99 protein-coding genes, 1 tRNA gene, 1 other RNA gene and 1 pseudogene (2 of these 102 cut by a window edge) are annotated in these 115,010 nt (G+C 60.3%); 40 read left to right on the forward strand and 62 right to left on the reverse strand.

All coding sequences use genetic code 11. The features are described from left to right. Nucleotides 1–979: the 5' portion of a ferredoxin:protochlorophyllide reductase (ATP-dependent) subunit N gene (locus tag ACXAH0_RS01005; RefSeq protein WP_475188417.1), read on the reverse strand. Its footprint begins 329 nt before the window's first position; only the first 979 of its 1,308 coding nucleotides appear in the window; it begins with the start codon at nt 977–979; the stop codon falls past the left edge of the window. Further along, on the reverse strand, nt 976–1,533 hold the full coding sequence (gene bchF, locus ACXAH0_RS01010) for a 2-vinyl bacteriochlorophyllide hydratase (RefSeq protein WP_475172533.1): 558 nt from the start codon (nt 1,531–1,533) through the stop codon (nt 976–978). Before bchF ends, ACXAH0_RS01005 begins: the two co-directional genes overlap by 4 nt. Before the next feature lie 211 nt (nt 1,534–1,744). Here bchF and ACXAH0_RS01015 point away from each other — a divergent pair, with 211 nt between their 5' ends. From ACXAH0_RS01015 to ACXAH0_RS01040, 6 genes are all read left to right on the forward strand, one after another. After that, on the forward strand, nt 1,745–2,701 hold the full coding sequence (locus ACXAH0_RS01015) for a cobalamin-binding protein (protein WP_475188418.1): 957 nt from the start codon (nt 1,745–1,747) through the stop codon (nt 2,699–2,701). Continuing rightward, the gene (gene ppsR, locus ACXAH0_RS01020) at nt 2,698–4,134 is read left to right on the forward strand and encodes a transcriptional regulator PpsR (RefSeq protein WP_475172529.1); all 1,437 of its coding nucleotides are present in this window, start codon (nt 2,698–2,700) and stop codon (nt 4,132–4,134) included. Before ACXAH0_RS01015 ends, ppsR begins: the two co-directional genes overlap by 4 nt. Nucleotides 4,135–4,339: 205 nt before the next feature. Further along, on the forward strand, nt 4,340–5,260 hold the full coding sequence (gene chlG, locus ACXAH0_RS01025) for a chlorophyll synthase ChlG (RefSeq protein ID WP_475188420.1): 921 nt from the start codon (nt 4,340–4,342) through the stop codon (nt 5,258–5,260). A 12-nt stretch (nt 5,261–5,272) separates the two neighbouring features. After that, nucleotides 5,273–6,643, forward strand: coding sequence for a BCD family MFS transporter (locus tag ACXAH0_RS01030; protein WP_475188423.1), 1,371 nt, complete (start codon nt 5,273–5,275; stop codon nt 6,641–6,643). 42 nt (nt 6,644–6,685) lie between these two features. Beyond that, nucleotides 6,686–7,909 (forward strand): geranylgeranyl diphosphate reductase, encoded by a 1,224-nt coding sequence (locus tag ACXAH0_RS01035; RefSeq protein ID WP_475188424.1) that lies wholly within the window; start codon nt 6,686–6,688, stop codon nt 7,907–7,909. Continuing rightward, nucleotides 7,906–8,241 carry a hypothetical protein gene (locus ACXAH0_RS01040; RefSeq protein WP_475188427.1) on the forward strand — a complete coding sequence of 112 codons (336 nt, stop codon included), beginning with the start codon at nt 7,906–7,908 and terminating at the stop codon, nt 8,239–8,241. The genes ACXAH0_RS01035 and ACXAH0_RS01040 overlap by 4 nt, the downstream gene beginning before the upstream one ends. Here the strand turns inward: ACXAH0_RS01040 and ACXAH0_RS01045 are convergent. Then, nucleotides 8,172–8,618 carry a TspO/MBR family protein gene (locus tag ACXAH0_RS01045; RefSeq protein ID WP_475188428.1) on the reverse strand — a complete coding sequence of 149 codons (447 nt, stop codon included), beginning with the start codon at nt 8,616–8,618 and terminating at the stop codon, nt 8,172–8,174. The genes ACXAH0_RS01040 and ACXAH0_RS01045 overlap by 70 nt on opposite strands. Before the next feature lie 361 nt (nt 8,619–8,979). Here ACXAH0_RS01045 and ACXAH0_RS01050 point away from each other — a divergent pair, with 361 nt between their 5' ends. Both ACXAH0_RS01050 and ACXAH0_RS01055 read left to right on the forward strand, forming a co-directional pair. Continuing rightward, entirely contained in the window at nt 8,980–10,815 is a 1,836-nt protein-coding gene (locus tag ACXAH0_RS01050; RefSeq protein ID WP_475188430.1) for a 1-deoxy-D-xylulose-5-phosphate synthase, read from the forward strand. A gap of 287 nt (nt 10,816–11,102) precedes the next feature. Next, complete coding sequence (locus ACXAH0_RS01055) at nt 11,103–11,939, forward strand: cobalamin B12-binding domain-containing protein (protein WP_475188433.1); 837 nt, start codon at nt 11,103–11,105, stop codon at nt 11,937–11,939. A gap of 143 nt (nt 11,940–12,082) precedes the next feature. Here ACXAH0_RS01055 and ACXAH0_RS01060 read toward each other — a convergent pair. Further along, nucleotides 12,083–12,158, reverse strand: a tRNA-Lys gene (locus ACXAH0_RS01060). A 766-nt stretch (nt 12,159–12,924) separates the two neighbouring features. Here ACXAH0_RS01060 and ACXAH0_RS01065 point away from each other — a divergent pair. Further along, complete coding sequence (locus ACXAH0_RS01065; RefSeq protein WP_475188435.1) at nt 12,925–14,700, forward strand: acetolactate synthase 3 large subunit; 1,776 nt, start codon at nt 12,925–12,927, stop codon at nt 14,698–14,700. Nucleotides 14,701–14,724: 24 nt separating this feature from the next. Beyond that, nucleotides 14,725–15,297 (forward strand): acetolactate synthase small subunit, encoded by a 573-nt coding sequence (gene ilvN, locus ACXAH0_RS01070; RefSeq protein WP_475172498.1) that lies wholly within the window; start codon nt 14,725–14,727, stop codon nt 15,295–15,297. A 125-nt stretch (nt 15,298–15,422) separates the two neighbouring features. On the opposite strand, the gene ACXAH0_RS01075 is transcribed toward ilvN, so the two are convergent. Further along, entirely contained in the window at nt 15,423–15,758 is a 336-nt protein-coding gene (locus ACXAH0_RS01075) for a hypothetical protein (RefSeq protein WP_475172496.1), read from the reverse strand. Nucleotides 15,759–16,106: 348 nt separating this feature from the next. Between ACXAH0_RS01075 and serA the strand changes: the two genes are divergently transcribed. Further along, nucleotides 16,107–17,351 (forward strand): phosphoglycerate dehydrogenase, encoded by a 1,245-nt coding sequence (gene serA / locus ACXAH0_RS01080; protein ID WP_475188438.1) that lies wholly within the window; start codon nt 16,107–16,109, stop codon nt 17,349–17,351. Nucleotides 17,352–17,460: 109 nt separating this feature from the next. Here serA and ACXAH0_RS01085 read toward each other — a convergent pair whose 3' ends face one another. Together ACXAH0_RS01085 and ACXAH0_RS01090 are read right to left on the reverse strand one after the other, a co-directional pair. Further along, on the reverse strand, nt 17,461–18,081 hold the full coding sequence (locus tag ACXAH0_RS01085; RefSeq protein ID WP_475172492.1) for a DUF1826 domain-containing protein: 621 nt from the start codon (nt 18,079–18,081) through the stop codon (nt 17,461–17,463). After that, nucleotides 18,078–19,292, reverse strand: coding sequence for a GTP-binding protein (locus ACXAH0_RS01090; RefSeq protein WP_475172489.1), 1,215 nt, complete (start codon nt 19,290–19,292; stop codon nt 18,078–18,080). The genes ACXAH0_RS01085 and ACXAH0_RS01090 overlap by 4 nt, the downstream gene beginning before the upstream one ends. A 257-nt stretch (nt 19,293–19,549) precedes the next feature. On the opposite strand from ACXAH0_RS01090, the gene ACXAH0_RS01095 reads away from it, so the two are divergent. The 6 genes from ACXAH0_RS01095 (at nt 19,550) to ACXAH0_RS01120 (ending at nt 24,507) form a co-directional block, all read left to right on the forward strand. After that, a complete protein-coding gene (locus tag ACXAH0_RS01095) occupies nt 19,550–19,957 on the forward strand; it encodes a thiol-disulfide oxidoreductase DCC family protein (protein ID WP_475188440.1) in 408 nt (135 codons plus the stop codon). After that, nucleotides 19,950–21,647 (forward strand): DUF4166 domain-containing protein, encoded by a 1,698-nt coding sequence (locus ACXAH0_RS01100; protein ID WP_475188442.1) that lies wholly within the window; start codon nt 19,950–19,952, stop codon nt 21,645–21,647. The genes ACXAH0_RS01095 and ACXAH0_RS01100 overlap by 8 nt, the downstream gene beginning before the upstream one ends. 218 nt (nt 21,648–21,865) lie before the next feature. Further along, nucleotides 21,866–22,342, forward strand: coding sequence for a hypothetical protein (locus ACXAH0_RS01105; RefSeq protein ID WP_475188444.1), 477 nt, complete (start codon nt 21,866–21,868; stop codon nt 22,340–22,342). Nucleotides 22,343–22,513: 171 nt separating this feature from the next. Then, a complete protein-coding gene (locus ACXAH0_RS01110; RefSeq protein WP_475188446.1) occupies nt 22,514–23,263 on the forward strand; it encodes a pyridoxine 5'-phosphate synthase in 750 nt (249 codons plus the stop codon). A 119-nt stretch (nt 23,264–23,382) separates the two neighbouring features. Further along, complete coding sequence (locus tag ACXAH0_RS01115; protein WP_475172478.1) at nt 23,383–24,006, forward strand: LysE family translocator; 624 nt, start codon at nt 23,383–23,385, stop codon at nt 24,004–24,006. Between the two features lie 120 nt (nt 24,007–24,126). Further along, nucleotides 24,127–24,507, forward strand: coding sequence for a DUF805 domain-containing protein (locus tag ACXAH0_RS01120; protein WP_475188448.1), 381 nt, complete (start codon nt 24,127–24,129; stop codon nt 24,505–24,507). Between the two features lie 76 nt (nt 24,508–24,583). On the opposite strand, the gene ACXAH0_RS01125 is transcribed toward ACXAH0_RS01120, so the two are convergent. The 4 genes from ACXAH0_RS01125 to ACXAH0_RS01140 form a co-directional block, all read right to left on the reverse strand. Next, nucleotides 24,584–25,381: a siderophore-interacting protein gene (locus ACXAH0_RS01125; RefSeq protein ID WP_475188450.1), complete on the reverse strand. Its 798-nt coding sequence runs from the start codon at nt 25,379–25,381 to the stop codon at nt 24,584–24,586. Nucleotides 25,382–25,561: 180 nt separating this feature from the next. After that, nucleotides 25,562–26,056, reverse strand: a complete 495-nt coding sequence (locus tag ACXAH0_RS01130) for a YHS domain-containing (seleno)protein (protein ID WP_475172472.1) — start codon at nt 26,054–26,056, stop codon at nt 25,562–25,564. Nucleotides 26,057–26,205: 149 nt separating this feature from the next. After that, entirely contained in the window at nt 26,206–26,808 is a 603-nt protein-coding gene (locus ACXAH0_RS01135) for a TetR-like C-terminal domain-containing protein (RefSeq protein ID WP_475188453.1), read from the reverse strand. Next, on the reverse strand, nt 26,801–27,175 hold the full coding sequence (locus ACXAH0_RS01140) for a darcynin family protein (protein ID WP_475188457.1): 375 nt from the start codon (nt 27,173–27,175) through the stop codon (nt 26,801–26,803). The genes ACXAH0_RS01135 and ACXAH0_RS01140 overlap by 8 nt, the downstream gene beginning before the upstream one ends. 169 nt (nt 27,176–27,344) lie before the next feature. On the opposite strand from ACXAH0_RS01140, the gene gatC reads away from it, so the two are divergent. From gatC to ACXAH0_RS01160, 4 genes are all read left to right on the forward strand, one after another. Further along, on the forward strand, nt 27,345–27,632 hold the full coding sequence (gene gatC, locus ACXAH0_RS01145) for an Asp-tRNA(Asn)/Glu-tRNA(Gln) amidotransferase subunit GatC (RefSeq protein WP_475172467.1): 288 nt from the start codon (nt 27,345–27,347) through the stop codon (nt 27,630–27,632). 11 nt (nt 27,633–27,643) lie between these two features. Then, nucleotides 27,644–28,132, forward strand: a complete 489-nt coding sequence (locus ACXAH0_RS01150) for a GNAT family N-acetyltransferase (protein WP_475188458.1) — start codon at nt 27,644–27,646, stop codon at nt 28,130–28,132. Beyond that, the gene (gene gatA, locus ACXAH0_RS01155; protein ID WP_475172462.1) at nt 28,129–29,613 is read left to right on the forward strand and encodes an Asp-tRNA(Asn)/Glu-tRNA(Gln) amidotransferase subunit GatA; all 1,485 of its coding nucleotides are present in this window, start codon (nt 28,129–28,131) and stop codon (nt 29,611–29,613) included. Before ACXAH0_RS01150 ends, gatA begins: the two co-directional genes overlap by 4 nt. Before the next feature lie 220 nt (nt 29,614–29,833). Beyond that, nucleotides 29,834–30,934, forward strand: a complete 1,101-nt coding sequence (locus ACXAH0_RS01160; RefSeq protein WP_475188460.1) for an NAD(P)/FAD-dependent oxidoreductase — start codon at nt 29,834–29,836, stop codon at nt 30,932–30,934. Between the two features lie 197 nt (nt 30,935–31,131). Here the strand turns inward: ACXAH0_RS01160 and ACXAH0_RS01165 are convergent, their stop codons facing one another. After that, nucleotides 31,132–31,479, reverse strand: coding sequence for a ribbon-helix-helix domain-containing protein (locus ACXAH0_RS01165; protein WP_475188461.1), 348 nt, complete (start codon nt 31,477–31,479; stop codon nt 31,132–31,134). Nucleotides 31,480–31,733: 254 nt separating this feature from the next. Continuing rightward, a complete protein-coding gene (locus ACXAH0_RS01170; protein WP_475172455.1) occupies nt 31,734–32,321 on the reverse strand; it encodes a DJ-1/PfpI family protein in 588 nt (195 codons plus the stop codon). A 418-nt stretch (nt 32,322–32,739) separates the two neighbouring features. Between ACXAH0_RS01170 and ACXAH0_RS01175 the strand changes: the two genes are divergently transcribed. The 3 genes from ACXAH0_RS01175 (at nt 32,740) to ACXAH0_RS01185 (ending at nt 35,998) form a co-directional block, all read left to right on the forward strand. After that, on the forward strand, nt 32,740–33,390 hold the full coding sequence (locus tag ACXAH0_RS01175; protein ID WP_475172452.1) for a TetR/AcrR family transcriptional regulator: 651 nt from the start codon (nt 32,740–32,742) through the stop codon (nt 33,388–33,390). Nucleotides 33,391–33,499: 109 nt separating this feature from the next. Then, nucleotides 33,500–34,519, forward strand: coding sequence for a ketol-acid reductoisomerase (ilvC, locus tag ACXAH0_RS01180; RefSeq protein WP_475172451.1), 1,020 nt, complete (start codon nt 33,500–33,502; stop codon nt 34,517–34,519). Between the two features lie 321 nt (nt 34,520–34,840). Next, nucleotides 34,841–35,998, forward strand: coding sequence for a GGDEF domain-containing protein (locus ACXAH0_RS01185; RefSeq protein WP_475188462.1), 1,158 nt, complete (start codon nt 34,841–34,843; stop codon nt 35,996–35,998). A 150-nt stretch (nt 35,999–36,148) separates the two neighbouring features. Here the strand turns inward: ACXAH0_RS01185 and ACXAH0_RS01190 are convergent, their stop codons facing one another. From ACXAH0_RS01190 to ACXAH0_RS01205, 4 genes are read right to left on the reverse strand one after another with little or no spacing between them, the layout of a single operon-like run. Then, entirely contained in the window at nt 36,149–37,048 is a 900-nt protein-coding gene (locus tag ACXAH0_RS01190; protein ID WP_475188465.1) for a D-alanyl-D-alanine carboxypeptidase family protein, read from the reverse strand. A 21-nt stretch (nt 37,049–37,069) separates the two neighbouring features. Continuing rightward, on the reverse strand, nt 37,070–37,831 hold the full coding sequence (locus tag ACXAH0_RS01195; protein ID WP_475188467.1) for an ABC transporter permease: 762 nt from the start codon (nt 37,829–37,831) through the stop codon (nt 37,070–37,072). Continuing rightward, nucleotides 37,828–38,346 carry a GNAT family N-acetyltransferase gene (locus ACXAH0_RS01200; RefSeq protein ID WP_475188470.1) on the reverse strand — a complete coding sequence of 173 codons (519 nt, stop codon included), beginning with the start codon at nt 38,344–38,346 and terminating at the stop codon, nt 37,828–37,830. The genes ACXAH0_RS01195 and ACXAH0_RS01200 overlap by 4 nt, the downstream gene beginning before the upstream one ends. A 6-nt stretch (nt 38,347–38,352) precedes the next feature. Then, on the reverse strand, nt 38,353–39,276 hold the full coding sequence (locus ACXAH0_RS01205) for an ABC transporter ATP-binding protein (RefSeq protein WP_475172439.1): 924 nt from the start codon (nt 39,274–39,276) through the stop codon (nt 38,353–38,355). A gap of 236 nt (nt 39,277–39,512) precedes the next feature. Here ACXAH0_RS01205 and ACXAH0_RS01210 point away from each other — a divergent pair, with 236 nt between their 5' ends. The 4 genes from ACXAH0_RS01210 (at nt 39,513) to ACXAH0_RS01225 (ending at nt 44,910) form a co-directional block, all read left to right on the forward strand. Continuing rightward, complete coding sequence (locus ACXAH0_RS01210) at nt 39,513–40,415, forward strand: pirin family protein (RefSeq protein ID WP_475172437.1); 903 nt, start codon at nt 39,513–39,515, stop codon at nt 40,413–40,415. 250 nt (nt 40,416–40,665) lie between these two features. Then, entirely contained in the window at nt 40,666–41,829 is a 1,164-nt protein-coding gene (locus ACXAH0_RS01215; RefSeq protein ID WP_475188472.1) for a GNAT family N-acetyltransferase, read from the forward strand. A gap of 129 nt (nt 41,830–41,958) precedes the next feature. After that, complete coding sequence (locus ACXAH0_RS01220; protein WP_475172432.1) at nt 41,959–42,870, forward strand: PhzF family phenazine biosynthesis protein; 912 nt, start codon at nt 41,959–41,961, stop codon at nt 42,868–42,870. A gap of 489 nt (nt 42,871–43,359) precedes the next feature. Continuing rightward, the gene (locus ACXAH0_RS01225; RefSeq protein WP_475188475.1) at nt 43,360–44,910 is read left to right on the forward strand and encodes a 2-isopropylmalate synthase; all 1,551 of its coding nucleotides are present in this window, start codon (nt 43,360–43,362) and stop codon (nt 44,908–44,910) included. Between the two features lie 218 nt (nt 44,911–45,128). On the opposite strand, the gene ACXAH0_RS01230 is transcribed toward ACXAH0_RS01225, so the two are convergent. From ACXAH0_RS01230 to miaA, 4 genes are all read right to left on the reverse strand, one after another. Further along, nucleotides 45,129–45,695: a GrpB family protein gene (locus ACXAH0_RS01230; protein WP_475188479.1), complete on the reverse strand. Its 567-nt coding sequence runs from the start codon at nt 45,693–45,695 to the stop codon at nt 45,129–45,131. 175 nt (nt 45,696–45,870) lie between these two features. Beyond that, entirely contained in the window at nt 45,871–46,392 is a 522-nt protein-coding gene (locus tag ACXAH0_RS01235) for a GNAT family N-acetyltransferase (protein ID WP_475188482.1), read from the reverse strand. A gap of 126 nt (nt 46,393–46,518) precedes the next feature. Further along, entirely contained in the window at nt 46,519–47,058 is a 540-nt protein-coding gene (locus tag ACXAH0_RS01240) for a GNAT family N-acetyltransferase (RefSeq protein WP_475172425.1), read from the reverse strand. A gap of 298 nt (nt 47,059–47,356) precedes the next feature. After that, nucleotides 47,357–48,307, reverse strand: a complete 951-nt coding sequence (gene miaA / locus ACXAH0_RS01245; protein WP_475172423.1) for a tRNA (adenosine(37)-N6)-dimethylallyltransferase MiaA — start codon at nt 48,305–48,307, stop codon at nt 47,357–47,359. On the opposite strand from miaA, the gene serB reads away from it, so the two are divergent. Next, complete coding sequence (serB, locus tag ACXAH0_RS01250) at nt 48,306–49,196, forward strand: phosphoserine phosphatase SerB (RefSeq protein WP_475188484.1); 891 nt, start codon at nt 48,306–48,308, stop codon at nt 49,194–49,196. The two genes, miaA and serB, sit on opposite strands and share 2 nt — an antisense overlap. 49 nt (nt 49,197–49,245) lie before the next feature. On the opposite strand, the gene ACXAH0_RS01255 is transcribed toward serB, so the two are convergent. From ACXAH0_RS01255 to ACXAH0_RS01300, 10 genes are all read right to left on the reverse strand, one after another. Continuing rightward, complete coding sequence (locus tag ACXAH0_RS01255; protein ID WP_475172419.1) at nt 49,246–49,839, reverse strand: ATP-dependent Clp protease proteolytic subunit; 594 nt, start codon at nt 49,837–49,839, stop codon at nt 49,246–49,248. Between the two features lie 60 nt (nt 49,840–49,899). Next, the gene (locus ACXAH0_RS01260) at nt 49,900–50,256 is read right to left on the reverse strand and encodes an SRPBCC family protein (RefSeq protein ID WP_475172416.1); all 357 of its coding nucleotides are present in this window, start codon (nt 50,254–50,256) and stop codon (nt 49,900–49,902) included. Next, nucleotides 50,253–50,567, reverse strand: a complete 315-nt coding sequence (locus ACXAH0_RS01265) for an ArsR/SmtB family transcription factor (RefSeq protein WP_475188488.1) — start codon at nt 50,565–50,567, stop codon at nt 50,253–50,255. Before ACXAH0_RS01265 ends, ACXAH0_RS01260 begins: the two co-directional genes overlap by 4 nt. 318 nt (nt 50,568–50,885) lie before the next feature. Beyond that, nucleotides 50,886–52,373, reverse strand: coding sequence for a DegQ family serine endoprotease (locus ACXAH0_RS01270; protein WP_475188492.1), 1,488 nt, complete (start codon nt 52,371–52,373; stop codon nt 50,886–50,888). A gap of 129 nt (nt 52,374–52,502) precedes the next feature. Further along, nucleotides 52,503–52,676, reverse strand: coding sequence for a DUF2065 domain-containing protein (locus ACXAH0_RS01275; protein WP_475172409.1), 174 nt, complete (start codon nt 52,674–52,676; stop codon nt 52,503–52,505). Between the two features lie 8 nt (nt 52,677–52,684). Further along, nucleotides 52,685–53,620, reverse strand: a complete 936-nt coding sequence (gene hflC, locus ACXAH0_RS01280; protein ID WP_475172406.1) for a protease modulator HflC — start codon at nt 53,618–53,620, stop codon at nt 52,685–52,687. A 2-nt stretch (nt 53,621–53,622) separates the two neighbouring features. Next, nucleotides 53,623–54,813 (reverse strand): FtsH protease activity modulator HflK, encoded by a 1,191-nt coding sequence (gene hflK / locus ACXAH0_RS01285; RefSeq protein ID WP_475172404.1) that lies wholly within the window; start codon nt 54,811–54,813, stop codon nt 53,623–53,625. 221 nt (nt 54,814–55,034) lie between these two features. Next, entirely contained in the window at nt 55,035–55,511 is a 477-nt protein-coding gene (locus tag ACXAH0_RS01290; protein WP_475172402.1) for a GNAT family N-acetyltransferase, read from the reverse strand. A 3-nt stretch (nt 55,512–55,514) separates the two neighbouring features. After that, entirely contained in the window at nt 55,515–56,033 is a 519-nt protein-coding gene (locus ACXAH0_RS01295) for a dihydrofolate reductase (RefSeq protein WP_475188733.1), read from the reverse strand. A 349-nt stretch (nt 56,034–56,382) separates the two neighbouring features. Beyond that, a complete protein-coding gene (locus ACXAH0_RS01300) occupies nt 56,383–57,177 on the reverse strand; it encodes a thymidylate synthase (protein ID WP_475188736.1) in 795 nt (264 codons plus the stop codon). A gap of 181 nt (nt 57,178–57,358) precedes the next feature. On the opposite strand from ACXAH0_RS01300, the gene ssrA reads away from it, so the two are divergent. The 4 genes from ssrA to ACXAH0_RS01320 all read left to right on the forward strand — a co-directional run bounded on the left by ssrA (nt 57,359) and on the right by ACXAH0_RS01320 (nt 58,925). Beyond that, nucleotides 57,359–57,729, forward strand: a transfer-messenger RNA (tmRNA) gene (gene ssrA / locus ACXAH0_RS01305). Nucleotides 57,730–57,911: 182 nt separating this feature from the next. After that, nucleotides 57,912–58,484: an SspB family protein gene (locus ACXAH0_RS01310; RefSeq protein WP_475172399.1), complete on the forward strand. Its 573-nt coding sequence runs from the start codon at nt 57,912–57,914 to the stop codon at nt 58,482–58,484. A 15-nt stretch (nt 58,485–58,499) separates the two neighbouring features. Continuing rightward, nucleotides 58,500–58,709, forward strand: a complete 210-nt coding sequence (locus tag ACXAH0_RS01315) for a DUF4169 family protein (protein ID WP_475188496.1) — start codon at nt 58,500–58,502, stop codon at nt 58,707–58,709. 3 nt (nt 58,710–58,712) lie between these two features. Beyond that, the gene (locus tag ACXAH0_RS01320) at nt 58,713–58,925 is read left to right on the forward strand and encodes a ribbon-helix-helix domain-containing protein (RefSeq protein WP_475172394.1); all 213 of its coding nucleotides are present in this window, start codon (nt 58,713–58,715) and stop codon (nt 58,923–58,925) included. Between the two features lie 174 nt (nt 58,926–59,099). On the opposite strand, the gene ACXAH0_RS01325 is transcribed toward ACXAH0_RS01320, so the two are convergent. Together ACXAH0_RS01325 and ACXAH0_RS01330 are read right to left on the reverse strand one after the other, a co-directional pair. Continuing rightward, a complete protein-coding gene (locus ACXAH0_RS01325; RefSeq protein WP_475188498.1) occupies nt 59,100–62,888 on the reverse strand; it encodes an AsmA family protein in 3,789 nt (1,262 codons plus the stop codon). 175 nt (nt 62,889–63,063) lie between these two features. Then, nucleotides 63,064–64,458 (reverse strand): FAD-binding oxidoreductase, encoded by a 1,395-nt coding sequence (locus tag ACXAH0_RS01330; RefSeq protein ID WP_475188501.1) that lies wholly within the window; start codon nt 64,456–64,458, stop codon nt 63,064–63,066. A gap of 168 nt (nt 64,459–64,626) precedes the next feature. On the opposite strand from ACXAH0_RS01330, the gene ACXAH0_RS01335 reads away from it, so the two are divergent. Further along, complete coding sequence (locus tag ACXAH0_RS01335) at nt 64,627–65,121, forward strand: thioesterase family protein (RefSeq protein ID WP_475188505.1); 495 nt, start codon at nt 64,627–64,629, stop codon at nt 65,119–65,121. Between the two features lie 231 nt (nt 65,122–65,352). Continuing rightward, nucleotides 65,353–66,996 carry a chloride channel protein gene (locus ACXAH0_RS01340; RefSeq protein WP_475188508.1) on the forward strand — a complete coding sequence of 548 codons (1,644 nt, stop codon included), beginning with the start codon at nt 65,353–65,355 and terminating at the stop codon, nt 66,994–66,996. Nucleotides 66,997–67,169: 173 nt separating this feature from the next. On the opposite strand, the gene ACXAH0_RS01345 is transcribed toward ACXAH0_RS01340, so the two are convergent. Next, complete coding sequence (locus ACXAH0_RS01345) at nt 67,170–68,984, reverse strand: aminopeptidase P family protein (protein WP_475172999.1); 1,815 nt, start codon at nt 68,982–68,984, stop codon at nt 67,170–67,172. 247 nt (nt 68,985–69,231) lie between these two features. On the opposite strand from ACXAH0_RS01345, the gene ACXAH0_RS01350 reads away from it, so the two are divergent. Beyond that, nucleotides 69,232–69,435: a hypothetical protein gene (locus ACXAH0_RS01350; protein ID WP_475172384.1), complete on the forward strand. Its 204-nt coding sequence runs from the start codon at nt 69,232–69,234 to the stop codon at nt 69,433–69,435. A 160-nt stretch (nt 69,436–69,595) separates the two neighbouring features. Here the strand turns inward: ACXAH0_RS01350 and ACXAH0_RS01355 are convergent, their stop codons facing one another. After that, nucleotides 69,596–70,486, reverse strand: coding sequence for a 50S ribosomal protein L11 methyltransferase (locus tag ACXAH0_RS01355; RefSeq protein WP_475188511.1), 891 nt, complete (start codon nt 70,484–70,486; stop codon nt 69,596–69,598). Between the two features lie 303 nt (nt 70,487–70,789). Between ACXAH0_RS01355 and ACXAH0_RS01360 the strand changes: the two genes are divergently transcribed. Then, nucleotides 70,790–71,419: a tetratricopeptide repeat protein gene (locus tag ACXAH0_RS01360; protein WP_475188513.1), complete on the forward strand. Its 630-nt coding sequence runs from the start codon at nt 70,790–70,792 to the stop codon at nt 71,417–71,419. On the opposite strand, the gene ACXAH0_RS01365 is transcribed toward ACXAH0_RS01360, so the two are convergent. Further along, nucleotides 71,414–72,760, reverse strand: coding sequence for a HAMP domain-containing sensor histidine kinase (locus ACXAH0_RS01365; protein WP_475172378.1), 1,347 nt, complete (start codon nt 72,758–72,760; stop codon nt 71,414–71,416). The genes ACXAH0_RS01360 and ACXAH0_RS01365 overlap by 6 nt on opposite strands. A gap of 19 nt (nt 72,761–72,779) precedes the next feature. Further along, complete coding sequence (locus tag ACXAH0_RS01370; protein ID WP_475188515.1) at nt 72,780–73,517, reverse strand: response regulator; 738 nt, start codon at nt 73,515–73,517, stop codon at nt 72,780–72,782. A gap of 191 nt (nt 73,518–73,708) precedes the next feature. Here ACXAH0_RS01370 and ACXAH0_RS01375 point away from each other — a divergent pair, with 191 nt between their 5' ends. Beyond that, a complete protein-coding gene (locus tag ACXAH0_RS01375; protein ID WP_475188519.1) occupies nt 73,709–74,257 on the forward strand; it encodes a hypothetical protein in 549 nt (182 codons plus the stop codon). Nucleotides 74,258–74,685: 428 nt separating this feature from the next. Here the strand turns inward: ACXAH0_RS01375 and ACXAH0_RS01380 are convergent, their stop codons facing one another. The 25 genes from ACXAH0_RS01380 to ACXAH0_RS01500 form a co-directional block, all read right to left on the reverse strand. Further along, nucleotides 74,686–77,121 carry a UvrD-helicase domain-containing protein gene (locus ACXAH0_RS01380; RefSeq protein WP_475188520.1) on the reverse strand — a complete coding sequence of 812 codons (2,436 nt, stop codon included), beginning with the start codon at nt 77,119–77,121 and terminating at the stop codon, nt 74,686–74,688. A gap of 348 nt (nt 77,122–77,469) precedes the next feature. Beyond that, the gene (locus tag ACXAH0_RS01385) at nt 77,470–79,527 is read right to left on the reverse strand and encodes a methyl-accepting chemotaxis protein (RefSeq protein ID WP_475188523.1); all 2,058 of its coding nucleotides are present in this window, start codon (nt 79,525–79,527) and stop codon (nt 77,470–77,472) included. A gap of 385 nt (nt 79,528–79,912) precedes the next feature. Further along, nucleotides 79,913–82,126: an NAD-dependent DNA ligase LigA gene (gene ligA / locus ACXAH0_RS01390; RefSeq protein ID WP_475188524.1), complete on the reverse strand. Its 2,214-nt coding sequence runs from the start codon at nt 82,124–82,126 to the stop codon at nt 79,913–79,915. Nucleotides 82,127–82,133: 7 nt separating this feature from the next. Continuing rightward, nucleotides 82,134–83,801: a DNA repair protein RecN gene (gene recN / locus ACXAH0_RS01395; protein ID WP_475188526.1), complete on the reverse strand. Its 1,668-nt coding sequence runs from the start codon at nt 83,799–83,801 to the stop codon at nt 82,134–82,136. Between the two features lie 201 nt (nt 83,802–84,002). Further along, on the reverse strand, nt 84,003–84,833 hold the full coding sequence (locus tag ACXAH0_RS01400; RefSeq protein ID WP_475172358.1) for an outer membrane protein assembly factor BamD: 831 nt from the start codon (nt 84,831–84,833) through the stop codon (nt 84,003–84,005). A 256-nt stretch (nt 84,834–85,089) separates the two neighbouring features. Then, complete coding sequence (gene lpxC, locus ACXAH0_RS01405) at nt 85,090–86,034, reverse strand: UDP-3-O-acyl-N-acetylglucosamine deacetylase (RefSeq protein WP_475188528.1); 945 nt, start codon at nt 86,032–86,034, stop codon at nt 85,090–85,092. Nucleotides 86,035–86,280: 246 nt separating this feature from the next. Then, the gene (gene ftsZ, locus ACXAH0_RS01410; RefSeq protein ID WP_475188741.1) at nt 86,281–88,083 is read right to left on the reverse strand and encodes a cell division protein FtsZ; all 1,803 of its coding nucleotides are present in this window, start codon (nt 88,081–88,083) and stop codon (nt 86,281–86,283) included. Nucleotides 88,084–88,196: 113 nt separating this feature from the next. Beyond that, nucleotides 88,197–89,519 carry a cell division protein FtsA gene (ftsA, locus tag ACXAH0_RS01415; protein WP_475172355.1) on the reverse strand — a complete coding sequence of 441 codons (1,323 nt, stop codon included), beginning with the start codon at nt 89,517–89,519 and terminating at the stop codon, nt 88,197–88,199. Further along, on the reverse strand, nt 89,516–90,430 hold the full coding sequence (locus ACXAH0_RS01420; RefSeq protein ID WP_475172352.1) for a cell division protein FtsQ/DivIB: 915 nt from the start codon (nt 90,428–90,430) through the stop codon (nt 89,516–89,518). Before ACXAH0_RS01420 ends, ftsA begins: the two co-directional genes overlap by 4 nt. Next, a complete protein-coding gene (locus ACXAH0_RS01425) occupies nt 90,418–91,344 on the reverse strand; it encodes a D-alanine--D-alanine ligase (RefSeq protein WP_475188745.1) in 927 nt (308 codons plus the stop codon). The genes ACXAH0_RS01420 and ACXAH0_RS01425 overlap by 13 nt, the downstream gene beginning before the upstream one ends. A 1-nt stretch (nt 91,345) precedes the next feature. Beyond that, nucleotides 91,346–92,317: a UDP-N-acetylmuramate dehydrogenase gene (murB, locus tag ACXAH0_RS01430; RefSeq protein WP_475188530.1), complete on the reverse strand. Its 972-nt coding sequence runs from the start codon at nt 92,315–92,317 to the stop codon at nt 91,346–91,348. Nucleotides 92,318–92,330: 13 nt separating this feature from the next. Beyond that, nucleotides 92,331–93,731: a UDP-N-acetylmuramate--L-alanine ligase gene (gene murC / locus ACXAH0_RS01435; protein WP_475188533.1), complete on the reverse strand. Its 1,401-nt coding sequence runs from the start codon at nt 93,729–93,731 to the stop codon at nt 92,331–92,333. After that, nucleotides 93,728–94,864, reverse strand: a complete 1,137-nt coding sequence (gene murG, locus ACXAH0_RS01440; RefSeq protein ID WP_475188535.1) for an undecaprenyldiphospho-muramoylpentapeptide beta-N-acetylglucosaminyltransferase — start codon at nt 94,862–94,864, stop codon at nt 93,728–93,730. Before murG ends, murC begins: the two co-directional genes overlap by 4 nt. A 25-nt stretch (nt 94,865–94,889) precedes the next feature. After that, nucleotides 94,890–96,047, reverse strand: a complete 1,158-nt coding sequence (ftsW, locus tag ACXAH0_RS01445) for a putative lipid II flippase FtsW (RefSeq protein WP_475172345.1) — start codon at nt 96,045–96,047, stop codon at nt 94,890–94,892. After that, nucleotides 96,048–97,436, reverse strand: coding sequence for a UDP-N-acetylmuramoyl-L-alanine--D-glutamate ligase (murD, locus tag ACXAH0_RS01450; RefSeq protein ID WP_475188537.1), 1,389 nt, complete (start codon nt 97,434–97,436; stop codon nt 96,048–96,050). A 6-nt stretch (nt 97,437–97,442) separates the two neighbouring features. Next, entirely contained in the window at nt 97,443–98,528 is a 1,086-nt protein-coding gene (gene mraY, locus ACXAH0_RS01455; RefSeq protein WP_475172339.1) for a phospho-N-acetylmuramoyl-pentapeptide-transferase, read from the reverse strand. 10 nt (nt 98,529–98,538) lie between these two features. Continuing rightward, entirely contained in the window at nt 98,539–99,969 is a 1,431-nt protein-coding gene (locus ACXAH0_RS01460; RefSeq protein WP_475188538.1) for a UDP-N-acetylmuramoylalanyl-D-glutamyl-2,6-diaminopimelate--D-alanyl-D-alanine ligase, read from the reverse strand. After that, nucleotides 99,966–101,435, reverse strand: a complete 1,470-nt coding sequence (locus tag ACXAH0_RS01465) for a UDP-N-acetylmuramoyl-L-alanyl-D-glutamate--2,6-diaminopimelate ligase (protein WP_475188540.1) — start codon at nt 101,433–101,435, stop codon at nt 99,966–99,968. Before ACXAH0_RS01465 ends, ACXAH0_RS01460 begins: the two co-directional genes overlap by 4 nt. Before the next feature lie 113 nt (nt 101,436–101,548). Beyond that, nucleotides 101,549–103,270, reverse strand: a complete 1,722-nt coding sequence (locus ACXAH0_RS01470) for a peptidoglycan D,D-transpeptidase FtsI family protein (protein ID WP_475188541.1) — start codon at nt 103,268–103,270, stop codon at nt 101,549–101,551. A 10-nt stretch (nt 103,271–103,280) separates the two neighbouring features. Then, complete coding sequence (gene ftsL / locus ACXAH0_RS01475; RefSeq protein WP_475172330.1) at nt 103,281–103,637, reverse strand: cell division protein FtsL; 357 nt, start codon at nt 103,635–103,637, stop codon at nt 103,281–103,283. Between the two features lies 1 nt (nt 103,638). Then, nucleotides 103,639–104,679: a 16S rRNA (cytosine(1402)-N(4))-methyltransferase RsmH gene (gene rsmH, locus ACXAH0_RS01480; RefSeq protein ID WP_475188544.1), complete on the reverse strand. Its 1,041-nt coding sequence runs from the start codon at nt 104,677–104,679 to the stop codon at nt 103,639–103,641. Then, complete coding sequence (locus ACXAH0_RS01485) at nt 104,676–105,143, reverse strand: division/cell wall cluster transcriptional repressor MraZ (protein WP_475172326.1); 468 nt, start codon at nt 105,141–105,143, stop codon at nt 104,676–104,678. Before ACXAH0_RS01485 ends, rsmH begins: the two co-directional genes overlap by 4 nt. 549 nt (nt 105,144–105,692) lie before the next feature. Next, nucleotides 105,693–108,776, reverse strand: a complete 3,084-nt coding sequence (locus tag ACXAH0_RS01490; RefSeq protein ID WP_475188545.1) for a hypothetical protein — start codon at nt 108,774–108,776, stop codon at nt 105,693–105,695. Nucleotides 108,777–109,118: 342 nt separating this feature from the next. Continuing rightward, entirely contained in the window at nt 109,119–112,301 is a 3,183-nt protein-coding gene (locus ACXAH0_RS01495) for a DUF5585 domain-containing protein (protein ID WP_475188548.1), read from the reverse strand. A 230-nt stretch (nt 112,302–112,531) separates the two neighbouring features. Further along, complete coding sequence (locus ACXAH0_RS01500) at nt 112,532–113,467, reverse strand: cupin domain-containing protein (protein ID WP_475188550.1); 936 nt, start codon at nt 113,465–113,467, stop codon at nt 112,532–112,534. Between the two features lie 220 nt (nt 113,468–113,687). Here ACXAH0_RS01500 and ACXAH0_RS01505 point away from each other — a divergent pair, with 220 nt between their 5' ends. Continuing rightward, nucleotides 113,688–114,137, forward strand: coding sequence for a cupin domain-containing protein (locus tag ACXAH0_RS01505; protein WP_475188553.1), 450 nt, complete (start codon nt 113,688–113,690; stop codon nt 114,135–114,137). A gap of 34 nt (nt 114,138–114,171) precedes the next feature. Then, nucleotides 114,172–115,010: pseudogene (locus ACXAH0_RS01510) on the forward strand (flavin-containing monooxygenase) (it continues 648 nt past the right edge of the window).

The raw sequence follows: 115,010 nt of genomic DNA on the forward strand, positions 1-115,010 counted from the left end.
CCTCGATGATGTCGGCATCGACTTCCCGCGACAGGAACCGGGCCAGGGACGGCTCAAGCTGACTGTCGGGGAAGAAAAAAAGGCGTTTTCCCTGCAGCAGAGGCTGATAATGCGCAAGGGCCGCCCGCGCCCGCTTGCGTGGGGCCGCCGTCACCGCATCAAACCGCTCATCAGCAACCCCGAACGATTCCGCAATCGCCCTCAGCCAGGACGTGGTTCCTTCTTCCCCAAGCGGATAGAGGGCGTTGATCCTGCAGGCTCCGCGGGCTTCCAGCGCCTGCGCGGTCGCCCCGAGATAGGGCTGGGCGAGCACAAACCGCGCTGAGGGGCCTATAGGCGGCAAGGCAGTGCTGGTCCGCCCGGGCAGGAACTGCACATTCCGCAGGCCGAGATCGGCAAACAGCCGCTGAAACTGATCTTCAACGATATCCGGCAGGCATCCGGCAACAATGAGAGCGGGCTCTTTGCCCACATCCGTCAGCTTGGGCGCCTCGGCAACAAGTGCCGCCAGAAAATTGTCTTCCCCTTGTGTGAAGGTTGTTTCGATCCCGCTGCCGGAATAACAGACCACCCGGTGCCGGGGCGCATGGTGGCGGTTCAGGCGCTCTGCGGCCTTGGCCAGGTCAAACTTGATCACCTCGGACGGGCAGGAGCCGACCAGAACCAGCATCTTGATGTCCGGCCGGCGCGCCAGCAGCTTTTCCACCACGGCGTCAAGTTCATCATGCATGTCGGCCAGACCGGCCAGGTCCCGCTCGTCCATGATCGCGGTGGCAAACCGCGGCTCGGAAAAGATCATCACCCCGGCCGCGGACTGCATCAGATGGGCGCAGGTCCTGGAGCCGACAATCAGGAAAAAGGCGTCCTGCACCTTGCGGTGCAACCAGATAATCGACGTCAGCCCGCAGAAAACCGCGTGTTGCCCGCGTTCCTTGATCGGAGCTGCCGGGGGGCTGCAGGTTGGGAGAGGCTGGTTCATCGGGCCACCTCCGCAGGGGGCAGCTCCGAAGTCCCGGCAGGCAAGCCCCCGTCTTCAAGCAGGCTGGCCCGGGACGCCTGATCCAGACGGGCCAGGCGCAATTTCCAGACAAACTGGCCCGCATTGACCACATAGGCCGCATAGGCGGCCAGAGCGAGCCCCATTAGCGCCTCCGGTGCCAGACTGCGGCTGAAAAGCGCCACCAGATAGGCGGTGTGGAGCACCAGCACCAAAATCGAAAACACGTCTTCCCAGAAGAACGGGCGCGCAAACAGATAGCAGCCAAAGACATGCTTTTCCCAGACCGACCCGGTGACCATGATGGCATAGAGCGTGAGTGTCTTCAGAATCACCGAGATCTCGGCAGCCCCCTGCCCTGTGCCGGTGGCCAGGAAGGACAGGATCAATCCAAGACTGATCAGGAAAACCAGAAACTGGACCGGGGCCAATATTCCCTGCACCACAGTCCAGAGGCTGGAGTCGCGCCGCTTCCGCTCGTCCTCGGTATAAAGACCTCCGGCCTTTGCCGTTTTCCTTGGCTTACCAAACGACATTTGTTCCTCCCCCCGCCCCTGGACATCAGGAAACGGCAGATAGGAAAGCGTAACGCCACAGGCGTAAAAGTGTCAACTAAACATGACGTATATTTTTATTTACACTTATCAAAAGGAGAGGCATGCTAGGTCGGCCCTCAGGTGCAACAGGCAACACGGGCCGCCTTCTGGAACGTGTCCACCCGAAGCGGTCAGGGAGGCTTGATGAAAAGTGAGGACGACCGGCACCAGTGCTTTTGCCCCAAAAAACAAGCACGGCCAGCACACGCCTGCCGCTTGTGAGGCCCCCTTTGCCTCTTCAGGGGTGCGCATGCGAAAACGGGAACGGCTGTTCAGCACGGAAAGAGACACGCTCCGCCATCTGATCCAGGGGCCGGTGGCCGCCAGGATGGCCGTGCAATTGTCCACCGATCTGGACACGGGGCTTGAAAAGCACCCCCGGTGTACAAAGGCCATCGCGAACCTCCGCTCGCTTGTCCTGGACACCGGCAGCAGTCTTGAGAACCTGCTGTCCAGCCTTGAGCAGACCCTGCCCCCCAAATCTCCGCCTCTGGTCAAGATCCTGATCCTGGAGGCCGCCGCCAGGCAGCTTGGCCGGGAATGGTCCGACGACATAACCAGTTTCGTTGACGTTGCTATAGCCGCCGCGCGGTTGCAGGGGCTTGCCCAGGCACTGGCGCAGGAAGCGGCTGCACCGGGCACCGCGCCCCATGCTCCGTTTGCCGCCATCCTTCTACCTGAAGGTGAGCAACACACTCTTATGCCCTATTTGACGGGCGCACTGTTCAACGCCTTCGGCTGGCAGCATCAGGTGCTTTCCCACCGCAAGGCTCCAGCTCAGTCTTTTGCCACGGCCATGCGCAGAGCAAATGCGGTTTGCATCGGCTGGAGCACTCCACGCCTGAAACCCCAGGTCAGACATCTTCTTGACGAGATAAAGTTGAACAGACCAGAAAGAAAACAACCTGTGATAGCGGGCGGATTTGCAGCGCTCGATTCTGTTGATTTCCTTGTCGAAATGGGGATTGACTGCGTTTGCGATACTGCGTATTCAGCGGTAAAGATCGCAGTTATTTTCACCAAACTGGAAAAAATGAGTTTTAAAGCGCCTTCTTCTGGCTGCATATCGAACTGCGTTTCAAAAAGGATTGATTGGCGAATCCCATGACCCTAAGCGCCCCCAAAAGCGGACAGCAAGGTATTGAGGTCGCCGGTGTATTACAGAAAACACTCAAGGCAGATGACCTGATCTCGCTGATCGGCCTGGGCGCAGATATAGTTTTCCTCGTCAGCACAGACGGAACAGTCACCCACACATCCGTTCAAAATCCCGATTTGGAAGTTTACAACCTGCCGGACTTCGCAGGCAAACCCTTGCGGGACTGCGTGACAAGCGAGTCTATTGCCAAGATCGACGCGATGCTGAAACCCGCTCCAAAGCGGCCACCTCGCGGGTATCAGGTGAACCACAGCGCGCCGGGACAGCCGGATCTGCCGGTTGCCTATGCGGCGTTCTCCGCAAAGGACCTGCCCTTCACGATCGTGATTGGGCGCGAGATGCAGCAACAGATGCGCGATCAGCAACGGCTGGTCGAAGCCCAGATCGCCATGGAGGCCGACTACCGGGATTTGCGCCAGGCCGAAGCCAGATACCGGGTGGCCTTCAAACTTGCCGAGACCGCCGACATCATCCTTGACGGCGAAAAGCGGACCATTCTTGAGGCCAATGCTGCGGCCATCGCCCTGTTTTCCGGAGCCTCCGGCACCTTGATCAACAAGCCGGTCCGCGATCTGGTCAGCAAGCCGGACCGGGACCGGCTGGGAGATGCCATCGGCGAAGCCCGCCACAGCGGCGAGCCCGTACGCCTCAAGTCCCTGAAAAGCGCCAAGGGACATGCCCTAGAGGCCAAACTGCGGGCCTTCCGGGACAATGGCGCTGCGAACCTGATCCTGACCTTCTGGTCCGAAGGCGGCCCGGACGTACCTGTGCGCGCGGACCGGGAAGCTGCCGCCCAGCCCCCCGCACTCGATCTAGACGCCCTGCCGGAAGCAGCCCTTCAGACCGACAAGGACGGCGCATTGATTGCGGCCAACGCGCTCTTTCTGGACCTCGTCCAGGCGCCAACCCTCAATCAGGTACTCGGCAGAAACGCCAGCAGCTGGCTTGGCAAGTCGGTCGTTGACCTGACCGTTCTTTATGCCCGCGCCCGGGAAGAAACCACCGTTCGCGGATACGCCACCGTAGTGACGGACACGATTGGCGGAGAGCACCCCGTCACGGTGTCCGCACGCCATGAGGCCGGATCCCAGACCGTCCAGCTGCTTCTGGTTCCCCAGGAGACGAAGACGGAGAGCCTCGGGCTGCGGTCCCCTGCCACCCCAGAGCAGGCGGAAGGTTTTGCAACCCTCGTCGGCAAGGTGCCGCTGAAAGAGCTGATCAGGGAATCCCTGGACGTGGTTGAGAAGATCTGCATTGAAGCCGCCCTCGACCAGACCAACAACAACCGCGCCAGCGCTGCGGAAATGCTCGGGCTGTCCCGGCAAAGCCTCTATATCAAGCTGCGCAGACACGGCCTTGAAAACTACCGCCCCGGCTCCTGAAACCCGCCTCAGCTGATAACGCCGCCTGTCAGACCGAGCCGGTCCTTCAGCGCCATTTTCCCATGGGTTCAATTCATTTTGTCTTTTGCAATGAGATGCTGGATTTCAGACAGCGGCAGCCAAATCCGATGACGCACGGCTGGCACCAGCCGAAAGTGTCAATTTAAATTGACACTTTCCCGGCTCAGGCATAGCATCTCCAGCTATGGAACTGATCCGGCACAGACCGCAAGCCAGCTGGCCCTCTCCGGGCGCTGTCATTGCCTTGCTCAAGCCCATCACCTGGTTTCCGCCAATGTGGGCCTATGCCTGTGGTGCCCTGTCCGCTGGCGGAGGTTTTTCCAGCCGCTGGGGATTTGTTCTGTGCGGCGTCCTGCTGGCCGGTCCGCTGCTCTGCGGCACAAGCCAGGCGGTCAATGACTGGTTCGACCGCCATGTGGATGCGATCAACGAACCGGACCGGGTCATCCCTTCCGGACGCATGCCCGGGCGCTGGGGGCTTTATGTCGCCCTTCTCATGTCCGCCCTGTCCATGCTGATAGCGGCCGCGCTCGGCTCCCTGATCTTTGCGGCGGCGCTGATCGGACTGTGCTTTGCCTGGTGCTACAGCGCCCCGCCTCTGCGCTTCAAACAAAATGGCTGGATCGGCAACGGTGTTGTCGGCTTCAGCTACGAAACCCTGCCCTGGCTGACCGCTGCCACGGTCATGACAGGCGCGGCCCCGGCGGCCCCTGTCTGGATCGCCGCCCTGCTCTACGGGGCCGGAGCCCACGGCATCCTGACCTTGAATGATTTCAAGGCGATCACCGGGGACAGGGAAATGGGCATCAGCACCCTGCCCGTTCTCCACGGCGCCCGGCCCGCCGCAGCCATAGCCTGCCTGATCATGGCGCTCGCCCAGGCCGGTGTCGCCGGGCTGCTCCTCTATCTCGGGCTTCCGGTCACCGCTTTTGTAGTCGCATTCCTGCTCGTCCTGCAGATCGGCTGCATGGTGCGCTTCGTCCGCGATCCCGTCCGGCTTGCGGTCTGGTATTCGGCAATCGGTGTCGGGCTCTATGTCACCGGCATGATGATTGCCGCGTTCGGCCTGCGGACACTTGCAGCCCCCGTTTCTCAAACCCTGTGAGGAAGCTGTCCCATGACCGCCCAAGCTACCAGCCGCCCGGCACAAGGGCACACCGTCCAGGGGCTCAGCTGGTTGGCCATTGTCAGGCTCGGCCTTGTTCAGGCGTCACTCGGCTCGATTGTGGTGCTGACCAATTCGACGCTCAACCGGGTCATGGTTGTGGAACTTGGCCTTGCAGCCATCATCCCCGGATTACTGGTCGGTGTTCATTATGGGGTGCAGCTGTCGCGGCCGCTTTGGGGCCACCGCTCGGATGTCGGCCGCTCCCGCACAAGCTGGATCCTGGGAGGTCTTGCCGTGCTCGCCCTCAGCGGCACGGCCGCCGCCGCAACAACCTTCCTGTTTGACCACCACGTCTGGGCCGGTCTCCTGGCAGCGGTTGCCGCCTATACCCTGATCGGGACAGGAATCGGGGCCAGCGGAACCTGCCTTCTGGCCCTGATGGCCACCAAGACAGCCCCGGAGCGCCGGGCCTCCGCAGCCACAATCACATGGATGCTGATGATTGCCGGTATTGTGGTGACGTCGATCGTTACTGGCCACAATCTGGATCCGTATTCGCACACACGGCTTGTTGCGGTCACCGCGCTGACCGGGCTCGCTGCCCTTGCTGTCTCAGCCCTTGCGATTGCAGGCCTTGAACGCCGCCCCACGGTTCTGAACCCGCAGAACCGAGCGCCCGCAGCCAGTTTTAAAGACAGCATCAAAGAGGTCTGGAGCGATCCTGAGGCCCGCCTGCTGACCCTCTTCATCTTCCTGTCCATGCTTGCCTATTCCACCCAGGACCTGGTGCTGGAGCCCTATGCCGGTCTTCTGTTCGCCATGACACCGGGCGAAACGACCAAATTGTCGGGAACACAGCATGCAGGCGTCTTCCTCGGCATGGCTGCTGTCGGCATCGCTGGCGGGCTCTTTTCAAAGCGTCGACCCGGGCTGATCAAGGCCTTTATCGTCTGCGGCTGTCTTGGCTCAGGGCTGGCGCTTGCCCTTCTGGCGGTGTCGGCCTCCTTTGCGCCCAACTGGCCGCTGGAGGCCAATATCTTCGCCCTTGGCGGCATGAACGGCGCCTTCGCGGTCGCCGCTGTCGGAACCATGATGGTTCTGGCAGGCGCGGGCAAAGCCTCCAACGAGGGCGTGCGCATGGGGGTCTGGGGGGCGGCCCAGGCACTTTCTTTTGGCCTGGGCGGCGTTGCCGGCACCATTGTTCTGACCCTCGGCCGCTGGTCGACCGGCCGGGATGACACCGCCTTCACCCTCGTGTTCGCCCTGGAAGCCCTGCTGTTTCTGATATCCGCCCTGGTCGCGCTTCGCATCGGTATCCGCACGGGCACACAGAACACACAGTCCCCAGGTCCAACCGCTCCGGTGGTGGCCGCAGAATAGACAGAACGGCCGGAACAGGACCGGACAGCAAGGAGGCCTGCTATGGAAACCACATTCGATGTTGCCGTGATCGGCGGTGGCCCGTGCGGGGCAATTGCAGCGGAAGCCCTTGCCCGGTCCGGGCGGTCCGTTGTGCTCATTGATCCGGGCAACCGCATCAAACCCTGCGGCGGCGCCATTCCGTCCAGAGCCCTGAAGGACTTTGCCATTTCCGAAGACATGCTCGTCTCAAAGGCGAACGCGGCCCGGATCATCGCCCCCTCCGGCCACGCGGTCGAGATGCGTATCGGAGACATTGGCTTTGTGGGCATGGTGGACCGGGCGACCTTCGATCCCTATTTGCGTGCCCGCGCCGCGCATGCCGGTGCAAAGCGCCTCCAGGGCAAACTGATCCATCTGGAAGAAACCGCAAACGGCCGGATTGCGCTCACAATCGCCCCCACCGGACCGGACACCGCAGCCGGACCGGCGGGCGCAGCCGACACGGTGACCCGGACCGCCCGCCTCGTGATCGGCGCGGACGGGGCAAATTCCACCGTGCGCCGCCTCATGTTCCCCAAGCGCAAGAAACCCCCTTATGTGTTTGCCTATCATGAGATTGTCGAAAGCCCTGATCAGGCAGCCCCGGACCGGTTCCAGCCAAACCGGTGCGATGTTGTTTATGACGGCCGGATTTCACCCGATTTTTATGGATGGGTCTTCCCCCATGGCCATCTGACCTCGGTGGGCTGCGGCTCCGCCGCAAAAGGCCACAATCTCAGATCCGCAACCGCCGCCCTGCGCCAGGCGTCTGCTCTTGAAGGGCAGCGCATTGTGCGCCGGGAAGGTGCGCCGCTGCCTTTGAAACCCATGCGGCGATGGGACAATGGCCGCAATGTGCTGCTGCTGGGAGATGCGGCCGGCACGGTCGCCCCCTCCTCTGGGGAAGGTATCTATTATGCGATGCTGTGCGGCCAGCTGGGCGCGGAGGCCGCCGCAGCCTGTCTTGCCACCGGCAAGGGCGCCTGTCTCAAGGAGGCCCGGCGGGCGTTCATGCGCCGCCATGGCAGGATTTTTCTCATTCTCGGGATCATGCAGCGTGTTTGGTACCGCAACGACCGGTTCCGGGAGAAATTTGTCGCCCTGTGCGCCGATCCTGACATCCAGCGCCTGACCTGGGAATCCTACCTGAACAAAAAACTGGTGCGGCGCGATCCGATGGCTCATCTGCGGGTCTTTTTCAAGGATCTCGGCCACTTGCTGCGGCTGCCGGTGGACCAGAAATGAGCGGCCTGTTCGCCTTTCTGGAAACCGGCTGGCTCGCCTTTGCTGCGCTGGCCTTCCTTTGGCTCGAAACGGGGCTTCTCTGCGCGCTCTCCAGGCAGCCATGGACCCGGTTCAAGGCCCTAGCGGGCGGCGCGTTTGCAGGCACGTTCCTGCTTGCTGCCCTCGGCCTCGCCCTGCGCGGGGACGCGCTGGTCTGGATCCTCCTGTTGCTCACCCTATCGCTGGTTTCCCATGTGTTTGACGTGTCAACCAGACTGAGAGATCACGCCGCCCGGTTCAGGCGCAGCACCGACAGGTTAAGCACCCCGGCAGCACTGACCCAGAGAAAATAAGGCACGAACAGCAGCGCGGCGAGCGTGGATACGGGCCAGGCCACGACCATAAAACAGACAATGGCCAGCCAGAGCACACTGACATCAACCAGCGCCAGATCCATACGCCTCTGTCCGAAAAAGAACCAGGACCAGCAGCCGTTCAAGACAAGCTGGAGCCCCCAGACCGCCATGGCCAGAGACCATCCGGCCTGGGTCCAGACCTCCCAGCCGGCATAGGCAATCATGATATAAAGAAGCGTCCACACAGTTGGAAACGCCCAGTTGGGCGGCGTCCAGCTCGGTTTTTTCAAGGTTTCATACCAGGGGCCGGGTTTGAAAACGGCGCCGCTCATGGCGGTCAGCAACACAAGGACTGCAATCATTACGGCGGCCATCATCAAGATCCTGCACCTGGGAACATTAGCTCAAACACAAGTATGCTCCGCCAGCACCGCAAGGCAACCCGCACCAACGCACCTCCGGAACCACACCTGCCCTCAAAGACGGTCAGAACGCCTCCTGGAAAGGCAAGGCCTTCCACCTCGCGGACTCCGCACATAACGGAGCGGCCCGGCCTCTTCCCGGAAGAAAGTGTAAAAAAAAGTTTACACTTTCTTCCGTATCGTCAAGAATGAAAGTCGCTTCGCCGCCTTTCGGTGAAACCGGATCTGCTTCCTGAACCGCGCCGGGACCGGTGTCAGGCAGCATGGACCATCCGGTGCCGCAAGGGCGGCAGCTGGCGCGGGAGGAGATGATATGAGCTTCATATCAAAGAGAGTTGCCTCGACGCCCCTGCTGGACAGGGTGCAGGGCCCCCAGGACCTGAAGGCCATGTCCCCTGACACGCTCGCAGCCCTAGCGGACGAACTCAGGACCGAGATCATTTCCATCGTCTCCAAAACAGGCGGCCATCTAGGTTCCAGCCTGGGGGTTGTTGAACTGACAGTCGCCCTGCACGCCGTCTTCAACACTCCGCATGACAAGCTGATCTGGGATGTCAGCCACCAGTGCTATCCCCACAAGGTTCTGACCGGCCGCCGCAGCCGGATGTGCAGCTTGCGCCAGAAAGACGGGCTGTCGGGCTTCACCAAGCGCAGCGAGAGCCCCTATGACCCGTTCGGGGCAGCCCATTCCTCAACCTCCCTGTCAGCCGGGCTCGGATTTGCCGTGGCCCGCGATCTTTTGGAGGAAACGGACGACGTGATTTGCGTTGTCGGCGACGGTGCCCTCACCGCCGGCATGGCCTATGAGGGGCTCAACAATGCAGGTGGGCTCAACCGGCGCCTGTTTGTGATCCTGAACGACAACAACATGTCGATTTCTCCCCCAACCGGCGCCGTGTCGGGGCATCTGAACGATCTGGCCGCCCGCTCGGGCTCCTGTGCCAGGGACCGGAGCCTGTTTGAGCATATGGGTTTTGCCTATCACGGTCCTGTCGACGGACATGACGTGAAGGCGCTGATTGCGGCACTGGACAGCCTTAAGCAGGACAGCACCGGCCCGGTTCTGCTGCATGTGCTCACGCGCAAGGGCGCCGGATACAGCTTTGCCGAAACCTCCCACGACAAGTATCACGGCGTATCCAAATTCGACATTTCTTCCGGTAAGCAGTCCAAAGCGGCCGCCACGGCGCCCAGCTACACCAAGGTTTTTGCCAATGCGCTCGTCAACGAAGCCAGAACCGATGACCGGATCGTGGCCATTACAGCGGCCATGCCGGCGGGCACCGGCATCGACATTTTCGGCAAGCAGTTTCCGGAGCGGACCTTCGATGTCGGCATTGCCGAGCAGCATGCGGTCACCTTTGCCGGGGGCCTGGCCGCCAGAGGCTTGCGCCCATTCTGCGCAATCTATTCCACCTTCCTGCAACGGGGCTACGACCAGGTCGTGCACGACGTTGCCCTGCAGAACCTGCCGGTGCGCTTTGCCATCGACCGGGCCGGGCTGGTGGGCGCGGACGGGCCAACCCATGCGGGCGCGTTTGATATCGGCTATCTGGCGAACTTGCCGAATTTCACGGTCATGGCCGCCAGCGACGAAGCCGAACTTGTGCGCATGGTCGCCACGGCCGCTCGCTTTGACACCGGCCCGATTGCGCTCCGGTATCCGCGCGGCGAAGGCACAGGCGTCAGCCTGCCGGACACGGCAGAGCCGCTTGCAATCGGCAAGGGCCGGATGATGGCGGACGGCACCACGGTTGCACTTGTGTCCTTTGGCGCCCGCCTCAGTGAATGTTTCAAAGCCAGAGCCCAGCTTGAAACGCTCGGCATATCGGCGGCCATCGCCGATGCCCGCTTTGCCAAACCGCTGGACGCCGGCCTGATCGAGCACCTGTTCAACACACACAGGCTTCTTGTGACAATCGAGGAAGGGGCGACTGGCGGGTTTGGCGCACTGGTTCTCCACCACCTGGCGGGGCGCGGCCTTCTGGATGGGCGCTGCGGCATCCGGACCATGACCTTGCCGGACCGCTTCATTGATCAGGCGTCACCAGCGGACATGTATGAGGACGCCGGGCTGACTGCAAACCAGATCAGCAGCGTTGTCTGTGAAGCGCTGAAAGAAAGGGGGAATCGCGCAGGCGGCAGCTAGACACGCTTCAGGCCGGTCCCCGGAAAGAGACCACAGCGCAGCGTCGAAAGCTTCAAGGGTAAAAATCCCAATCTATTTATGCCGCTACGGGAGAACGAAACGTCTTTGGCCCGCACACACGTGTGTAGTACGGTGAGGAACGGAGGAGCGCCTGACCGCCTGGGCCGAGCTATCGGGAGGGGGAGTTGGCCTATAAAGACACCGGTGAGACAACGGCAATAAAAACAGAGCCGCCGTTTTCGACCCTAGACACTGGCCAGACTGTAAAGGCTGAAAAAGACACCCAATTGACCTCGCAGGATATGAGTGTTCTGGAGACTGTCATCCGGGAGCGTGTGTCAAAACTGGTTTCCTCCCAGCACCTCGATCCAGCCGCATCCGATCCGGCACTGCTGTCCGGAACCGATATTGACATGCGCCTGCATCCTGAACATGACCGGCGGGCCCGGGCCCTGCCCTCCGCCGACCAGGCCATCGGCTTCCGGGAGGCCTTTCTGACCTCCCTGATCGACCCGGACCCGCGGCATCACCGGGACATTATCGAGGAATTGCTGCAGGCGGGCATTCCCATGCAGACCCTCGCGATCCATTTGTTTTGCCCCGTGGCCACCCAACTTGGCGTTTACTGGTGCAATGATGAAACCGACTTCATGCAGGTCACCGTCGCCTCGACACGCCTCAACACAATCGTCAATCATGTGACCCATGCCGGCGGCCTGCTGGCCAACCCGCACCCGTCCGCCAAACGGGTTCTGCTGGCCCGCTCCAAAGGCACCCAGCACACGCTCGGGGTGACACTGGTACGCATGTGTTTCCGCGATATGGGCTGGATCGTGGATGGCGGTGCGGATCTGGAAATCGGCGACACGCTGTTCATGCGCCTGTCGGAACGGCCCTATCAGCTGCTCGGCCTGTCCATCGGCCAGCTTGAGGAGATCGAAGACTGCACGCATGCCATCCAGCGCTGCCGGTCGGATGTCAGAACCAGGCCGACGATCATTGCCCTGGGCGGCGCCGCCGTGGTGTCCCACCCGAATGACTTTCAAAGGATCGGCGCAGACATTATTGCCAGATCCGCCCTGGAAGCTCTGCATCTGGCCGATCAGGCCAGCCAGGGAACCTGAGAGGACCGCCCCCTTCCCCCGCCGCACCTGCCCGGACAGAACAGGAACAGAACAAAGCGTGCGACGTCCCACGTTCCCGCTTCGTCCACAGCGCATAAATTGCGCAAAACGCCAGTTTCTTTATATTTTCCAGAAAGATAATTTGGTGGGTGAGTGGGGGCTCGAACCCCAGACCCGCTGATTAAGAGTCAGCTGCTCTACCAACTGAGCTACACACCCAACCTGCCAGCGTTGTGCCTACGCGGCCCGCCGGAGAGCGCTTCGTATATAGGGCGCACCGGCTGCTGGCAACTCCTATTGTGACATTTTTCTGTCACGGCCGCCATGCGCTTTTCGCAAGGCCGGGGAAACACCGCCCGCATCGGCGGAGATCCGGGCGTCCACCGGGCCGTGGATGCCCCTCCCCAGCATGGTGTCCTGCTCGTGCAAAAGGCGCACGCAGGGTCTTCCTCGAGCCCGGGGGACGTCTTTGCGCCCTCTGCGCGGCAGCCATCGCTCTGGTGCGCCAGAGGGCCGGACGGGCGGTTCCGCAGAGGCAAAAGGCAACTTTTAAAAACTTTGCCATTGTTTTGCGCAATAATCGAAATTGGGACTTGACCGGTCCCGGCCGCCTCACTAGTGTGCGCGGCGTCAGGACCGGCGGATATGATGGGCCTGACGGACTTTAAAGGACAGCCCTTTGGGACTGACCGCTCCATATCCGGACACAGGTCTTGACGGCCTGCAGCATCAAAGGACCGGGACGGCATGATGATGTCGCTCATTCTAGTAGTGGTAGGAAAGCGCGCCTCCGACGCGGGATAGCCCCCGTACGGATCAAGACGGCGCGCGACCAAGGCTCCCCGAGGGGCCTTTTTTTGTATCCGCCGCCTGACGATGCCGCCCTTCCCCTCCCGCTTATTGTGCCGCAGGACAAGACGCAAGAAAAACGATCTGAAGAGCCAAGGGCCCGGCAACCGGGCCGCGAACTGCAAGGACAGACAGAATGACACGGGAAATGACCGGCGCCGAAATGGTCATCCAGGCGCTGAAAGACCAGGGAGTTGACACGATCTTCGGCTACCCGGGCGGTGCTGTGCTTCCCATTTATGACGAGATCATTCAGCAGGAAGGGCTGGAGCATATCCTGGTTCGACACGAACAGGGTGCCGGCCACGCAGCGGAAGGTTATGCCCGGTCCACCGGCAAGCCGGGCGTTGCTCTGGTCACCTCCGGCCCCGGCGCCACCAATATGGTGACGGCCTTGACCGATGCGATGCTCGATTCCATTCCTCTTGTCTGCATTTCCGGCCAGGTGCCCACCCATCTGATTGGCAATGACGCCTTTCAGGAATGCGACACGGTCGGCATCACCCGACCCTGCACCAAGCACAACTGGCTGGTGCGCGATGTGGAAGATCTCGCCCGGGTCCTGCATGAGGCATTTTATGTGGCCACATCCGGCCGCCCCGGCCCGGTTGTTGTCGACATTCCGAAGGACGTGCAGTTCGCCACCGGCACCTATCAGGGCCCGACCCCGAACCCGGCGGCCTCCCACAAGAGCTACCGCCCGCAACTGAAGGGGGACGCGGCCTCCATCCGTCAGGCGGCAGAGCTGATGGCGGCGGCCAAAAAACCGGTGCTTTATACAGGCGGCGGCGTGATCAATTCCGGCCCGCAGGCCTGCCAGCTGCTGCGCGAACTGGTCTCGCTGACCGGCTTTCCGATCACCTCCACCCTGATGGGCCTGGGCGCATACCCAGCCTCCGGCGACAACTGGCTGGGCATGCTGGGCATGCACGGTACCTATGAAGCCAACATGACCATGCATGACTGCGATCTGATGGTCTGTATCGGCGCCCGCTTCGACGACCGCATCACCGGCCGGACCGATGCGTTTTCGCCCAATTCCCGCAAGATCCATATCGACATTGATCCTTCATCCATCAACAAGACCATCAATGTGGATCTGCCGATCATTGGCGATGTCGGCCATATTCTGGAAGATCTCGTGCGGATCTGGCGCAGTTCCTCCATGAAGGCGGATGCGGCCGCCATGAAAGACTGGTGGACCCTGATCGATCAGTGGCGCGCCCGCAACTCGCTGGCCTATAGGCCCAATGATGATGTCATCATGCCGCAATATGCGATCCAGCGGCTGTATGAGCTGACCAAACACCGCAAGACCTTCATTTCCACCGAAGTGGGCCAGCACCAGATGTGGGCAGCGCAGTTCTACGGCTTTGAAGAGCCCAACCGCTGGCTGACCTCCGGTGGCCTGGGCACCATGGGCTATGGCCTGCCCGCCGCCATCGGCGCCCAGGTGGCCCACCGGGACGCGCTCTGCGTCGATATTGCAGGCGATGCCTCGATCCTGATGAACATTCAGGAAATGTCGACGGCGGTCCAGTTCGGCCTGCCGGTGAAGGTGTTCATCCTCAACAACCAGTATATGGGCATGGTGCGCCAGTGGCAGCAGCTGCTCCATGGCAACCGCCTGTCCCATTCCTACACCGACAGCCTGCCCGATTTTGTCAAACTGGCCGAAGCCTATGGCGGTGCCGGCATCCGGGTGGAAAAGCCGGGGGATCTGGACGGGGCGATTGAAGAGATGATCGCCATCGACAAGCCGGTCCTGTTCGACTGCCGGGTGGCCAATCTCGCCAACTGTTTCCCGATGATCCCCTCGGGCAAGGCCCATAATGAAATGCTGCTGCCGGACGAGGCCAATGACGAGGCGGTCGCCAACGCGATCAGCGCTGAAGGCAAGTCCCTCGTTTGAGCCACGGCTAAGGATATTTGAAAGATGAACGCACAGAATGTCGATGCGCCCTCCGCCTATTTCCTGGCCGAGATGAGCAATGAAATCGAAACCCACACCCTATCGCTTCTGGTCGACAACGAACCGGGCGTGTTGGCCCGGGTGATCGGGCTCTTTTCCGGACGCGGCTACAATATTGACAGCCTGACCGTGTCGGAAACCGAGCATGAGCGGCACCTGTCCCGGATCACCATCGTGACCACCGGCACGCCGATGATCATCGAGCAGATCCGCCACCAGCTGGACCGGCTGGTGCCGGTGCACCGGGTGACAGACCTGACCGTGCGCGCCCGCCGGGCCAGTCAGGACAAGCCGCTTGAGCGGGAGCTGGCCCTGATCAAGGTAGCCGGGTCCGGCGACAAGCGCCTGGAGGCCCTGCGCCTGGGCGATGCCTTCCGCGCCACGGTGATTGACGCAACCACGGAGCATTTCGTGTTCGAAATCACCGGCCGCACCTCCAAGATCGAGCAATTCATCGCCATCATGAAACCGCTCGGCCTTGTGGAAGTCTCCCGCACCGGTGTTGCTGCGGTTCAAAGGGGCCCGGAAGGCCTTTAGACCCGCCCCTTTCCATGGGCTTTAAAAGCAGATGGGGCCCCGGCAAACAATGCCCGCTTTGATCGTTCCAGGGCAACTGTATACTGGGGCCCGGCTCTTGGGCCGGAACGGCAACGGAGGCAGGATCAGGGCGTTCCCGGATAGTCCGGACGCCAGCCGCTGATCGTGCCGCCATGGCTCATGATCTGAAAACGGAGGTCGGGCAGCCAGGTGACGCCGACAATCCGCCCCAGAAACTCTTCCTCCAGCTTCAGCAGCTCGCCCTTGCGCAAGTAGATCTGGATCGAGCAGACCTGTGTGCCGCACATCATGCTCATCCCCGGTTGGCCGTTGCACTCGATCCCCTGATGGGAGAGGACAAGATCATTGCGGCCATCCCCGTTGAGATCGAACTCAAACACCCCTTCCTGGGTAAAATGCCCGCCGCGGCCGCCGCAGCCGTCGGCAATGGCTTGTGCCATCAAAAACTGTGTTGCTTGTGAAAAGGCAAGAGACGGTCCTGTTGGCCATACAAAGACTGCTGCAAACAGCATACCGGATGCCAAAATCTGAAAAAGACGTTTCATATGACCCCTGATCATCTGCACCTGTTGGTTTTCCTGACCTGCCTCTCTTTCTGACAGGTGATGAGGGCACCAGTGCGGCACCGGCGCGCGCCCTCAACGCCTCTTTCTGAAAGCGCTGCGTGCGGTGCGGGAAAGAAACATCCCCTCCCGGCGAACGGCCTAGACGCGACGCGGATCAGCGCGTATACGACACCTGCGCGCCGCCCCGCGCCAATGCATTCCAAGAAAAAAGGCTTCAAGCTCATGATCCACGGTCTCTCCCGGCCGAAAAATCAAATCCGCTGGCTCCTGCTGGAAGGCATCTCGCCGACCGCAAAGGCGGTTCTTGAAAAGAATGGCTATACCAATGTGGAGGTTCTGGCCGGGGCGCTGGAAAAGGACGCCCTGATTGAAAAGCTGCAGAATGTGCAGATTGTCGGCATCCGCTCCCGCACCCAGCTGACAGAAGAGGTGCTGGAGGCAGCCAAGAGCCTCGTGGCGGTTGGCTGTTTTTCCGTCGGCACCAATCAGGTGGACCTGACGGGCACGCTGACCCGGGGCATTCCGGTCTTCAATGCACCGTTCTCCAACACCCGCTCGGTGGCCGAACTGACCGTTGCCGAAATCGTCATGCTGATGCGCGGCGTCTTCCCCAAATCCAGCGCCGCCCATGAAGGCCGCTGGATGAAGAGCGCCGCCGGCTCCCATGAAGTGCGCGGCAAGACGCTCGGCATTGTCGGCTACGGCAATATCGGCACCCAGCTCTCGAATCTTGCCGAAGCCATGGGCATGCGGGTGATGTATTTTGACATGGTTGACAAGCTGCAGCACGGCAATGTGGCGCCCACCGACAGCCTGGACACGCTTTTGGGGGAAGCCGACGTGGTCTCCCTCCATGTGCCGGACACGCTGGAAACCCGCAACATGTTCCGGGCCGAGCAGATCGCCAAGATGAAAAAGGGCGCCTATCTGATCAACAATGCCCGCGGCAAGGTGGTCGACATCGAGGCGCTGGCCGCCGCGCTGACCTCCGGCCATCTGGCCGGCGCGGCCATTGACGTGTTCCCGGTGGAGCCGAAATCCAACAAGGACGAGTTCCTCTCTCCCCTGCGCGGCCTCGACAATGTCATCCTCACCCCCCATGTGGGCGGCTCAACGGAAGAGGCCCAGGCCCGGATCGGCGAGGAAGTCTCCAAGCGGCTGGTGGAATATTCCGATGTGGGCTCCACTGTGGGCGCCGTCGAGTTCCCCCAGGTGCAGCTGCCCAAAGGCACCGAGGCAACCCGGTTCATCCAGGTGCATCACAACGCGCCGGGCGCCATGCGCACCCTGAACGATCTCTTCACCCGGCATGACCTGAACATCCAGGCCCAGTATCTGCAATCTCACAAGGATATCGGCTATGTGGTTCTGGACGTGGACAGCATGGTGGAAGATCCGGTGAAGATCCTGGAAGAAATCCGCGCCCTTCCCAACACGATCCGCGCCCGCCTGCTCAACCGGGTCTGATTCTGTCTGTCCGTCTTCCGCAAGACGAGGCTGGCGAAACCGGACTAAGACAAACAGCCGCGTCTGACAACAGACGCGGCTGTTTGGCTGTGTCGTAGAACCAAATCCGTCATTCCACCGGATCGATCACCAGCAGCAGGCGCGCAGCGCCTTGCGGGTCCGGGGACCGGTGCAACAGGCCCGTGCGCTCCGCTCCCGGCCAGGCACCGCCACGGAACAGGGCCGCCGCGTGGGGGCGGACCTGGCGAATGCGGTTGGACTGCGCCTCCTGGCCCAGCGGCACATAGTCCGTTCCGGCGCCGCGATAGGTGCACAAAAGCCGGGCGGGCACATTATCGACATGGAATTTCGGGCACATCACCTCGTCAGACACATCCAGCCGCAGCCGGATCTGGCGAGCGTCAAGAGACTTGGCACACATCAGCGCAAGCGCGCCAATATCCCCCACCAGCCGGTCCAGCTCCTCTGAGGGCTCGAGACCGGCCCTCTCACAGGCCGCCCGGGCGGCCGCTTCGGCCAGATGTACCGGAATGACCGTGCGCAGTTCCGGCAGCTTGTCCGCCGGAAGACTGTCGATCCAGCTCTGAAACCCCGGCGTGGCGCTGCGGGTCCAGATGGCTGCGGCCACGCCCGGCAAACCGATATCGGCAAGGATATCCGGCTCCCGGCCCATGAGCACATCCCGGGCCAGGGGCTGACCGGCCCCCTCCCGTACCTGGGCGAGGCTCATGCGGCCTGATCCGCCCGGCGGAACGGCGGGAATGGATCGGGCAAGTCCGCAAAGGCCGTCAGATCGTCGCCCTCTTCCGTTCCGATCAGGCAGGCATCCAGACGGCTCTTTAGCTGCGGCCAGTCGATCCCTGCACCAATGAAAACGATTTCCTGACGGCGGTCGCCAAAGGGCTCTGCCCAGCGCGAGCGCGCATAGGCATGGGCGCGTTCATCATCCGGCCAGCGGTTGACCGGAACAGACGCCCACCAGGTGCCGAGCGGGCCAATGGTGGACAGCGCCCCGGCCAGGGAGAATTCCAGCACCCATTCCGGGCGGCTGCCAATCCAGAAATGGCCCTTGGAGCGGATCACCCCAGGCAGAGGCCCGTTGAGAAGATCGTGGATCCGCTCCGGATAAAACGGCCGCCGCGCCCGATAGACAAAGGAAGCCACCCCATATTCTTCCGTTTCGGGAACATGGTCCGCAAAACCATAGAGCTCCTTGGCCCACATCGGGTGCTCATGGGCCTTTTCGAAATCAAACAGGCCGGTGTTGAGAATGTCTGACGGCTGCACCTCGCTATAGTCCGTTTCGATGATCCGCGCATCCGCATTGAGACTGCGGATGATCTTGAGAGCCGCATCGACCTCGGCAGGCGTGGCGCTGCTCACCTTGTTGAGGACAACAATATCGGAAAATTCGATCTGGTCGGTCAGCAGATGCACCAAGGTGCGCTCATCTTCTTCGCCCAGGGTTTCCCCGCGGTCGCTCAGGAAGTCCTGGCTTGCATAATCCTTCAGGAGATTGGCCGCATCCACCACGGTGACCATCGTGTCGAGCCGGGACACATCCGACAGACTGAGGCCGTTTTCATCGCGGAATTCGAAGGTTGCCGCCACGGGCAGTGGTTCGGAAATGCCGGTGGATTCAATCAGCAAATAGTCAAACTTGCGCTCCTGCGCGAGACGGCGAACCTCGATCAGAAGATCGTCGCGCAGGGTGCAGCAAATGCAGCCATTGGACATCTCAACGAGGGTTTCGTCGGTTTTGCTGAGTTCGGCCCCGCCGGAGCGGACAAGATCGGCATCGATATTGACTTCCGACATATCGTTGACGATCACCGCAACCTTGAGGCCGTCACGGTTGTTGAGCACGCGGTTGAGCAATGTGGTCTTGCCCGCGCCAAGAAAGCCGGACAACACGGTCACGGGCAATCGGGTATCTGACATGGGATCTCCGGATCTGAGATTTGTTATGTTATTACATTACTAATGTAACTCATTTTCCGGCCGGTGCAAGGCGTGATCCACCGGCCTTTTCGAAAACAAACCGTCCCAGCCCCTTCGAAAGACACACCAATACGCTCGCACCGGCCAGCACGCGTGCCCGGCGCGACGAAACGCGCCTGGACCCGACCGGCCCGGTTGCGCATTCTCCACTTGGGCAATAGGGTCCGTTCTTGAAACAGCAAAGGATGGCGATAGGCGTGAAGGACGTGCCACAGTCCCGCAATCTGATCGTTTTTGACGACACATGCCTCTTTTGCTCCGGCTTTGCCCGCTTTATCGCCAAACGCGACGAGCGGGCCCGGTTCCGATTTACCAGCGCCACCTCTCCTACCGGCCAGTCGCTTTATCTCCGGAACAAGCTCGATCCGCAGGATTTTTCGACCAATATCGTTGTTCTGAACGGCGAGACCTATTTCAAGATGGCTGCCTTCACCGCCACCATGGTCAGCCTCGGCGGCGTATGGTCCTGGCTCCGTGTGCTGGATCTCCTGCCCCGGCCAGTGGCCGACTGGATCTATGACCGGATTGCCCGCAACCGCTATGTGTTCGGCAAGAGCCAGTGCCCCGTGCCTTCCCGGGAGCTCAAGGACCGGCTGATTGACTGACGGAAGACCTTTGACCCGCGTGCTCATTCTTGGCGGCTATGGGGTGTTCGGCGGCAAACTGGCCCAGGCGCTGCTGCGCAGCCCCCAGTATGAGGTGATCATTGCCGGACGCAGCCGGGCGAAAGCCGAAGCGTTTTGTGACACATATGGCGGCACACCTGCGGTTCTGGACAGATCATCGCCGGAGGCTGCCCCGGCGCTCGCAGCGCTGTCTCCCTTTGTCACCGTGGACGCCACAGGCCCATTTCAGGCTTTTGATCAAGACGGCTACCGGATCGCGCACGCGGCGCTGGAGGCCGGCAGCCATTATCTGGACCTGTGCGACGATGCTGCTTTCACCAAGGGGATTGTGCAACTGGACGAACAGGCAAAGGCCAAAGGGCGCGCGGTTCTGTCCGGCGTCTCCAGCGTTCCGGCGCTTTCCTCGGCTGCCGTGGAGGCCTTGCGGGAAGACTTCTCCCGTCTGGACACGATTGACACCGTGATCCTGCCCGGCAACCGGGCTCCGCGCGGGCTGGCGGTGATCCGCGCCATTCTGGCCCAGACCGGCCAGCCCATGCAGGTCTACCGGAACGGGAGCTGGGGGCATGTGCCGGGGTGGTCGGGCCTTGCCCGGCGCCGCCTGACAACAGACGGGGAAAGACTGCCGCTGCGTTGGTGCAGCTGGATCGGGGCACCCGATCTCCAACTCTTTCCGGACCACTATGGCGCCCGCTCCGTCCTCTTCAAGGCCGGGCTCGAACTCAGTCTCCTGCATCTGGGCCTTGCAGTCCTCGGCTGGCTGGTGCGCCTGCGCCTGATCCGCTCCCTCGTTCCCTTTACGGGCGCCTTGAAATGGATCGCCGACAGGCTGGAGCCGTTTGGCACGGATAAAGGGGGCATGGAGGTCCGCCTCTCCGGCCTCGGCCGGGACCAGCAACCGCTCGCCAAAAGCTGGACACTGATTGCCGGGGCCGGGGACGGGCCCCATGTTCCAGCCGTCGCCGCCACAATCCTGTGCGGCAAACTGGCGGATGGCAACGTACCGCCAGGAGCCCGCCCATGCCTCGGCGCCTTTGGCCTGTCCGATATTGAGGCAGCCACCGCCCACCTGAAAATCGATACCATGACGGAGGCGCACCCTGCCCCGTGCCTGTTTCAACACGCCCTTGGCCGCACGTTTCAGGACCTTCCGCCAGAGGTGCAAAAGCTGCACACCGCGTTTGACCTCCACCGCTGGCGCGGCCGGGCCAAGGTCAGCCGCGGCACTTCCCGCCTCGGCCAGTTGATCTGCCACCTGATCGGCTTCCCCCCCGCCACCGAGGATGTCCCCGTTGAGGTGACACTTGAGCGGTGCGGCAGCAAGGAACACTGGACCCGCGTTTTCGGCAGCAAGACCTTCAAGTCCACGCTCCTGGCCCGGCGCGGATCAGGAAAAGGCAAGATCAGCGAACAATTTGGAGGTCTTGTCTTTGACATTGACCTCACCTTTGACGGCAGGTGCCTGGCGTTTCCGGTGACCCGGGGCCGCGCCCTCGGAGTGCCCTTACCCAAATGGCTGATTCCGGTCAGCGAGGCGCGCGAATTTCAAAAAAACGGCCGGTTTCACTTTGATGTGCAGCTGTCCCTGCCCATGATCGGCAAGCTGGTGCGCTATCAGGGATTTCTGACAGAGCAAGCCCCCGATGAGGGGGCGGCGCCCACGCTGTAGGGCGTTTTGGCCAAAAGGACGACGGACTATTTTCTACCGCCCACAGGCGTACACAGTTTCACAGAAGGTCCCGGCCCATGGGCCGGGACGGCACGGGGGAAGCTGTCTCCCCACGCAAGATACGGCACCTCCATCATTTGCAGAAAAAGTGCACCCCCTCTCCGCCCCCTCTCCCAACCTGACAGCTATCAACACAGGGTCTTTTGAAAGGAGACCCCATGCCAGAAACAAACGGTCAGCCCAAAGCCTGGCTCTTGAACGACAGGTTCCGGCTTCTCATCGCTTTTGAGATCGGCCTTGCGGGCGGCCTCGTCGCCTTCGCCTTGGCACATGGCCTTAGGATCGGAGCCGATGGCACCCCTACAAGCTTGAGCCCGACCTTCGTTGCGCTGCGGTCCGCCATCGGCGGTATGGTGTGCGGTTTTTGTTTTTCAGGATGGTTCGGACGCCCGGGACAGGCCGGTTGGCTCTATGCCCTTCTTGCATCGCTTCTGTCCCCACCTTTGGCAGGGGCCGTTGCTGGAATCCTTGTTGTTCCCGTAGTGGGCACCTTACTGGGGGCGTATTTGGCCCTCCACAGCTTTGTCTATTGGCAGCCGCTGCTCATCTGGCTCCTTTGCCTTGTGATCCTGCACCTTCAGACCCTTTATCTGCGCCGTAAATTTCCGGCGCCCCAGCTGCAGCAAAGAGGCTGATCCAGCCACCGTCCGTTTGACATTCGGTCCGCGCCTGCCAGGCTGGAGCACCCGGAAACATTGTCCCTAGTGACAATTTCCTGTTTGACTTCAATGCCTTTTCTCTCAATTCTGCGACCCTGACCCAACGTCTTGACTCAAAAAATAAACCGCCCAACCGGACCCTTTGCCATGTCTGCCGCCTCGCGTCTTTCCGTGAATGTCAATGCTGTCGCCATGCTGCGCAACCGCCGTGACCTGCCCTGGCCGAGCGTAACCGGCCTTGCCGCACTTGCTATGGAAGCGGGCGCAAAGGGCATTACCGTTCACCCCCGGCCCGATGAGCGCCACATCCGCAAAGCCGATGTCTTCGACCTGTCGGAACTGATCGAAGAGCGTTTCCCCAACAAGGAACTCTGCCTGGAAGGCTATCCGTCGGATGATTTCATAAAACTGGTAGAAGAGGCCAGGCCGGAACAGGTCCTGTTCGTCCCGGATGATCCGGACCAGAGCACGTCCGATCATGGCTGGGACTTTTCCGGGGACACCGCCAGGCTTGAAACCGCCATCGCCGCTGCCAAGGAATGGGCGGTGACCGTCTCGCTCTTTTGTGATCCGGACCCGGCCGCCCCGGAACAGGCCGCCCGGCTCGGGGCCGAGCGGATCGAAATCTATACCGGCCCCTACGGTGCCTGCCATGATGATACGGCCCGGGCCGGACAGGAACTGGCCAAAGTGGTGGCAACGGCAGAAGCTGCCCAGACCTGCGGCCTTGGGGTCAATGCAGGCCATGACCTGACGGTTGAGAACATTCCGGCGCTGATCGGCAAGGTGCCCTTCATCCGAGAAATGTCCATCGGCCACGGCTTTACCGCCGATGCGCTGATCCATGGCTTTGCCGCAAGCGTCTCCCGGTTCCGCAAAGCCATGGGAGAAATCTGAGCTCTTTCCTCACGGGATCTCTTCCTGTTCCGGGCCTCATCCCCGCCCAGCACGCCGTCAAAGTCCGGTCCTTCCGCGTTTCCCCTCTCCATCCTCAGCCCGTTTCAGGATGCCGATCCATGCCCTTCGACCTTTGGCTCGTCTTTGTTGCCGTGTCTCTTCTGCCCGCGATCAGCCCTGGCCCAGGCGTGATGCTGGCCATTTCCAACACGCTCCGCTTCGGCCGCAATGCAACACTCGCCTCCGCGACCGGGAATGCGGCCGGGCTGGTGGTGATCGGCTATGCGGTGGCGTTCGGCTTCGGCGCCCTGATGGCCACCTCGGCACTGGCGTTCACTGTGCTGAAATTCATCGGGGCGGCCTATCTGATCTATCTCGGCATCAAGGTCTGGCGGGATGCATCCAGCTTTGAAGCCACAGCAACCGGCTCAAATCAGCGCAAGAGCAGCTGGAAACTCTTCCTTGAAGCGTTTCTTGTATCGGTCACCAACCCGAAAGCCATTTTGGTGATCACCGCGCTGTTTCCTCAGTTCATGCACGCCCGGACGATTGACTTCACCGAAACCGCCATCCTGTCCTTCACCTATGCCAGCCTGTGTTTTGCCAACCATGCGGCCATAGCCTTTGCGGGCAGCCACCTGCGCCGGTTTCTCACCTCCGCCCGGCGCATCCGCTGGGTCCGGCGGGTCACTGGCGGGCTTTTTGTCGGCTTCGGCTCGGCACTCGCGGCCGCAAGCCGCTGACGGCACCTCAAGCAACGTAAAAAGCAACACCACCAATACAGACGATGGTAAAATTAACAATAAGATTTAAGTGACTATTTAAACACAAGGGATTATAGAGAACAGGCGAGGGAGACACCTATGCTTGCACTGCTCAATCCGGCCTATGGCAAAATTCGACGCCGCACCTGGTGGTTTTCTCAGATCGTCATCTTTATGACGGCATTTCTGGGACTGATGGTCACCGTGTTTCTCTTTGCCGACCCGGTGGCTGTAAGCGGCGGGCGCAGTCCGGCGGAAAATGCGGGCATCTTCTCCACCCTGCTGGCCATGCTCTACATGAACCTGTGCAGCTGTCTCAACCGGCTGCGGGAGTCGGGCAGAAGCGGGCTCTGGTATTTGAGTTTTCTTCTGCCTGCAGCGGGCACGGGTCTGATGGTCTATTTCTGCGGCATTGAAAAGCACCCGGGCCGCTTCACCTCCCCAGGCCTTCCAGACAAGGGGTTGCAACGCGCCGTGTGACCCCGGCGCACGCGTGGATCCCTGCCCCGCTCGTTTCAGGAACAGGGACCGGTTCAGAACATGGCCGCACGCGCACTCAAGCGGCCTCGGCCCGTTTCATCTTCTGATGCTCGTCTTCCACAAGACCGATTTTCCAGTAGCCGGAAATATAGGTGTCCTTCTTGGGAACCTTACGGTCATTGTGAAGATGGTCCCTCAGCGCCCGGATCACCGAACTTTCCCCTGCGATACAGGTCTGAACCACCCCGTCACGCCAGTCCAGCGCCTCCACAAATGCCAGCTGGGCTGTGGATGGCTCATGCACCTCCTCATGGATCAGCCATGAGATCTCAATGCCCTTCGGAGCGGCAATGCTGCGGATATCGCCTTCTGACGGCACCTCAAAAACGGCAACCCCGCACGCATCCTCCGGCAAGGCTTCAAGGGTTGCCTCAGCCACCGGCATGGCGGAAAGATCCGCTGCAACCAGATACCAATCCGCATAAAACTCGGTGAGTTTGGGCTGGCTTGGGCCGAGAAAGCCGAGAAACGAGCCGGCCCTGGCCCGCTGCGCCCAGCGGGTCGCCGGGCCTTCATCCCCATGGGCGACAAAGTCGATATCCAGTTCCAGCGTTTCCGGCCGGAAGGAGCGGACGGTGTAGGTACGCACCGGATGCACCTTCTCTTCCGGGCCTTCAGGGGCCCAATAGGCCTCGAAATCCTCCCGGCTTTCCCCATCCCGGGGCAGGATCAATTTGCAATTCGCCCCTTCATGTTTCAGCGGAAACCCTTCCAGCTCCGGCCCTGCAAAAGTCACCCGGATCATGTGAGCGCTGAGAAAACGGGCTTCCTTCACGGTCAGGAAGCGGGGACGGCGTTTCGGACGGACAGCCACGGCAAAGCCCTTTCAAAATCTGAAGATGTTCTTCAGGATTTAGCGATGACGAGGCCAAAATGGAAGACCGAGGCGGCAGAAAAGAGAGAAAGACGCAACCGGAACGCCAGGCCCGGCGCGCTGAAGCGCCGCCCACGGGCCCGTCCAAAGGGCGGGCCCTTAACCCGGTCAGTCACGTGATCAGTTGCGGATTATCGGTTCTTTCAGATCTTCCGGTTTCTTGTCCTTGATGATTTCCCAATTCAAGGTCGCGTTTTTGATATGGCCGGGAACATCCTGCTCGAAGCGTTCCTGAACGGTGAGCGAGTTGTTGAGATAAAGCTTGCCATCCACAATCGACCAGGCTTCCGGAACGACCGGCACCTTGAAACCCATGGCCGCGCCAAAGGCGCAGAAACCGCCATATTGGGGCGCATATTTGGCCGGATCGGCAGCGAACTTGTCGCGGTTTTCAGCGCTGGAGAATTTCCAGGTTACATCATCATACTGAACCGTGAACGCATCGGTACCAGCAACCGGTTTGCCTTGCGTGAAATAGGCCACCGGATCCGTGCCGCCAATGGCAGCCCCGCTTTTGGTGAAGGTGGTGATTTCATCAGCCTGAACGGCAAAGCCGGTGACGGAGAACAGGACGGTAAGCCCGAGAAGAACAGATTTGGACGTATAAAGCGGCATGACACACTCCCTTTTTGGAACCCCAGAGGCGCGACCGGCCCCTTTCTATGGAGAAGATGTCGATTGCACGGTCCCAGTGCCAATAACCTTTGATCACAGAGGCGCAACTGCTGCGATAGATTGCGTGAACAGCCTGGGCACCACTGTCTTCATGTGCCTGGAAACCCGGAATGGAGCGGATCTCTCGGCGCCACCAGCCCCAGAACCAGATCGACGGCCGTCTCAATGTCCCCCGCCTCCACCGGTTGGGAGCGCAGCAGCAGGCGGAAATAGATCAGCCCCAGCAGCAGGTCGATCCGGGTTTCCATATCCGCTTCAAAGGGCGTAGCGATAAAGATCTGGCGCAAAATCAGCCGCCGGTTCGCCTCCGCCTCGTCCAGAACGGCGGCAAAGGCCGGGTCTTCCCGGTAGGGCACCAGCGCCCGGATGGCCCCGCCAAGCGGGGTTTCCTGCAGGGCCGAGACGGTGTTGGCAAGGCACTGCCGCAGGTCCTGCGCCACGCTGCCACGTTGAGGGGGCGATGGATTGGCCCGGGCGAGCGCCTGTTCGACGGCGGCGGCGATCAACGCGGCCTTGTCCGAAAACCGGCGGTAGACCGCCTGTTTGCTGGTGTGTGCCCTGGCTGCAATCGCGGCAATGGTTGTCTTGCCGACACCCTTCTCCGCAAGTTCTGAAAGCGTTGCTTCAAGCAGCGCTGCCGTCACCCGTTCTTCTTGTGGCCGTCCCGCCAGCCCGCGCATGTGTTCAGGCATTGCCGGGATGTGCCGCCGCAAGTGCGTCTTCATAGTCCTTGAAGCCATCGGTAATGCCAGTGGAGACTCTGACGATCCGGGCAAAGGGCCGTGCGAAGATCTCCGTGTCGCGCAGTTCCTCCCAAAGGTGATGATAGGCGCGCATATCGGAAAAGCGGCAAATCACAAAATCGGAAAACTGGCCGGACATCGCATCGGCATCAACCCATTCCAGGGTGACCTCCGGATGGCGCGCCACGATCCCCGCGATCGCCGCCGCATATTGGGTGCGCTCCGGCCTGGACAGCGCCAGCCAGGCAGGCTCGAAAGCAAGATAGACAATGGCCACCAGAGGCAGGGGACGTGGTGAAGAAACATGCTGGGTCATGGCGACACTCATATTACGGTACTAGTGATAACCGTATTATCTGAAAAGCGGGACGCTGGCAAGCCACCGGGGTTGCATCTGCGGCTTGAGCGCGGCAAAGAGGAGCGATCTTCACGGCAGATGTCGTTCTGCAGGATGACCACTGCCGCCTTCAGAAAATGAGGAAAACATGTCTGTTGATACCGATACGGTGAAACGTGTTGCCCGGCTGGCCCGCATCAAGGTGAGCGACGACGACGCCACCCGTATGACCGGCGAACTGAATGCCATTTTAGGCTTTGTCGAACAGCTTGACGAAGTGGACATTGCCGGCGTCGAGCCGATGACCTCCGTGGTCGAGCAGACCATGAAAAAACGCGCCGATGGGGTCACCGACGGCAACAAGGCCGATGACATCACCCTGAACGCCCCGGCCTCAGAAGACCACTTCTTCATGGTGCCGAAGGTGGTTGAATGAGCTGAAGTCACATGACCGGCACAGCCGCCACCATAGCCATAGAAAGCCCTTTGTCTGAGGACGTGCGCGCCCTGATTGCAGAACTCAATGAGGCGCTTGCGGGGACTTCGCCGCCAGAATTCTGCTTTCAGATGACGGCAGAAGAAATGGCTGGCGAGCAGACCACCGTTTTTGTCGCCCGTGTCAAAGGAGAAGCAGCGGCTTGCGGTGCTCTCCACCGGCATGGCGGTGGCATTGCCGAAGTCAAACGCATGTTCACCAGACCCGGCTATCAGGGCAACGGGCTTGCCGGCAGGATACTGGAGAGGCTTCTGCTGCAAGCCGAGCAGGAGAACTTCAGGCAAGCGGTCCTTGAGACCGGTGCAACGCTCCATGCCGCATGGCGGGTTTACGAGCGCGCAGGTTTCACCCGATGCGGCCCGGTGCTTGACTATCCAGACAGTCCCTATTCCATTTTCTATTCAAAACCGCTTGTCGCGGACAAAGAGATCACATCATGACCGATCTGACCAAACTCACCATCGCCGAGGCCCGGAAGGGCCTGAAAGACAAGGACTACACCTCGCTTGAACTGACCGAGGCCTTTCTTGGCAACATCGAGGCGGCCAATTCTCAGCTCAACGCCTATGTGGCGGTCACCGGGGATCAGGCCTGCAACATGGCCAAGGCCTCCGACGCGAAGCTAGCCAAGGGCGATGGCGGCGCGCTTGAGGGCATTCCGCTTGGCATCAAGGACCTGTTCGCCACCAAGGGCGTGCACACCCAGGCCTGCAGCCACGTTCTGGACGGGTTCAAACCAGCCTATGAATCCACAGTCACCAGCAACCTGTTTGCCGATGGGGCCGTCATGCTCGGCAAGCTCAACATGGACGAGTTCGCCATGGGCTCCTCCAACGAGACCTCCTATTATGGTGATGTGATCAACCCCTGGCGCAAGACCGGCTCCAATCAGGATCTGGTGCCGGGCGGTTCCTCTGGCGGGTCTGCCACGGCCGTTGCAGCGCGCCTGTGCATGGGTGCCACCGCCACCGACACCGGAGGTTCCATCCGCCAGCCAGCTGCCTTCACCGGCACGGTCGGTATCAAACCCACCTATGGCCGCTGCTCCCGCTGGGGCATTGTCGCCTTTGCCTCCTCGCTCGATCAGGCTGGGCCGATTGCACACACGGTGCGCGACAGCGCGATCCTTCTGAAATCAATGGCCTCCGTCGATCCGAAAGACACGACGTCGGTGGATATCGAGGTGCCGGACTATGAAGCTGCCATCGGCAAGTCCGTCAAAGGCCTGAAGATCGGCATTCCAAAGGAATACCGGATGGATGGCATGCCCGGCGAAATCGAAGACCTTTGGCAAAAGGGCATGGATTGGCTGAAGGATGCGGGGGCAGAGATCGTCGAAATCACCATGCCGCACACCAAATACGCCCTGCCCGCCTACTACATCGTGGCCCCGGCTGAAGCCTCTTCGAACCTTGCCCGCTATGACGGCGTGCGCTACGGCCTGCGCGTGCCCGGCAAGGACATTGTCGAGATGTATGAAAACACCCGCGCAGAAGGCTTTGGCGACGAGGTCAAACGGCGTGTTATGATCGGAACCTATGTTCTGTCCGCCGGCTATTATGACGCCTATTACCTGAAGGCCCAGAAGGTGCGCACCCTGATCAAGCGCGACTTCGAGCTCGCCTGGCAGAACGGGGTCGATGCGATCCTGACCCCGGCCACCCCCTCGGCCGCCTTCGGCGTTGCCGATCAGGATCTTCATGCGGACCCGGTAAAAATGTATCTCAACGACATTTTCACCGTGACAGTCAACATGGCCGGGTTGCCGGGCATTTCCGTGCCCGCCGGTCTCGACAAGGACGGCCTGCCCCTCGGCCTGCAGCTCATCGGCAAACCCTTTGACGAAAGCACCCTGTTCCAGGCCGGGCAAGTGATCGAGGACGCAGCCGGTGCCTTCGAACCGGAAAAATGGTGGGGCTAAGCAGAATGCTTGCCCCCCGCTCCGCCCTCCCGGACCTGATCCGGGAGCTTTCCGTGCCGTCCCGGACCTGATCCGGGAACTTTTCGTGCCGTCCCGGACCTGATCCGGGACCCTGGTGCGACGGCGCCAAAGCAGACCCCGGCGCAAGGCCGGGGCGGTGCTCAGGGTGTAAGCTGCCCTGGCTTGACCCATGTCCCTCTTTTGAGCACGGGCACAGAACATGCCTGATATTGAAACTCTCATCATCGGCGCTGGCGTGGTGGGCCTTGCCATCGCCCGGGACCTGGCCCTGCGCGGCCGTGAGGTCATGGTGCTGGAACAGCACGGCCTGATCGGCTCGGAAACCAGTGCCCGCAATTCCGAAGTCATCCATGCGGGGATCTATTATCCGGCAGGCAGCCTGAAGGCGCGGCTCTGCGTGGAGGGCAAACACCAGCTTTATGCCTTCTGCGCGGAAAACGGCGTTGCCCACAAACGCATCGGCAAGCTGATCGTAGCGGCAACGCAGAGCCAGTTACCAGAGCTGGCGCAGCTCCAGCTGAAAGCTGAAGCCAATGGCCTGACAGATCTGGAGTTCCATGACCAGGCCCGGCTGGCGGAGCGTGAACCGGCCCTGTCCGGCTGCGGCGCATTATGGTCCCCCTCAACAGGGATTGTCGACAGCCACGGCTTCATGCTGGCTCTTCAGGGGGGGCTGGAAGCCCATGGCGGACAGGTGGTGCTGAACAGCACGGTCACCGGGCTGGAAGCGGATGCGGACGGATACCGCCTGACTGTTGCAAACCCTGACGGGGTCAGAACCGCCCTCACCTGCCGCGAGCTGATCGTCTCCGCCGGACATGGCGCCCCGGGTCTGATGGCGCAACTTCCCGGCGCTGAGCCGCCCCGTGCCTGGCGCGCAAAAGGCAACTATTTCAAATTGCAGGGCAAGGCCCCCTTTTCCCATCTCATTTATCCCGCGCCTGAACCTGGCGGCCTTGGCATTCACCTAACGCTGGATCTCCAGAACCAAGCCCGCTTCGGCCCGGATGTGGAATGGGTCGAGGACACGGATTATGCCGTTGATCCGGCCCGGGGAGAGAGGTTTTATACGGCTATCCGCACCTATTGGCCGGATCTGCCGGACGGTTCTCTTATGCCCGACTATTCCGGCCTGCGGCCCAAGATCACCGGCCCCGGCACCCGTGCGGCCGACTTCCGCATCGATGGTCCCAAGACCCACGGTCTTAGTGGCCTGATCGCACTTTACGGCATCGAATCTCCGGGCCTCACATCCGCTCTGGCCCTTGGTAGGCATGTGGCAGACATGCTTGACATGTGAAGATCTCAGCAGATCTGGAGCCCTCTGTCGTCTTCGATGCAGGCTCGAGCGCTCAAGAACAGTATTCTACCATCAGACAAGAAATGCCTTCCCGGGCCGGGGCCGCGCCATGGGAAGAGCCGTCGAAGCAGATCGTGGACCACCTACTTTCCGGTTTACAGACTCAAACCGGAAATGCCACGGAAATGCGTTCCGGTTCAATGCATGGCCTGTTCGGCCTCCAGGATCTTGTCCGCATCCAGCCCGGCAATCGGCAGGCTGGAATCCGCCGGCACATCACCGGAGAGCTGAAGCGCCAGGAAGCGTCCGCAGCACACGCGCAGGAAGCTGGCAAAATTGCCCAAATCGTGCCCGGCCTCAATGCTTTCCTGGTGCAGGCGGGCAATAAGCTGCGGCACATTCAGGCTGTCCCGCGCGCCAATCTCTTCCAGCACTTTCCAGAAAAAGGCCTCCAACCGGACAGAGGTTACCATGCCGCCAATGCGGACGGATTTCGTGCTGCTTTCCCACCAGGCCGGGTCGGCTTCGACAAATAACTTGCACATTTCGGTCTCCGGAACAGCGTTTTTGCACATTTAGGACAACTCTAAGTATCCAATGCCACGTTCCGTCTTACCACAACAGGGCACAAAAGGCGCTGCGATGCCTTAATCCTCAACTTTAGCGCATCGTGCGCCCCTCTGGCGCCAAAGAAAAACCCCACCCGAGATCAGATGGTCTCGGGTGGGGAACCGTAGCCTGCCAGAGGCCTGAATTGCGGGAAGACCTTCGTCCTGGCAGATCGGTGAGATCTAAACGGTCAGGCTGCTGCCTTGGCCTGTACCCCGGCCACGACCGATTGAAACTGGGCCAGCCAGGCCGGATGTGCGGGCCAGGCCGGGGCGGTGATCAGGTTGCCATCCGTCACCGCCGCATCAAGCGCAATCTCTGCATAAGTTGCACCGGCCAGTTCTACTTCCGGGCGGCAAGCCGGATAGGCGGACACGGTGCGGCCTTCAAGACCACCAGCTGCGGTCAGGATCTGGGCACCGTGGCAGATGGCAGCCACCGGTTTGCCCGTCTCCATGAAATGTCTTACCGCATCCAGAACCCCGGCCTCAAGTCGTAGATATTCCGGAGCCCTGCCCCCGGGAATGACCAATGCGTCATAGCTGGCCACGTCCATATCGGCGAAGGTCGCGTTGAGCGTGAAGTTATGACCGCGCTTTTCGGTATAGGTCTGGTCGCCTTCAAAATCGTGGATGCAGGTCGCAACTGTTTCGCCTGCGGCCTTGCCCGGGCAAACCGCATCCACGCTGTGTCCCATGGCAATCAGCGCTTGAAACGGCACCATGGTCTCGTAGTCCTCGGTGAAATCCCCGGTGATCATCAGGATCTTCGCGCCCATGCCAAACCTCCCGTTCTGCAACCGCGATCACAGGATTGTAGCAGGCAATGGCATGGTTTGGGTATTAGGCAGATACTACAGGCCCGTTTTTATACCGATCGGTTCAGCGAAACAATCCGCCCGCTCCCGCGCCCGAAGAACTGAACTTTTGCAGGAAAAACAAGTCCGGCGCAGAGGCAGCAACAACGCGTTGGAACTGGAACCGTCCTGACAACGGATGGCAATGCGAACCGGTGTCCGCGCCTTTGCACATCCTTTCACCTGGAAAAGAGATGCGCTGCGGCCAGCCCTTTGCCCAGACACGTCCCTCCCGGCATTTCCCCCTTGACCTCGTTGCCCGCCGGTGCCATAACCTCGACCGAACCGTACCGTACGGTTCAGACGCTTTCAGATCCAGACCCGACCAAACCGGAAGACCATGCCAGCAGCCGCCTATGACATTGCCACCTCCCGCCATGACGCTGCGCCGGAATTCTCGCCGCGCCAGCAGGTGGTGCTGCAACACGCATTGACGCTGCTGGTGGAAGGCGGGGAAAAGGCGCTGACCACGGCCGGGCTGGCCCGCACTGCCAGCTGTTCCAAGGAAAGCCTTTATAAATGGTTCGGTGACCGGGACGGCCTTCTGGCCGCCGTTGTTGCCTATCAGGCGAGCCAGGTTCAGTTTCCCTCCGAGGCCGGGGCGACTGCGGATGCAGCCACGTTCCGCGCCCATGTGACCGCCTTCGCAGAAGCCCTGCTCGGCGTTCTGTTTTCCGAAACGTCGCTTGCGCTCAACCGCCTGTCCATCGGCCAATCGAACACCAATTCGAACCGGCTGGGTCAGCTGCTGCTTGTGCGCGGCAAACACATGATTTCCGCCCGCGCCCGCGCCATGCTGGAAAGCGGCCGCCGCCGGGGCCTTTTGAAATTCGAGGACGCCGAAGACGCCTATCAGGTGTTGTACGGGCTCGCCATCCGCGATGTGCATGTGCGTTTGCTGCTGGGAGAAACCGCCAGCGCCGCCGAACAGGATCTTGCGTCCCAGGCTGAAACCGCCGTGAACCGCTTTTACCGGCTGTTCGGCGCCTAGCCCCCTTTCGGGCCAGCCAGACCGCTGGCCCCTTTGAGCCAACCGGACCGGCGCAATTGACCGGACGGGCGACAAGAAGAAACGGACTGCAAACGGGAGAAAGGAACCCATGCGCGTTTATTATGATCGTGATGCTGATCTCAACCTGATCAAATCCAAAAAAGTTGTCATCATCGGCTACGGCTCCCAGGGCCGCGCCCATGCCATGAACCTGAAGGACAGCGGCTGCACCGAGATTGCCGTTGCCCTGCGCGAAGGCTCCACCACTGCCCTGAAGGCCGAAGCCGACGGTTTCAAGGTGATGACCGTTGCCGACGCTGCGGCCTGGGCCGACCTGATGATGATGGCCACGCCGGACGAGCTGCAGGCCGACATCTACAAGGATCACATTGCCGCCAACATCCGCGACGGCGCCGCCATTGCGTTCGCCCACGGCCTGAACGTGCATTACGGCCTGATCGAACCCAAATCCACTGTTGATGTCCTGATGATCGCGCCGAAAGGCCCGGGGCACACGGTGCGCGGCGAATATGAAAAAGGCGGCGGTGTCCCCTGCCTTGTGGCCGTCCACCAGGACGCCTCCGGCAACGCCCTCGATCTCGGCCTGTCCTATGCCAGCGGTGTTGGCGGCGGCCGGTCCGGCATCATCGAAACCACCTTCAAGGAAGAGTGCGAAACCGACCTCTTCGGCGAACAGGTTGTTCTGTGCGGCGGTCTCGTGGAACTGATCCGCGCCGGGTTCGAAACCCTGGTAGAAGCCGGATATGCACCGGAAATGGCCTATTTCGAGTGCCTGCACGAAGTGAAGCTGATCGTGGACCTGATCTACGAAGGCGGCATTGCCAACATGAACTACTCCATCTCCAACACGGCAGAATGGGGTGAGTATGTCACTGGCCCGCGCATCGTGACCGACGAAACCAAAGCGGAAATGAAGCGGGTTCTGGCTGACATCCAGACCGGCAAGTTCACCTCCGACTGGATGCAGGAATACCGGGCTGGCGCCGCCAAGTTCAAAGCCACCCGCCGCCTGAACGACGCGCACCAGATCGAGGAAGTTGGCGAAAAGCTGCGCGGCATGATGCCGTGGATCAAGTCCAACGCGCTGGTCGACAAGACCAAGAACTAAAGCGCGCAACGCGCACAGAGTCGAGTCGGCCGGAACAAGTGTTCCGGCCGATTCTCTCATTTTATTTTCACATTTTAGAGAAAATTGGCTTGAATTCGTCTAATACCCTTGAGTTTCTAAAGTGACGTTCAACCTTTTTTAAGGCGCCCGAGGCTATCTCGAGCTTAGATATATTTTTTAGCGGGATACTTTCGCCCCATTCCGCTCACAAATACAATTTGATGAAAAACTCAGCATCAAATCTAACGCATCTAAAAAGTTTTCTACATAAGCTCTGCCCTACCAGTCGAATTCGACGAATAGTGTGTGGAGTGCGTCTCAATGGACCTCTTGACGCTTTTTGCGGCAAATCTGCTTCTGCTGTCGATCTTTGCCATCTCCTTTCAGGCGATGTCCCTGCGCGCGACCTCCAACATTCACTGGCGCAGCTGGGCGGGTGCCAATGCACTGTTCGCGGCCGCCCTGGTCTGCTTTGCCTTTGAGCGCGTCCTGCCCGGCCCCGGAGCCTATATACTGCCCAACAGCCTACTGTTGCTCGGCTTTGCACTGCACCTTTATGCCGCAAAGGTCCTGGCTCACCTGCCTGCCCGCTTGAGTGATGTGGCCGCCCCGGCAGTGGCCTATCTTCTGGTCGGCATCCTGGCCTATCTCCTGTCAAATGCCACGCTTGCCTATGTGGGCGGCAACATCATTTTCCTGATCCTGTGCATTGCGACCATCAGGGCCTATACCTCCCGCAGCTTCCACGGGCTGATCTCGGTGATCGGTCTTGTCCTGGCCTTCTTTTTTCTGGCGGCGGCCAGCGGGCTGCGGCTGTTCCACGGCCTGTTCGGCGATGCCATGGCAGGTCCCGGCATGATCAATGACAGCATGCAGGATCTGCACCTGATGAGCGCCATGCTGTTTGTCAGCCTGACCGGTGCCTTTTCCGCAGCGCTGTCCTTCGAGCAGGTGGCCCAGCGCCATAAGGAAGCCGCCCGCCGCGACCCCCTGACCGGCGCCTTTAACCGGCGGGAGTTCCAGCTCCGCCTGGAAGAGCTGCTCCACGGTCCGGAAAAGCGCACCTTCGGCCTGGTTCATTTTGACCTGGACTTCTTCAAGCAGGTAAATGACCGGTTCGGCCACCCGGCAGGCGATGTCGCATTGGTCAAGGTTGTCGCCGCCGCCCGCGCCCAGCTGAGAAAAGACGATTGTTTTGCAAGGCTGGGCGGGGAAGAATTCGCCGTGCTGCTGCCCGATATCTCCCGGGAGAACGCCGCCAAAGTGGCTGACCGGCTGCGCGAGCGCATCTCCGAGCTGCAATTCGACTTTGCCCCGGAAGAGTTCCGCCTGACCGCATCGGCCGGGATCTACCACGGCGACGGCCATCACCTGGTCATGGACGACCTCCTGCAGATCGTCGATGAGAGCCTCTACCGGTCAAAGAGCAAAGGCCGCAACTGCATCACCTTTGCCATTCCGCAGCCTGCGGCCAGCTAATACCAATCGCACTTGATGATGAGCTATTTGACCGGAATTCCTTTGTCTGCTGAGGAGGCGGATTGCACGCCGTGGTGTTTCCCAACCACAAATGCGATCCAACGATGTCAGCAGGAAAAGGAGACCGACCCTGATCTCACACGGGGCCCATCAGGAATAGGCTTCAATCAGCCTTGTCACTTCCCTGTCCCGCGCTGCCTCGCTCTTTCCGCCCATGACCACCACAATCAACCGCTTGCCGCCCCGTTTGGCGGTCGCAACAAGATTGTAGCCGGACATGCGGATATAGCCGGTCTTCAGACCGTCGACCCCGGCGACCTTGCCTAAGAGATTGTTGGTCGCCCGGAAGGTGCGGCCGTTATACGTGAAGGAAGTGGCCCTGTAATAGGATCCATATTGAGGAAAGCGTTGTTTGAGCGCCAGACCCATCTTCGCCATATCCCGCGCCGTGGTCACCTGAGCCGGATCGGGCAATCCGGTCGCATTCACAAACCGGGTGCGGGTCAGGCCTAGCGCTTTCGCCTTCTGGGTCATGAGACGGGCAAACGCCGCTTCGCTGCCCGCAAGGTTCTCCGCCACCGTGATCCCAACATCATTGGCCGATTTCACCGCAAGCGCCCGTGCCGCCTGTTCCACGGTCAGGGTGGACCCGGCGGTAAGGCCAAGCTTTGCCGGAGGCTGCGAGGCCGCCTTGGCGGACACAGTCAAAGGCGAGGAGAGCTGATAGCGCCCGGCCGCAACCGCTTCAAACAGAAGATAGAGCGTCATCATCTTGGTCAGGGACGCCGGGAACCGCGGCGCATCAGGCTCAACGGCATAAAGTTCTTCACCGGTGGAAGCATTGAGCACAAGCGCTGAAAAGCCTTGCTCAACAGCAGTTGACGGCGCATAGGCCACAACCGGCAGCGGAGCGGCATCCACCTGCGCGGTCTCTACCCCTTCTGCCGGGGACTGCACGCCGGTCTGCGGAGCCTGAACAGTTTGGCAGGCTGCAAGGGACACCGCCAGCAGCACCGCACAGATTTTCTTCAATAAAGTTTGTGACCCCATAAAACTTCCCTTGGCAGACACTCACGCCCTGAGCCGGTAGCCCGTCTTGAAAATCCAGTGCACAATGGCGAGCGAGCCACCCAGAAACACCATGGTCGCGCTCAAGGACAGCCACAGGCTCACATCCGCCTGCCCGTAGAAGCTCCACCGGAACCCGGAAATCAGATAGACGACCGGATTGGCCATTGTCACCGTCTGCCAGATTTCCGGCAGCATTCTGATCGAATAGAAGCTGCCCCCAAGAAAGGCCAGCGGCGTGACAATCAGGAGAGGAACGAATTGCAGTTTTTCGAAACTGTCGGCCCAGATGCCGATGATAAAGCCGAGCAGGGCAAAGGTAATCGCCGTCAGCATGAAGAAGGCAACCATCCAGACCGGATGTTGAATCTCAATGTCAACGAAGAAAGTGGCTGTAATGAGAATGATCACCCCGACCAGGACAGACTTGGTCGCAGCTGCGCCCACATAGGCGATCGTGATTTCCAGATACGAGACCGGCGCCGACAGGACTTCAAACACCGTGCCGGTGAAGCGGGGAAAATAAATCCCGAAGGCCGCATTGGACAGGCTCTGGGTCATCAGCGACAGCATGATCAGCCCCGGCACGATAAACGCTCCGTAACTGACCCCGTCCACCTCGGAGATCCGCGAACCAATGGCCGCACCGAACACGACAAAATAGAGCACCGTGGAAATGACTGGCGAAATTACGCTTTGCATAATCGTGCGTTTGGTCCGGGCCATTTCGGAAATGTAGATGGCCTTGATTGCACCAAAATTCATTCCGGCCCTTGCCCCCTTGCGTCGCCCGGCGACGTGGGCCGCCCGGCTTCCAAAATCAATTCCATTCTGGGCAGCGTCCGTCCGGGGATGGAACCGGAGGGCACCCGCCCAACTGTCTCAAAGCCCATCTTGCTGTAAAACCCTTCGGCAAAGGGATCAGAGTCCACACCTACCCGGGCAACACGAAGTTCAAGCGCCCGGGCGTGCAGCCGCTTGAAGAGGGCGGCGGCAACGCCTTTGCCTTTCCAGTCTGGATCGACAAAACAGGTTTCAAGCTCCCCCGTTCCCTGTCCGTCAGAGGAAAAGCGCAGGCAGCCGATCATATCGCCCTCACCCGACTCGGCCAGCCAGAAATCATCCTCGGTGATCCAGCTGTCCCGAACCCGCAATTCCTCCACGCATTGCGCCATGAAGGCCTCCTCATAGCCATTGGACTGTTTCGACCGCAGACACAGATCCGTCAGCCTGTCCCGGTCCTCAAGCACCGCATTGCGGATGGAATAAATCTTGTGCATGGCGCTTTATCCCTGCTTCACGAGATCGACAAAAATATCCTCAAGGGTCGACTGTTGGGTTTGAAGATCCTGGAACCGGACCCCGGCCGCCGACAAATCCCCCAGCAAGGATGTGATGCCGGTGCGGGGCCCGCGGGTGTCATAGGTATAGGTCAGGCAGGTGCCGGCCTCCTCCAGGGCCAGATCATAGGCTGACAAGCTGTCAGGAAGCCCGTCTAGCGGCTCGGTCAACTGCAGGCGAAGCACCTTGCGTCCGAAACTGCGCATCAGCTCCGCCTTCTTCTCGACCAGAATGATCTCCCCCTTGTTGATGACCCCGACCCGGTCGGCCATTTCTTCGGCTTCCTCGATATAGTGGGTGGTCAGGATGATGGTGACGCCCTTGTCCTTCAGTTCCCCCACAATGCGCCACATGTCATGGCGCAGCTCCACATCGACACCGGCAGTCGGCTCATCCAGGAACAGGATCTTCGGTTCATGGGCCAGCGCTTTTGCCACCAGCAGCCTGCGCTTCATGCCACCGGAAAGGGACATGATCGGGTTCTTGCGTTTGTCCCAAAGCGTCAAATCCTTGAGGAGAGTCTCGACCAGCTCGCGGTCAGGCGGCAGCCCGAAAAGGCCCCTGCTGAAGGCAACCGTATCGCCGACAATCTCAAACGGAGCGGTTGGCATTTCCTGGGGGACCAGACCGATCAGACGGCGCGCGGCCCGGAACTCCTTGAACGCATCATATCCGCCCACAGTGATGCTGCCGGAGGTAGGCTGCACGAGACCGCAAATGGTGCTGATCAACGTGGTCTTGCCCGCCCCGTTCGGGCCGAGCAGCGCGAACACCTCCCCCTCATGAATGTCCAGGGACACGGATTTCAGCGCCTGGAACCCACCGTCATAGGTTTTTTCCAGATCAGTGACAGACAATATCGGAGCCATAAACTATCAACCGGTTGAAGCGTTTGACCGACCATCTGGTCAAGCAGGCGGGCAACCTCGCATGTGGCCCGGCGGACGGCAAGATGCAAGGCCGTCTTCGAAGCAGATCCGGCCCCTTGTGGCAAGACGGCATTGTTTCATCTGGCGAAACACTGCGTTCGTCGGGGCCCGGCTAGGTTTTGACCTGGGTTACGCTATCTTTTGAACGACGACTTCCACAAGCGAGAGCAAAGCCCATGTCCATCCGTCCGGTCACCCATATCGGTGCTACGCAGCCCACCCTGGAAGGGGCCGGCGTCAAGCTGGAACGGGTTTTCGGGTTCCAGGACCCGGAGATGCTGGACCCGTTTCTGCTGCTTGACGATTTCCGCAACGAGAGGCCCGAAGACTATCTGGCCGGGTTTCCCTGGCATCCCCATAGGGGCATTGAGACCATCACCTATGTGCTGGCCGGAACCGTGGAACATGGCGACAGCCTCGGCAACAAGGGCGACCTGGGCGCGGGCGACGTCCAGTGGATGACCGCCGGGCGCGGCATCATGCATCAGGAAATGCCCAAGGGCGATGCCAGTGGCCGCATGCATGGCTTTCAGCTCTGGGCCAATCTGCCCTCCTCCATGAAAATGACCGAACCGCGCTATCAGGACGTTGAGGCAAAGGACATTCCCGTCGTGACCGACGATGACGGCACCTCGGCAAGGATCATCTGCGGCAATTTCTGGGGCAAGCGAGGCCCGGTCGACGGCATTGCCGCAGAGCCGCAATATCTCGACATCCATGTTCCGGCAGGCAAGAAAAAACGTTTCAAGGTCGACACTTACAAACAGACCTTCGCCTATATTTTTGAAGGCTCCGGCTCCTTTGAGGGCGCGTCCAATCCCTTCGGCGTGTTGACGGAGAAGGAATTTGGCGGCGAAGAGCTCAAGATCCGGGACGAGACCGGCGACCGGACGCTGGTGATTTTCGGCACCGGCGATGAGATCGTGGTCCAGGCGGGCAGCGAAGGCATCCGTTTCCTGCTGGTCTCAGGCGCCCCCATCAAGGAACCCGTTGCCTGGCACGGCCCCATTGTGATGAACACCCGCGACGAACTGATCCAGGCTGTGAGTGAACTCCAGAACGGCACCTTCATCCGCTAAAGCGTTGTCCTGAAAGGACTGCGCGCAGGACGTTTACGCACGAAGCCCTGAGAAGCGCCGGACCTGCGAGACGTGTCCTCAAACAGGCTCTCAAACCAGCCCTAAATACTGGCCCTAAAACTGGCCCTAAAACTGGCAAGGACCGGCCTGCTCGGAACGGTCCAGTGTCAAAGGCCCAGGCGTTCTTTCTGCCTTGGAACATTCACATATTCCGGATAAGCCTTAGGCATCTGTCACATCCGGTTTCCCCATGCCTCTCAAACTTCGACCTGCCACCCTTGCCGATGCGCCGCGTCTGACGGACATTCTTTGCCGCTCCAAAGCCTCCTGGGGCTATCCGGAGGACAGGATGACCGCGTTCATGGCGGATTGGCGCATCACAGCGGCCACGCTGCAAAGCCTTGAGGTGACGGTGGCCGAGCAGAACGGGCATCCGGTGGCCTTCTCCGGCGTTGCCGAACAGCAAGCGAGCACCTTGCACATTGAATTCCTGTTTGTTGCCCCTGAGGCTCAAGGCAGGGGTATTGGCAATCTGTTGCTCACCAGGGCCGAAGATGCCGCGAGGGCCAAGAGGCTGGCCCGCCTGACCCTGGAAAGCGATCCCCATGCGGTCGGCTTTTATGAGCAGAACGGCTTTCAGACCCTCACCACCCGGCTCAGCGAGATGGTGCCCGGCAAGGCCGTTCCCCTGATGGAAAAGCTGTTGACGCGCGGCGTCCATGTCCTTTCCAAAATCACCTTGCGCCGCACGAATACACCCTGGCGCTTCGAGAAGGACAACGAAGCGGAAATTGCCGCCCATTTCGCCGAGGCGCAAAAAAAGATCGCTCTCCTTTGGAACGGCCGCACCCTGAAATTGACGGGATACCGCTTTAAGAACGGGATCTTTGAGGGGACTTTGAGCGAAAGCAGCTATGCGGCGCACTTGACCTGGCGTGATTGGGGCGCGCCGGACGCCACAGCCTTCAATCTCTTCGGCTCTGCGATTATCCGCTCACGGGACGGTGCCCTGCTTTACGGCGTGATGGCACCCCATACGGCGACAGCCGGTCAAATCTATCCGCCGGGGGGAAATCTAGATCTGAATGATGTCACGGCGGACGGCAAGGTCGACATACTCGGCGCAATCGAGCGGGAGCTGGAAGAAGAAACCGGTCAGACCGCTGCCGGGCTGCGCAAGAGGCAGTTGCTGATCGCCTTTGACGGCGCCCGGATTTCCGTTGCCCGTGTGTTTGACAGTCCTGAACCAGCCGCAGCCCTGCGCCAGAAGATCCTCGACCACTCCAAAGCGTCGGAAGAACAGGAGCTGTCGGATATCGTCCTTCTCCGCAGGAAGGACGATCTTGTCTCACCGGCAATTGCCCCCTTCGCCCGCGAGCTGGCGGAGCATCTTTTGCGGCCGGACGGCGATTAACCCCCGCCTGCCCTGATCAATCTTTTGTTCACCAACCCATACGACTAAGGGCTGGCGGGAGCTGCGTTAAAATGCAAAAGTCCGCTCACCTCACCATCTTGTGAGACAGACTTCTTCAGGGAGAGACATATGGGCCGCCGCTACGCGATCTTGGATGTGTTCACCAATCAAATCCTGGCCGGAAACCCTCTGGCGGTGGTGCTGGACTGCGAAGGTTTGAGCGATGAGCAGATGCAGAAGATTGCCGGTGAATTCAATCTGTCGGAAACCGTCTTTGTCTTCCCGCCGGAAAATCCCGGCCAATCCGCCAGCATGCGCATCTTCACGCCCAAGCTGGAGCTACCCTTTGCCGGCCATCCCACGGTCGGGACCGCCATTTTGCTGGCGACCGAGCGTTTCGGCAAGGTCAGCGGCGAACAGGATGCAGTCGTTGTCCTGAAACAGGAGATCGGCACCGTGCGCTGTGCCGTCATCCTGCGCGAGAACGCCGCCGCTTTTGCCGAGTTCGATGTGCCGAGCCTGCCGGAACCGGCTGGGCCCACCCACAATATTGACTTGATCGCCGCCGCGCTTGATCTGGAACCGTCCGATATCGGCTTTGAAAACCACGCCCCGTCCCGTTTCCGGGTCGGGCCTCCGTTCAATTTCGTGCCCGTGCGCGATCTGGATGCGCTGGCCCGGGCCAAACCGGTAATGTCCAGATGGAAAGCCGGATTTGGTCAGGACGCGCATAACGACGCCTATATCTATTGCCGGGAAACGCGGTCTCATGACAGTGCGTTCCATGCCCGCCTGTTTGCGCCCGACATGGGCATTCCGGAAGATCCGGCCACAGGATCGGCCGCCGCCGCCTTTGCCGGCGTCGTGCATTTTTATGACGGCCTGACCGCCGGAACCCATCACATCCGCATTGAACAGGGCTTTGAAATGGGCCGCCCGTCGCTGATCGATCTGGAAATCGACATCGAAAATGGCGGCCTGCACGCGGTGCGCATCGGCGGCCAGGCCGCCCTGGTGGCAAGGGGCGAGTTGTTTGTTTGAGAGCAGGACTTTTTGGCATTCGCCAATAGTGCGTTCTAGCCGCGTCCGAGGTGTTCTGTCTGATGTGCTGCGAAATCCCTAGCAACAGAAACGGATCCGGCGCCACAGGTGCAAACTTAAAATCCCTGTTGCAACGGGCCACCTCCTGCCGTATGAACATTCTCCGTTAACCACCTGCTCACGCTTTTGCGTCTAGGCTGGTTGAAACGGCATGATGACGACCAAAGGCCCAGTTCAAGACCCATGATCGCGATACGCGGCATTACCGGTTCTGATTTCGACGCGCAGTCCTTGCGCGGCGGGCTGCTTCTACTTGGCGATCTCCTCCTTCTTAGATGCCCCTGAGCGTCGGCTGCTCCGCATGGATTTCGCGGAACGGGCACTTAGGGGAGCGACTTCAAAAAAACGCATCACGCATTCCGGATCGCGCCGCATAAACCGATGGCCCCTAAGGCCAGGGATGCCGATCCAAGCCAGGGACGAAACGACATGACGACCACCAGCGACCATATCCGCATCTTCGACACCACCTTGCGCGACGGTGAGCAATCGCCCGGCGCCTCCATGACGCTGGAAGAAAAGCTGCAGATTGCCGAAATTCTCGACGATATGGGCGTCGACATCATCGAAGCCGGCTTCCCGATTGCCTCCAATGGTGACTTTGAAGCGGTCAGCACCATTGCCAAACGGGCGAAAACCTCGGTTATTGCCGGGCTGGCCCGCGCGATCCACGCAGATATCGACCGCTGCGGCGAGGCCGTCAGACATGCCGAGCGCGGCCGCATTCACACCTTTGTCTCCACCTCCCCGATCCATTTGAAATTCCAGATGAACAAGTCGGAAGACGAGGTGCTGGACATCATCACCGACACGGTGACCCGTGCCCGTAACCTGATCGAGGATGTGGAATGGTCCGCCATGGACGCCACCCGTACGCCGATCGAATATCTGTGCCGCTGTGTGGAAGCTGCCATCAAATGCGGGGCGACCACCATCAATCTGCCGGATACGGTCGGCTATGCCACTCCGGACGAATACAAGACCATGTTCGAAGAGATTCGCGCCCGGGTCCCCAACAGCGACCAGGCGGTCTTCTCCGTACACTGCCACGACGACCTGGGGCTGGCCGTTGCCAACTCGCTCGCCGGTGTCGCCGGAGGGGCCCGTCAGATCGAATGCACCATAAACGGATTGGGGGAACGCGCAGGCAATGCGGCGCTGGAGGAGATTGTCATGGCGATCCGCACCCGCGGGGATGTGCTGCAATATACCACCGGGATCGACCCGCAATTCATGGTGCGCGCCTCGAAGATGGTGGCAGGTGCGTCCGGCTTTGCCGTCCAGTACAACAAGGCGATTGTCGGCAAGAACGCCTTTGCCCATGAGAGCGGCATTCACCAGGACGGCATGCTGAAAAATGCCGAAACCTATGAAATCATGCGGCCGGAAGATGTCGGCGTGAAAGCCACCTCCCTCGTCATGGGCAAACATTCCGGCCGTCACGCCTTCCGAGACAAATTGAAGGAACTGGGCTACGAGCTGGGCGACAATGCCCTGCAGGATGCCTTCCGCCGTTTCAAGGATCTCGCCGACCGCAAGAAGCACGTCTATGACGAGGATATCGAGGCGCTGGTCGAGGATGAGATCAACGTTCTGGGCGAAAGCACCAAGGTCATTGCCCTGACCGTGATTGCGGGTACCGGCGGCCCGCAGAAAGCCATCCTGACCATGGATGTGGGCGGCCAGCACATCACCAAGGAAGCCAATGGCGACGGCCCGGTCGATGCAACCTTCAACGCCATCAAGGCCATCGTACCCCACGAGGCCACCCTGTCGCTCTATCAGGTACATGCGGTGACCGAAGGCACGGACGCTCAGGCGGAAGTCTCCGTACGCCTGGAAGCCGACGGCCGGATTGCCACCGGCAAAGGCGCAGACACTGACACCCTGGTCGCCTCCGCCCGCGCTTATGTTTCGGCCATGAACAAGCTGGCCCTGCGCCAGCAGACCAGCAATCCGGGCGCCCTGAAAGCTGTCTGAAGGCGGCCGGAAGCCGGTCAGACCGGCTGAGCAAAAACTGACAAAACAAAAAGGGCCGCATGTGCGGCCCTTGACGTTTTGCGGCAGTTGGCGAGCATAGCGTTGGTTTCCCGCCAAACAACGTTAAGCTGAAACAAAGTCGGAACATAGGGGCGGTTCAGACTGTGGGCGAAATCACACCCCAAGCGATTTGCGAAAAAGCTAACCTGAGCTTCACGCTACGCATCGGATAGGCTAGGCGTCCAACCTATCTCAGACGCCCAAAGGTCTGCGCGTCGGATAATTGCCCAAAGGTGATCCGCCTTACCTTCGGTGTAGGCGGACCTGTTGTTCCGATACCGAACGGCAAGCGTTCGCTTTAACTCTACGTATGGAGCGTGCTCCTTTACATGGTTCCGCATGTAGTCACGGAATAAAAGCGCCCATTGCTCGTGCCAGCTTCCTATTTGACGGACATGGATATGGGTACGCTCATCACCAGGGCGCTCTCGGAAATAACGCTTCGTCAAGTCAGCATTGGATGACCGCCACACGTATCCGATGTTTGCCATCCTCTCGGTCAGAAACTCGATTTGCTTGAAGTCTGCAAGGGAAATCTGAATGTCGATGATCGGCTTTGCAGCCAAACCCTCGATTGATGTAGAACCGATATGGTCGATGCGGACAGCATGGTCGCCCAAAGTTTGGCGGATCGCCGTTGCTTTTAGACAAAATCTTTTGGACCAGCCCGGAGACCAATCGTAGATCTCAATCGGTTGCGCGGAAGACGCTGGTTCATTACTCATTCGGAAACTCCAGTGGACATAGGTTTGGGTTCCCGCCAGTCAAAGTTAAACTGATACGAAGCAGGAACTACCTGTGCTAGTCGTTTTTTCTAAAGCCTCCTGCAATTGAATCACTGTTGGAATGGAAATCGTCGGACGATTTCAGTTGGCGAGCAGCACCCCTTCGCGGTACGCCTCAAACTTCAGCTTCCTTCCGGAATATCCGGTAAAAGCTGCAGGCAACACCGTGCCGCTCAGCATCATACCAATGCTGGAACCCTGCCTTTTCCATCACATGCCGGGAGGCGGTGTTGTCCGAATAGGCATAGGCGATCAGGCAGGTCTCATCGGTCTTGTCAAAAAACCACGGCACCAGCCCGCGGGCGATCTCCGTTGCGTAGCCTTTGCCCCAGGCGGACTGCATGAGGGTGTAGCCAAGTTCGTAGACCTGAAGATCCGCCATATAGGTCACCCCGGCCCGGCCGAGAAAGGTACCGTCCAGGGTCAGAACCTTCCATTTGCTGAAGCCTGTCCGGAGATGATCGGCGACATATTTTTCAAGGCGCTCGTGCACCTCATCCTCTGCCATCGGGTAACGGCCGGGCGACAGGAACCGGTTGACTTCCGGGTCTGCGTGCAATCTGGACAAAAGCGGATAGTCATCCGCCGTGAACGGCACAAGCTGCAGCCGCGCGGTTTGCAAGAGAATATCTGTCAAGGGGACCGCCGGAAGGAAGGTACAGGGAAGCCGTAGAACCATACCGCGCCCGAGGGCAGGATCAAGCCCTGCCCGCACATTTTTGCGATTGCCGGAGGACCGGTCCGCACTCCAATGAGATTGGGATCAGGCCGTCATCAGATAGGATTGCATGGACGGGCTGAACAGCTGGAACACATCCGCCTGCATGCCCTCAATCACCTTGCTTTCCCGATGGGCAAAACCGGTCGCCTTCATCACTTCGCGCACATCCCGGTTGTCCGTTCGCACCACAGCGACAAGATGCGAGAAATAGGTGTTGTCAAAAAACCAGCCGGTCAAGGCAGCGCACAGGCGCGGGGCCAGGTCCCCATCCTGTTCCAGTGCCTCGTTCGAGAGGCAATAATTCAAGCTGATTTCAGACGTTTCGCTGACCGGCGTGAACCCGGCCCAGCCCAGAAATGCACCGTCCTGAGACACAGCCTTCCATTTGGCGAACCCCAAATCGGCCTGAGTTTGAAGAGCCGAGGCCACAAGCTCGGAGGCATCGGCCGTCTGGCACTCGCCGGAGAAATCTGTACACCGGTTGCCGAAGGGATCAGCGTGAAGATTTTTTACAAGAGCAATGTCCCCCTTGGACAAGGGAACCAGACGCACGGAACCGCATTCCAGAAAGATCGTCTGCACCGAACTCCTCCCAAGCTTCAGAGTTATTGACTTGGCATCCTCTGCGGACCGCCGGCCTTGCTGGCCGCGCTTGTCTGTCCCTCAAGCCTCATGAGGCTACAACCGGGTCAGGCGATCCCTGTCTGGAAACCACCTGATTTCCTTGATCCCGGCCACGGAAAGCACAATTTAAAAGTGCATAACCCTTAAACCCATCTTAAGTATATGCCGAAAAGTGGCAAAAATATATACGCAATAACAACAGGTTAAGAAAAAATACGCTGCTGCGCCGCACCATCCAGAAGTTGACAGATTTGTGTCACTTTGACCCCAAAATGTTTTCTAAATCGATTCCCCCAGAAGGATCAATCCGTTGCCATGCGGACATCTGGTTGCGGAACCAGGTTTCCTGACGCTTGGCATACTGACGCGTCGCAACAGTCAGCCGCTCGGCCGTTTCCTCAAGATCCGCAGTCCCGGCGAGATAAGCCTCGATCTCCGCAACACCAATGGCCCGCATGGCCGGGAGGGCTGGGTCCAGGTTTTGGGCCAGAAGATCGCGCACCTCGGCAAGTCCGTCTTCGCTCAGCATCAGCCTGGCTCTTTGGGCAATCCGGTCGTGCAACCAAGCCCTTGGCGGCGCCAGAACAAGACACATACAAGCCTTTGGGGACAGGAACGGCCCGGACTGGGCTGCGGCTTGCCAATGCGCCAATGGCTTACCCGTGGCCCTGAGCACCTCCAGCGCCCGGGCAAGGCGCTGCGGATCGGCAAGCTCGGCTGCAGCCCGTTCATCTCCTTCTTGGCTGAGCACCTGCTTGAGACCAGCGATGCCCTCCTCTTCGGCCAGCTTCCGGGCTTCTTCGCGTATGGCAGGCGGGATCGGCGGCATGTCGGCAAAGCCGTCTGTCAAGGCCTTGAAATAAAGGCCGGTTCCGCCCACCAGAACCGGCGTTTGTGCCGCCGCCCAGATGGTCTCGATCTCCTCCTGAGCCCGCCGCAGCCAGGCGCCGGTGGAAAAGGCGGTCGAGGCCGGCAGAACGCCATAGAGCCGGTGAGGCACCCGCGCCTCTTCCTGAGCGGACGGGCGGGCGCTGACCAGCCGCAGCTCCCGGTAAAGCTGCATGGAATCCGCATTGACGATCACACCATCCAGGGCCGCCGCAACGTCCAGCGCCAAAGCGGACTTGCCGCTGGCGGTCGGTCCGGCTATCAGAATGGCGCTGCGGCCTGGCGGCTGCGTCCATTTTTTGTCCTGGGATCTGTTCATGTCTCTTGTTGCCACTCTGGTGTCTACCCCGACTGCCCCCGCCGTCGATGCGGATCTTCTCCGCCGGGCCCAAACAGCCCTTGGTGCAGGCGGACAGGCGGCCGTTCTCAGCCCCGGTGTTGCAGCCGATATCCCTTTTGCAGGGCAAGATGCAAGCATGGCCTCGGCAGCTTTGAGAGAAATCGTGGGATCTGCTCCGGTGGATGTCTTTGTGCAGCCACAGGCCTCACGGCGCAAGCGCCTGCTGATTGCCGACATGGATTCCACCATGATCCGCCAGGAATGTATTGATGAGCTGGCGGCCGAACTCGGCCTCAAGGACCGGATCTCCGGCATCACCGAACGGGCCATGCGCGGTGAAATCGATTTCGAACCGGCCCTGCGGGAGCGTGTCGCCCTCTTGGCCGGTCTTCCGGTCTCCGCCATTGAAACCGTACTCAGCTCCCGGATCACACTGATGCCCGGCGGCCGCACACTGGTGCAGACCATGAAGGCAAACGGGGCTTACTGTGCCTTGGTCTCTGGCGGCTTTACCCATTTCACCAAGGCCATTGCCGCCATGATCGGCTTTGACGAGAACCGCGCAAACACGCTTCTGGAAGACAATGGCAAGCTGACCGGCAAAGTCGGAGAGCCCATTCTGGGCCGGGACGCCAAACGCGCCCGGCTCGAAGAGCTTGTTGCAGAGCAAGGCCTGGACTTTTCCCAGACCCTGGCAGTCGGCGACGGGGCCAATGATCTGGCCATGATCGAGCGGGCCGGTGCCGGTATTGCCTACCGCGCCAAACCCGCTGTGGCAGAGATTGCGGATTTCCGGGTCGACCATGGCGACCTGACCGCCCTTCTCTATCTACAGGGCTATGCGGATCAGGACTTTGTGCTGAGCTGAATCTTGGTTCACACACAGTCTCTTTGGTATTGGCCCGGCATATACAGGATCACTGAGGCTCAAGAATCCGATCGATCAATCCCCACTCCAGCGCGTCTTCTGCTGACATGAAACGGTCACGGTCCAAGGCCTGTTCCACCGCATCGAACGCCTGGCCGCAATGTTGAGCATAAAGCCGGGTCATCCGGTGTTTCGTTTTCTGAATTTCTTCTGCATGAATGGCAATGTCGGAGGCTTGCCCCTGGACACCACCGGAGGGCTGGTGAACCAGAATGTTGGCATTTGGCAGAGCAGCCCTTTGCCCAGGCTCGCCTGCCATGAGAAGAAAAGACCCCATGGAGCGCGCAGTTCCCATGCACAAAGTATGTACCGGCGCCCGGATGTGGCGCATTGTGTCATACATTGCAAACCCACTGGTCACGACACCTCCGGGCGAATTGATATAAAGGTGAACCGGCTCTTTTGAACTTTCCGACTCAAGAAAAAGAAGCTGTGCGCAAACCAGGGCAGAAACCGTGTCGTTGACTTCTCCGTTCAGAAAAACAATACGTTCGCGCAACAATCGCGAATAAATGTCGAAGGAGCGTTCACCAAAACCCGACTGTTCGATAACCATTGGAACAAGCTGCATCGTTTCGCTCATTGGCAGTCTCCCCGTCTTCGGAACATTCTTAAATCCCGGGCCTGGCTGAATCCGGTACGCTCATGCAGCAAGGCTGGTCAAAACGCAGTTCGCGTTGTCCGCCCTTAAATTCCGGCGATAACAGGCAGCTGGCGGCTCGTGAATGATTCGCAGCACTGTTCCTCCATCCGCGTTCGGAAAAATCCGGAAGATGACGGTGCTCTCCAAAAAAGGAGGCACAGATGCCCGCATCCGGTAACAGACCTCACACCCCGGCCTGACAGAAAAGGCATCCGGCATCGCCAAATCTTCTTCTGGCAGCCATTTTTTTCTGAATTTCTTATCAAGCAAGGCGCGCCAGACCGTGTCCGGACGGGCCTCCAGATCGTATTCAAATTCGAGCCTGGCAGATGTTTGGCCCGGTATCCGCTTGTTCATTCTTCCATATCCTTCAAAACGCCCTTCAGCACATCGACACGCTTCGGCCAATACTCGCGGTATCGTTCCAACCACCGGGCAAGGTGCTCCATGCCCTTGGGATCGACCTCATAGTTGACAACACGGCCGCTGCGTTCCGCGCGCACAAGCCTTGCCTCTCGCAACACGGCCAGATGCTGGGACATGGCTGGCTGGCTGATGCTCATGCCTTGGCGGAGACTGCTCGCATTCATGCGTCCAGCTGCCAGTTTCTCGAAGATCGCCCGGCGGGTTGGATCTCCAAGAGCCTTGAAAATTGTATCTTCGATCATTTCAATATATAAGCTTATACTTATGTTTTGTGCAAGCCCAAAATGAAGAGCCGGATTAGAGCATCGTGCGATAAAGAACGGCGGCAAACATTGATCGGTAGAACGGGTCAGAACGTGTCGGCACGAGTCAGTTCCGCCTTTCGCTGACTGAACTCAGAGATTTCAACGCAGCAAACGGTTTGAAACCATTGCAACGCGGCATGCACCAATCCTGCGGGAAGAATTGGTGTCAAGCAGGAGCCTGAACGGGCTTCCCGCAAATAAAAAGGGCGCTGTGATCAGCGCCCTTCATGCTCTGTTTTCAATTGTGAAAGTTCGTTACTCGTCCTCGATCCGGACCGGAACGAAGCGGACATCTCCGGTCGGATTGGACAACAGGAGCAAGGCCGAGCGGCGGCCGTCATCTTTCAGCTTGCCGATCTCCGCCTCCACTTCAGCCGGGGTTTCAACCGGCTCCTGGGCGACTTCCTTGATAACATCGCCTGCTGTGACGCGTTTTTCAGCCGCAGAGGAATCCGGCTTCACCTCGGTCACGACAACACCGGTGACATCGGCCTCAATGGAGAATTTTTCCCGCAGCTCATCATCCAGTTCGGCCAGCATCATGCCAAGCACTTCACTGGTGGCGGACGGCGCTTCCTGGGTCTGTTCCTCTTCCTTGAGGCTGGCTTCCGTCGCCGGGCTTTCCTCAAGCCGCTCCAGAATCACATTGATTGTCACTTCCTTGCCCTTGCGCAGAACCGTGACTTCCACTTCCTTGCCGATCGCGGTTTCTGCCACCATACGCGGCAATTCGCGCATGGCCTCGACCTCCTTGCCATCGAACTTGACGATCACATCACCCGGCTCGATCTCCGCCTTTGCCGCCGGACCATCGTCGGTTACTCCAGCCACAAGAGCGCCCATGGCTTCGTCCATGGCCAGGCTCTCGGCAATTTCGTCGGTCACTTCCTGAATGCGCACGCCCAGCCAGCCCCGGCGGGTTTCCCCGAACTCGCGCAGCTGGCCGATCACCCGCATGGCCGTTTTCGCCGGAATCGCAAAGCCGATGCCGATAGAGCCGCCGGACGGGGAGATGATCGCCGTGTTGATACCGATCACATTGCCGTCCATGTCAAACAACGGGCCACCGGAATTGCCCCGGTTTATGGAAGCATCGGTCTGGATGAAATTGTCGTACGGTCCTGAGTTGATGTCCCGGTTGCGGGCGGAAACGATCCCGACCGTCACGGTGCCACCAAGGCCAAAAGGGTTGCCGATGGCCATCACCCAGTCGCCAACCCGGATCGCATCCGAATTGCCGAAATCAACCGCCTTGAGCGGGGTTTCCGGCTCCACCTTGAGCACGGCCAGATCGGTCTTTTCGTCCGTTCCGATGATCTCGGCCTTCAACTTGGTGCCGTCATTGAAATTGGCGGTGATTTCATCCGCCCCTTCAATCACGTGATTGTTGGTGATGATAATGCCTTCGGTGCCATCAATGACAAAGCCGGAGCCCAGGGACTGCACCCGGCGCGGCTGGTCATTGTCCCGGTTCTGCCGGTTGAAGAATTCTTCGAAAAATTCCTGGAACGGCGACCCGTCGGGCACCTGGGGCATCGGCACGGAGCGGCGGCCCTGCACGGTCTGCGCTGTCGAAATGTTGACAACGGCATCTGCGAGGTTTTCCGCAAGATCGGCGACCGAGACCGGTCCCTGCGCCTGCACGCTCTCAAAGGGCTGCAGCACAACAAGGCCACCGAGCACGAGACCCGCCGCCGCAAAGGCGACCCGGGACATGCGGCGGCGAACAAAATCTGGAGCCATGGGGCTTTCTCCTCATCCCTGCCGGTAGGGCTTGCCGGTCGAACCCGAACAGCCGGCGATTTTCAAGACATTTCGTCGAAATATAGAACGGGCGGGAGATTTTAACGCCTCCCGCCCGGAAACTTTTCGTTATCCGCGAATGATCCACACAATTATCAGCCCCATTGCGGCCACAACAAGACCGGCTGTGCGCAAGGTCTGATCCGATGTTTCAAGGGCGCTGCGCATCATGGCTTTCATGCCACCGGGCACCAGCGCGTAGAGAACTCCTTCAATCACCAGGACCAGACCAAGTGCGGTCACAAAGTCATTCATTGGGCGGCGAGCGAGGCGGACCCGCTCGAAACGCCCTCACCGCCCGGTACCGGCGCAACCGCTGGGGCGTTTTCGCCGGTCGGGTCCTTGAAGAACCGGAAGAAGCTGGAATCCGGCGACAGCACCAGGCTGGTATCCCCGGACTTCAGACCCTGTTCATAGGCCTGCATGGACCGGTAGAACGCGAAAAACTCGGGATCCTTGCCAAACGCTTCCGCAAAGATCCGGTTCCGCTCTGCATCGCCGTCACCGCGGATGATTTCCGCATCCCGGTTGGCTTCCGCTTCAATCACCGTCGCATCGCGGTCCGCACGGGAGCGGATCCGGCGGGACTGCTCTTCCCCTTGCGCCCGGATTTCGGTCGCCTCACGCTGACGTTCCGTCTGCATGCGGGCATAGATGGCCTGTGAGTTGGCATCAGGCAGATCCGCCCGGCGGATCTTCACGTCGATCACCTCGATCCCCAGCTCCTTGGCATTGGCGCTGACATCCCGGCGGATGTTTTCCATCACGCCGGAGCGGTCATCGCGCACCAGCGCCACAAAACTGGTCCGGCCAACTTCCGAACGCAGCGAGGACTGCAGCAGGGTCGACAGGCGCCGATTGGCCGTCTGCACGTTCTGAACACGCTGATAGAACAGAACCGGATTGGAGATCCGGTAGCGGGCAAACGCATCCACGATCAGCCGCTTCTTGTCCGAGGAAATCGGTTCAAGCGGCGGCATGTTCAAATTCAAGATGCGTTCGTCCAGATAGACGACGTTCTGAACAAACGGGATCTTGAAATAAAGACCTGGTTCGGTCTTCGGCTCTTCGACGATCTGACCGAAGCGCAGGACCAGGGCCTGCTGGGTCGGATTGACCACAAATACCGACAGATAGCCGACAATGACAACGACAAGCAGGAGAATTGCGAGAATACCGCTGCGCATGATCAATTTCCTCCCGTCCGTGCGGACGGCGCTGAGCCGCGTCCGTTCAAATCGTTCAGCGGCAGATAAGGCAAAACGCCCGAACCGGAAGTGTCGCTGTCGATGATGATCTTGTTGTTGGAGCCCAGAACCTTTTCCAGCGTCTCAAGATAGAGACGTTCACGGGTCACGTCAGGCGCGTCCTTGTACTGTTCGTAGATCTTGGTGAAACGCTGGGACTGACCGGTTGCTTCGGCAATTGTCTGGTCCTTGTAACCGTTGGCTTTTTCCAGAATACGGGCGGCCTGGCCGCGGGCTTCGGGAACCACCTTGTTGGCATAGGCTTCCGCTTCGTTGCGGATCCGTTCCTGGTCGGCACGGGCGGCCTGGACATCCCGGAAGGCATCGATCACCTGTGCGGGCGGGTCCACCCGCTGCATCTGCACTTCGGAGATCTCGACACCGGCATTATAGGAGTCCAGCGTTTTCTGCATCAGCGACGCAACGTCGTTCTGAATAGACACTCGGTTTTCCGTCAGGATTGCATCGATGTTCGAGCCGCCGACAACCTCGCGCATGGCGCTTTCCGCCACCGCTTTCACGGTTCCGTCCGGGTCTTGAATGTTGAACAGATAGTCCGTGATGCCATCGGTCGTGCTCTTGATCCGCCACAGAACCTTGAACCCGACATCCACAATGTTCTCATCGCCGGTCAGCATCAGGCTTTCTTCCGGGATATCCCGGGAGCGCACCGAACCGGAACTGGAGTAGGTTTCATCGACCCCAACGGTGGTTTCGCGCTGAAGCTCCACCGCAGGCTTGTAAACTTCACCGATCGGATAGGGTAAATTGTAGTTCAGGCCCGGAGATGTCAGACCCACAACCTTACCGAGCACGAGCTCCACACCGCGCTCGCGGGAATCAACGGTGTAAAGACCGGTCAGAAGCCAGCCGACCACCACGACACCGACGACAATCAGAATGCCGGCAATCCCAAGGCCGCCGCCACCACCGCCGGGAAGGACGGTTTTCATGCGGTCCTGGGTGCGTTTGAGGAGCTCTTCCAGATCAGGCGGGTTGCCCCCGCCGCCGCCGCCCCGGTTCGGGCCGCCGCCCCAAGGGCCGTTGTTGTTTCCTCCGCCGCCCCATGGGCCGCCATTGTTTCCGCCACCCTTCCAGGGGCCACCGCCACCTGACTGATTGCTCCAAGGCATCAAGACTTCCTTCTATGAACCCCGGCGTCTCCCGCCGGGAATGGGCTTGCGCCCGTTCTGACTCATCGTTGGTTATAGGGAGGTTACCCGATGCTTTCAATCAAAAGCCCGGTTGTGCCCCTGCCGCAAACCATTGCGTTTTCCCGGGCCGCAGGTGGGGACCAACTTCCGTTATGTCAAGTCGATTAGCGCGAAAGTTTGCCCGCAGGGGTTAACGGACCTCACATGCCCGGACGCACCATGTCCATATGGGGGATGCCATCCTCGATATAGACGTCCGAGACGGTCTCAAATCCAAGGGATTGATAAAAGGCTTCCAGATGGGCCTGAGCCGATAGATCAATGGCGCCGCCGGGAACCAGATCCCCTGCCCTGGCCATGGCCGCCTGCATCAGTTTGCGGCCGAGACCGGTGCCCCTTGCGGCCTTGGCAATCACCACCCGGCCGATCCTGACCCTGCCCCTGGCGTCATCGGCCATCAGGCGCAGGACACCGGCCAGTTCGCCTGTCTTCAGCTCTTTCACCAGCAGATGCAGCGCTTCCGGGTCCTTGCCGTCAATATCTCCATAGAGTGAGGCCTGTTCCAGAATGAAGACATCCTGCCGCAGTTTCAAAAGCGCATAAACCTCCAGAGGCCCAAGCGCCTCCAGCCGGACCCAGCGGGCCATCAGCCCCTCAGCCATCTCAAACTCTGTCACGGCTCAGGCCTTCCGCCGGTAGGTCACATAGGTGAAATCTGCGCTGTCCTTGCCAGTGCGCACGCCCTGCTCGCGGGCGGTCTCTTCCCAGACGAGCGGATCGATTTCCGGGAAGCGCGTATCCCCGTCCGGCGCCGCGTCCACTTCCGTGATTTCAAGGCGGTCCGCCTGACTGATTGCCTGGGCATAGACCTGACCGCCCCCAACGCAGAAGATGTCTGCCGCATCGCTCGCTTCAGCCAATTGACGGGCCCGCTGCAGAGCCGCTTCAAGCGAAGCCGCTGTCTCAATCCCCTCTGCCCCATAGGCAGAATCGCGGGAGATCACCACATGGGGCCGTCCGGGCAAGGGTCGCCCGCCGAAGGACAAAAAGGTCTTCCGGCCCAGGACCAAAGGAGAGCCCAGCGTCAGGCGCTTGAACCGCTTCAAATCGGTCGGCAGGCGCCAGGGCATGTCATTGTCCGAGCCGATAATCCCGTTGCGGGCGACGGCGGCGATCAGAACAAGGTCCGGCAAAATGATCTCCGAATCCGGGAAAACTGTTAAGCCCGTCTCCTAGCATGGTTTTTGCGGACGGGAGAAGGCACCGAATAGGATGAGCGCAAATCAAGTCCCGTTTCATCGGAATCACAAGTCGCCGCCCGAAGACAGAGATTTCAAGGCACAAGGCAAACCGGTGTGACGCCATATGACCGCGAAACCTTTTGTAGCTGCAATACCCGCTCAATGCGGCCCCGGCCCTGCACTACGGCCGATATCCGCGGACACAAAGCGCTCCGGCTTCAAGGCCGGCACGGCCAGAAGTTTGAACAGCTTCCGTCTAAAGGGTCGTCAAAGACCTCACCCCAAAAAAGGCGCCACGACAGGCAGCCTAAACGGCAATCGGCGCTGCGATATGCGGATGGGGGTCATAGCCGGTCAGCTCGAAATCTTCATATGTGAAGGCAAAGAGGTCCGTAACGTCAGGATTGATCTTCATTTCCGGCAAAGCGCGCGGGGCGCGGGTGAGCTGCTCGCGAGCTTGGTCGAAATGGTTGCTGTAAAGATGAGCATCGCCAAAAGTATGCACAAAGTCGCCCGGCTTGAGGCCGGTGACCTGTGCGGCCATCATGGTCAGCAGCGCATAGGAGGCAATGTTGAAGGGCACGCCCAGAAAGACATCGGCGGAGCGCTGGTAGAGCTGGCAGGAGAGCTTGCCTTCAGCCACATAGAACTGAAACAGGGAATGGCAGGGCGGCAGCGCCATGTCGTCCACCAAAGCCGGGTTCCAGGCCGAGACGATCAGCCGCCGGCTGTCCGGGCTGGTCCGGATCATCTCGAGCAGCCTGGCGATCTGGTCAATGGACCGGCCATCCGGCGCCGGCCAGGAGCGCCACTGGTAGCCGTAGACCGGGCCGAGGTCGCCGTTTTCATCCGCCCAGTCGTCCCAGATCTTGACCCCGTTTTCCTTCAGATAACGGATGTTGGTATCCCCCGCCAGGAACCAGAGCAATTCATGGATGATCGATCTGAGATGCAGCTTCTTGGTCGTCACCAGCGGAAACCCCTCTGACAGGTCAAAGCGCATCTGGTGGCCGAAGATCGACCGGGTACCGGTGCCGGTACGGTCGCTGCGGTCCACACCGGTTTCCAGAATTGTTGCCAGAAGATCGAGATATTGCTGCACGGCAAAGGCCCTTGGGTCAAAGAGTGGGAGCACGGTCCGGTATCTTCGCAGATTCCGCCGAAAACGCAGCCCCCTGCCCGCACTTTCCCCAGATCCCGCTGCCCGGCCTGTGGATGACATCCGCCAAAGCGGGCCGTATACGGCTCCAGCCAGCCGGCTAAGCATTGCTCCGGCCGCAAGGCCCCTTTCCATTCCGCTCTGAAGCGCTTATATCAGGCATGCTGGTTCGCCAGCTATGGCAATAAATTGTCAGTGCAATAAACCTATCGGACCCGGGGGCGGTACCCGGCGCCTCCACCCAAACCCGTGAGCCAGGATCTTGATGGTTCACGGGTTTCGGCGGGGGCGAAATAGGATCGACGAGGGCGTAAAGACTGTGCTTTTGCTCGGCATTGTACCACCGTTATCGGGCTGTTTTAATAGTTGCAAACGACAACTATGCTATGGACAACGCTGTCGCTGCGTAATGCAGTGCCGGTAGTCCTTTAAAGCCCTGCTGGATTAGCACCGGCAGGCGGGGTCCGAAGGCACCTGGCAACAGAAGCCTTCACCTTGCCTTTTCTTGCGTCTTCCCAAACATTCTTTGAACCAGTGGAAAAAGTCCCGGCAGAGTTACTGCCTCGGCAAGGCCGCATTAATCCTGTATCACTTCGAAAATTGACTTTTCTTTTCCGCGCCGGAACGTCAATGTGTGCCGAGATTAACAGATCCCAATCAAGATTCGACGAGAACTGATGTCTGAAGACCTTCTGCGATACGATATCCTGATCCAGGACGCGCTGCGGGGCGCGGTCAAGAAGATCCTTGCCGAAGTCGGCCGCACCGGCCTGCCCGGCGATCATCATTTCTATATTGCCTTTGACACCAACGCGCCCGGCGTGCGCATTTCCCAAAGGCTCAAAGAACGCTACCCGCAGGAAATGACCATTGTGCTCCAGCACCAGTTCTGGGATCTGGCCATAGGCGAGCACGCTTTTGAAGTGGGGCTGTCCTTTGGCGGCGTTCCGGAAAAACTGCTGGTGCCGTTTTCCGCCATTAAGGGCTTCTTTGATCCCTCCGTGCAATTCGCGCTGGAATTCGACCCGGGCAAGACCGCAGAAGAGCTGCCAGAAGAGCTTCTGGAAGCGGTTGAAGAGCTGGCCAAGGCCGAACAGGACCATGCCGACAAGGACACAACGCAGTCCAACGGCCCCACCGAGGCTCCGGCCCCGGGCAAAAAATCCAGCCCGGCCGTGGTCTCAAAACCATCTGAGAATGACGGTGGCGGGGAGGTCGTTTCCCTTGACGCCTTCCGCAAGAAGACCTGACGGCGGAGAGCTCCTGTGAGCGCCGAAATCATCAATCTGCGTCATGCCCGTAAACAGAAACAACGGGAAGGCAAGGAGAAACAGGCGGACAACAACCGGCGCAAATTCGGCCGCACAAAGGCTGAACGCGAAGAAGCACGCAAGCGCCGTGAAACCCTTGAAACACAAGTCGACGGACATCAGCTGGACAGCGCTGGCACGCCGTCTGACAGCGGCACAGATTAAACCGTGGCGCTCGTCAAACGCTCTCTCTCCCTGCATGGGCACCGCACAAGCCTCGCCCTGGAACCGGATTTCTGGGCAGTGGTCGATGACTATGTGGAGGCGGAGAACCGCTCGCTTGCCAGCCTGATCGCCAAAATAGACGATACACGGGATCATGACGATCCCCTGTCCTCCGCCGTCAGGGTCTGGGCGCTGCGTCAGGTAAAGCAAGGCTGAAACGATCATGCAGCCGCAGCATCGCTGACGGACCTGTTCCCGCCTCACAAAAAAAGCCCTATTGGGCCGTGACCAAGAGAGCGTTCAGCAAGGTCCATCGGTAAGGTACACACCCCGCAGGGTGCCGACAATGGGAGCCAGATACGTCCTCCCAGGCAAGAGCCCGAGGGAACGTTACCGAACCCCCGGCAGACCCAAGGCCCCGCCCACATCACGGGTGATCAGGCCTTCAATGGTGATGGGCGGATCAAGTGGCGGCAGACTGCCAGCTGCCCTCGCACCGGTTGAAGGCTGTGGCACGGATTGCGTGGTTTGCGGGTCAGTGTCATTGGCAAGCAGCGCCCGGATCTTTTCGGTCAAGGGCTGCACAGCGGCCTGATCGCCATTGCCAGCAGCTCCGGCGGGCGCAGGCCCGTTTTTCTGGTCTGCAGGGGCCGCCGCCGGGCCGTCTCCAGCTTCAAGCTGCTCCTGGCGCAGCCGGTCCTCTTCAGCCGCCCGGACCGCCGCCTGATCGCGCCGGACCCTGGCTTCCCGTTGATGCTTCAATTCGCGGAAAAACCGGTCCCGTTCCAAGATCTCCGCCTGCAACGTCTCGACCCGCTCGACTTCCTGCTCAAACGCCCGGAGGGTCAGGTAGGCCGTGAATGGGGAAATGTCGACGGACCGTTCCGGCTGCTCAAGCGGTCCTTTGAACAGCAAGCCTACCTGTGGATCGGCACCGGTCACCGCATCCTCGCCCGGATCGATTTTGACAGAAAAATCCGCATCCAGATCCAGGGTCCGCAGATCCAGCTCCCCGGACCCGAAAATCTCCGCCCGGGCGGAATCCACCACCACATTGCGCGCGCTCAACTGACCGCCCGCCAGAGACAACGTTCCGTCCACCCGGTTGAACGGCAGGCTGCCAGCCGCCATGTGATTTTCAAACACGCTATGGATCTTGGCGTCTTCAAGTTCAAGCCCCGCATCGGCCGCCCGCGTCACCTGGGAAAAAGCCTGCGGGTTGAGACCCTGGAACGCGCCGTCTGCCATAGAGAAAGTGCCGCCCCCATTCAGGCCCGCAACAAGGGCAGAGATTGACCGGCCCATGCTGTCAAATTCCAGGAAGAGATCAAGCCCCCCTGAGGCAACCGCCCGGCCAGCCGGGCGCCAGACCAGCTGGCGCAGATCGGCCCCGTCCAGTTTCACCCGCCCGGAGAGGGCGGCCTCGGCCCCCGAGCGTTGCAGGGAAAGGCTTGCTGCCAGCCGGCCGCCCGCAAATGTGCCCGACAGGCCGTCCAGGCGCATGAGGGTCGGCGACAGGCGCAGCTCGGCCTTGGGAGTGGCAATCTCCAAATCATCTTCCAGAAACAGCCGGTCGGCGGACACCTGAAGGGTCAGGTTGATCCCGTCCAGAAGCGGGGCCCCAAAAGAAGCTGTCGGCCAGATACTGCTACCATCACCAGCGGAAAACCACTGATCCGGCCCCAGGACCATTTCGCTCAGATCGCGCAAATCCACACGGCTGGTGTTAAGCGTGCCGCTGAAGCGCCGGTTCTGCTCCCCTGGCGCCGGTTCCAGATCCCCCTCGAGACCACCTTTAAAGTCCGTCGTGCCCACAGTGCCTGCAAGATTGTCAATTTCCAGTTCGCTGCCCTTGCCCTTCAGGTCAAAGGTCAGGTTAGCCGGAAGGGTGCCGCTCATGACGGGCAGGATCTTGCCGGCCATCAGAGCCAGAGGCCCGAGATCCTCCGTCTTGGCGGAGACAGTGGCACTGAATTCCGGCTCTGCCGTCTTTTGCAGCACAAGACTGCCATTGGCCGTCAACTCGGTTGCCCCAAACGTGCCGGAGAGTTCAACAGAAAGGCCATTGGCCGGAACCCCGGAGACAATCGCATAAAGACGCCCCCCGCCGCCGCTATCGACTGGCAGAACATCCAGGCCCAGCTGCTGCAGCAGCCTTGGCCCATCCGGGCCTTTCAAGCCGACGGAGACGTCAATATCCGACTGCTGCCAGGCATCAACACGGCCTTTCAGCCCGGCATTGATCGACGCATCCGCCCCGCCTGCGACCCCGTCAAGCCGCAGGGACATGTCCGTGCCATCCCCGAGGGAGGAGGCTCTCAATTCTCCGTTGAAATTGGCCGGAACGAGGCTTGGGGCAGCTTTTTCAAAGCGTTCGGCAAAGACGGAGCCGGGAAAAAGGCTCCCGGTCAGGGCCACAAGGCCTGAAAGATCACTGGCCTCAAGGGCTCCGGACACCGCCCCTTCCGGTGCGGAGAACAGATCGCGGATCTCACCATTGACATCAATCCGCGCTCCGGCCAGATCGGCGGCAAAAAGCCGGTCGATCCGCACACCGCCATCGGCATATTCGGCTTCCAGGGTCAGCCCCTTGCCGTCGACACCGCGGGCAGAAACCTCGCTGGCCCGTAGCCGGAGGGAGACGTTCAGATCCTTGTGGGCCTGGGCCGCCTTCTCGTCCGCCGCTTTGGGGCGGATCAGGGCCGCCAGCTTTTCAACCGCATCCAGATTGAGCCGGTCCGCATCCAGGTCCAGAGAGAACGTGCCATTGCCGCTTTGCGGGTGGCTATAGGCCAACCCGCCCCGGGCGTCTGATCCGGCAAGGCTAAGACGGAGATTTTCCAGTGCGGCCCCATCTGGGCGCAGATCCAGCCGGCCTTCCAGCACGACCGGCTCCATAGCCGAAGCGCCGGTGTCTTTTTGCCGCCACCAACCGAAAAAGGAACCCGGCTGGTCGGATTTCACGGACAGCGCCCCGCGGTAGCTCACGCTTGGCGCCAGCCCCAGATCCCCCTGGGTTGCAACCGTCGTGCGGCCGGGAAGCCGCCCGGACAGGCGCGCCACTCGCCAGCCGCCCAGCATGGTTTCCAGATCGAGCCGCACATTCTGAATGATGCCTCCGCCGGCCACAAGGGCGGGAACATCCAGGGACACCGTGCCGTCCACCGGCGGCAGCGGCACTGCTTTCAAGGCCGCCACCAACTGGCTTCCAGCCGCTTCGATGGCAACCGGCGCCTTCGGCCCGCCGCCCAGCAGACGGTCCAGATCCACCTGTTTCGACTTCGCCCGGATGTCGAAATGCTTGTCGCCCGCATAGATCAGATCCGCGCTGCCGGTCAGGCTGAGGCGCTTGTCGCCCGGACCATAGCGGAAGACAAAATCAGGCACCGCCACTTCGGCGCTGTCCGCCGTGAAATGACCTTCGGAGGACCAGATGTTCGTATCCTCGTCATCCAGCGGGATCGAGGCGATGTTGAACCGCCCATCAAAGGACGGGGCTGCATCGGCCTGGCTCAACATGCCGTCAAAGGCGAAATTGACGGCCCAGTCGGTCGGCGTCAGCTCCCCCTTGACCCTCAGGCCCTGGCCCTGCTGGGCGCGGCCGGTAGCCACCGAAAGGCTGTAGGGGGTGTTGTCAATGGTCAGGCTGCCCGCCGCCTTGAAGGGCCCTGCCAGCGACCGGGCACTGACTGACAGGTTGCCATTGTCAATATGATGGGTTTCGCCGGAGCGGGCATCGACCACGGTCAGAGCGCCATCATGGATGGTCACCTTGTCAAAGGCAACGTCTTCCGGCGGCAGATTGGCAAGCGCGCCATCGGCCGTGCGCGCCGTCAGCCAGTCAAGCCGTCCGTCCTCATCCAGAGCCAGCGACAGATGGGGCCGGTCCAGCTCCATGTCTGTGACATGAATCTCACCTTTTAGGAGCGGCGGCAGCTCGATCCGCACCTTGAACCGGGAGACAACAAGAAGCGGATCTTCCGCTTCGCCCACCCGAACGTCGGAAAAGCTGATGGACGGGGCTGGCAACAGACGCAGATCCGCCTCCCCCAACACGGTCACTTTGTGGCCAAGCGCGCGTTCCGCGTATCGTTCAAATGTGGAACGGTAGACCGTCCAGTCGACAAAAAACGGCCCGACCAGCGCTGCCACCAGCACCAGAACGACCGTCAGTCCCACTGTGATATAAACGGAGTTCAGGCCGTATCTCCTTGGTTCTCCAACATCACCGGTCTTGCCCCCGGGCCCAACACATCAGCTCTTCGAAACAGCCTCGAGGACCGCGCCAAACCCCGTCCCGAAGACGGGAGTTTCCACACGCTCTACGAGCTTATTGATCTGATTCGATACAATATCATGACTGCGGCAGGATCTTGCCCGGATTCATCAAATTCTGCGGGTCAATAGCCTGCTTGACGGCTGCCATGAGATCCAGCGCATCGCCATGTTCCCGGCGCATGTATTTCTGCTTGCCCTGGCCGATCCCGTGCTCACCAGTACAGGTGCCCTCCATCCCGATGGCCCGCAGGGCCAGACGTTCGGTAAAGCTCTCCGCTTTCCGGCGCTGCGCCGGGTCCTCCAGGTCCACCAGGATCTGCACATGGAAATTTCCATCGCCCACATGGCCGACAATCGGCGCCAGCAGGCCTTCCCGCTCGATATCGGCGGCGGTCTCGCTGACACAGTCCGCCAGCCGCGAGATCGGCACGCACACATCCGTGGCCACGATTTGCGCGTCCGGCTTCAGACCCTTGCCCGCCCAATAGGCATCATGGCGGGCGCTCCAAAGCTTTGTGCGCTCCTCTGCGGCCGTTGCCCATTTGAAGCTTCCCCCGCCGAGTTCCTCAGCAATGGACGAAAACATCTCCGATTGCTCCTGAACCCCGGCATCAGACCCGTGAAACTCCAGAAAAAGCGTCGGGGTTTCCTCCAGATCCAGCTTCGAATACGCATTGCAGGCCTTGACCTGCAGCGTGTCCAGCAATTCGATCCGGGCCACAGGCAGGCCCATCTGGATGGTCATGATGACCGCCTGACAGGCCGATTGCACATCCGGGAACGGGCAGACCCCTCCGGAAATGGCTTCCGGCTGGCCATGGAGGCGGACAGTCAGCTCGGTGATGATCCCGAGCGTGCCTTCTGAACCGACAAACAGCCGGGTCAGATCATATCCGGCCGAGGATTTGCGTGCCCTCCCGCCTGTCTTGACGATCCGGCCGTCGGCGGTGACCACCGTCAGCCCCAGAACCGCATCCTTCATGGTTCCGTATCGGACCGCATTGGTGCCGGAGGCCCGGGTGGCGGCCATGCCACCCAGGCTCGCATCCGCGCCCGGATCAATCGGGAAAAACAGGCCAGTGTCCCGGATGAAGCTGTTGAGCTGCTTGCGGGTCACTCCCGCTTCGACCCGGCAGTCCAGATCCTCGGAATTGACCTCTAGGATCTTATTCATCCGGCTGAGATCTATGCAAATTCCACCTTTGGGGGCATTCACATGCCCCTCCAGCGACGTGCCCGTGCCAAAGGCGATCACAGGCACATTCGACGCGGCGCACACTTTGACGGTTTCGGCAACTTCGTCCGTGGTCTCGGCAAAAAAAACCGCATCAGGCGGCTGATTCGTCAACCAGGTCGTGGTGTGGCCATGCTGTTCGCGCAGAGCCTGCGACGTGGCACAGCGCTCCCCGAACCGCTCTTTCAAAGTTTCAATAACAGCAGATATCATTTCACTCGGGACAGGTGTCCCCATTGCTTGCGCTTCACTTGCCATGCCGGGCTGCGTTCCTTCCTCCCGGAGCCTGATCATGGCTCCGTATCTCAAAAAGGAATATGTTAGCCGGAGACAAAAAGGTCAAAGCCAAATCCGGCTTTTCCGGCAGCGCTTTGTACGAAAATATCCAAAAGGGGGAAGCGGAAGATGAGCGAATGGGACAGCGCGCCGGTGGCAAGCGAAGTCATGACCCTGCGGCAGGAATGGATCGACTATAATGGCCACTTGAACATGGCCTATTACAACGTCCTGTTCGACATGGCCGTGGATGCGGTGTTTGACCGGATCGGTCTTGGCCCCAGCTATGTGAAGGCCCGCAGCGCCTCCTTCTTCACCGCAGAAGCCCATGTCTGCTATGTGCGGGAACTGGCCGCCGGGACGCCTGTGGTAGCCACGTTTCAACTGATTGGGCTGGATGAAAAACGGGCGCATTTCTTTCAGGAGCTACGCCATGCAGAAGAGGGCTGGCTGTCGGCGACCTGCGAACAGCTCAGCCTGCATGTGGACATGGCGGCCCGCAAGGTGGCCCCGTGGCCCCAGGATATCCTGGCCAATCTCAAGACACTAGAAACAGCCCATTCCGGGCTATCAGTGCCGGAGCGGGCCGGACGGCGCATTCAAATCCCCTCAAAGCCCAGCTAAACAGGGAAAACAGCAACACTTTGCAGTGATTTGGACCGTTTCGCCGCCTGGAAGACCTGTTCTTTCCCGCCGACTCGGGCAAAATGGGACATTGGAGCGTGTCGCGTTCATCCGGAGTGAACCTGTTTTGTCTTTTGTGCTGGAATCTCTGATGAAAGGCAGCGAAAGACAAATTCAGTCAAACGCGATTTGTTCCAGAGGTTCAACGCTGTCCCCAACCCGGCCCGACTGATGCGCAAAATCATTGAAACCGCCGGTCATTTGCCCGACATCCTGATCAGCTGGATCACGCCGAATATCCGCCAGTTCCGGGCCAGTAAACTGCCCCTTGTTTGGCTGCTCGCGATTGTGGTCGGCCTTCTGGTCGCCTGTGCGGCCATCCTGTTCCGCACCGCCATCGGCCTTGTGCAACTGCCCTGGCTCGGCACCGCCACGGAACTGACCATCGTGGCCGCCATGCGGCAGCCCTGGTGGGTCATCCTGCTGGCCCCAGCCGCCGCCGGACTGATCGTCGGCTGGATCCTGCACAGTTTTCACCCCTATCAGCGCGCGGGCGGAGTTGCCGATGTGATCGAGGCCCGCGCTTATGGCGGGCGCGGCCTACCCTTGAAAGCAGGGCTCTGGTCTGCGCTTGTCACCGTGATTTCCCTGGGCGGCGGCGCCAGTGCGGGCCGGGAAGGCCCCGTCGTGCATCTGGGCGCGACACTGGGCACGGCGGTTTGCCAGTTTTTCCAATTGCCCGATTCCGCCCGCCGCATGTTGCTGGCCTGTGCGGTTGCCAGCGGGGTGTCCGCCTCCTTTAATGCGCCGATCGCAGGGGTGCTGTTTGCCCATGAGGTCGTGCTCGGCCACTATGCGGTCTCCGCCTTTGTGCCGATCGTGCTGGCCTCCGTCGGCGGCACCCTGCTCTCCCGGCTCTGGTTTGGCGATGTCGCCGCCTTCGAGATCCCCCAGTATGAAATCACCTCCTATCTGGAGATTCCGGCTTTTGCCCTGCTCGGCCTGACCTGTGCGGCTGTTGCCATCATTTTCCAGTTTGCCCTGATCGGCACGGACTGGACCGCACGCAACATCACCATGCCGCTCTGGCTGCGGCCGGTCATCGGCGGGCTGGCGGTCGGCGCGCTCGGCATCTTCTTTCCCGCCATTTTGGGGGTTGGCTATGAGGCAACGGATCTGGCCCTGAAACACGAGCTGACCATCACGACCATGGTCACGCTTCTGGTGGTGAAGACGGCGGCCACCTCCATCACCCTCGCCTCCCGGTTCGGCGGCGGGATCTTCTCGCCGTCCCTCTATATCGGAGCGATGACGGGCGGCACCTTCGGCCTGATCGCCGCCTCCGTTTTTCCGGAAATGGCGTCCAGCCACGGCCTTTACGCGATCCTGGGCATGGGCGCGGTGGCAGCCGCCGTGCTTGGCGCCCCTTTTTCGACAACGGTGATCGTGTTCGAGCTGACCGGCGGCTATGCCCTGTCCATTGCGCTGCTGCTGGCCGTGTCCATCGCAACAGGCCTGACCCAGGCCGTACATGGAAAATCCTATTTCCACTGGCAGCTCGGCATGCGCGGCTGCTTTGTCAATGAAGGCGTGCACCAGTTCCTGAGCGAAACGGTGAAAGTGCGTGATTTCATGGACCCGCCACCGGAGAGCGAAGAAGAGTGCCGGTTCAATCCGGGGGAAGACGGCCCCTATCTTCATGACACGGACACGCTGGAAAGTGCGCTGAAAAGCTTCGATTCCTGCGGCAAGGCCAGTCTTCCCGTGGTGCGCAAGGGAGATGCCACGCAGATTATCGGCGTGGCCCGCCATGTCCGCGGCCTGCGCTACTTCAACGCCGCCATGATCAAGGCGACCAAGGAAGAACATCACTAAAGTGACTATCGCGTTGATCCGGTTGCAGATCACAGATGTCAGGCAAGACCGGAAGTGGACCAAAATTGCAGCTTGGTCATAACGGATACTCTAACAGAAGCACCACAAACGAAAACCGCATGAAGACGGCGATGTCTCCACGCGGCAGACGGTGTATTCCGTAACCTCCGGGCTCAGATCTCCTTCGTGGCCTGTTCCAGCCAGATCCGTTCCTTGTCACCAACAAGCGGGCCGACTTCCGCGCGCACCCGCGCGTGATAGGCGTTCAACCACGCCCGTTCGGCCTCTGTCAGCAAAGCCGGTTCGATCAGGCGCAGATCCATTGGTACCAGGGTGATGGTTTCAAAGCCGAGCATCGGGCGCTCTCCACCGGCGATCTCCCGCGCTTCGGTAACGATTTCAAGATTCTCGATCCGGATGCCGTAGTCCCCGGCCGGATAATAACCCGGCTCGTTGGACAGGATCATGCCGGATTTGAGCGGCACCGTGCCGGTCTTGGCAATGCGCTGCGGCCCTTCATGGACGCCCAGATAGGCGCCAACCCCATGTCCCGTGCCATGGTCGAAATCAAGCCCGGCCTTCCAAAGATCGATCCGGGCCAGCGTGTCCAGTTGGGCGCCGGTGGTGCCTTCGGGAAACTTCGCCGTGGAGATGGCGATATGGCCTTTCAGGACGAGCGTGAAATTGCGCTTCATCTGTGCGCTCATGGTACCGACCGCCAGCGTGCGGGTGATGTCGGTGGTTCCGTCTTCATACTGGCCGCCGGAATCGATCAGGAACGGCTTGCCGGCCGGCACCGGCAGGTTGCTGGACCGGCTGACCCGGTAGTGGCAGATAGCCCCATTGGGGCCCGCCCCGGAAATGGTATCGAAGGAAATATCCTTTAGCAGCCCGGTTTCCCGCCGGAAGTCTTCCAGCTTTTCCGCCACCGCAATCTCGTCCAGGCCGCCTTTGGGCGCTTCCTCATCGAACCAGCACAGGAAGCGCACATAAGCGGCCGCATCCCTGAGATGGGCGTCCCGCGCGCCTTTCAGCTCTGTTTCATTCTTGACCGCTTTGGGCAGCAGAACCGGGTCCTGCGCCTCCACCAGCGTGCCACCGGCCTTCGTGATGGCGTCGGCAATGCCGATCCCGGCCAGCGTCGGATCGATCATCACACTCTGTCCCGCCGCGCCAAGGGATTTCAGCCCGGACATAAACTCTCCCGGTTCAGCCAGATCGGCCAGCCCGCTCAAGGCATCGCGCACGGAATTGGAGAGTTTCCGGCCGTCTATATAAAGCGATGGTTTACCCGCCGCCGGAACGGTCGCAAAGGATAGGGGCAGCGGCGTGTGGGTGACATCAGAACCGCGGATATTCAAGAGCCAGGCAATGGAATCGGGCTGGGTCAGTACACAGGCATCCGCCTTTTTGTCTGCCAGAACAGACTGAATTTCTGCAATCTTGGCGGCCGCCGGCTGTCCGGCAAGCGCCTCGGGATAAAGAACCACATCCCCAAGCGGCGGTTCGGGCTGATGCTCCCAGACACTGTCCACGGGATTCTCTTCAAGCAGCACCAGTTCCGCACCGGCCTCCGCACAGATCTTGCGCAGCTGCCGCACCTCGCGCACGGTGTGCAGCATCGCATCCGCCCCAAGCTTCTGCCCCGGTTTCAGGTGGGTCTCCAGCCACTCGGTCAGCGGCTCCTTGACCAGGTGCCGGGCGGGAAACACCTCCATGTCCACCTGTTCGCGCACCTGGATCGTGTAGCGCCCGTCTACAAAGACTGCGGCCTTGTCCCCCAACACGGCAGCGGCCCCTGCCGATCCGGTAAAGCCGGTCAGCCATTGCAGGCGGCAATCATGGGGCGGCACATATTCCCCCTGATGGGCATCCGCACGCGGGATCAGGAAGCCGTCGAGACCGCGGCGGGAAAGTTCGGCCCTGAGAAGCGCTGCATGCGGCGCCCCGCAGGAGGGATCACTGAGATCATCGAAGGATTGGAACATGGGCGGCACGGTAATTTGCTCAAGAGCCCGGATCAAGCCAGATTCTCACTGCGGCCGCGTTGCCTGTGCAGGATAGCCAGAGTCGCATTTTGCAATGCAGCATTCTTTTCGCATATGCGAAATATGCAGAGCTGACATGCAGCTGCCCCCCTACCTAAGGCCCTAGAAACCCTGCATATATAAATCAACAAAAACAAAGATGTTTCTCCCTAGGGAAGCTCTTAACCTTCAAATGGGACTAACCATTATGACCATCGCTACGACCACTTCGACTCGCACGGGCAACGGCTTTGTGCGCCGCGCTTTTGACCGCATGATTGAAGCTCGCTCTCAGCAGGCCCGCCGGTATGTGAACGGATATCTTCTGTCACTTGATGACGCGACTCTCGCAGCGCACGGCTATGACCGTGACCAGCTGGAACGGGAAGGCGCAGTCACCAACCCTTTCTAAGGGGCTCAGGCGCGACCAACGTACTGTGCACGCAAAAAGGCCTACCGATGTTTTCGGTGGGCCTTTCTCGTTGCAGCGCACTGCTTTGCAGCACAGCCCCCCGCGGATTCGACCCGCGCCGTCAGGCCCGTACCGGAAGAGAGAGGCACCTGCCGGCGGATCATGCCCAAGAGCGGCCCCTGACGAGGGTCAGCGTCAGCCAGCCGTTTTTCTCGCGCCGCCGGTCCAGCACAAATCCCTGGCAGCGATACGCAAAAAGGATGCGCGGGCCATCTTCCACCCGCAGGCCGGACAGAACCAGCGTCGCAGTCCCGGACATGTTCTCACCGATGGACCGGGCCATTTTCATCAGCGGCCGGGCAAGAATATTGGCAATCACAAGATCAAATGGCCCGTAGAGCGAAAAGCGGCGGTCCTCCACCCCGTTGGCCGTAAAACCACGCACAAGATGCCCTGTACCATTGAGCCGGGCATTGTCCAGCGCCGTGCGGGTTGCCACCGGGTCGATATCGGTTGCCAGAACCGGCTGCCGGGCCTTCAGGGCAGCGGCAATGGCCAGGACGCCGGTGCCCGTGCCCAGATCCAGGATGCTGGCATATTCGCGTAAAGATAACAAACGGTCGATTTCCTCAAGGCAGCCCGCCGTGGTGCCATGGTGTCCGGTTCCAAAGGCAAGTGCCGCCTCGATTTCAAGGCCGATGGCTCCGGGCGGCACCTTGCCCCGGTCATGCTTGCCATGAACCAGAAACCGGCCAGCCTGAACCGGTTTCAGACCTTCAAGGCTTTTCTCCACCCAGTTGAGATCGGGCAATTCTTCCGCCTCCAGCGGCGCTGCAAAGGCATCCGTTCCGGTCCGGTCGCGCACAAGGGCGGCCGCGTCTTCCGGCTCCATGCCGAACAGCAGAATTTCCGCAGACCACAACGAGCCGTCTTCCACCAACTCGAAAATGGAAATCGGGTTGCCGTCCTCTTCGAAGGCCCGTTCCAGAATATCCGCGATCCGTTTTGCTTCCAGTTCTTCGGCTACGATTCGCACCCGGATGGTCTTCATGCCCGTGCCCGCCTTGACTATGTCGGTTCAGAGCGAGCGGTATAATACCAATCTCTATTGATAGAAACCTGTCTGATCGCTTTTTCCAGTTTGCAGACAAGGCCCGGTGCGCAGGATGGCGTGCTGGGCCGTTCCACCAGCGCTGCGCCGTGCGGCAGGTTGGAAAACGCCACCGGAGACCTCCAAAGCCGGTCCGCTTGGTCTTAATCAAGTGAGGTTGGCAATACCACTCACTGGCCAAACCCTGCAGCTGCGCCATTTCTGATCAAAGGTCAGGGAGCAGACAAGGGGGAGCGCAAGCCAATGCTGAATGGCCAGAACCGGGGAGAAGCCCGGACAAGGGGGGCAAGGCCCCCTTTGTCGCAGACCGGTTTTGCACTTGCCGGGGCACTCGCGTTCTGTCTTTGCGTTTGCTTTGGCGCGGTGAGCCTGATCGCGGCCTCAAACACCACTGCAGCCTCAGCCTCTGCCGTTGAAGAGGATTTGTTCACGGCCTTGAAAAACGCGCCCAATGAAACGACAGCCCGTGCAATTGAAAGGCAGATCTGGGCCACCTGGATTGACGCGGCCCCGGCACCGGAACTCAAGACACGGCTGGAGGCCGCCATGACTCTGCGCAGCCAGTATGATTTTGCCGGTGCCAAGGACCTTCTTGATGCCATCACACGCGAGGCACCCGGCTATGCGGAAGGCTGGAACCAGCGGGCGTTTGTTTTGTTTCTGCAAGGAAATTATGAGGACAGTCTGGCCGATATTGACAAGGTTCTGGAGCTTGAACCCCGGCATTTCGGCGCTCTGTCCGGCAAGGCCATGATTTTCATGGCCCAGGGACGGGCAAAACTGGCACAAGATACGCTCCGCCGCGCCGTCAGCATTCACCCCTATCTGAAGGAGAGGTTCCTGCTCATCAAGCCGAAGGGACAGGAGCTATAGGGCTCCGCTCCCGGAAAAGATACCCTTCTCTGCCGACTTGGAGGCGACCGGAAAGGCCAAGCGCACGGTCAGGCCGCCCCCGGGGGTTTCCAGAAGCAACAGCGTACCACCTGCTGCTTCCACAATGGCCTTTGTCGTGGCCAGCCCCAGTCCGAACCCGGTGTCCTTGCGGATCTGCCGCGCATCATCCCCACGTTCAAAGGGTTCCAGCAACCGGCTGCGGTCCGGCGCCGGAATGCCCGGTCCATGGTCGATGACATCGATACGGATCCGCCCGTTTCCGGCCGCCGCCTCGATTTCCACCCCATTTGCATATTGATTGGCATTCTCGATCAGATTGGAGAGGGCCCGCTCAAACTCCCCCTTGCGCGCCCGCACGGAGAACCGGCCCCGACAACGCAGTTCAATGGAAAATCCCAGATCCTGGTACTGATCCACCAGGGACTGCAGCAAGCTGGGCACATCGATCCGCAAGACCGGTTCGGAGCTGCCCCCATCCCTCAAGAAGGTCAGGGCGGCCGTGATTTGCCGGTCCATGACTTTCAGGTCTTCCAGGCTGCGGTCGCGAATGTCACCGTCTTCCAAAAGATCAAGGCGCAAACGCAGCCGTGTCAGAGGTGTTCGCAGATCATGACTTATGGCAGCCAGCGTGCGGGTGCGCCGTTCCAGAAACTCGTGAATGCGCAATTGCATGCGGTTAAAGGCCTGCGCCGCAATACGCACTTCCTTTGGCCCCTTTTCCTTGACCAGAACCGGGTCTGTTGAGGTTTCACCGAATTTCGACGCCGAACTGGCCAGATCTGCAATCGGTGCTGCGACAGAGCGGGCCGCCCAGACCATCAACGCAATGACAGAAAGTACAAGAAATCCGGTGAAGAGATAAAAGGAAATGCCGAAGACGGGTGGCGGTGGGCCGCGAAAGCCCCATTGTGTCAGAATAAGGTTGCCATCCCTCAGCCGGATATAGAGTTCCGGTGGAGCCCAATTGCCCAGTTCCCGGTAGAATTGGATATGCTCGACCCGCATGCCCAGCAACGTATCCCCCAAGCGGAACGGGCCGGTTTCCCGGGGACCTTTCTCATCAACAGCCTTTTTCAAATCGGATTCGTCAACAAAGCTGATCTTGAGAAACGGATCTTCCTTGCGCAGTTCTTCCAAAACAGCCGCCCGCTGGTCTGCAGGCGTCTCATTGAGCTTGGTCACCGCAATGCTGACCAGGTGACTGTTCATCACCGACAGATTATTTTCGAGCGCAAGCCGAACGAAATGCATGGCGACGGCGCTCGAGATCATCATGATGATACCGGCAAGAACCATGAGTACCATAACCTGGCGCAACATGGTGTCTGGCCAAAAACGCCTAAGCATGCGCCCTTTCGTGGCCATCACGGTGAACAGGCGCAACAAACTCGTATCCGCCGGAGCGCACGGTCCGAATGAACTGATAGAGAGCCCCGCCCGCCTCCAGTTTTGAGCGCAACCGGCTGATCAGAATGTCGATGTTGCGGCCGTTGGACGCCCCGATCTGGCCCATGGTCAGCTCAATCAGCTGGTCCCGGCTCAGCACCCGGCCACTGCGCTCAGCCAGAACCTGAAGCAGGTTGAATTCAGCCGGCGTCAGGGAAATCAGAGCGTATTGGGTGTTCAGAAGGGTTCGGGCCCGGCAGTCCATTTCCCAGCCCTCGAAACACAGTTTGCCGCCAGATACGGGCGCCACATTGCCCGCCAGTTCCACCCGGCGGAACAGGGCCCGCACCCGCGCAATCAGCTCCCGGGGGTTGAAGGGTTTCGGCAGATAGTCATCCGCGCCGACTTCCAGTCCGACCACCCGGTCGATATCCTCGTTTTTCGCAGACACGATGATAATCGGCACCGGGCTGTTCGCCCGCAGGCGGCGGCAGATGCTGATGCCATCCTCCCCGGGCAACATCAGATCCAGCACAATAAGGTCGACCCGGTTACCCGCGAGAAGCCGGTCCATTTCGGACGCATCGCACGCAATGGTAACCTTGAAGTCATTCGAGACGAGATGCCGCTTGATCAGCATCCCGATCTCAGGATCGTCTTCGACGACAAGAATATGGGAGGGTCTAAGCATGGGCGGACCTTATCCGAGATCTTGGGAAAATTTCATCAAGAAATTTACATGGATCGTTTCTGTGTATTTCTAAATTCCTGAATGGAAACGAAGCGAAATCACCACTCCTCACAGGTTAACACGCTATTAACCTACAGGGCGCATTCCTGATTTCAAGACAGTTGCAGAGACCCATTTCAGGAGCAAATCTCATGATGTCAATTGGCTCAATGCCGGTGACTCCGGCCACCGGATCCTCCCCGCGGGACCAGATTGTAAGCACGCTTGAGGAACAGGTTGAATCCGGTGAGATCACTTCGGAAGATTCCGATGCCATGCTCGCCGCACTGGACTCCATGCATGAAGCGCGGATGGCGGCCGGAGAATCGGACGAAAATTCGGGACCGCCGTCGGAAGACGAAATGCAGTCCAATTTCGAAAGCATGCTTTCGGAGCAGGTCGAGGCAGGCACCCTTACGGAAGATCAGGCAGATGAGCTGAGCGCACTATTTGAAAGCGGTGAACTTGCTCCGCCGCCTCCGCCGCCACCACCCGCAGACGCCGCTTCGAGCACGGAGACCGACTCCAGCAGCGATGAGGACACCACAACAAGCACCTCCTCCAGCACGAGCAGCGAACTGACGACAGAAGACCTGATGAGCGCGCTTTTGGAACAGCTCAAGAACAGCTCGGGCTACGACAATTCCGGAAGCACGGCATCGTCCTCAACCGATTCCGTTTTTGCGGATTTTCTGGTCTGACCCTTTTGCGAACACCTGGCTGATTGCCCGTCAAGGCCGGGTCAGACGATCTGCGCCTTATACTTCGGATGCAAAAGTATCGGGCAATAAGCCTGCTCAATTTGACCGTGACACGAAAGCGATGTGCAAAGAGCGTGTCACGGGGCGATGCCGGACATCGTCCAAGACACGCGACACAGTGGAACGCTCTCATGTCGTGGCCTTCGGTGGTTTTTTCAAACCCGCCGGGCTTTGTCACGCCGCTTGCCCGGCCACCCAAGGCCAACCTGGGGCCCATTCCTTACCGGCAAACCTGAAAACCCATCCAAAGGGGTCTTATTTGGTGCGGTAGGTATAAAGCGCCCGGCCCGAAGGGCGGCCTTCAGACAAGCAGCATTTCAGACAGGCCAGACGAACAGGCAGGGCAGATGATCAGGCCGCGCAGACCGTCAGTGCCGCTCGACAAAGCTGTCGATCACCTTCTTGACCCCGGCTTTTTCAAAATCAACGGTCAGCTTGTTGCCTTCAATCGATGTGACCGAGCCATAGCCGAACTTGATGTGGAACACCCGCTCGCCAAGCGCAAATTCTGACGGGGTTTCGCTAACCGACTTGGCCACCAGTTCCCCTTCGATGGTGAGTGGTCCCTGGCGTTTCATGCGGGCGGACTGGTAGCCCTGCCCGCTTTCAGAAAACCCGCCGGATGACTGACGGGCCCGCTGTGCCCGTTGCCAGCCCGGCGTTGAATAGCTGCCTCGTTCAAACGGATCATTGCTGTCAAAGCGCGACGGCCCGTAGCCGCCGCCGCCATACCCCCCGTAATTCGAAGAGGGCTCGGCGATTTCCACGTGATCGGGCGGCAATTCATCCAGAAATCTGGACGGCACTGTTGATTGCCACAGGCCATGAATACGCCTGTTGGAGGCAAAATAGAGCTTGGCCCGTTTCTTGGCCCGGGTGATGCCCACATAGGCAAGCCTGCGCTCCTCCTCCAACCCGGCCCGGCCGCTTTCATCCAGCGATCTTTGATGGGGGAACAGCCCCTCTTCCCAGCCAGGCAGAAACACCGTGTCAAATTCCAGCCCCTTGGCCGAATGAAGGGTCATGATCGACACTGCATCGCTGGCATCCGCGCTGTCCCGGTCCATCACCAGGGCGATGTGCTCCAGGAAACCGGCCATGGATTCAAAGTCCTCCATGGAGCGGATCAGTTCCTTCAGGTTGTCCAGACGGCCCGGCGCTTCTGCGGACCGGTCCAGCCGCCACATTTCCGTATAGCCGCTTTCATCCAGAATGATTTCGGCGAGCTCGGTGTGTTTGAGTTGCTCCAGCTGGCGCCGCCAGCGGGAAAAATTGTCCAGAACCGTTTTCAGTGAATTCCGTGGTTTCGGCTTCAGTTCTTCCGTATCAACCAGCTGCTGGGCCGCCTGCATGAGGGGAATACGCTCCGCCCGGGCCAGACCATGAACCAGTTTCAGCGTGGCATCCCCCAGGCCCCGTTTCGGCGTGTTCACAATCCGCTCAAAGGCCAGATCATCGGCCGGCTGGCAGACACATCTGAAATAGGCCAGCGCATCCCGGATCTCCATCCGTTCATAAAAGCGCGGTCCGCCAATCACCCGGTAATTCAGCCCGAGCGTGATGAAACGCTCTTCAAATTCGCGCATCTGGAACGACGCGCGCACAAGCACCGCCATCTCATTGAGCGTATGACCATGGGTCTGCTGCGCCTCGATCTCATCGCCGATCATACGGGCCTCCTCTTCGGAGTCCCAAACGGAGGCAACGGAGACAAGATCGTGATCAGGCTCTTCAAAATCCGTGAACAGCGTTTTGCCCAAACGGCCCTCATTGAAGGAAATCAAATGAGAAGCCGCGGCCAGAATATGACTGGTGGAGCGGTAGTTCCGCTCCAGACGGATGACAGTTGCGCCTTTGAAGTCGTGCTCAAAGCGCAGGATGTTGTCGACTTCCGCCCCGCGCCATCCATAAATCGACTGGTCGTCATCGCCCACACAGCAGACATTCGGATTGCCCTGGGCCAAAAGCCGCAGCCACAGATACTGCGCAATATTGGTGTCCTGATACTCATCCACCAGCATGTAGCGGAAGCGGCTCTGATAGTCGGCCAGAACATCAGGGCGGGACTTGAACAGAGTGATCACATGGAGCAGCAGATCGCCGAAATCGGCCGCATTCAGGATCGACAGGCGCTCCTGATATTCCTGATAAAGCCACCGCCCCTTGCCATTGCCAAAGGCCCGCGCTTCGCCTTCGGGCACCTGATCGGGCGTCAGGGCCCGGTTCTTCCAGCCGTCCAGAATCCCGGCAAAGGTCTTTGCGGTCCAGCGCTTGTCGTCGAGCCCTTCCGCCTGGATGATCTGCTTGAGCAAACGAATCTGGTCATCCGTGTCCAGAATGGAAAAACTGGATTTGAGGCCAACCAGTTCGGCATGTTTGCGCAGAATTTTGACACAGATGGAGTGGAACGTGCCAAGCCAGGCCATGCCCTCCACATTGCCGCCGACAAAGCCCGCAATCCGTTCCTTCATCTCCCGCGCCGCCTTGTTGGTGAAGGTGACGGCAAGAATGCCGGAGGGCCGCGCAAGCCCGCTGGCAAGAATATGTGCAATGCGTGTGGTCAGAACCCGGGTCTTGCCGGTGCCTGCCCCGGCCAGAACCAGGACCGGGCCTTCGGTCGTCTCCACCGCCAGGCGCTGTTCCGGATTAAGGCCGGTCAGATAGTCCGGCGCGCGCCGGGCTGCCATGGCCCGGGCTGCGATCCCACCTTCCGGGCGCGCAGGCGCAAGCGCCGGGTCCCGCCGGGTGCCCACGGGCTGGAAGGGATCGTCAAAGGGATCATCATACCCGTCCGGGTCTGCCATGGCGTGAAAGTCCAGTAACGTAACTTTAAATCAAGAGAACAATATAGCAACAAACCGGCTGTGGCGAGAGCGCGCACAGGCAAATGGTGGGGACAAGACGTCTCAAACCGGGATGAACGTGCCTTTCTTCCCCAAGGGCGGCCAGGCAGACAGCACCACACACACATGTGAAGGCCGGCGCCTCCTTGAACCCCGCGCCCCTTTTCAGGAACTGGGGACTTCAGGAGGTTGGCACAAGTGCCTTGCCGAGTTGGAGCAACGGTGTGTTGCCCATCGGCATCCTCACGCTGACACGGACTTTTGACAGACCGCGCCAGAACCATCCGTCAAAGGAGAAGAGCGCGGCCCCTAGGCCGCCTCATCATCGCGCACTTCCTCCAGGAAGGTGTTGACTGCTTCTGAGAGGTTGATCGCCACCTGGCTAAGCTGACCGGCCGAGTTGCTCAAGACCTCCGATCTCTGGCGCGTCTGGTCAATGGAGCCGGAGACACCCGCCACATTGGTGGCCGCCGCTGTCGCACCGTCGGAGGCAAAAGTGATGGACTGGGTGATTTCCCCGGTCGCCGCGTTCTGCTCATCGACCGACACGGAAATCGTGTCGCTGACGGAGCGGACCTCGTCGATGCGCTCCACGATTGAGCGGATCGCAGTGACCGATTTCTGCGTCGAGCTCTGAACCTCAGAAATCTGGCTGGAGATCTTGTCCGTTGCCTTGGCGGTCTGGTTCGAGAGTTCCTTGACCTCCGCCGCCACGACAGCAAAGCCCTTTCCGGCCTCCCCTGCCCGCGCGGCTTCAATGGTAGCGTTTAGCGCCAACAGATTGGTCTGTTCGGCAATCGCCCGGATCATCTCGACGACTTCACCGATCTTGTCAGCAGTTTCCGCCAGAATGGACACATCCCTGTCAGCAGCCATGGCCGTGTCGGCTGCCACCGCGGAGATCTCCGTCGCCGAACTGGCCTGACGGGAAATTTCACCGATAGAAACCGACAGCTCCGCTGCAGCCGAGGCGACCATCTGCACGTTGGTGGTCGCTTCCTCGGTGGCGGAACTGGCCGCCTGGGCGCTTTCATCCGCATGCAGAGCGATCTTGACCAGATCAACCGCATTGGCACGGACATCTTCGGCTTCCGCGTTCAACTGCTCCTGGATCGCGGAAACCGAGGTTTCGAAATGATTGATGGCGTTTTCCAACTGGGCCCGGCGCTGACGGCGGAGGGCCCGCCCGGATTCCGCTTCCTCTTCCAGCTCTTTCTGATACGCCAGTTTGGTACGGAAGACTTCGGCAGCACGCGCTATATCGCCAATTTCATCCGGACGGTCCGTATCGGCCACGCTCACCCTCAGATCACCTTCTGCAAGCGCCGTGATCGCGTCACGCTGCCGGCTCAGGGTCCGGGTGATGGCAAGCACCTGAGTGGCCACAACGGCAACACCAATCAGTGTCAGACCAATGGCAATCGCCGAAAGCCAGAAAATTTCGGTCCGCAAGCGGCTTGTATCCGCATCGGCGGCCGCTTCTGCCCGGTGGATCAGCTTGTCTGAGAACTGCTTCATCAGGTTCAGGCGCTTGGTGGCGATTGCGAACCAGTCGCTGCCCTGAATCCCTCCGGCGTCTCCCGTTTCAGGAAGCGCGTGAATAAGCTTGCGCCAGGCCAGAGCCTGGTCCACATCTGCGCCCTTGACCATGCTCTTGAACATAGCTTTCTGGTCGGCAGTGGCGACAGACGTAAATTCCTTCAGGAAGGCTGCCTCCCCCCCATAATGGGTGATCACCTTCTTAAACGTCGCCAGATTGACCGTGCCGGTTCCATTGAATTCATTAAGCAGCGCAGCCCCATTGGCGCGCTCCAGCCCGCCGGATTCCATGGCTTCCACAATGGTCAGATAGGGTAGGAGCTCGACTGTGATCTCCCGGGACGGGCTGGCTTCCGTGGTCAGGCCGATCACGTGGATCAGTTCGTGCACTTCGTGAGTGTAGGATTTCAGAACGTCGGCGACGGCAAAAGTCCGTGCATCAATTGCCTTCCGGAAGCTGGCGGTCTGGTGAACCGCCTTGGCCACGTTCTGAAGATCGCTCAGCAAGGCTTCATCGTTCAGATCAAGGCTCGCCAGATGGTCATCAAAGAGTTTGAGGGCCGCATCAGACTTCGGCCGCTGCGCCATCAGTTTTGCCTGAACGTCCGGATTGTAACCGGACTTGATCAGACTGACGCTCATGCCCCGTTCTTTTTGCAATTCATGCACCAGGTTGCCTGCGTCTTCCGCAATCCTGGTCATGGGCTGCATATGTGCGTTATGGGAGAGTTCGACAGCTTTTTCCGACACGCTGAAGGCCGCAAACCCGACGACCGCAAGCATTGGCACCGCCGCCAGCACTGCGATCTGCAGCTTGATCCGTTTCATCTGCACGCTCCTTCACACCTCAACCGGTGCCGGACCCCCTCCGGCTCCTTCAGCCTGCTGGGAGCGCCTTTCCTCACACTTAACAAAAGAGGCAATTTGGCCTTGCGCGACACAAAATACGCAATATGCAAAGCAAAACAATTTAAGGTAGTACGCTAAAATAAACTGAGATTGTCAGAAGTGACGATTATTTCGCCTGAGCTCAAGTATTTTACGTTACGTAAATTTTGAAATTAGATCTAATTACGCTGAATCAGCACTTCAATTGACTGCCTGACCTCCCGAATTTCAACGCAAAAAACAAAACAGTTCGCATCCGAACCAACCCGGCCCGCCAACATGCAGCATTGCCCCAAGAGACCTCGGGTCTGGTGTGTGATTGGTCTCAGGCGCCGACCAAATCAAACCAGCCATCTTCGCTGATCACCTCGATCCCGAGATCCTGGGCCTTGGTCAGTTTGGAGCCGGCTTTCGGTCCGGCCACAACCAGATCGGTCTTCTTGGAAACAGAGCCCGACACTTTCGCGCCGAGCCGCTCAGCCATTGCCTTGGCCTCGTCCCGGGTCATGCGCTCCAGCGAGCCGGTGAAGACCACCGTTTTTCCAGCAACCGGAGAGCCGGAAGCCTCAATTTTCTCGGCGTCTTTCGGGCGGACCTCTTCCAGAAGCGCATCCAGCTGCGCCCGGTTGTGCTCTTCTCTGAAGAATTCCACAAGTGCCTCAGCCACAATATGGCCAATGCCGTCAATGTCATTGAGCTCGTTCCAGGCTTCGCCTTCCCTGTCCACAGCCGCCTGCATGGCTGCATAAAAGACAGACCAGGACCCATAGGCCCGAGCCAGCAATTTGGCATTGCCCTCGCCCACATGGCGGATGCCCAGCGAAAAGATGAACCGGTGCAGTTCGATGGTCCGGCGCTGATTGATTGCCTCAAACAAGTTCCGGGCAGAGACCGCCCCCCAACCTTCCCGGTTCCGGAGCTTGGTCAGAGCCTGCTTGTCGCGTGCCTCCAGGGAAAAGATATCAGCCGGGGCCATGACAAGGCTGTCCTTAAAGAAGGCATCGACCTGCTTGTCACCGAAGCCCTCGATGTCAAAGGCGTTGCGGGAGACAAAATGGCGGAGCTTTTCCGTCGCCTGGGCAGGGCAGATCAAGCCGCCCGTGCAGCGCCGGATGGCGTCGACCCGGCCGGTCTTTTCGTTTTTCTCGCGCACTGCATGGCTGCCACAGGCCGGACACCGTTCAGGAAAAACAAAGACCGGGGCACCGGCCGGCCGTTTGTCCAGATCGATATCAACAATCTGCGGGATGACATCTCCCGCCCGCTGGATCTTCACCGTGTCGCCAATGCGCAAATCCTTGCCGCCCCGGATCGGCTCGCCATCCTGGCCAATCGCCTTGATATAGTCCTCATTGTGGAGCGTTGCGTTGGAAACAACGACCCCGCCCACGGTGATCGGCTCCAGCTTGGCCACCGGTGTCAGCGCGCCGGTGCGCCCGACCTGAATTTCAATATCGTTGAGAACCGTAAATGCCTGCTCGGCCGGGAACTTGTGGGCAATCGCCCAGCGGGGTGAGCGGGAGACAAAGCCGAGCCGCTCCTGCAGATCCAGCCGGTCCACCTTGTAGACCACCCCGTCAATATCATAGTCGAGCTGCGCCCGGCTTTCTTCAATGCCGTGATAGACCTTCAGCAGCGCCTCGACCGTCTCGCAGCGCTCCATCAGGGAATTGATCTTGAAGCCCCAGCCCGCAAACGCTGCCACCATGTCCGTCTGAGTGTCTGCGTTCATGGCGCTCATCTCGCCCCAGGCATAGGCGAAGAATTTCAGCGGACGGGTCGCGGTGATGTCCGGATTGAGCTGGCGCAAGGACCCGGCCGCCGCATTGCGCGGATTGGCGAATGGCTTGCCGCCATTGGCTTCCATGCGCGCATTGAGCGCGCGGAAATCCCCATGCGCCATATAGACTTCGCCGCGCACTTCAACCACATCCGGCACGGGACCGGTCAAGGTCTGCGGAATGTCGCCAATCGTTCTGGCATTGGCCGTGACATTTTCCCCCGTGGTGCCGTCGCCCCGGGTCGCCGCGTAGACAAGTTGCCCGTTTTCATAACGCAAAGACAAGGAAAGGCCATCGATCTTTGGCTCGGCGGTCACGGCAAGCGCCCCCATCAGCGGATCGAATTTCAGGAACCGCCGCACCCGGCCGACAAAGTCCTGGACATCTTCATCGGAAAAGGCATTGTCCAGGGAAAGCATCGGCACCCGGTGGGCGATCTTGCCGAAACCGGAGGCCGGAGCCGCCCCCACCTGTACAGAAGGCCCATCCGCCAGCACCAGATCCGGGAACCGTGCCTCAATCTCCCCATTGCGCCGGCGCAGCGCATCATACTCCCCATCCGACAGGACCGGGGTGTCCTCCTGGTGGTAGAGCCGGTCGTTTTCAGCAATGTCCGCTGCCAGCCGTGCAAGTTCGGCCCGCGCCTGATCCCGTGTCAGCACCTCGACGCTGATAGTGCTGGTGTCAGCGTTCCCGGTGTCCGGTTTCCCGTTCTCTGGAACATCTTTTTCCGCAGGTCCCTTTAAACCGTCGCTCATGGCGCCCCTATTCCGCTGCGGTCAACAGTCTTCGGGCAGCAGCCCGGGCTTCTTCGGTAATCACGCTGCCTGCCAGCATACGCGCAATTTCCTCGCTGCGGTGGTCCGCATCGATGCGCTGCACCCGCGTGGCCACCCGGTCCGGACGGGTGGCTTCCTTGGCAATCAGGAAATGGCCCGCCGCACGTGCGGCCACCTGCGGCGCATGGGTGACGGTCAGAACCTGGACGGTGCTGGCCAGACGGGCCAGCCGCACGCCAATGGCTTCGGCGACGGCCCCACCGACCCCGGTGTCAATTTCGTCAAACACCAGCGTCGGCGCCGAGCCCTTGTCGGCCAGCGAAACTTTCAGTGCCAGAAGAAAGCGCGACAATTCCCCGCCGGAGGCAACCTTCATCATCGGGCCGGGACGGGTGCCCGGATTGGTCTGGACGTGGAACTCCAGCTGATCGGTGCCGGAACGGCCCCGGGTGTCCGGATCGCTCACCATCTCGACAATGAACTTCGCCCGTTCCAGTTTCAGATCCGGCAATTCCCCGTCGACCGCCTTTTCCAGCGCTTGTGCCGTCCTGGCCCGCCGGGCGGACAGGGCAGAAGCTTTGGCATCATAGTCTGTCCGTGCAGAGGCTGCCGCTTCGGCAAGCGCGGCCAGCTTGTCTTCTCCCGCGTCCAGATCGGCCAGATCTGCACTCATGCGCGCGCAGAGCCCGTTCAGCTCATCCACCGGCACAGAATATTTGCGTGAAGCCGCCCGTAGCGCAAACAGGCGCTCTTCAACGCTCTCCAGCTCCCGGGGATCAAATTCCGTCTGCCGCAGGGCATTCTCCAAGCCGCTGCGGGTCTCTTCCAGCTGGTCCAGAGCCTGGGACAGGGTGCGCACCGGCTGAGCGAGAAGCTGGGGCACCTGATCTGCCTTGCGCTCCAGGCGGCGCAACAGGCTGGCCAGCTCCGGCACCGGCGATGCGCTGCCATTCAGCGTTTCGAAGGCTTCACTCAGTCCGCTGGCGATCTTTTCCACCTGCATCATGTCGGTACGGCGGGCGGCCAGACGATTCTCTTCCCCCTCTTCCGGGTTCAGCACCGACAATTCTTCTGCGGACGAACGCAGATAGTCAGCTTCCTGACGGGCCGCCTCGATGCGTTTTTCATGATCGGAAACAGCCTTTTCCGCAGCCCGGAAAGCGGCATAGGCCTTCGCCACCTTATCAGCATCGCCGGTCAGACCACCAAAAATATCAATCAGGGCCCGATGGCTGTCCGGGTCCACAAGCGCGCGGTCGTCATGCTGACCGTGGATTTCCACCAGCAGCGCGCCCACCTGCCGCAGCAGGCCCGCACTGACAGGCTGGTCGTTGACAAAGGCGCGGGTCCGCCCGTCCGCCGTTTGGATCCGCCGCAAGATGATGTCGCCATCATCCTCGACATCATTGTCTTTCAAAAACGCCCGGACAGGATGCACCGCCGGAACATCAAACACCGCCGTCACCTGCCCCTGGGCTTCGCCATGGCGCACAAGGTCCGCATCGCCGCGGGCCCCAAGGGCCAGAGACAGAGAATCGAGCAGGATCGACTTGCCTGCACCGGTCTCCCCGGTCAGGACAGACATTCCCGAGGAAAAGTCGAGATCCAGACGATCAATCAGAACAATGTCACGGATAGACAGCGTGACCAGCATGAAGGCGGCTCCCTGGGCATTGTGCGTTCGACGGAACGCAGCCGAACGCCTCAAACCCTCTATAGCCGATCCTCTCCAGCCGGATCAATCGACCCTGAGCGGTCCTGGGGGCAATGATCCACACCAGCGTTGCCCCAGCCCCGGCACGCGTGCCAGACGCCCTATCAACCTGAAGGCGTTCGGGCAGTCACACCGCCCGGATCAGATTTTCTTGAAAGCCCGGCTGATCCAGCTTCCGCTGTCTTCAGAAGGTTCATACCCGCCCTTGTTCAAAAGGGCGAAGGCATCCTTGTACCACTGGGTATCGGGATAATTGTGCCCCAGCACCGCCGCCGCTGTCTGGGCTTCGTTGATCACCCCGAGAGCATAATAGGCTTCGGTCAGACGGAAAAGTGCCTCTTCGACGTGGCGTGTGGTCTGAAACTCGATCACCACCGCCTTGAACCGGTTGATCGCCGCCACATAGTTGCGCCGCTTCAGGTAGTAGCGGCCGACCTGCATTTCCTTGCCGCCAAGCTGGTCCTCAACAATTCGCAGCTTCTTTTCCGCATCCGGCGCATATTCGGACTCGGGGAAGCGCTGTACCAGCTCCTGGAACGCACCGGCGGACTTTCGGGTCACCGCCTGATCGCGGGTGATGTCCGGCATCTGGCGGAAATAGCTCTGACCGGCAATATAAAGCATATATGCCGAATCCTCGTCCCCCGGATAAAGGGTCACGAAGCGGCGCGCCGCCGTGATGGCTTCCGTGTATTTGCTCCGGGAGAAATTCAGGAAGGCCAGATTGACCAGCGACTTTTTCGAATATTCCGAATAGGGGTAGAGCTTGTCGATCTCTTCAAATTTCTGCGTCGAGTCGCGCAGCTTGCCCTGGGCCCGCAAGGCCAGGCCTTCATTGAAAAGGACCTCAGGGGGCGTGTCATTGAGCGCCAGCTCATCGAGGTCTTCCTTGCCGCTGCAGGCAACAAGCAGAACCGGGGCCGCCAGCACGGCCAGTCTCATCAGGCTCTTGATGCGTTTGGTTCCGATCATGTGAGACCCAGATAAAATTCCGTTCACGCCTATACTCCCGAGCCGGGTCCGGCCCATGCGACCGTCAAAACAATCCGGTCAGTTCATTTCTTTGACAGGAGTGTTTATCGGAATTCCCCTGTCCCCGTCACGCCCTGATCGGCGATCTGACGGTTTTTTTGAGCATTTTTGTGGCAAAATGCCCAAATAGCAGTGAATTGCGAAAAATCAGGCAGGCCATCGGGCACAGGGCATGCCCGAGCCGCTCTAGAAAGCCTCAGGAAACCTCGGGGCCGAAGGCGGCAGCGGCGGCAAGTCCGCCCTTGCCAACCTGCCCGACCTGACGGAACGCAGGGGCTTCGACAATTTCGAACGCCTCCGGATCCTGGAACAGCTTCACCAGAATGGCGTGGTTCATCTTGTGACCGCCCTTATAGGACCGGTACATTCCGAGAATCGGCAGACCAGCAAGAGCCAGATCTCCAACCGCATCAAGCGCCTTGTGCCGGGCGAACTCATCCGGCCAGCGGGTACCTTCCGGGTTCAGAACCTTGTCGTCGGAGATCGCCACCGAATTGTCCAGGGACGAGCCGAGGGCAAAGCCCATCTTCCAGAGCTGCTCCACATCCTTGACATTGCCGAAGGTGCGTGCGCGGGAAAGTTCAGTGCTGAAGACCTCCGGGGTCATGTCAGACACGAATTTCTGGCAACCGATAGCCGGAGTGTCGAAATCAATGGTGATGTCAAACTTGGTGCCGTCATAGGGGTGCAGCTCGCACCATGCGGAACCGTTGTCGACCCGGACCGTCTTGTTGATTTTCAGATACCGGCGGCCCCGATCCAGCTTCGCCAGACCGACCTGCTCGACCGCTTCCACGAAAACCGCACTGCTGCCATCCATGATCGGCATTTCGGGGCCATCGATTTCCACGATCACATTGTCAACCCCCATGCCGAACAGCGCCGCCATGAGATGTTCTACGGTGGCGATGCCGTCCTGGGCTGGGTCCCCGAGCACGGTGCACAGCGCCGTTGCGGAGACCTTGTTCCAGAGGGCCGGTATTTCTGTTGCATTGTCTTGATCAGTCCGGGTGAACACCACCCCGGCGCCAGCTTCCGCAGGAAGGAGCGTGATCGATGCCGGTTTGCCCGAGTGAACCCCGATTCCGGTCAGCGTTACCTGATCGGCAAGCGTTGTCTGTCGGTCAACATGTATGGTCATAAAACCCAGCCCTTCCGAAAGGTGACCGAAACGTCTCTCTTTTGCCAAATTGCACAAGCGGACTTTTAACGATCACGTGTTGGGGGCGAAGATAGTCGCGAAGCCGGGCAGAACGAAATAAAGCTTTATTACGGTTTGTAACGATTCACAGGATTGAAAAAAAACAAAGTTTTCTTCCGCTAGCGTTAACAGCCCGGAGCGGTCGCTCCGGGCTGCCACGATCAGGGAAGCAGATCGCGGAACGAATCAGTTGGCCTGCCGGCGCAGGAACGCCGGGATCTCCAACTGTTCGTCATCTGACGCACTGACCGGCTTGGGCGCGGCACGGCCAGTTTCGTCAAGCTGTCCCGCAGCCCCGAAGTTCGAGGCCCGGGCCTGCGGAGCACGCGGCTGCGCCGGAGCGGGCTGAAGCTGCGGTGCCTTGCGGGCAACGGGTGCTTCTGCGGCCAGCTCTTCTTCGTCTTCCCGGCGGCCAAGGCCACTGGCCAGACGCCGGAGCAGGCCCATCGGGCGGCGGTCATCGTCTTCGCCATATTCCTCCAGCCCAGCCGGAGCCGCAGCAGCCGGTGCCTGAGCCGGCTCAGCGGCCTGAGTCGCATTGGCCAGGGGCTGAGGCTGAGGCTGAGCCGGCTCGGCAGGCGCCTGCTGGGCCATGATTTCACGCTGCGCAATCGGCGGGAAATCCTCAACCCGTGGCATGCGCGGCGCCGGGCTGTGCTCTTCGGCAACTGGCGGAATATAGGGCTGGCTGACCGGTGTCTCATCGACGACAGCCGCCGGTGTTTCATCTTCCAGATCCATCATCATCGGGGTCTTTTCCGCCAGCGGACGGCTGACAGGCTGGACCCGTTTGATTTCCACATCCGGATCGCTGGCCACGGCGACCGGAGCCGGCTCGGGAATCGCAAGTTCCTTTTCCAGGCTGGCAACAGCCTGGGCCGCAGCAGCTGCTGCGCCTGCGCGCTCAGCAGCCACGGCTGGTTTTGCAGAAGCGATCTCCTGGCTGCGGATTGCAGCTGGAGCAGCGGCCTGTTTCACGGCCTGGCCAGCTGATGCTGGAAACGGAGCAGCCTCAAGGCCCTCCTCCCTGTCAATGCCCGTGGCCACAACAGACACGCGGATGATGCCGTCAAGGGTTTCATCGAAGGTCGCGCCCAGGATGATGTTGGCATCGGAATCCACTTCTTCCCGGATTCGTGTGGCGGCTTCGTCCACTTCGAACAGGGTCAGGTCGTTGCCGCCCGTGATCGAGATCAGAAGACCCTTGGCGCCCTTCATGGACGATTCGTCCAGAAGCGGGTTGGCAATGGCCGCTTCGGCCGCCTGCTGGGCGCGTTTTTCGCCGCTGGCCTCGCCGGTGCCCATCATGGCCTTGCCCATGCCCCGCATCACGGAGCGCACATCGGCAAAATCCAGGTTGATAAGACCTTCCTTGACCATCAGGTCGGTGATGCAAGCAACACCGGAGTAAAGCACCTGATCGGCCATCGCGAACGCGTCGGCAAAGGTGGTCTGCGCATTGGCAATCCGGAACAGGTTCTGGTTCGGAATGACAATCAAAGTGTCCACACTGCGCTGCAGCTCTTCAATGCCGCTGTCGGCAATGCGCATGCGCCGCGCACCTTCGAACTGGAACGGCTTGGTGACCACACCTACGGTCAGAATGCCCTGTTCGCGCGCTGCGCGGGCAATGACCGGAGCTGCGCCGGTGCCGGTGCCCCCACCCATGCCGGCGGTGATGAACACCATGTGCGATCCGGACAGGTGATCGTTGATTTCGTCAATCACTTCCTCCGCCGCTGCCGATCCGACTTCCGGCTGTGAGCCGGCGCCGAGACCTTCCGTCACCGCAACGCCCATCTGGACGAGCCGGTCGGAATGGTTCATGGCAAGGGCCTGGGCATCCGTGTTTGCGACAACGAAGTCGCAGCCCTGGAGGCCGGCAGTGATCATGTTGTTGACGGCGTTTCCGCCCGCGCCGCCGACGCCGAAAACCGTAATCCTCGGCTTCAGCTCCTGAATGTCGGGCATCTTAAGGTTAATGGTCATAGTATCCTCGCGACCCAATGGATCCCCCGCTGCGGGAGACCCGTCTTCTTCCCTAACTTCCGCTGCCATGCCGGGCAGCTCCAATTCCTGGCTTTCGTCTTCTTGGCTCATCGTCAGAAGCTTTCCCTGATCCACTGGCCCATGCGGGCCAGGTAACCAGATTGTCCGCCCCACCCAGACCGACGGTTCTTGTGTTCGAACTGTTCGATCTGCGCGACCTGCGGATAAATCAAGAGGCCAACCGCGGCGGCAAATGCCGGACCTTTGGCAGCCTCGGGAAGACCGGCGACGCCCAGGGGCCGGCCAAGACGGACGTTGCGTCCCAAAATGTGGCGCGCAACCTCTCCAAGACCCGTGAGCTGACTGGCGCCCCCAGTCAGAACAATCTGCTTGCCCACCCGGCCGGCAAAGCCGGAGGCGGTCAAACGGTCCCTCACGAGTTCAAGGATTTCTTCCACGCGCGGGCGGATGACCCGGGTCAGCGCCGAGCGCGGGATCTGGTTCGGCAATTCGCTGTCGCTTTCCAGCGGCGGCACCGTGAGCAGGTCACGGTCGTCCGAGCTGGAGGCCAGCGGAGAGCCAAAAAGGGTTTTCAGGCGCTCTGCATCCTGCAGGCGCGTGGCAAAAGCACGGGCAATGTCCGTGGTGACATGGTTGCCGCCAACGGCAATTGCATCCAGATGCACCATATGGCCATCGACAAAGACGGACAGGGTCGTGGTGCCGCCGCCCATATCGATACAGGCAACCCCAAGCTCCGCTTCATCATCCACAATGGTCGACAGGCCACTTGCAAAGGGTGTTGCCACCATGGTTTCCACATGCAGATGGCCCCGGTTGATGCACAGCTCCAGATTGCGCACCGGCGGAATTTCCGCCGTGACAACCTGCATGTCCACCCCGAGCTTGTGACCCATCATGCCGCGCGGATCGCGGATGCCCCGGCTGCCGTCCAGGGAATAGGAAATTGGCAGGGCGTGGGTGACCGCCCGCCCGTCTGTGACCGAGTGACTGGACCCGGCGGACAGAACCCGCTGGATATCCGCTTCGCTGACGCTTTCCCCCGCCAGCGGCACCCCTGCGCTGTAGATCTCGCTCTGCAGACGGCCGCAGCTGATATTCGCGATCAGGGATTCCACCGTCACACCGGCCATGCGCTCTGCGCTGTCCACGGCCAGCCGGATCGCCTGTTCGGCCGCATCCATATCTACAACGACACCCGACTTGATGCCGCGCGAACGCTGGTAGCCATAGCCTAGCACTTCCACCTTGTGGGAGCGGCTGGACAGAAGCGAGCGCTCCTCCTGGGGCACCAGCTTTGCAATCAGGCAGCACACCTTGGTGGAGCCCACATCCAGAACGGACATGATGACCGCGCGCCGGCTGGGCAGCGGGCGCATTTTCGGCAGGTAGAGATGTTTGTCGGAGCGGCTCATGTGTCCTGCTCCTTCTTGCCCGACCGGTTCCGGCCACCGGTCATGACCTTGCGCCGCTCGGCGGCTTCATCCGACAGGCGTACGGTCACGCGATCGGCAAGGCGCATGTCGATAGCCACAATATCCCGCGACAGCAGCCCGCTGTCCTCGTCCATCTTCACAAGATCGGCCAGCGCCGCTTCGACATTCTTTTCCGGCAGGCGGATTGAAATTCCGTTTTCCAACTGAAGATCCCAACGGCGGCCGCTGATCAGGAAAGCCGCCCGCACACGCGGCCGCAGTTCCGGCACAGTCTCAAGAGCCGTGTTGATTTCACCGGCCCGGCGCTGTGCACCGTGATTGACGACCAAAAGCAGATTTGCATATCGGCCATCGACATCGTCGGTAATGACGTCCCCGGCCTTGTTAATAATTGAAACGAGGTCCCCGCGCTGCCACAGCGCATAAGGCACTTTCTCTTCGATCTTGATTTGCAGCGTGCTCGGATACAGCTTCATGACCGAAGCATTCTTGACCCAAGCCATGTGGTTCAGCCGTTCACGGGCCGCATCCGCATCAAACAGGGCAAGCGAGCTGCCATCATGAATCTCAAGTGCTTCAAGCACCTGAAACTCGTTGATTTCCCGCTGGCCGGACAATTTCACCGCTTCGATGCCGAACCCGGCTGCCGACAGCAATTCGTCGGACACGATGCGGCCATTGCCGCTTATGACTATTGCGTAACCAATTGTTAAGGTTAAGAACCCGAGAGCTGCTGCAGACCCGGTCCAGCGCGGCAGATCCGCAAGACGGCCCGCCGCCCGCCAGACCGGCTGGCGGTGCAAACGCGAAACGCCGCGCCCGCGCGGAGCCAGCTCGGCTTCCAGCGGGGATAACGCTTCCCTATTCCGTTTGCGACCTAGCGACAGCAACTCGCTTCCTCAACCATCCAACCGACCAGATCCTTGAAACTCATCCCCTGATGCGCCGCCATTTCCGGCACAAGTGAGGTTGGCGTCATGCCTGGCTGTGTGTTCACTTCAAGACAAATCAGGTCTCCGGACCCGTCTTCGCACTCGTCAAAGCGGAAATCGGCACGGGATACACCACGGCATCCCAAGGCCTGATGCGCCTTAACCGCTAGTGTCTCTACTTTTTGGTAAACAATCGGTGAAATTTTTGCAGGAAGAACGTGTTTTGAACCGCCTTCTACATATTTTGCATCGTAATCGTAGAAGCCATGCCCTTGCGGAATGATATCAATGACCCCGAGGGCCTTGTCTTCCATCACCGCACAGGTCAATTCCCGGCCGGAAATGAACTTCTCACACATGAGAATATCAGGAAACTGCCAGTCGTCCCGGCCCAGCTCCTGGGGGGGAAACTCTTGATCTTCCTTGATAATCAGCACTCCGAAGCTCGAACCTTCATTAATTGGCTTGAGCACATAGGGGGGCTTCATCGGATGAACGCGGCCGATCTCCCGGCGGTCCACAACAATATGTTCGGTCACCGGAATTCCAGCCGCTGCCAGAACCGCCTTGGCCTTCACCTTGTTCATGGCAAGGGCCGATGCCATCACTCCGGAATGGGTATAGGGGATATTAAGAAACTCTAAAATTCCCTGAATGCAGCCATCTTCCCCGAACGGGCCGTGAAGGGCATTGAAGGCCACATCCGGCTTCAGATCCGCCAGCACCGCCGAAACATTCCGGTCCACATCCACCCGGGTGACCTTGTAACCGGCCTCCTCCAGCGCGTCGGCGCAATCCTTGCCGCTGGACAGGCTCACCGGACGCTCGTTGACCCAGCCGCCCATCAGAACGGCAACGTGTTTTTGTCCCATCTTATGCAACCTCCCCTGCTTGCCCCAAAAACGGCTCGACCGCTCCTTCAGGGCCAAATGCGCCGAGGCGCTTGATTTCCCACTCCAGGCGGATGCCGCTGTGCTGGAGAACCCGCGCCCGCACCGTCTCGCCCAGAAGCTCCAGGTCGTGACCGGTGGCCGTGCCCGTGTTGATCATGAAATTGCAGTGCATCTCCGACATTTGCGCGCCGCCGATGGTCAAACCCCGGCAGCCAGCGGCATCAACCTCTTTCCAGGCGGACGTGCCCGGCGGGTTCTTGAATGTCGAGCCTCCGGTCTTTTCCCGGATCGGCTGCGCCCTTTCCCGGTGCGCGACCACATCGGCCATCTCCTGCCGGATCGCGGCCTCGTCCGCTCCTGGTCCCTCAAATACGGCAGACGTGAAAATGAGATCACGGGCGGCCGTTGACCGGCGGTAGGCATAGCCCATCTGCCCGTTGCTCAGCACATGCCGGTTGCCCGCCCGGTCAAGGGCGGTCAGCTCCACCATGCGCTCACAGGTTTCCGTGCCATGAGCGCCCGCATTCATGCGCAAGGCACCACCAAGGCCGCCCGGAATGCCAGTGTAAAAGGCAAACCCGCCAAGTCCAGCCCGCGCGGCCGCTTCCGCCAGTTTCTTGTCGGGCACCGCCGCCCCCGCGCGCAGGCGGTTGTTGCCCAGCTCTTCAATTCCGCCAAAGCCCCGGGCGCTCAGCCGGATGACAACCCCTTCAAGACCGCCATCGCGGATCAGAAGATTGGACCCGAGCCCCACCGGCAGCACCGGCACCTCCGGCGGCAGTTTCGTCAAGAACGCGGCCAGATCGTCTTCATCTGCGGGCTGAAACATCAGCTGCGCCGGACCGCCGGTGCGGAACCAGGTCACGGCGGACAGCGGCTGGCCGGCGGTCAAACGCCCGCGCACTCCAGCAGCGAGATCCGGATAGCGTTCAAGAAGATCGGGAAAAGCCATCGACACCCGCCCCTTACAACGCTTCAAGCTGCTTGGGCAGCGCATAGGCCCATTGGGTAATGTTGCCGGCCCCCAAGCAGATCACGAAATCCCCCGGTTCGGCAAGCTCCTTGATCAGCGCTGGCAATTCGTCCGGACTGTCGATGGACTGGACCTGCCGGTGCCCTCTGGTTTTCAATCCCGATACCAGATCCTTGTGGGAGGCGCCCTCCAGGGGCTGCTCTCCGGCCGCATAAACCGGCGCGATGATCACCGTGTCCGCATCGTTGAAGCAGTTGGAAAAATCGTCGAACAGGCTGTGCAGGCGCGAATATCTGTGCGGCTGCATGACCGCGATCACCTTGCCCCCGGTCGATTCCCGGGCCGCATGCAGCACGGCCTTGATTTCCACCGGGTGGTGTCCGTAATCGTCGAAGATCTCAACACCGTTGACCGTGCCCGTATGGGTGAAGCGCCGCTTGACACCGCCAAAACCGGAAATGCCTTTTTTGAGATTGTCCGCACCGACCCCAAGCTGGGAGGCAACGGCAATCGCCGCAGTGGCGTTGGAAACATTGTGCAGACCAGGCATGGGCAGAACCAGGTCCTTCAACTCCGCCACCTGACCGGTGCGCCGGTCGCGGATGGTCACAGAAAAGGTGGATTTACCGCCATCCATCGACACATCCGTAAAGCGCACATCCGCCTGCGGGTTGGTGCCATAGGTGACCACCCGCCGGTCTTCAATGGTGCCGATCATGGTCTGAACCTCGGGATGGTCCAGGCACATGACGGCAAAGCCGTAGAAGGGAACGTTTTCGACAAATTGCCGGAAGGCTGCTTTCACGCCGTCAAAGTCGCCATAGTGATCAAGATGTTCCGGATCGATATTGGTGACGATGGCGATATCGGCGGGCAGCTTGACGAAGGTACCGTCGCTTTCATCGGCCTCCACCACCATCCAGTCACCTTCGCCCATACGGGCATTGGTGCCATAGGCATTGATGATGCCGCCATTGATCACCGTCGGGTCCAGGCTGCCCGCATCGAGCAGCGCCGCCACCATCGACGTAGTGGTCGTCTTGCCATGGGTGCCGCCAACGGCAATGGCCTGTTTGAACCGCATCAACTCGGCCAGCATTTCCGCCCTGCGTACCACCGGGATCAGCTTTTCGCGCGCGGCCACCAGCTCCGGATTGTCTTTTTTGATCGCGGACGAGACCACCAGCACTTCCGCCTCGCCCAGATTGTCCGGGGAATGTCCGACGGCCACTGGAATGCCATGGTCCCGCAGACGCTGCACATTGGCATTCTCGGCCATGTCCGAGCCTTGGACCTGATAGCCGAGGGTCTTCAGCACTTCGGCAATACCGCTCATGCCAATGCCACCAATACCGACAAAATGAACCGGTCCGATATCCTGCGGCATCTTCATGGCCGTGCTCCTTCCTGCAAGGCGTCTTTTGGGGCTGCGCCTTTGGGTGTTGCAATTGTCTCCACAAGGTCCGCAAGCCGCTTGACCGCGTCGGGTTTAGCGGCGCTCTGCGCACTTTGCGCCGCGCGCGCCAGATCCCCCGGCGCCTGCATGAGCCGGGCAAGCTCGTCGCTAAGCCGCTCCGGCGTCAGCTCCGCTTGGCGGATAGGCCAGGCGCCGCCAGCAGTCTCCAGAACCCGGGCATTGGCCGCCTGGTCCTGATCCAGGGCGCCGGGCAAGGGCACCAGAATGGCCGGACGGCCCAGCACGCTGAGTTCGCTGACCGAAGAGGCGCCCGAGCGGCAGATCACCAGATGCGCGTGGGCGATGCGCTGGGGCATGTCCTGAAAGAACGATGCACATTCGGCCGACAGGCCCAGCCCGTCATAGACCTTCTGAACCCGCTCCATGTCTTCTGCCCGGCACTGCTGTACGATGTGCAGGCGGCTGCGCAAAGGTTCGGGAAGCCGTTCTACGGCCAGCGGCAGCACATCGGAAAAGAACCGGGCCCCCTGGGAGCCCCCAAAGACCAGAAGATGAAACGGGCCTTCCTGAACAGGCGGCGTGTAGGCAATTTCAGCGGCCTGAAGAACCGCATCGCGCACCGGATTGCCCGTCTCCACCAGTTTGGCGGCAAGCTCTTTGGGCAGACCGTCCAATGGAACGCTTGTGGCCATGGCGGTCACGCCCTTGGCCAGCAGCTTATTGGCCCGGCCCATCACCCCGTTTGCTTCATGCAAAATGGACGGTGTTCCGGTCAGGCGCGCAGCAAACATGGGGGGAAAGGTCGGATAACCGCCAAATCCTGCAACCACATCCGGCTTCAGCGCCTTGATCACCGCGCGGGCCTGCCAGGTGCCGCGCAACAGGCTGAAGGCGGTTTTGGCCAGGGCCAGCGGCGAGCGCCCGCGCAAGGTGGCAGAGGTGATGATATGGACCTTGCGGGCCGGAAACGCGGTCCCGTATTTGTCGGCCCGTTCATCTGTTGCCAGCTCAACGGTCCAGCCGCGACGGCCGAGCTCACTTGCCAGCGCCTGTGCGGGGAACAAATGGCCGCCTGTACCGCCGGCCGTCAGCAAAACTGTTTTGCGCATATTTCTCGAGCAACGCTCTTTGGGACTACATCAAAGTCGACGGGGACAGGCGGCTTACGGTCACGGCCTCTCCGCGCGAGGGCTGTGGCCGCCTGCGGGTGAGTGCCAGAATGGCCCCGGCCGTCATGGCGGACGACAACAACGAGGACCCGCCATAGGAAATAAAGGGCAAGGTCATGCCCTTGGAGGGCATCAGGTGAAGATTGACAGCAAGGTTGATCGTGGCCTGAAGACCGAACAGAACCACAAGACCGGCAGTGGCCAGACGGCTGAAAGCATCCTGATTGCGGCTGGCATGGTTCAGCCCGCGCAAGACCACAAAGGCAAAAACCGACACCAGCAGCAGACAGACAATCACGCCGAACTCTTCGCCCACCACGGCAAAGATGAAGTCTGTATGGCTGTCCGGCAGGATGCGTTTGACCGTGCCCTCCCCCGGCCCACGGCCGAACCAGCCACCGGCGAGGAACGAATCCATCGCCGTATCCACCTGGAACGTATCCCCCGAACTCGGGTCCAGAAACCGGTCCACACGATTGGTCACATGCGGCAGGAAGGCATAGGCTGCAAAGAGGCCGACAACCCCGATCAGACCAAGCGCCATGATGATCAGCCAGGAAATGCCATTGAGGAAAAACAACCCGGCCCAGACCAGACCGAGCAGCATGGTCTGGCCGAAATCCGGCTGCGCGATCAGGAGCGCCGCACAGACTGCGAACAGCACAAAGGCAAACAGCACCCCGGGAACCTCCCTGCGCCGTCCGCTTTCCGACAGAAGAAACGCAATCAGCACCACAAAAGCCGGTTTCAGGAACTCGGAGGGCTGCAAGGAAAATCCGGCAATATAGATCCAGCGACGGGCGCCTTTGGCTTCAAACCCCATGAAGAGGGTCGCGATCATCAGCACAAGCGAAATCGTGAACAGGATCAGAGCCGCGCGCCGCACCATGCGCGGCGGCATCAAGGATGCCGACAGCATGATGATCACCGCCGGGATCAGAAACAGGGCCTGACGCTTGACGAAGAAGAACGTGTCAACCCCGATCCGCTCGGCAACGGGAGGGCTGGCGGCAAAGGACAGCACCACACCGCCGACCATCAGCAGGCCAAAGGCGGCAAGGAGATAGTGATCCACGGTCCAGAGCCATTCGGCAAACCGGCTGCGATCGGCGCGCGAAACCATTTAGGCGACCTCCTGGGCAGACAAGGCACGCACCGCATCTACAAAAGCAGCACCCCGTAGTTCGAAATTGGGATATTGATCAAAACTTGCACAGGCCGGGGACAGCAGAATGGCTATCTCGTCCGCTCCATCCTCGGCCGCTTCCGCCGCCGCATCGGCGACAGCCTGCGACAGGGTTCCGCTGATCTTGAAAGGCACCCGGCCCTCAAGAGTTTTGGCAAACTCTTCAGCCGCCTCGCCGATCAGCAGCGCTTTGGCGATCTTCGGAAAATACTCGTCAAGCGAGGCAATGCCCCCTGCCTTGGCCCGGCCGCCCGCAATCCAATAGATCCGGTCGAAACTGGACAGAGCCCGTGCGGCTGCATCCGCATTGGTTGCCTTGGAATCGTTGATGAACAGCACCCGGCCCTTGCGCGCAACAACTTCCATGCGGTGATGGAGCCCCGGAAAGGAGGTCATCGCCGCAGCAATCTTGTCTGCGGGCAGATCCAGCCCCCGCAGCGCGGCGAAGGCCGCAGCAGCATTCTGGCCATTGTGATCGCCCCGCAGGCTGTCCACGCCGCCGAGGCACGCGACCTCTTGCTGGCTGCCGTCATGGGCTTCGATCAGATGTCCATGACGGGCATAGAAGCCGCTGGTCAGCTCCTTTTCCCCGGCAATCCGCAAGACCGGCTTGTGGGCCAGTTCCAGCCGGTCCGCAATCACGGAGGAGAGCCGGTCATCCACCCCGACAACCGCGATACGGGCACCGGCGACCAGCCGCTCCTTTATGGCCGCATAGTTTTCCATGCTGCCGTGGCGGTCCAGGTGATCGGCGGAGAGGTTCATGTGGATCCCCACCGTGGGTTCCAGCGTCGGCGCCAGATCAATCTGGTAGGACGAGCACTCGATCACATAGTGGCGGCCCGGCTTCGGCCGGTTCAGCGCCAAAACCGGCGTGCCGATATTACCGCCCATCTGGACATCAAGGCCAAGTGCGCCGAGCAGATGGGCAATCAGCGCCGTGGTGGTCGATTTGCCATTTGTACCGGTGATCGCAATGAACGGCGCCTCCGGACAGAGCTTGCGCCGCTCCCGGCAGAACAGCTCCACATCGCCAATGATCCCGACCCCTGCGTCGCGCGCCAGATCGACCGACCAATGCGGCACGGGATGGGTCAGCGGAACACCGGGCGCCAGAACCAGGGCGGCCACCTTGCTCCAGTCAAGGCTACGCAGATCCGCCGTGGCCAGCCCGTCTGCAGCGGCCTGCTGGACCCGCGCTTCGCTATCGTCGGCGCACACCACATCGGCCCCGCCGCTTTTCAGCGCCTGAGCCGTCGCCAGTCCGGATCCGCCCAGCCCGAACAGGGCGACTTTCTGACCTTCAAATGTGGTGACTGGGATCATCCGGGCTTACCTCAGCTTCAACGTGGCAAGCCCGACCAGGGCGAGAACGACGGCAATGATCCAGAAGCGGATCACCACCTGACTTTCGGTCCAGCCCATGATCTCGAAGTGATGGTGGATCGGCGCCATGCGGAACACACGCTTGCCGGTCAGCTTGTAGGAGATGACCTGCACGATGACCGACACCGCTTCCAGAACAAACAGGCCCCCAATGATGGCCAGAACGATCTCGTGTTTGGTGGCCACGGCAATCGCCCCGATCATGCCGCCAAGGGCCAGAGATCCGGTGTCACCCATGAAAATCGCCGCAGGCGGGGCGTTGAACCACAAGAACCCGAGACCGGCGCCAATCACCGCCCCGCACAAAACCGCCAGTTCGCCGGTGCCTGCCACATGGTGGATCTGAAGATAGCTGGCAAACACCGCATTGCCGGACAGATAGGCGATCAGCCCGAAAGAGGCGCAGGCGATCATCACTGGCACGATGGCCAGACCGTCTAGGCCATCGGTCAGGTTGACCGCATTGCCCGCCCCGACCATGACGAAGGCTGCAAAGGGAATGAAGATCAGGCCGAGATTGAGTGTGAACTCTTTCAAGAACGGAAAGGTGATTGCTTCGGCATGTTCGGACGTATCCAGCATCGTGACCGCAAAGGCGGCGGCGGCGGCAATCAGAAATTCCAGACCCAGCCGCGCCTTGCCACCAAAGCCTTTGGCAGAAGATTTCGACACTTTCAGATAGTCATCGTAAAAACCGATGCTGCCAAAGCCGAGGGTCACCCCGATCACCACCCAGACATAGGGATTGGACAGGTCCGACCACAGCAGCGCAGCCACAAGCGTGCCGGACAGGATCATCAGCCCACCCATGGTGGGCGTGCCTTTCTTGGTCAGAAGATGGCTCTCCGGCCCGTCGGCGCGGATCGGCTGGCCATGGCCCTGGCGGATCCGCAAGCTGGAAATGATCTTCGGACCGAAGAGGAACACAAAAAACAGCGCAGTCATGATGGCGCCACCCGTGCGGAACGTGATGTAGCGAAACACGTTCAACGCGGAAATCTGGTCAGCAAACTGCCCCAAAAAATAAAACATCAGCTATCCCTTATGCCTCTGCCAATTCATCAGCAGGCGGGTATTCCTTTTTCAACGCGTCGACAAGAGGGCCCATGCGAGTCCCCAGAGATCCCTTGATCATAACGACATCCCCGGGCCGCACGTCCTTCAAAATCGCGTCTTCCAGATCTTTTGCCTCTTCGCCATAATGGGCACGCAGTTCACGGGGCAGAGCCTTCCAAAGCCCGTGCATATGCGGCCCTGCGCAATAAACAGCCTCCACCTTCGCCTCAAGGACCGGCTCCAGAAGCGCTTCATGCAACTGATCCGCCTCGGCGCCCAGCTCCCGCATATCGCCAAGAATGGCAACCCGGCGCCCGGGGGCGGCCACCGGCACGGCTCCCAGCACTTTCAAGGCTGCGCGCATGGAGGCCGGATTGGCATTGTAGCTCTCGTCAATCAGGTTCAGCACGCCGCCGGACAGGGACAGGCGGGAGACTTCCCCCCGCCCTTGCGGCGCGCGCATACCGTCCAGAGCGAGCCCGGCCTTGGCCAGATCGGCGCCAACGACCTTCACTGCCGTCAGAACCGCGAGGCTGTTCTTGACTTGATGTGTGCCGGCCGCCCCGATCTTGTAGGTGATTTCCGTGCCCAGAATGGACGCTTCAACGCTGGAGCCGCCCGCAAAGCCTGCCACTTTCTCAACGTGACTGTCGGCCGTCCTGTCTTCTCCGAAGGTGTGGACTGCCGGAACCCCTGCCGTCGCGCTCAAGAAGCGCAGCAGGTCATATTGGCGGTTGTCCCGGTTCAGGATCGCGGTCCCGCCCGGTTCCAGCCCGTCGAAAATCTCTGCTTTCGCCTGGGCGATCTTTTCAACTGAGTCGAAAAACTCCAGATGAACCGGCTGCACGGTGGTGATGATGGCCACATGCGGGCGCACCATCTTCACCAGCGGCGTGATTTCGCCCGCATGGTTCATGCCGATCTCAAAAACACCAAATTCCGTGTCCGCCGGCATCCGGGCCAGGGTGAGCGGCACGCCCCAGTGATTGTTGAACGAGGCAACGGAGGCATGAACCTTGCCGGAAGGCTCCAGCGTGAGCCGCAAGGCCTCCTTGGTGCCGGTCTTGCCGACAGACCCCGTGACCGCAATGATCTTTGCGCCCGTGCGCGCCCGGGCAGCAACGCCAAGCCTGCGCATGGCCTCAAGCGGGTCGGGGACCACCACATAGCGCCCGTCTTCGGCAAGATCCGGCAGGCGCTCTTCAGCTACAAGCGCACAAGACGCGCCCGCCTCCAAAGCAGCGGCGACATAGTCGTGCCCGTCGAGACGGTCTCCCTTGATGGCTATGAACGCGTCGCCCGGTTCGAGCGAGCGGCTGTCGATCGAAATGCCTGTGATCTCCGCGCGGGCGTCCCCCCTCACGCTGCCCCCAACAGCATCTACAAAGGCGTCCAATGTCCAGAGAGGGTCGCTCATAGGTCTCCTTGAAGGTTTATGGCGCGGTCAACTGCGTCATGATCTGAAAACGGAATCACTGTTTCGCCAACAATCTGGCCGGTTTCGTGGCCTTTTCCGGCAACACACAGAATATCGCCCGCAGTCAGGCGCCGCACTCCTTCGGCAATCGCCTCGAACCGGTCGCCGATTTCAAGCGCCCCCGGCGCCCCGGCCATGACCGCCCGGCGGATCAGGGCCGGCTCTTCGGAGCGCGGATTGTCATCGGTCACAATCACCAGATCTGCATGGCGGGCCGCAGCTTCGCCCATCAGCTCCCGTTTGCCCGGATCCCGGTCCCCTCCAGCCCCAACAACCACCGACAGGGCCCCTTCGGCAAAGGGCTTCAGAGCCGCAAGCGCATTGTCCAGCGCATCCGGCTTGTGGGCATAGTCGATGAACACCAGACCGCCTTGCGCGGTCTTTCCGGCCAGTTCCAACCGACCGGGAGCCCCTTTCAGGTTTTCCAGCGCCCGAAGCACCAGCCCCATATCCGTGCCCGCGGCAATTGCAAGCCCGGCGGCAATCAGGGCGTTAGCCACCTGAAACCGGCCGATCAGCGGCAGCGTGATCTTATATTCCCCACGCGCGGTCTGGAGCGTCAGTTCCTGGCCGCCTCCATTCGGACGCAGGCCGGTGAGCTTGAGATCAGCGCCTGTTTCGCCCACGGTGAAGACCGGAAGGCCCCGTTCAGCCGCCACGGCCAGAACCCGGTCCGCGTATTTTTCCCCCCGGTCAACGACAACCGTGCCGCCATCGGGCAGAAGATCCCTAAACAGGCGCAGTTTGGCCTTAAGGTAGTCCTCGATGGTCGGGTGGTAGTCCATATGGTCACGGCCGAGATTGGTAAAGGCCGCCGCCGTCAGGCGCACGCCATCGAGGCGGTATTGGTCCAAACCATGGGAAGAGGCTTCCAGAGCCGCGTGATTGACGCCCTCCGCCTCCAGCGCCGCCAGGTCCTTGTGCAGTGCAACCGGATCAGGCGTCGTGAGACCACCATAGCTGGACCCGTCGGGCCGGATGGTTCCAAGGGTTCCAAGACTGGCAGCCGGATGACCAGCCGCCTGAAAGATCTGACGGGCAAAGTGGGCAACGGAAGTCTTTCCCGCCGTGCCGGTGACAGCGACAATGACGTCCGGCTGAGCACCATAGAAGCGGGCCGCCATTTTCGCAAACACCAGCCGGGGCTCGGGAACCGCAAGAACTGCAACAGTGTCTGGAACAGACGCCCGCACGGCATCAGCAGAGTCGTGAGCGCATAAGACCGCAACCGCTCCGGCGGTCACCGCGCTGGCGGCGAAGCGCGTTCCGTCTGTCTTTGCGCCCTTGAAGGCTGCAAACAGGAACCCGGGCGCCACCTGGCGGCTGTCCGCCGTAAGCCCCGTGACTTTCAGGCCAGTTGCCACCTCCGGCAGGCCCAGACCAACGGTCAGTACATCAAGATCCATAACACCTGATCAATCGGTTTGTGCGTCGTCACCCTGAAAGCCCTGATCCCGTTTCCGGCTGCGACCCCGCGAGGTCAAGGCTTCCCTACCCTTTTAGCTCCCCATTCTTCTCCTTAATAGGAAATCTCGATCGGTTCATCCCCCTGGCCGAAACGCGGCATCACACCAAGCATCGGCGCGGCCCTGCGAATGATCGCCCCGGTGGTCGGTGCGGTGTTCCAGCCGGCGGCCGTTCCGCTGCGCTCATTCTCGCGTTTCGGCTCATCCAGAACCACCAGAACCACATATTGCGGATCATCCATCGGGAACGCGGACAGGAACGAGTTGCGGCGCTTGTTCTTCACATAGCGGCCGTTTTCGATTTTTTCCGCCGTTCCGGTCTTGCCGCCAACCGTGTAGCCCGGCACATCCGCCCGGCTGCCGGAGCCACCGGAGCCCGGAATGACATTGAGACGGAACAGGTAGCGCATCATACGGCTGACTTCGGGCGAAACGACCTGGGTTGCCATCTTATTTGCCTGCTCCTTGCTGCGCGGCAGGAAGGTAGGTGTCAGCAGCTTGCCGCCATTGACCAGGGCAGCTGCGGCAACCGCCGTCTGCATGGGGGTGACCGAAATGCCGTGACCGAAGGAGATCGTCATGGCCGCCAGTTCGTTCCATTTGGGCGGCAGAAGCGGCGCGGCATTTTCCGGCAGTTCCGTTTTCAGCCGTTTGGTCAAGTGCAGCCGTGTGAGAAATTCCTTCTGATGGTCGATCCCGGTCGCCAGCATCATCTTGGCGGTGCCGATATTGGACGAATAGATGAAGATTTCCGGGACGGACAGGATGCGGTTCTTGCCGTGATAATCGGAAATCTTGCGGCCACCGGCCCGGATCGGCCGGGTGGCGTCAAAACTGTCATTGATGGACACGGAGCCGGAATCGAGCGCCATGGCGGTGGTAAAGGTCTTGAACACCGACCCCATCTCGAAGACACCACCGGTCGCCCGGTTCAAACGGTCCTTTTCCAGCGCCTGGGACCGGTCATTCGGGTCATAATCCGGCAGAGATGACATGGCGACAACTTCGCCGGTCTTGGCATTGAGCACGATCCCGACGGCCGCAATGGCCTTGTAGCGCTCCATCGCCTTGACGAGCTCATCGCGCACCACATGCTGCACCCTGAGGTCAACCGCGAGGCGCACCGGCTCCATGGACCGGTCGGAAGCAAATCCCAGGGACTGGAGATCCCCCAGCCATTCATTGTCGATATATTTCTCGATCCCTGCGAGGCCCTGATTGTCCACATTCACGGAACCGACAATGTGGGCCGCCGTCGGGCCGCCCGGGTAAAAGCGCTGGTTTTCAGACAGAAAGCCGATGCCCGGCAAGCCGAGATTATGGATTTCATCTGCCTTTTGCGGGGTCAGCTCCCGTTTCAGCCAGACAAATCCCGCACCGCTTTCCAGACGGCGCCGCACCAGCTTTTCATCCAACTCCGGCAGGATCCGGGTCAGCCCCTCAACCGCCTCGTCCACGTCCAGAATGCGGCGCGGCTCGGCATAGAGGGATGCTGTCTTGATATCCGTCGCCAGGATCTCGCCATTGCGGTCGATCAGATCCGGCCGCGAGGCAGACACGGAATCCTGCGCCGATCTCCAGGCATGTGACGGCGCCTGCTCCATCTCCGCCAGCATGACCAGCCGGCCTCCAATGGCCGCATAAACACAGGCAAAGGCCAGCATGGCCACATAGACGCGCGAGCGCACAGCGCTGGAAGACACGGACCCGCGCACAGATCTTGGATGGCGCTGGCGGACCTGAAGGAAACTTGTCTGTTCGCTTACGATTGTCATGCCGCCCGCCTCACCGGATTGCCGCCGACGAGCCGGCATAGCCGCCCATCTGGTTGGAGCCGCCGATGGGTTCGAGCATTACCGGGCGGGCCGGTAGATCTTCCGGACTCACAATCTGCTTCACATCAAGCGTTTCCAGCTGGAGATAGTCATTGTAGCGCTCCACCAGGTTTTGCAGCCTGTCGGGCTTGTTCAAAAGGCTCCATTCGGCCTTGAGATGCCGGATCGCATTGCGCTCTTCCTCGATCTGCCGATGCAGATCGGCGACTTTCTCGGCCGATTTGGTGGCAGCCAGCTTCATGTCATAGACCGTTGCAGCGCCGACCACGACCGCCAGAATGAACAGGATGTTGAGCGTTCGAACCATTTCAGCCCCCTAATCCATGAAAGGCGGCCAGACGAGGCACGCCCGCCGCATGGATATCCAGATCACGTAACGGCGCCTGCGTGCGCTTGCCTGCGCGCAACTTTGCGGAGCGGGCGCGCGGATTGGCACCGGTTTCCTCAAGGGCCGCCTCTACGGCCTTGCGCGTCAGTGCTTCGAACGTCGCTGGCGGAACATCTTCTTCCGGCATATGGCGGGAGCCGCCGCCCCGGGTCCGGGTGCGATCCTGGAAGAACCGCTTCACAATCCGGTCTTCCAGGGAATGGAACGACACCAGCACAAGGCGGCCGCCCGGCCGCAAGATGCGCTCAGCTGCTCCAAGCGCTGCCGCTGCCTGATGCAGCTCGCCGTTCACATAGATCCGCAGCGCCTGAAACGTGCGGGTTGCTGGATGGATCTGCGCTTTCTTGGGCGAACGGCCAAGCACCTTCTCGATCAGGGAGGCCAGTTCCAGCGTGCCAGTGAACAGTTTTTCCTTACGGGCCGCATCAATCGCATGAGCAACGGAGGTTGCCCGCTTTTCCTCGCCCAGAAGACCAATGATACGGATCAGGTCGCGGACAGGCATTTGATTGACAACATCAGCCGCCGACGGCCCAGCCTGCTCCATACGCATATCAAGCGGCCCGTCCCGCAGGAACGAAAAGCCCCGCCCGGCCTCATCAAGCTGCATGGATGAGACACCCAGGTCGAGAACCACACCGTCCACGCCGTCAAACCCGGCAGTGCGGGCATGCTGCTCAAGATCCGCAAACCGGCCGGGTACAAGCGTCAACCGGCCACCACTTTCATCCACCAAGGCCTGCCCTGCGGAAACTGCATCCGGATCCCTGTCAATCCCGACAACCTGCGCGCCCCGCTCCAGAAACGCCCTGGAATAGCCGCCAGCTCCGAAGGTGCCATCAACTATCACTTCCCCCGGCTTCGGATCGAGCCACTGCAGAACCTCACGCAGGAGAACCGGAACATGGCGCCCGGGTCCGCCAGCGGCGGGATCAACATCCCTGTCGCCAAGCGCCATCATACCGGCTCTCCCTGTGAAGGTGCGGGGACCTGCCCCGACAGCATCGCGAGCGCGCGCCTTTGGGCCTCTGCGCGGTACTCGCGGAACTTCTGCGGCTCCCAGATCTGAAACTTGTAATTCATACCAACAAACGTGAGCTGATCGGTAATGCCTGTGTGCTCGCGGATCATGTCGGAAATGGTCATGCGCCCATCCCCGTCGATCTTCGGATTTTCACTCGCCCCAAACAACGCCACAGCCAGCGCATCATGATCCGGCGAGAGCTTTGAGAACGCTTCGGAGCGCTTGTTGATTTCAGCCAGCAGCTCATTCCCACCCGCATCGACGGCCTCGCAATGGGCAGATGTGATGCAATAAAGACCTTCAAAACCATCTCTCGCCAATACCGCGCGGAAGGGCGCCGGGATCGACACGCGACCCTTGGCGTCCAGCCGGTTGGTAAAATGAGAAACAAAGCCGGCCATCTATCCCCTCAGGCAGTCACCGCCCGCCGAAACCCCGAAAAACCCTTTGAGAAGAGATGGCCGCATCGAACCAGGGACATGCATTTTGCAAAAACCGGCTGAACTTGACACTGCCGATCAGATGTCCTGGCCCCGATGGAAATGGGCCCAAACTCCCCTTTCTGGGTAATTATGGGATACCATGGGATAATATGGGCGGTCAATGGAAAGTCCGGGTTTCCGGCCTGATTTGATCGCGCACGACCCCGTCGGACAACTCTAACCGAAACATGCTTAATGAAGCCTTGACACGATTGTAGAATCGGATTCGCAGGATTACGGAGGTTTCAAGATGGGTCAGACGCCCACCCGGCAATTTTTGCCTATTCCATCAGAGAAATGAATGAGTTGTGGAGAACTGAAACCGTCACTGACAGGTGTAGCGCGCCCAAAGGGCGTCAACTGAAAATGAGCTGACGGACAATTGCTCAAATTTAAGACCATTGAAAAAATAGTCAGGGTAAAACCGGCCGGAGGAGGGTTAGAAGGGCCGGTTTCACTGCTTCAAATTCAGGTCAGAACATCGGAATTTCCAAGAGCTTCGAGCTGCTCGGCAACCCCTCCAACTTCCGTAACGACAGGATTCCATTTCGCAGCGGTCAGATTGGCCAACGACAGATCTTCCGCCTGCAGCCCCTCAAACACATACCTGTGCCCGCCATTGTTCGCGACCGTCACCTCCAGGTTCGATCCAACTTCCCGGATCTCCACATCAGACGCCGACAGGCCACGAAAATGGATCACCTCCTCTTGCGGATTGAACGCCTTGACGGCGAATTGGCGGCCCCAGTCCCAAGTGACCAGAACCGTATCGCCCCCCTCCCCAAGCACAATCTCCCCACCGTCCGCAGGAGATACAGAAGGTATGTCCGGCTGGTCAGGATCTTCCAGCGTTTCCGGCTGCTCCGGCACCGCTCCAACCCCGTCGCGCACCTGACCTCCGTCCGTCGTCTCGCCCGCAGGCGCTTGCGGGGTCAGAAGCTCCGCGCGCGACACAAGCGCGACATCATTCTGATCAAAGCCGAATGGCGCCTCCAGATTGTCCTCCATCACCTGATCATGGTGAAACTCGACATTGCCGGGAATGAGATCCGCCTTTGAGACCCCTGAAAAGACAAAGCTCTGGCCACTTGGCAGCGAGCTGATCACCATGCCCTCGGGCGTGTCTTCCACGCTAAGCCGTTCCCGGGTGCCGAAATAGAGAAAACTGATTTTCTGAACCGCCGGATCAAAGCCGTCGATCACCTGCGAAACACCATACTCATGCGAGCGCAGATAGACCGTATCCGCCGCCCGGGGGCCGATACCGGCCTCCCAGGAGAGGATGCCACCAAGATCCTGGCGCAGATGCTCATTGCCGACCACACCGAAATTCCAAATCGACAAGTCGGACAATTGGACACCCTGCAGGACCTGCATATCCGGCCCCCAGGGGTTGTCAATCACCGGCTCCCCATCCGGCGTCATGGTCAGGATCAGACCGTGGACCGAGGCATTGCCGAAGTCGATTTCATCGGCCCGAGGATTGAAGCCGATGATATCATCCGCTCCGAAATCTGCGGCCCATTTAACCCCGCCCTTGTCGCTCGCCCCCACAGGCACCGGCGGATTGGATCCGTCCGAGTCGTATGTAACGTCAAAGCCTCCGGCTGCTGGCGTTTCCAGCGATTGCCCCAGCAAGGTTGCCACCGCGTTCAGGGCGGATTGCTCGGAGGCCATGAAATTGTTCATGGTCAGATCAGACACCTCAACGCCGGCCAGCACCGTTTCGCGGGCTATCCCGCCGGCCGGTGTCAGCAGTCGAATTGTCAAACCGGACGGATCGCCCTCAAGCGTTTCTGCAGCCGAGGCAAATTCCAGCCGCTCGGCAATCACACCGGCCTCCAGGTGGATCATGTCCGCCATCGGATCAAAATCCGTCACCACCCGTGATGGGCTGTCCGGGGTGATCATGATCATCTGCGATCCGGCTGGCATGCCGGGATCGTCCGGCCCTTCCGGAGCAGGCGGACCTTCAGGATCCGCCGGCCCCGGCCCGCCCCCGTCCAGATTGACCCCGGCCAGATTGACCCCGGCCAGAAGCTGCCGCCCGGCCGCCTCATTCATAATGGTGAAAGTCGCCGGGGACAGATCCTTCAAGGAAAGACCTTTCAGTGTCAGCGTCTGGTTGTTGGCCGCCATTGTAAAGACGATATTGCCATTGTGTTCAGCCACATTGATGGCATCCGGTCCAAACCAGTCGACAAAGATCGTGTCCGTTTGCGGATCAAACCCGGACACCGTCCGGTTCTCCCCCCACGCCCAGGTGATGACAACCGACGCGGTCGCCGCCGTGATCCCGGCCGTGCCCGTCCACACAGTTTCTCCCGAAAGGCCAGGATCGGCAGGTGGCGCCGATGTGCCGGGAGTGTCGGGCCCGTCCGGTTCCTTGGGCGCATCCGGAGTCTGCGGGTATTCCGGCTCGTCAGGTGTCTGGGGCGCGCCGCTGCCCGGCCCGACCAGAGCGAGAACTTCCTCAGCCGCTGTGGCGTCCAAAATGGTGAAATTATCCGCACTCAAGTCTGCCAGCCGGACACCGGCAAGCGTGACCGTCTGAACGTTGGAGGGAACCGTGAATACAACCCCATCCAGGGTCTCGCTCACCTCAAGATCGGACGCACCGATCCAGTCAATGAAGATCGTGCCCGTTGCCGGATTGAACCCTTTGACGCTTTCCTGTGCACCCCAGGCCCAGGTAAGCACGACATCCGCATCGGCCGCCGTGACGCCTGCCCCTCCAAACCCCGCGCCGCTTTCCGCGACCGGATCTCCGCCAGCACCGCCGCCTGTATCGCCATTGGGTCCGCCATCACCAAGGCTCTCTCCCGGGGTGCCGAGCCCCTCGTCCCCGGTCTGCCGGTCCTCATAATAGGCGATCATGTCCGGGACAGATGGTGCCTCATAGCCACCGAACTGATCAATATATTGCAGAATCGAGGTGCCGTATTCATCTTCGCTGACCGAGCCGGAGAGCAGCAAGGTGGCCGTACCCCAGGCGCCCCGCAAATGCGCGGCTGCCAGAATTCCGGTCAGCGTTAGCTCCACACTGACAGTCTCGCCATCTTGAACATAACTGGCCGTCTGGCCGATGAAGGCGTCCAGAGACGTGCCTCCTGCCGCAAGCTGACGTTCCAAAATCTGAAGGTTGTAGCCAAAGGCCTCCCGGATCGCGACGTCTTGCGCCACGCCCGTCATGAAGTGCTCCAGAGACGTGACCCCGTTCTTTCCGGTCCAGGTGCCATCCCAGGTGTTTGTGGCCGCACCGCTGCCGTAAAAGACATCGTCATCATAGTAGCCGAGATCGATCAGCAGGGCTTCGCCGAACTGAAAGCCCACAAAGCCGAGCGAGTTCATGGAACGGTAGGCCATCACCTTCCATTCGGCATCGCTCAACTGCGCCCAGCTGGAATAGTCCGGATAGTGGCTGCCAACCGGCCCGCCAGCCCATTGGTCAAGCTGCCAGTACTGGACCACACCCGCGTCATACCGCGCCCTGTCCCAACCGGATTCGAAGGCCAATAGGGCTTCCAGAAAGTCGTCGAAGGTCCCGCTCATGTTCGGTCATGCCTTTTTTCTTGTCGTGAGAAAAGGGTGGAAGCGAACAAGGCCCGAAACATGGACGCAAAGTTAAAAAATTATGGCAGAACAGTGATTTCTAACGTTGGGTTAAGTTCAAGCAGCCGAATTGACGGCAGCGCATCTTGCAGAACCCCTCACTTCGGAAAACATTCCAAACTATTTTCCAGAGCTTTCAAGGGGATTGGTAAAAATGCCTAAAGTTCGCTCGAAACTTGAACGCCGAGAGAATACAAGATTCGCCGAACTGTTCTGCGGCGTGCAGCCGCAGATCTTAAATCCGCTTGCGAACAGGCTGGAAGATCACCTCGGAGCCCCGGCCTAGAGGACCGGCCGCTCCGGAGCCCCATTGTTTTCAATCACAACCGGTTTCCAGTTGGCTGCCTTGAGTTTGTCGCTCGGCAAACTGTCCGTCTTGCGCGGCTTACGGCGATAGAGACGCGCAGCCTGGTTGTTGACCGTGATCTTCAGATCATCGTCCCGCTTCCGCTCTTTCGGCCCAGCATCCTCGCTCCCCCGAAAGTTCAGGATGTCGTCCTCCGGATTGAAGGAACGGGCGTCAAACATCCAGCCCCAATGCCGGTCTTCGAACGCCTCGTCTTTGTCCCGCGTCAAGACAATGCCGCTGTCCTCTGCATCCCCTTCAGAAAGGAGCGTTTCCATGGACCTGTCATGCGGTGCCGCGCCAGGATTTGGCCTGTCCGCCGGACTCGTGTTGAGAACAGGCACCTCAATCGCCTCTCTGCCCGCAACGGGCGGCAGAGGTGCACTGGACACTCCGTCCGTTTCGCTGGCGGCCACGGGACCGCTGCGGGCCGTAGAACTGCTACGGGTCACAAGGGCCACCTCTTCACGGGTTGCGCCAAAAGCCGACACCAGCGTGTCTTCCAGCAACTGGTCATGTCTGAACTCAAGAGCGTTTCGCCGGAGCGCTGCCTTGAGAACGCCAGGAAAGATGACTTTCTGACCGCTCAGGCCACACGCGATCACCAACCCATCCGCCGTGTCTTCCACGCTCAAGTGATCCCGGGCGCCGAAATACAGGAAGCTGATCTTCCAAGTGGCCGGATCAAAGCCTGCCACAACGTCCGACACGCCGCATTCGTGGGAGCGGATATAAACCGTTCCAGCGGAACGCGGGCCGATACCCTTTTCCCAGCACAAAATGGCGCCAAGATCCTGCCTCAGGAGCTTGCTGCCAACACCGACAAAGGCATCCAGTGACAGATCCGACAGCCTTATGTCCTGCACGATCTGATGCTCCGGGCCCGTCGGATTGTTGATCACCGGTTCGCCCGCCGGAGACATCGTCAGCACAAACCCTTCGGCCGTCGCCATGCTGAAATCAATTTCGTCAGCACCAGGATCAAAGCCGATAATATTCTCTGCGCGGAAATCCGCACCCCATTTGACCCCGCCCCGGGCGCTCCCCCCAAGGGGCAAAGGCACGTTTGGCAGGGACATGTCCGGCAAAGTCACCTCCGGCACCGGGCTCTTCGGCAAAGGCTGCGCTGAACGCGGCGCGCCCGGCATATCCGGCTCGAAAATATCATCGACCTCGACAGTGGGCACGCTGGAAGCGGACTGCCGCACTTTGCCGGAAATTGGTTCAAAGACGGCAAAGGCCGGACGCACAGCAGGTGGCACTGGAGCGGCTGCTCCAGCTTCGACGGGCGCCGCCGCCCCCAGCGGGGCTGGCTCTGCAGCGACCGGGGACCCAGGCTCCATAGCGCCATTGTCCTCAGACACGCGGCCAACTGCGCGTTCCCGGGGGGCTGCCTCGATCTTGGACAGAAGCTTTCGGCCTGTATCCGCGTTCAAAATAGTGAAGTTGGCAGGCGAAAGATCCCTCAGGAACACGCCTTCCAGGGCGAGCGCCTGGTTGTTGGAGGGCATGGCGAACACAACATGGCCCGCCTCTTCAAACACCTCAATGGCCTCCGGCTCGAAGGAATCGATGAAAATCGAATGGGCCTGCGGATTGAAACCGGAAACCGCCCGCTTATCCCCCCGAGCCCGCGTAATCACGACCGTCGCCGATGCAGCTGTCACACCGGCGGTTCCATGCCCCGTGCCGGTTTCATCCGGACCAGCGGCCGATGCGTCCAACACAGTTTCCAGAACGTCGTCCTGCGGCACCTCTGCAGACGGGACAAGAACTGGCGCAGCTTCTCCCGACCGGTTTGCAACCTCATCAGGCACGGGTGCAGCGGCAGCCAACGCTCCAGATTTCGGCGCCGCGGCTTGCCCGGGAACAGCAGGCAGAGGGTCGGCCGGCAATGGCTCAGCGGCCACAGGATCAAGCGGTGTGCGCGGTCTGGACACCTGCGTTGCCGTCAGCGGTGCACGGGCGTTGCCCCCGACAAGAGCCAGGATTCCCTCAGCGGCGGAGGCATCCAGGATCGTGAAATTGGCACCGCTCAGCTCGTTCAGGCGGACACCGGCAAGGGTCGTCGACTGGGCATTGGAGGGAATGGAAAAAACCACGCCATCCGTCGTCTCCGCCACGTCCAGATCCAGCGCGCCAACCTTGTCGATGAAAATCGTGTCTGTTGCCGGATTGAAACCGGTCACCCTATCCGACTGACGCCACGCCCAGGAAATGACCACAGTCGCGGTCTCCGCCGAAACCCCGGCGGCACCGTAACCGGGCAGGACCTCTGGCGCCACCTCGCTGACGGCGCGAGCCACGGCCATCTCTGCAGAGGCCGTCTCGTCAGAGGCCATATCTTCGGGCGACACTTGCGGATCGGGAGTTTTTCGGGAGGCTGTTTCCGGCACAGCAGGCACCGCCGCTGCGGCGGAACGGTCTTCAAACAGGGTCGTCAGTTGTGTGATCGAAGGGCTGTCATAGCCCCCGAACTGGTCCAGGCTCTGCAGAATCGAGGCCCCATATTGATCCATGCTGGCCGCACCGCCCAGAAGCAGCGAGGCCGTCCCCCAGGCGCCGCGCAAATGGGCCGCCGCAAGGATACCGCTCAAGGTCAGCTCAACCTGAACCACCTCTTCACCACGGGTATACCTTACGTTGCGGCCAAGCACCGCCTCCAGGGAAGACCCACTTGCGGCAAGCTGCGACTGCATGATCCGCAAATAGTGGCCAAAGGCCTCACAAATGGCACGCCGCTGGGCGGTCGCAGACATGAAACCCTTTAACGAATGAATGCCGTTTTTGCCGGTCCAGGTCCCGTCCCAACGGTTTATGGCCGAGCCGTGACCATAATAGACTTCGGCGTCGTAATATCCGAGGTCAATCATAAGGGCTTCACCAAAGCGGAAGCCGACAAAGCCGAGAGAATTCACCGACCGGCACGCCATGGCCTTCCACTCGGCAGGCGACAGCTCAGACCAGCTGGAATAGGACGGGAAGAAACTGGAGACAGAGCCGCCGGCCGATTGATCCAACTGACGGTCCTCAAGACCTCCTGCGTTGTACCGCTCCCTGTCCCACCCGGATGTGAAGGCCAGTAGCGCCGCCAGAAAGTCTTCGAAAGTCCCCGTCATATTCAACCTGCCCTATTTCCCCGTTCTGGAGAAACCCTAGGAATGAACAAGGTCGAAAAAGTGGACGGAACATTAATTATTTTAGGCAAAATAGTGGCAAAATTAGCAATATTATACACAAATCTTGCGCAAATTTTATAGGGAATACTCACAACACACTGCCCTGCTAAATCTTCCAAAATATCGCTAAAAATTCTAAGACATCTAAAAATTGCCCGAATTTTGACAGGCTAGCCGAAGGGAACCCGGTTGCGGGTTTCCCTCGGAGCCTCGCCGAACCGGGCCTTGTAGGCAACGGAAAAACGTCCCGCATGCCTGTGGCCCGATCTTTCAGCCACCTCAGCAATAGACCGGTGGGCCCCAGCCGACAAGAGCAGATAGTGGGCATAATTCAGGCGGAGCGACTGCAGTTTTTCCATCGGACTGCACCCCAGTTCTCTTTTGAACAGGATCTGCAGGTTGCGCGGCGTGGTGCCCGCATAGACGCTGATGTCGAGGAGGCTGAGATCTTCCTCGAAACGCTCGTGGATCAGCTGGAGCGCGCGCCGCACAAGACCAGGTGCTGCTGCGGACCGGCGCTCGCGCAACAGGGCCGAGACCGTGTTGGGCTGCGCTTCGAGCAGGGACATGACCAGCCCCTCCTCCAGCTGCCGTTGCCGGATATCGCCCGGGCCACAAAAGGCCTGCCTGTGTTCGGCCGCTCCGAAGAGGCCGCGCAGGGTGCAGGCCCATGCAGAAACGCCGGGCCGCGCCATGTCAAGCGCTGCCGTAAAATGCACCTGTCCGATCTCGACCCCCGTCATCTGCGTTGCAATGGCGTGAAGGTAGGTCTTGTCGATCTGAAGCAGGATCTGCTCGCAGCCTTCCCGCCAGCGCATGCGGGTGTCCCGGTCCGGGTTCAAAACCGTTCCAACGCGCGGACAGGAGTGAATGGTGCAGGTTCCATGATCGATCTGGGCTGTACCGTTGACCGGGATCTGGAGCAGATAGAAATCACTGAGTTCGCCCGGGTCGATGGCCACATCCGCCCCGTAGCGGATGTAATTGAGTGACAGGCACCGTCCCGGCGCCCGGTTCTGGCGGGCATCAAACCGGTCCCTGACCGACAGACGCTCCAGACGGTGGCTGTAAAAGTGGCGTGCCACAATGGCCCGTGCTTCATCCACATCCCGTGTTTCGAAGCACTGGTAATCATGTAGCGGAGATCTTCGCTCTGCCTGGGCCATATGAAATCATGCCGCCGCACGCGGCCTCAATCAAGCAAGCTGTCGCTTTCCATACGCATCTTTACTGTCCTCCCGCATCTTTTTTCGCAATCTGGATAAAACGATCCGCCCTTCCAAGCTTAGCTTTTCTTGCCATCAATCCAACACTGAGGGGAACCAAATGAAAAATGGAGCTGGTATAACATCTGCGGACACGGGTCTGGACGGGATCAGCTGGAACGTGGTCGGACATACCTACACACCGAAGGTGCACAGCACGAATGCCCTGATCTGGCATGCCTTCATCCCGAAAGGCACGTTCGTGCCACCGCATATTCATCCAACCCAGGATGAATGGATCGTCATGCTGGAGGGCGAGCTTGAGGTGGAGATCGAGGGCACAACCCATACCGCACGCTCAGGCGACACGGTCAGAATGCCGATGGGCATCGCCCACGGTATCTTCAACCGCTCGGGCAAAGACGCCACATGTGTGTTTGGCGTGGCCCCCTCGCGCAAGCTTTTTGACCTCTTCGGTGCGCTTGACGGCGTGACCGATCCGCAGGAGCTGGTCCGCCTGTCGGCCCTTCATGAAGTCGATTTCCCGCCGCCGCCCGGTCAGAATGCCTGACCGGACTGACGCTCTCAAAGGAAGGATATTGACCATGACACATGTTAAGAACGTCGCCGTCATCGGCGGCGGCGTGAGCGGTCTTGCCGCTGCGAAGGCCTTTGACGAACGCGGGCACCGGGTCTTCGGCTTTGAACGCAGCCATGATTTCGGCGGGGTTTGGGACCCCTCCCGCTCCTACCCGGATGTCCAGACCCAGTCGCCGAAGGACCTCTACCGCTTTACGGATCTTGCCATGCCGCAGGACTATCCGGAATGGCCCAAGGGGCCGCAGGTTCACGCCTATCTGCATGCCTATGCCAGAAAACACAAGCTGGAGCGGCTGTTTCAGCTCAACACAAATGTTCTGTCCATGGACCGGCGGTCCGACGGTCAGCCGGGCTGGACCCTGACGCTGAAAACGGCGGGAAAAACCTGGACCCGGGATTTCGACTTCGTCGCCGTCTGCACCGGGCAGTTTTCCGACAAGAACGTCCTCCCCCATCCAGGACAGGAGGCCTTTGAAGCGGCGGGCGGCCAGGTGATGCACAGTTCGGAATATACCGACCCTTCGCTTGTGCGGGGCAAAGATGTGGTCGTCCTCGGCGGCTCCAAATCGGCGACGGATATTGTCGTCAACGCCGCCCGCAACGGCGCGAAATCCGTCACGCTGGTCTACCGGGAGGCGGTCTGGCGTGTGCCGTATTTTATCGGCGGCATCAATTTCAAGCGGCTGCTCTACATGCGCGCCCAGGAACAGCAGTTCAATAGCTGGGGCGCTCGCCCTTTGCCAAGACCCTTTTTACCCTGTTCAAACCCCTTATCTGGGCAAATTTCCGGGGCCTTGAAACCCTTTTGAAGTTCCAGCTTAACTTGAAGAAATGGAACATGGTG

The organism is Roseibium sp. AWQ4_290, from assembly GCF_056160985.1.

What these genes read in the sequence shown, in the direction of transcription:
- bchF (WP_475172533.1), bottom strand. Translation starts at nt 1,533, where the DNA reads ATGTCGTTTGGTAAGCCAAGGAAAACGGCAAAGGCCGGAGGTCTTTAT.
- ppsR (WP_475172529.1), top strand. Translation starts at nt 2,698, where the DNA reads ATGACCCTAAGCGCCCCCAAAAGCGGACAGCAAGGTATTGAGGTCGCC.
- chlG (WP_475188420.1), top strand. Translation starts at nt 4,340, where the DNA reads ATGGAACTGATCCGGCACAGACCGCAAGCCAGCTGGCCCTCTCCGGGC.
- ACXAH0_RS01030 (WP_475188423.1), top strand. Translation starts at nt 5,273, where the DNA reads ATGACCGCCCAAGCTACCAGCCGCCCGGCACAAGGGCACACCGTCCAG.
- ACXAH0_RS01035 (WP_475188424.1), top strand. Translation starts at nt 6,686, where the DNA reads ATGGAAACCACATTCGATGTTGCCGTGATCGGCGGTGGCCCGTGCGGG.
- ACXAH0_RS01040 (WP_475188427.1), top strand. Translation starts at nt 7,906, where the DNA reads ATGAGCGGCCTGTTCGCCTTTCTGGAAACCGGCTGGCTCGCCTTTGCT.
- ACXAH0_RS01045 (WP_475188428.1), bottom strand. Translation starts at nt 8,618, where the DNA reads ATGGCCGCCGTAATGATTGCAGTCCTTGTGTTGCTGACCGCCATGAGC.
- ACXAH0_RS01050 (WP_475188430.1), top strand. Translation starts at nt 8,980, where the DNA reads ATGAGCTTCATATCAAAGAGAGTTGCCTCGACGCCCCTGCTGGACAGG.
- ACXAH0_RS01065 (WP_475188435.1), top strand. Translation starts at nt 12,925, where the DNA reads ATGACACGGGAAATGACCGGCGCCGAAATGGTCATCCAGGCGCTGAAA.
- ilvN (WP_475172498.1), top strand. Translation starts at nt 14,725, where the DNA reads ATGAACGCACAGAATGTCGATGCGCCCTCCGCCTATTTCCTGGCCGAG.
- ACXAH0_RS01075 (WP_475172496.1), bottom strand. Translation starts at nt 15,758, where the DNA reads ATGGCACAAGCCATTGCCGACGGCTGCGGCGGCCGCGGCGGGCATTTT.
- serA (WP_475188438.1), top strand. Translation starts at nt 16,107, where the DNA reads ATGATCCACGGTCTCTCCCGGCCGAAAAATCAAATCCGCTGGCTCCTG.
- ACXAH0_RS01085 (WP_475172492.1), bottom strand. Translation starts at nt 18,081, where the DNA reads ATGAGCCTCGCCCAGGTACGGGAGGGGGCCGGTCAGCCCCTGGCCCGG.
- ACXAH0_RS01090 (WP_475172489.1), bottom strand. Translation starts at nt 19,292, where the DNA reads ATGTCAGATACCCGATTGCCCGTGACCGTGTTGTCCGGCTTTCTTGGC.
- ACXAH0_RS01105 (WP_475188444.1), top strand. Translation starts at nt 21,866, where the DNA reads ATGCCAGAAACAAACGGTCAGCCCAAAGCCTGGCTCTTGAACGACAGG.
- ACXAH0_RS01110 (WP_475188446.1), top strand. Translation starts at nt 22,514, where the DNA reads ATGTCTGCCGCCTCGCGTCTTTCCGTGAATGTCAATGCTGTCGCCATG.
- ACXAH0_RS01115 (WP_475172478.1), top strand. Translation starts at nt 23,383, where the DNA reads ATGCCCTTCGACCTTTGGCTCGTCTTTGTTGCCGTGTCTCTTCTGCCC.
- ACXAH0_RS01120 (WP_475188448.1), top strand. Translation starts at nt 24,127, where the DNA reads ATGCTTGCACTGCTCAATCCGGCCTATGGCAAAATTCGACGCCGCACC.
- ACXAH0_RS01130 (WP_475172472.1), bottom strand. Translation starts at nt 26,056, where the DNA reads ATGCCGCTTTATACGTCCAAATCTGTTCTTCTCGGGCTTACCGTCCTG.
- ACXAH0_RS01135 (WP_475188453.1), bottom strand. Translation starts at nt 26,808, where the DNA reads ATGCCTGAACACATGCGCGGGCTGGCGGGACGGCCACAAGAAGAACGG.
- ACXAH0_RS01140 (WP_475188457.1), bottom strand. Translation starts at nt 27,175, where the DNA reads ATGACCCAGCATGTTTCTTCACCACGTCCCCTGCCTCTGGTGGCCATT.
- gatC (WP_475172467.1), top strand. Translation starts at nt 27,345, where the DNA reads ATGTCTGTTGATACCGATACGGTGAAACGTGTTGCCCGGCTGGCCCGC.
- ACXAH0_RS01150 (WP_475188458.1), top strand. Translation starts at nt 27,644, where the DNA reads ATGACCGGCACAGCCGCCACCATAGCCATAGAAAGCCCTTTGTCTGAG.
- gatA (WP_475172462.1), top strand. Translation starts at nt 28,129, where the DNA reads ATGACCGATCTGACCAAACTCACCATCGCCGAGGCCCGGAAGGGCCTG.
- ACXAH0_RS01160 (WP_475188460.1), top strand. Translation starts at nt 29,834, where the DNA reads ATGCCTGATATTGAAACTCTCATCATCGGCGCTGGCGTGGTGGGCCTT.
- ACXAH0_RS01165 (WP_475188461.1), bottom strand. Translation starts at nt 31,479, where the DNA reads ATGTGCAAGTTATTTGTCGAAGCCGACCCGGCCTGGTGGGAAAGCAGC.
- ACXAH0_RS01170 (WP_475172455.1), bottom strand. Translation starts at nt 32,321, where the DNA reads ATGGGCGCGAAGATCCTGATGATCACCGGGGATTTCACCGAGGACTAC.
- ACXAH0_RS01175 (WP_475172452.1), top strand. Translation starts at nt 32,740, where the DNA reads ATGCCAGCAGCCGCCTATGACATTGCCACCTCCCGCCATGACGCTGCG.
- ilvC (WP_475172451.1), top strand. Translation starts at nt 33,500, where the DNA reads ATGCGCGTTTATTATGATCGTGATGCTGATCTCAACCTGATCAAATCC.
- ACXAH0_RS01185 (WP_475188462.1), top strand. Translation starts at nt 34,841, where the DNA reads ATGGACCTCTTGACGCTTTTTGCGGCAAATCTGCTTCTGCTGTCGATC.
- ACXAH0_RS01190 (WP_475188465.1), bottom strand. Translation starts at nt 37,048, where the DNA reads ATGGGGTCACAAACTTTATTGAAGAAAATCTGTGCGGTGCTGCTGGCG.
- ACXAH0_RS01195 (WP_475188467.1), bottom strand. Translation starts at nt 37,831, where the DNA reads ATGAATTTTGGTGCAATCAAGGCCATCTACATTTCCGAAATGGCCCGG.
- ACXAH0_RS01200 (WP_475188470.1), bottom strand. Translation starts at nt 38,346, where the DNA reads ATGCACAAGATTTATTCCATCCGCAATGCGGTGCTTGAGGACCGGGAC.
- ACXAH0_RS01205 (WP_475172439.1), bottom strand. Translation starts at nt 39,276, where the DNA reads ATGGCTCCGATATTGTCTGTCACTGATCTGGAAAAAACCTATGACGGT.
- ACXAH0_RS01210 (WP_475172437.1), top strand. Translation starts at nt 39,513, where the DNA reads ATGTCCATCCGTCCGGTCACCCATATCGGTGCTACGCAGCCCACCCTG.
- ACXAH0_RS01215 (WP_475188472.1), top strand. Translation starts at nt 40,666, where the DNA reads ATGCCTCTCAAACTTCGACCTGCCACCCTTGCCGATGCGCCGCGTCTG.
- ACXAH0_RS01220 (WP_475172432.1), top strand. Translation starts at nt 41,959, where the DNA reads ATGGGCCGCCGCTACGCGATCTTGGATGTGTTCACCAATCAAATCCTG.
- ACXAH0_RS01225 (WP_475188475.1), top strand. Translation starts at nt 43,360, where the DNA reads ATGACGACCACCAGCGACCATATCCGCATCTTCGACACCACCTTGCGC.
- ACXAH0_RS01230 (WP_475188479.1), bottom strand. Translation starts at nt 45,695, where the DNA reads ATGAGTAATGAACCAGCGTCTTCCGCGCAACCGATTGAGATCTACGAT.
- serB (WP_475188484.1), top strand. Translation starts at nt 48,306, where the DNA reads ATGTCTCTTGTTGCCACTCTGGTGTCTACCCCGACTGCCCCCGCCGTC.
- miaA (WP_475172423.1), bottom strand. Translation starts at nt 48,307, where the DNA reads ATGAACAGATCCCAGGACAAAAAATGGACGCAGCCGCCAGGCCGCAGC.
- ACXAH0_RS01255 (WP_475172419.1), bottom strand. Translation starts at nt 49,839, where the DNA reads ATGAGCGAAACGATGCAGCTTGTTCCAATGGTTATCGAACAGTCGGGT.
- ACXAH0_RS01260 (WP_475172416.1), bottom strand. Translation starts at nt 50,256, where the DNA reads ATGAACAAGCGGATACCGGGCCAAACATCTGCCAGGCTCGAATTTGAA.
- ACXAH0_RS01265 (WP_475188488.1), bottom strand. Translation starts at nt 50,567, where the DNA reads ATGATCGAAGATACAATTTTCAAGGCTCTTGGAGATCCAACCCGCCGG.
- ACXAH0_RS01270 (WP_475188492.1), bottom strand. Translation starts at nt 52,373, where the DNA reads ATGGCTCCAGATTTTGTTCGCCGCCGCATGTCCCGGGTCGCCTTTGCG.
- hflC (WP_475172406.1), bottom strand. Translation starts at nt 53,620, where the DNA reads ATGCGCAGCGGTATTCTCGCAATTCTCCTGCTTGTCGTTGTCATTGTC.
- hflK (WP_475172404.1), bottom strand. Translation starts at nt 54,813, where the DNA reads ATGCCTTGGAGCAATCAGTCAGGTGGCGGTGGCCCCTGGAAGGGTGGC.
- ACXAH0_RS01310 (WP_475172399.1), top strand. Translation starts at nt 57,912, where the DNA reads ATGTCTGAAGACCTTCTGCGATACGATATCCTGATCCAGGACGCGCTG.
- ACXAH0_RS01330 (WP_475188501.1), bottom strand. Translation starts at nt 64,458, where the DNA reads ATGGGGACACCTGTCCCGAGTGAAATGATATCTGCTGTTATTGAAACT.
- ACXAH0_RS01335 (WP_475188505.1), top strand. Translation starts at nt 64,627, where the DNA reads ATGAGCGAATGGGACAGCGCGCCGGTGGCAAGCGAAGTCATGACCCTG.
- ACXAH0_RS01340 (WP_475188508.1), top strand. Translation starts at nt 65,353, where the DNA reads ATGCGCAAAATCATTGAAACCGCCGGTCATTTGCCCGACATCCTGATC.
- ACXAH0_RS01345 (WP_475172999.1), bottom strand. Translation starts at nt 68,984, where the DNA reads ATGTTCCAATCCTTCGATGATCTCAGTGATCCCTCCTGCGGGGCGCCG.
- ACXAH0_RS01350 (WP_475172384.1), top strand. Translation starts at nt 69,232, where the DNA reads ATGACCATCGCTACGACCACTTCGACTCGCACGGGCAACGGCTTTGTG.
- ACXAH0_RS01355 (WP_475188511.1), bottom strand. Translation starts at nt 70,486, where the DNA reads ATGAAGACCATCCGGGTGCGAATCGTAGCCGAAGAACTGGAAGCAAAA.
- ACXAH0_RS01360 (WP_475188513.1), top strand. Translation starts at nt 70,790, where the DNA reads ATGCTGAATGGCCAGAACCGGGGAGAAGCCCGGACAAGGGGGGCAAGG.
- ACXAH0_RS01365 (WP_475172378.1), bottom strand. Translation starts at nt 72,760, where the DNA reads ATGTTGCGCCAGGTTATGGTACTCATGGTTCTTGCCGGTATCATCATG.
- ACXAH0_RS01370 (WP_475188515.1), bottom strand. Translation starts at nt 73,517, where the DNA reads ATGCTTAGACCCTCCCATATTCTTGTCGTCGAAGACGATCCTGAGATC.
- ACXAH0_RS01375 (WP_475188519.1), top strand. Translation starts at nt 73,709, where the DNA reads ATGATGTCAATTGGCTCAATGCCGGTGACTCCGGCCACCGGATCCTCC.
- ACXAH0_RS01380 (WP_475188520.1), bottom strand. Translation starts at nt 77,121, where the DNA reads ATGGCAGACCCGGACGGGTATGATGATCCCTTTGACGATCCCTTCCAG.
- ACXAH0_RS01385 (WP_475188523.1), bottom strand. Translation starts at nt 79,527, where the DNA reads ATGAAACGGATCAAGCTGCAGATCGCAGTGCTGGCGGCGGTGCCAATG.
- ligA (WP_475188524.1), bottom strand. Translation starts at nt 82,126, where the DNA reads ATGAGCGACGGTTTAAAGGGACCTGCGGAAAAAGATGTTCCAGAGAAC.
- recN (WP_475188526.1), bottom strand. Translation starts at nt 83,801, where the DNA reads ATGCTGGTCACGCTGTCTATCCGTGACATTGTTCTGATTGATCGTCTG.
- ACXAH0_RS01400 (WP_475172358.1), bottom strand. Translation starts at nt 84,833, where the DNA reads ATGATCGGAACCAAACGCATCAAGAGCCTGATGAGACTGGCCGTGCTG.
- lpxC (WP_475188528.1), bottom strand. Translation starts at nt 86,034, where the DNA reads ATGACCATACATGTTGACCGACAGACAACGCTTGCCGATCAGGTAACG.
- ftsZ (WP_475188741.1), bottom strand. Translation starts at nt 88,083, where the DNA reads ATGACCATTAACCTTAAGATGCCCGACATTCAGGAGCTGAAGCCGAGG.
- ftsA (WP_475172355.1), bottom strand. Translation starts at nt 89,519, where the DNA reads ATGAGCCGCTCCGACAAACATCTCTACCTGCCGAAAATGCGCCCGCTG.
- ACXAH0_RS01425 (WP_475188745.1), bottom strand. Translation starts at nt 91,344, where the DNA reads ATGGGACAAAAACACGTTGCCGTTCTGATGGGCGGCTGGGTCAACGAG.
- murB (WP_475188530.1), bottom strand. Translation starts at nt 92,317, where the DNA reads ATGGCTTTTCCCGATCTTCTTGAACGCTATCCGGATCTCGCTGCTGGA.
- murC (WP_475188533.1), bottom strand. Translation starts at nt 93,731, where the DNA reads ATGAAGATGCCGCAGGATATCGGACCGGTTCATTTTGTCGGTATTGGT.
- murG (WP_475188535.1), bottom strand. Translation starts at nt 94,864, where the DNA reads ATGCGCAAAACAGTTTTGCTGACGGCCGGCGGTACAGGCGGCCATTTG.
- ftsW (WP_475172345.1), bottom strand. Translation starts at nt 96,047, where the DNA reads ATGGTTTCGCGCGCCGATCGCAGCCGGTTTGCCGAATGGCTCTGGACC.
- murD (WP_475188537.1), bottom strand. Translation starts at nt 97,436, where the DNA reads ATGATCCCAGTCACCACATTTGAAGGTCAGAAAGTCGCCCTGTTCGGG.
- mraY (WP_475172339.1), bottom strand. Translation starts at nt 98,528, where the DNA reads ATGTTTTATTTTTTGGGGCAGTTTGCTGACCAGATTTCCGCGTTGAAC.
- ACXAH0_RS01460 (WP_475188538.1), bottom strand. Translation starts at nt 99,969, where the DNA reads ATGAGCGACCCTCTCTGGACATTGGACGCCTTTGTAGATGCTGTTGGG.
- ACXAH0_RS01465 (WP_475188540.1), bottom strand. Translation starts at nt 101,435, where the DNA reads ATGGATCTTGATGTACTGACCGTTGGTCTGGGCCTGCCGGAGGTGGCA.
- ACXAH0_RS01470 (WP_475188541.1), bottom strand. Translation starts at nt 103,270, where the DNA reads ATGACAATCGTAAGCGAACAGACAAGTTTCCTTCAGGTCCGCCAGCGC.
- ftsL (WP_475172330.1), bottom strand. Translation starts at nt 103,637, where the DNA reads ATGGTTCGAACGCTCAACATCCTGTTCATTCTGGCGGTCGTGGTCGGC.
- rsmH (WP_475188544.1), bottom strand. Translation starts at nt 104,679, where the DNA reads ATGATGGCGCTTGGCGACAGGGATGTTGATCCCGCCGCTGGCGGACCC.
- ACXAH0_RS01485 (WP_475172326.1), bottom strand. Translation starts at nt 105,143, where the DNA reads ATGGCCGGCTTTGTTTCTCATTTTACCAACCGGCTGGACGCCAAGGGT.
- ACXAH0_RS01490 (WP_475188545.1), bottom strand. Translation starts at nt 108,776, where the DNA reads ATGAGCGGGACCTTCGACGACTTTCTGGAAGCCCTATTGGCCTTCGAA.
- ACXAH0_RS01495 (WP_475188548.1), bottom strand. Translation starts at nt 112,301, where the DNA reads ATGACGGGGACTTTCGAAGACTTTCTGGCGGCGCTACTGGCCTTCACA.
- ACXAH0_RS01505 (WP_475188553.1), top strand. Translation starts at nt 113,688, where the DNA reads ATGAAAAATGGAGCTGGTATAACATCTGCGGACACGGGTCTGGACGGG.